The organism is Bacillus sp. EE-W1, from assembly GCF_009760835.1.
In the GTDB taxonomy this organism is placed as follows: Bacteria; Bacillota; Bacilli; order Bacillales; family Bacillaceae_G; genus Bacillus_A; species Bacillus_A wiedmannii.
Genome location: NZ_WIPE01000064.1, coordinates 120,807 through 220,801, shown reverse-complemented (window position 1 = coordinate 220,801; position 99,995 = coordinate 120,807). Strand labels below are relative to the sequence as shown.

The following is a 99,995-nucleotide window of genomic DNA, read 5'->3' as shown; positions in this document are numbered from 1 at the left end:
GATTCATCCTCCACTGATTATTAGTTGAACCAATCGGGCATTTACGGGCAGTTGATCTCCCACCTAACTTCTTTGTTACAGCTGAATTTTGAGCTGGGAGTTTTATTGCCCGTTAATGCGGGGGAACTAGGTTCGTGTTGATAATAATGGTAGATTTTTCTTTTGTCAAACGATAGAGCTTTATGTAAAGTTATTTTTCACAAACTAAAATAGCTTCTCGCAAACGAGAAATACCTTCCTCAATTTGATCAATATTCACTTTTCCATAAGATAAACGAATATAACCATCTTTCGCGCCAAAAATACTACCTGGCATAAAGGCGATTTCTTGTTTTAAACTTTGCATAATAAGTTGCTTTTCATTTATTGGTTCTTTTAATTTTCCCCATATGTATATACCACCGGTCGGGTTCGAAAAAGAGATTTTATCGTGAAGTTGCTCGTTTAGGGCACGAACGATAACGTCTCTTTTTTCTGCTAGTTGTTTTCGTAACGGCACGATATGAGACTGAAATGGTACGGTTTCGAAAAATTGCTGCATAAGCCACTGCGGGAAAATACTCATGCCTAATTCCATTTGGTGTCTTGCGTCGGATAATCTTTCTACTACAGACTGCGGGGCGACAAGCCAGCCGACTCGTAAACCTGGTGCAATCATTTTTGATAAAGAATGTACATAAATGACAGTTCCGTTCTCATCAATCGATTTTAAAGTAGGGCAAGGCTGTTTCTTTTCTAGCGTAAGTAAACTGGACGGATCATCTTCCACAATCGCAATTCGTAAGTCTGCACAAAGTGATAACAGTTTTTTTCTACGGTTTGGATGAAGCATAGTTCCCGTAGGATTTTGGAAGTTTGGATTTAAAAAAATCATTTTAATACGATGCTTTCTATATAATTCTTGCACATCATCCGGATTAATACCATGTTCATCGACAGGTAACGGGAAAATACGAATACCTGCTGATTGGAATAACGGTAAGGAATAACAGTGTGAAGGACTTTCAAAAGCAACTGCATCACCGGGATTTAATAAACATTGAACGATAAGGTGAAGTGCTTGCTGTGCGCCAGATGTAATCATAATGGATTGTTCAGTCGCTTCAACTTTTAAATATTCCTTCATATATTTTACGACCGCTTGTCTTAGCGGCAGATAGCCTTGCGGATGATCGTAACTTAATGAATGCGTTAACGGTTGTTCTCGTAAAATCGTTTGTAGTTGATCGTGAGGATAGAGGTTACAACCGAGCTCTCCATTTGCAAAATCTATAATGTTTTTATTTTGTTGTACTTCCGCTCGAATATGGCGAAGTAAAGGTAAGTTTGGTAAGAAAGTACCACCTTCTACGAAATTTCTCCAGTTCGGCGTTAATGTTGGAGAAACGCCCCACATATGTGTACTTACACGTGTCCCTTTACCAGTCGTACTTTCTACAATTCCCATAGCGCGTAGCTCATTATAAGCAGTCGTTACTGTACTTCGGTTTACATTTAACTGTGTAGCTAATTTCCGTTCGGAAGGGAGGAAGCTACCTGGAGGAAGTTCTCCGTATGTAATACGTTTTTCAATAAAGTCAACAACTTGCTGATAAATAGGAATTTTACTGTCGTTATCTAGCTTCCATTCCATACAAACACCTCCGCATCTCTTATATACATTCAGTATAACAAATTGGCTGGGTAAAAAAACAGCCAATTGGACGGTGTTATATCCAGCCAATTTTACTATGCTAAATATGGAAGGGGAGATTCGGATGAAACGATGGCAAATGGAATGGCTCCTAGTATCAGTAGCATTAGTATGGGGAGCAAATTATACAATTGGAAAGTATGGCGTGGCATATATGTCATCCATTCAATTTAATAGTTTACGATTTTTAGTAGCATCTCCGGTATTATTACTTATTACATTTATGATGGAACGCTCATTACGTATTGAAAGAAAAGATTGGTTTCGATTAGTAGCAGTCGGTATCGTTGGTACGGCAATGTATCAAACGATGTTTATGCTATCTGTGAAATATACTTCAGCAACGAACGCCTCATTATTAATTGCGATGTCACCTATATTTACAGGGATATTAGCAGTATTACACAAACAAGAACGTTTTTCGATGAAAGTACAAATTGGTTCAATAATAGCGTTTATTGGTGCAGCATTCGTTTTATTAACAGGACATACAGGAGGAGCTACTTATGAATATGCGTGGCTCGGAAATGTAATTGGATTAGTCGCAGCAATTGCGTGGGGATGGTATCCAATATTAGCGCAACCTCTTATTACAAAATACTCCGCAATGAGAGTCACATCATGGTCTACTTTAATTGGGATAGTACCACTTGTTATATACTGTTTATTCAACGTAAATTCTTTAACGTGGCCAGTAGATACGCCAAGCTGGGGATCACTAGCATATTCAATCATCTTTGCAACCATCTTCGGACTAGCAATGTGGTATGTCGGTATTAGTCAAATAGGTTCAACAAAAGTAATGGTTTATATGTATCTCGTACCATTATTCGCAGTTATCTTTGCAGCAGTAACAATTGGGGAGCAAATTAATATGATGCAACTCGTTGGCGGACTTATTATCTTTGTGGGTCTATATGTTGTAAAAAAAGGCGGAATGAAAAAGCCAGCTCTCAATTTAAAAAAAGTAAGTTAACAGTAAAAAGGATCTCTTTCATATAGAAGGAGATCCTTTTTGTTTTCGTAATAAAAGGGTTTGTTTAACGGCCCATTTTTGATGATCGTGAAGGAGAAGTTCGACAGCAAGTAAAGGAGACATCCACCTTAGAACATGATCATCCTCACAGTTTTCAGTTTGTTTCTGCACCATGTTCGCAATATAAAAGAACCCGTCATTTAAATAATATATATCTTCATTTTCTGCATAAAAATATCGAGCTGCATTACCGATATATTGATCAATTTCAATTGCCCATCCTAATTCCTCTAGTAGTTCACGGTGCAAACACTCTTCTTTTGTTTCATTACCTTCCATACCACCACCAGGTAAAAAGTAACGGTCTCCTTTTTGGATAACAGCAATCATTGAAGAAGATGAATGGAAAATAATCGCATAACAACTAGGTCTTAATACATAATGAGTGGTAGATTTTTTCAAGCCAAACGTAAGTTTTGAAATCATAAAATACGACCTTTCTCTATAAAATACATAAAAGGAATATTAAGGTAAATGCAGAATGGTATAAGTATAATCTTAATAGATTGGAGTGGTAACAACATGATAAATCGAAAATGTTCAAGGTGTAAAGAGATAACAGGTACGCTGCACGGTGGTAAAAAAATTAAGGAAGAATTTTTATGTGAGGACTGTTTGCAAAAAGGAATTGCGAACGGGGAAATCGAATTATCACAAGTGGAGCAAGAAAAAACTTCGTATCTTTCTATAAAAATATTAAAAATAATGAGTGTTATTTATTTAATAGTATCTATTATAACCCCTTTTTCTGCTGGAGCATTTATACAGGATCCAGGGCTTGGTGGAATATCCTTTTCAATAACAGGTGCAGTTGGTGTTATGATAATTGGATTGATATTCCAGTCTGTTCTTATATTTTGCGGGATATGGGTATTCATCCTATTAGTAGAAACAGTCATTAAAATATATGAAAAAATGAAGTGAGTGAGAGGGAGAAACATATGCGAGTTAGAAACATCCAAGGGGAAGATTATGTAAAGATTAATTCTGTTTTAAATGATTGGTGGGGCGGGAGAGATATGTCTGCTATGTTGCCAAAACTGTTTTTCGTTCACTTTCAAGAAACAAGTTTTATCATTGAAGAAGATGGAGAAACGTTAGGTTTCTTATGTGGATTTTTTTCACAAACATATAAAGATGAAGCATACGTTCACTTTATCGGTGTAAATCCGAAGTATAGAAGAAGAGGAATCGCATCGACATTGTATTCTTATTTCTTTGATGCCGCTCGTGCAAATAACCGTAAAGTTGTAAAAGCAATTACCTCACCAGTTAACAAAAAGTCGATACAGTTTCATCAAGAAATCGGTTTTCGGATTGAGGCTGGGGATGATGAGGTAGAGGGTGTATCGGTACATACAAATTATGATGGGAACGGCGGTAGTAGAGTTTTGTTTTTAAAAAATGTATAAAAGTAGGCTAGCTTAACGTTAGCCTTTTTGTTGTGAGGAGATAATAATATGGAGAGTAAACAAAGTAGAAATGAATACATACGACGCATTTACAAAGTACAAGATTATATAGAATCACACATAGATGATTCACTTTCAATTGAAGAGCTGGCGGATGTAGCAGGATTTTCAAAGTTTCATTTTCATCGTATTTTTAAGGGGATAGTAGAGGAGCCATTATCACGGTATGTAAACCGATTAAAATTAGAAAGAGCAACAAATTTACTTACATACCGTTTGGATATGACAATTACACATATTGCGTATCACTTCGGATTTACAGATTCAGCAGTTTTCTCCCGTACATTTAAAAGTCATTACGGAATAAGTCCATCTCAATATCGAAACGACAATAGCAAGAATTGCAAAGACGTAAGCGAAACTTCTCAATACAATGAGTGTAAGAAGGTTCGAGGAAATGTTGAAATTGTAACAGCGGATAATATAAACGTCGCATACAAAAGACATATCGGTACATATGAAGAGTTAACGATTGCTTTTCCAAAAATGATAGAGAAATTATTTCATTACGCAGCGGAGGAAAACTGTCATGTATTTGAGCATACGAAAGTATTAACCATTTATCACGATCATCATGAATTTACTGAGGGCAATCATTTACGAACTAGTTTATGTATAACAATTCCGAATGAATCCGCAGTAGAAACGAGCGACATTGGAATAATGGTAATACCTTCTGGAAAGTATGCGGTAGGTCATTTTGAAATATTCCAAGATGAATATAAAGGAGCATGGGATTTCTTATATGGTGAGTGGCTTCCAAATAGCGGATATAAACCGAGGGATTCATATCCTTTTGAAATGTATAAAAATGACCCAAGGCAGCACCCGGAAAAGAAACATATAGTTGATATATATGTACCTATCGAACCTTTTTAATCGTTGATTAAGGGGGAGGAACAATGCAAACTGCTGAAAAGCTAGACTGTATTATAAAAGAAGAATACAAAAATATTAATGGTATGTTAGTAGTGCAGAGAGGTAATGTTGTTTTTGAAAATTATTATAATGGCTACAGTCCAGATGATGCGTTTCATGTAGCGTCAGTTACAAAAACGATAATCTCTGCGTTAATTGGGATATGTATAGATAAGCGCTATATAAAAAGTGTTGATCAAAAAGTAATAGAATTTTTCTCGGAATATAACGTTCATTCACCTGAAATAACAGTAGGTCATCTTCTTACGATGACAGCTCCACATCCTTTCGTAGACTGGCAGGAACCGTTAGAAGAACTATGTACGCAACGAGATTGGGTACAGTATACATTGAATAGGATTGGACAAGGCGGAGAAATTGGGTCTTTTAAATACTCATCTGCAGGAGCTCATTTATTATCGGCAATCATAATGAGCGTAACAGGAAAAAATGCACGTGAATTTGCGAATGAATACTTATTTCAGCCACTCGGCATGAGAGAAATTCCAAACTATAATATGAAAGCATTTGGATTCGATGACTTATTTGGAAAAGATGTAAAGGGATGGGTTCATGATCCAAATGGTATTTCGACAGGCGGCTGGGGACTAACGTTAACAGTTAAAGATATGGCTAAGTTTGGACAGCTGTATTTGAGTGAAGGTATTCATAATGGAAAACAACTACTATCAAAATCATGGATAAAAGAATCGACAGAAATGAACCAAAATCAATATGGTTACTTATGGTGGTTACGAGAAGAGGATGGAATCTTTTCATACTGTGCCATGGGTGATGGTGGGAATATGATTTGTTGTATTCCGGAGAAGGATTTGGTGGTGGTGATTGCTTCTGAAGTTGTGCCAGAAGCAAAGGATAGATGGAGATTAATTAAAGAGTATATACTTTTGAAAGAGTAATGGTGAACTTGTAGAAAAATTTAAATGCTCTCCGTAACTTTCCTCAATAAAAAATCGTTAAACATTAGGAAGGGTTATTAATACGAATGGGGGAGAACCATGAAAATTTTAATTCTAGGTGGTACACGATTTTTAGGAAGAGCTTTTGTAGAAGAGGCATTAAAAAGAGGGCATGAAGTTACATTATTTAATCGCGGAACGAATAAAGAAATTTTTCCTGAAGTAGAGCAGTTAATTGGTGATAGAAATAATGATGTTTCAAGTTTAGAAAATCGAAAATGGGATGCGGTAGTCGACACGTGTGGATTTTCTCCGCATCATATTAGAAATGTTGGAGAAGTGTTACGGGATAATATAAAGCATTATATATTCATTTCAAGTCTTTCTGTATATAAAGATTGGATTCCGCATCAAATAAAAGAAGATTATATATTACAAGCTGAACCTACGGGTGATCAATTAAAGGCTGTGGAGAATGGTGAAGTTTCTCCTTATGAGTATTATGGTGCGCTGAAAGTATTGTGTGAAAAAGAAGCAGAGAAGTATTGGCCGGGGCGTGTTCTACACGTAAGAGCAGGACTTCTTTCAGGTATGTATGATTATACAGACCGGCTTCCATACTGGATTGGGCGTGTAGCAAAGGGAGGAGAAGTGTTAGTTCCAGGAAGAAAAGACCGCCCAGTGCAGGTAGTTGATATAAAAGACGTCGCAAACTGGGGAATAAACATGGCAGAAAACAATAAAGCAGGTACATTCAATGTAACAGGTCCAAGTTATGAATTGACGATGGAAGAGCTATTAAATACTTGTAAAAAGGTTACGAATAGTGATGCTGCATTCGTTTGGGTAGATGAATCGTTTTTGAATGAATATAAGGTGCAGCCTTGGACAGAGATGCCACTATGGCTTCCTGAAACATTTTCATTAGAAGGTGAGACGAAGCCGTGGAAAGGTGGTTTTTCTATTAGTATTGAAAGTGCTGTTAAAGAAGGACTTACTTTTAGAAGGTTAGAACATACAGTTACAGATGTGTATGAGTGGATAAAGAGTGTGGATGAATGGGAATTAAAAGCAGGTATTTCAGGAGAGAGGGAGAAAGAGTTGCTAGAAAAGTGGTATCAATCAATTTAGGGAATCCTTTTTGTATGTAATTGATTGAACATAAGCGATGGAAGGATAAAAAGCTATGTGGAAAAACACAATTCACAGTATCTCACAAAACTTAAGTTTCAATAATCCAGCTAAAAAGGATGAACTCGCTGAAGTTCACAAAAATTTGCAGGTGGAATTACCGAATGATTTATATCAATTATTACAGGAAACAAACGGTGTAGAAGGTGAATACGGGGATTTTATATGGTCTACTTCAAAAATTAAAACTGAAAATATGAATATGAGAAATATAGTTGATTTCAAGGGTTTATATATATGCCTTTTGACTGTTTATTATTTATTGCTGATGGCGGAAATGGTGATTTGTTTGGTTATTCCATTTTGAATGGAATCGTGCAAAGAGATGATATATATGTATGGAATCATGAAAATGATAGTAGAACTTGGGTTGCTCCTTCGTTAGAAACGTTTATGAAGTGGTGGGAAAGTGGGAAGATAAAAATTTAAATATAGTATCATGAAAAACGCCTTGTTACGAAAGAAACAAGGCGTTTTTGACAATCAACTAATCTACCAGTCTATCGGTTCTTCCCCGTACATGTCCCATAACTTAGGAAACATCTTTTTTAATCCTTCTTTGTCATCTTCATCCCAGTCTAACTTGATATCAACTTCCTCAGATTGTTCTTCTGTTTCAAACTCTTTTGCTTTCACACTACCAGCTGTGCCAATTTCTCCGTAAAACACAACGTAGTCTTTATACCGCATTAGATAGCAGTAAGACCTCCACCTCAAAATCGAGCAAATACGAGGAAGCCCCGTATAAATAAGTTGTATGAATTACATGTATTATTAGATTGTGTTTGTGACTATATTTTGGGAATTTTCTGTTGATTTACAATGTACGATAGTATATATTGTATATAAAGTATATATACAATATTTTTAAAAAGAGGTATTTGCATGCAAATCGTTATTACGAACACTTCAAAGGAACCTATTTATGAACAAATTGGTGTCCAAATAAAAAAACTTATTTTACTAGGTGATTTAAAGCAAGGAGATGCTCTTCCTTCAATGCGTCAGTTAGCAAAAGATTTAAGAGTAAGTATTATTACAACGAAAAGAGCATATGAAGAACTGGAAAAAGATGGTTTTATTTATTCGATTGTCGGAAGGGGGTCCTTTGTAGCAGAACAAAACATTGAAACTATGAAAGAAAAAAAATTAAAGACAGTTGAAGAAAAGTTGTGTGAAGCGATTCAAAATGCTAAACAAATGGATGTTTCTTTAAATGATCTAAAAGAAATGCTTACAATTTTATACGAGGAGGAAAACTCTTGGAAAACGTAATAGAACTTCAAAATGTCAGTAAATCTTTTAAAGGATTTCAAATTAAAAATTTTTCGATGGAAGTAAAAAAAGGATTTGTTACGGGTTTTATTGGGGGAAATGGATCAGGTAAATCTACAACGATTAAAATGATTATGAATCTAATGAACCCGGATAGTGGAAATGTCTCCTTATTTGGCATGAACTATTCGACTGATGCGAAGCGAATTAAAGAAAGAATTGGTTTCGTTTATGACGATAATGTGTTTTATGATGAACTCACATTAAAGGAAATTACTAAAATTATTGCGCCTGCTTATAAAAAATGGGATTTTAACCAATTTACATATTATAAAGATCTGTTCGAATTACCATTAAATAAAAAAATGAAAACATTCTCCAAAGGAATGAAAATGAAAGCCTCTCTTGCAATTGCCCTTTCACATCATGCTGAACTAATTATTATGGATGAGCCTACTTCCGGACTCGACCCGGTATTTAGAAGAGAATTATTGGATGTTTTACAAAATATTATGCAGGATGGTGAGAAAACTATCTTTTTCTCATCTCATATTACAACGGATTTAGACCGCATTGCTGATTATATTACATTTATTCAAAATGGGAAGCATATTTTTACAAAAGATATTTATGCCATTGCAGAAGATTATATTTTGGTCAAAGGACCACTAGATATGTTAGATTTTGATACTGAGCGTGAATTTATATCTGTATGTAAAGCAAATACAGGTTTCGAGGGATTGATTGAAAATGTAAATTCAATCGAAACTTTATTTAATAAAGAAGTGGTGATTGAAAAACCAAGTTTAGAGGATATTATGTATTTCATGAAAAAGGGGGAGTCAAGATGCTTAATTTAATTAAAAAGGATTTGATTTTACAAAAAACTTTTTTACCTGCTTATCTCTTATTTCTAGTTACCTATTTGTGGGCCGGCATGGATGTAGCATATGTCATAATCATTTGTAGTGCCGTTTTTGTAATTAACACTTATCAATCTGATGATAAAGATAATGCTAATATTTTAGTAAACTCATTACCGTATACTAGGAAGGAAATTATAAGTTCAAAATACGTTGGAACCTTATTTTTTACAATAGTAATCATCCCCTTTTGTTTGGTTGGAAAATATTTCATTTTAGACAGCATGGAATTTCAACTTTCCTTAGAAAGTTACATCCTAGGCTTCTTGGCAGTCATGCTGATTACTGCATTTTACATCCCATTTTTTGTTGCATTTAAAGTGAAAACACTTGTACCAGTTTTTATATTTTTATCTATTGGAGTTATATATTTAATGCGAAATACTCCATATTTATTAAATAAATATGCTAATGGCGTACTGACCTTTTTAAAAGAGATTTCAGATTTGAAATTATTTCTTATATTTGCTGTCATAGCAGTGGGGTGCTATGGGGTTTCATGGATATTATCTATTCGTATCTATCAGAACAAGGCTCTTTAATAGCAAGTTCTAAAAGAAGGATCATTTAAATGACATCAAAAAAAGGGCGTCCTATTCGAATACGAAATTGGCTGAAAACTCTTGGAGCATTTTTCGTTATGCAACTAATTTTTATCATCCTTGATATGAATTCGTGGATACCGAACTTCAAGGAAGGAGGAGTTGGGGAGCGTCTCGTTAATGCAGAGTTCTTTACGGAATGGTTCGCTCCTTATAAAACAAAGCAATTTAACGTATTAACGGTAGTTATGGCTATTTTATTATTCCTAAATGTATTAACAATTGCAATAAAAGACGCTTTTTCTAGAAAAAGAATTAATTAGCACATAAGTTGACCTTGCGTCTTTTTTAATAATGTCTTAACAATATTTAAAAACAACAGGGGAAAGATAAAAACTCCATTTATTGAAGTTTTACTTTATCTTTTATAATGATGCCTTAAAAATTATTTGATTTTTCAGTTTTGTATATTGACAATGTTTCCATTCGTCCCCCATAATGCTTCTTTAGTGTGTGCAGTGATTGTGACATATGTATTTATACTTGTGATGACAAATGATGCGTATTGTTTTTGAAAAGTTAAAAAATTATTGAATGGAATAGAAAAATTTAGTAATCTTATTTGTACTGCGCATAAATAATAGTTTTGTAATGATACATTGGAGGGGGTTATTGTGGATCTTACGTTTAAAGTAGAGGAAACATGTTTTAATTACCGAGTCGGAGCAATTTGCAAACAGGATAATAAAATACTCATTTTGCAAGGTGACGGTGAAGATTTTTGGTATGTACCGGGCGGACGAGTGAAAATGCTAGAAAATAGTGAAGATGCATTAAAACGAGAGCTTGCGGAAGAAGTGGGTGTTCCTATTAAAGTGAAGAGATTAATATGGTCAGTAGAAAATTTCTTCACCCTTTCTGAGCGAAAGTTTCATGAAATTAGTTTTTACTATGAAGTAGAGCTGAAACAATTACCTGCAAATGGGGCGGATCAATATATTCTGAATGAAGAGGGTAGAACATATATGTTTAAGTGGGTACCGATAGAAGAATTAGATACATATAACTTACAGCCAGCGTTTATAAAAGATAAAGTAAAGGATGTATCAGTTCATACAGAACATATCGTTTTACAAAAGTAAACGTGTTTGGAGGGGGAAACGGTGAAGGGAACTAAAAAGGAAATACATATAGACGACAAAGTCATTCGTTACACACATATCGAAAAAGGTTCTAATACAATCTGTTTTATGTTTTCAGGTTCCGGTTACAATTATGATAAACCATTATTCTATTATGCAACGATGCTTATGCTTGAAAATAAAATAGATGTAGTACATATTCATTATTCTTATGACGAACAAGTAATGAATAAACTGATGGAAGAAGTAACAAAAATAATGATGGACGATATTAATCCTGTAATGAAGGAAGTATTAAAAGGTGAGCAATACAATCATACGATATTTTTAGGGAAGTCACTCGGAACCATTCCGATTGCAAATGATTTAATGAAGAGAGAAGATTTTTTACAGTCAAAAATGATACTACTTACACCTTTACTAACTTTTGATTCCATTTTTGAGTCGATTTTACATAGTCGTCACGAAGGGCTATTAGTAATTGGAGATAAATATCACCAATATAATGCAGATCAAATCGATCGGTTACATAAAACGAATTTACAAATTGAAGTTGTCAAAAATGCAAATCATTCTGTAAATGTTGGAGAATATGAAACCGAGAATTCAATCGAAGCAACAGCAAAAATAATAGAAAAGCTTAAAGAAGTTGTTAGGACAAACTAACTTATCAATACATGCAAAAAGAGGTGCAATTTGCACCTCTTTTTTACTTAATAAGCCTTAAGCACATGAAGTAAATAATCCTTACGATTCAGCGGATTATAATCAACACGTTTTCGAGTAGGGAAGGGAGCCTTCAGTTCTTTGTAACCAGATGGCTTCGTTGTAAAAATGCCTTCTCCTTCAGTGAATGAATGAAGCATTCGCTTAAAATTCTCTGTTTTCGCAACAGGTAATGAACCTGTTAACTCGTAAGAATCATTATTGAATATAGGATCTGCAAAAGCTGCTGGAATGGCAGCTAATTTATACATTGCGGTACTAATTGCACGTTCTGGTACAGTTAATTCAAATGCGTTTACTGGTTCAAATACACATGTTTCAGCTTGCTTTAAAGCATCCATTAAAACGAGTGGTGTTAAATTTCTAAAGTCACTCGCTGTTGTAACAGGGCTTGCATAACCAGTATGTGTTAACGTGACGATAATGTCCGTAACTTCCCATCCGTACAAACCTTGTTTTAACGTTTGAAATACTGTATCTTCAATTGCTTTATGAAATGCTAAAGGCAGCGATCCAAGTTCAACGCCTAACTTATATATTATGCCAGAATTCAGCTCACCACGTTCGATTTTAAAGCCAATTGTTGCGTAAAATGGATTCGCTTTTTCGCCCATTACTTCAACACTTTTCCCTATGCCAATGGGTTTCTCAATACATACGACACGCGTATTTGAGAAAGTAACTTGCAAATTATATTTCTCATAAAGAGTTGTTTCAATTACTTCTTTTTGAACTTCACCGAAAAGGCGAATATATAGTTCATTATGAATATCATCTTTCCACACTTTAATGAGCGGATCTTCTTCACATAGCTCCATAAGTGCAGCGTATAGATCATGAATACGTTCTTTTGGTAATGCTTCAATAGCAGCTTCCATTTGTGGTTCGGCAAAGTGAATATCTTTTATATAATCAGTCCGTTCACCGATAATATCACCAATTTTAATATCACTAAGTCCCCACACTTTGCCAAATTCTCCGCTAGGAACGATTGAAGCTTGAACTGCATTTCCGTTATGAAACATACATATTTTCTTAATCTTTTCTTTATGTGCTAGAGCGTCATCACGCAGTATATGAACATATTTTCTAACGTGTAAACGACCAGAAAAAACTCTTACATATGCAATCTTTTCCCCGGAAGGTTCACGTTCAATTTTAAAAACAACACCGGATAATACTTCATTTTCTGCCGACTTATTAGCGGGAATTAAGTCTGAAATATTTTCGAGCAGTTCAGTTACACCTGTACCTGTCATGGCTGAACCGAAAAAGATAGAGAACACATTTGCTTGCGCTATCTGTGTAATGAGTTCCTCTCTTAATAGTGTGCCCGGTACGATTTCATTATTTACATATGACTCAAGTAATGATTCATTATATGGTGCTAACAGTTCTATACAATTGTCATATGATTTGTATTCAATGATTCGGGCTTCTTTCGTTCCTTCGTTTTCTACAGAGTAGAAAGGGAATGCTTCATTTGAAAGAACCTCTTTTATTTGTTTCATAACTTTTTCAGTATTTGCGCCACTACGATCAATTTTATTAACGAATAAAATAGTCGGTATGTTTAGTTTCTGTAATGTTCGCATTAAAATTTTTGTTTGCGCTTGCACACCTTCAACGGCAGAAATAACTAAAATTGCACCGTCTAGAACACGGAATGATCGCTCCACTTCAGCTATAAAATCAGCGTGTCCAGGTGTATCAATGACATTTACTTTTAAGTCATTGATACAGAAAGAGACGACAGATGCTTTAATCGTAATTCCACGTTGTCTTTCTAATTCCATTGAGTCAGTTTGCGTATTACCACTATCTACTCGGCCAATTTCTTTAATCACATTCGTTTCATAAAGAATACGCTCAGTCAAACTCGTCTTGCCAGCGTCTACGTGCGCGACAATCCCTATATTTATTGTTGTCATATGTGAATATCCTCATTTCATTTTCCAGTTTTAATTCCTCATTTCTATTTGTGTATTGCCGCATTACAATCACTCTCCAGTCATTTGAATTATTACTATTATAATGTAATTTACATTTTTTGTAATGCTACAAAGCGCCTAAATTTGGAAAAATATAAATGAAAACAAAATGCTTGCATTTTAAATCGATATAGATTATATTAATTGACATATCAACTATTGATGTATCAAATATTTTTAAATTGGATATAAAGGAGGGGTAATTTGACAAGTTCATGCTCAAAAGAAGCGATTATTTTATATAAATTACACTTTCTAAATAAAGAAGTAAGTTCGAAGTTTGAAGGGTGTACGGGTATGAGCCAGTCTCGATTAGAGCTTATACTTCAATTATATGAAGTAGGTGAAATTAGCCAAAAAGCACTTCAACAAGAAGTGAATATTGATAATGCTGCGATAACGAGGCATTTAAAGCAGCTTGAGGCAAATGAAATGATTACAAGACGTAAAAATCCAGATGATAATAGAATTACATTGGTTTCTCTAACTGAGGAGGGACGAAATAAAATTCAGGCGTTTCAAGAGGAAAAAGAACGTTTTGCAGCTTCAGCATTTAAAGGGTTAAGTGAAGAACAGCGCGATAATCTTTTAACTATGTTAAATCACATTCAAGAAAATATAAAAGAACTATAAAAAAGGGAGAATTCAACTATGACTAACTCAGTAAAAACAAATGATTTTAACGAAATTTTAACAGGACGCCGTTCAATTCGTAAGTACGATCCTTCAGTGAAAATTAGCAAAGAAGAAATGACAGAAATTCTTACAGAAGCAACACTTGCACCATCATCTGTAAACATGCAACCATGGAGATTTTTAGTGATTGAAAGTGACGAAGCGAAAGCAACACTTGCGCCACTTGCGAAATTTAATCAATCTCAAGTAGAAACATCTTCAGCGATGATTGCTGTATTTGGTGATTTAAACAACTTTGATAACGCAGAAGAAATTTACGGTACAGCAGTAGAGCGCGGTTTAATGCCAGCCGAAGTAAAAGAAGATCAAATGAAAAAACTTTCAGGTTACTTCTCAATGGTTACACCAGAAGTAATGAAAGACACAGTACTAATTGACGGTGGTCTTGTAGCAATGCAATTTATGCTAGCAGCTCGTGCTCACGGTTATGACACTTGCCCAATTGGCGGATTTGAAAAAGACCAAATCGCAGAAGCTTTCGGATTAGATAAAGAACGTCACGTACCAGTTATGTTAATCTCAATCGGAAAAGCTGCTGACAGTGGTTACCAATCAGTTCGTCTTCCAATTGAAAAAGTTGCTGAGTGGAAGTAATTTTATAACAAGACAGAAATAAGTGAGATATGAGGGGAGAAACACCATGATTATAATTCACGCAATATTTCAAGTAGATCCAGCAAAACAACAATCATTTTTAGAAGAAATTCGTCCGCTCATTCATAGTTCAAGAGAAGAAAGCGGAAATGTATCTTATGATCTTTATAAAGATACGGAAAAAGAAAATGTATATACAATGGTAGAAGTATGGAAAGATGCAGAGGCAGTTGCGAGTCATAATACGAGTGAACACTTTACATCTTTCGTTAGTAAAGTAAAACAGTTTTTAACTGCTCCTCTAGATATAAAAGCTTACAATGGAGATTTAATAAAATAATTTGGTGAAAAAGATACCCTAAGCGCTTGCTATGGGTATCTTTTCTTATTTTGATAGGAATATATTTACTTTTACTGTGATGTGTTATAATTTGGAAATAAATAATTCTTAATTTTCAGAATAAATAAAAGCAGGAGGTAAATACATGAGTACATTAAAGAAAATTACGAACAATATTTCGAAAGTGATTATAGGAAAAGATGAAGCGATTGAACTTGCAGCTATAGCTCTTATAGCAAGAGGACATATTTTGTTAGAAGATGTACCTGGGACGGGAAAAACAACATTAGCGAAAAGTTTGGCTAAAAGTGTGGACGCTAAGTTTCAAAGAATACAATTTACAGCTGATACTTTGCCTGGAGATGTTATTGGTCTCGAATATTTTGATGTGAAGGAATCAGAATTTAAAACGAGGTTAGGGCCTATTTTTGCAAATATAGTAGTAGTGGATGAAATAAATCGAGCTGTACCGAGAACGCAATCTTCGTTACTGGAAGTGATGGAAGAATGTACTGTGACAATTGCGAAACAGACTCATTCATTACCAGAACCTTTTTTAGTAATTGCAACGCAAAATCCTCTTGAATCCGCCGGTACATTTCCTTTACCTGATGCTCAACTAGACCGTTTTTTACTAACTATACGTCAAGGCTATCCTACGAGAGAAGCAGAAAAGGAGATGATGAATCGTTTTCAAACGAATGATCCGTTAGAAACGTTACATTCAATTATTTCAACTGAAGAAATTATTACAGTGCAAAAACGAGCAAGAGAAGTGTTAGTAGGGAATGATGTGCAAGATTATCTACTTGAAATTATTGAGGCAACACGAAAGCATGAGCTAATTGAAATTGGTGTAAGCCCGCGGGGGACATTGGCGTTTATGAGAGCAATTCAAGCACGGGCAATATTAAATGAAAGAGATTATTGTACGCCAGATGATATTAAGACGCTTGCTGCATCCGTTTGTGCTCATCGTCTAACGTTAACGATTGAAGGGGAGATGAAAACGACGAAAGAACAAATCATGAAAGAAATTCTTCATACGATTAATGTACCAGTGGAGAATATACGATGAATCAACAGCTTGTGTATACACCATTAGCGGAGCCTTTCGTAATGGGAGTTATGTCAGTTGTAGCCATTATTTTATGTGTATTTTCAAGTAATCTACTGTTTTTATCTCTCGTATTTTTGTATGTAATTTTAATAGGTGCTATGCATGTATACATACGTAAAGTATCTCGTGTTGAATGGGAATATAGCCAAGGAAATTCAAACGTTTTTATAGGTGAAACGAATATGTGCAAAATGAAAATTTCAAATAAGTCGATATTTCCTATTTTCAATATCGTATTTCGATTTAAATGTGAAAATAAGCTAACTTGGAATCATGATGAAATAAACAAAAATACGAATACAGGTTCAAATTATTATATGAATTTACATTTAAAAGGAAGAGAGTCAGTTTCATTTGATTTGCAAGCTGTAGCTGTAAAAAGAGGAATTGCGAAATGGGAAGAAGTTGAAATTGTCATTACGGATCCCTTTGGATTCATAACGAACCATATAACATATAAACAAGTTGAAACGCCGTCCTATTTAGTCTTACCAGCTGTTCCGAAAATGCAAGTTCCTGAATTACAAGAATGGTCACGAGGATTTCGAAAAGCGATGTCATCACCCTTATATGATGAAACGAAAGTAATGGGAGTAAAGTCGTATGAAAATGAAGATTTTCGTTCTATCCACTGGAGTGCAACAGCGAAAACAGGGACGATAACCGCGAAAAAGTACGAGCGAACACAATCAGATAAATATGCGATATATCTCAATTTGCAAAATAAAAGCGGTATTTCTTTGCGAAATGATACAGAGGAACTCATTGAATTAACGGCGGGCATATGTAAACAACTGCTTATGCAAAACTGTTCATTTGAAGTATGGATCAATAGCGTAAAAGATAACGGTTTGCTACATATAAAGAACGGTCATAACCGAAAACATTTGCAAAATGTATTAAAAGTACTCGCCTCAATATCGGATCAAGATACCCCTGTATCTTCTACTTATTTTTACACAGCAGGTTTTCGTCGTAAAGAATTGGATGCTGTTCCTTTAATTTTTGGTACTTCTCCAAGGAAATACAGCAGAACGAATAAATGGGTTGTAATAAAAGAATAAGAAGGGGTTTATGTCATGGCTAATAAAGGGCGACATATGAAAGTGAAGATTTGGAGTGTTAAATTATTCATACTACTTTTCTTTACGGTTAGTGCGATAACATTATCACAAGGTGTTGTGCATGTACAAGACATAGTAAAAGGACTTTTTTTAAGTAAGACGGAGACAATATCGGAAAGAAATTATGATTTTACTACTGTAGACGCACAGTTTGATGAACCTGAAAGAATTATAGATGAAGAAACAGGAGTTGTAGATACAAGAACAAAAATAGATAGGAAAATTCCACTTTTTGTACGGAAAAATTCATGGACTGATGTGTTTTCTGTTCTTTCAAATTCATGGATTAGTGTCGTTTTTTATGTAATTATTGCAGTGGTGATTCTATATGCTTTTTATAAATTAATGAGGAAAAAGGTAACGAATTCAGAAATAGAACAGGATAAACAATCGATAACAAAAGAAAATACGGATAGAACCGAAAAGAACAAGAAAGTGAAGCAGCAGTTTGAACAGCCGTTACCTAAAGATAAGATAAGAAAAACGTTAGTGGAATGGGAAAGAACTTTACCATTTCATGAACAGCGAAGGTCTTATGAAACGATGCAACAATGGTTAACGAGAATTTGTAGAACGAGGGATATTATTCCGATATATGAGCCTGTCCGTTATGGAGAAAAGACGTATACGGAGTTAGATGTAGAGAAGACTGTACGATGGATAGAGCGGGACGGGAAAGGGTGACGTTAATATAAGTAAATAAAATTAATTTACAGTTAATTTTATTTACTTATATTTAATTGTATGGTAATGTATACTTACTTTTTTATATCGATACCAATGGAGAAAGGTTACCTTAGTAGAGTATTGCTCGTTGAATTTTTTGTGAGGTTATCTTCGCTTCATCAATATAGAATGAAAAAGAGATGAAACAATTACGAGTAGTATGTAAATAAAAAATTATTATTTATGTTTAAATTTTTGTAAGGGTGTGAAAAGAGAATGAAACCGGTATTGAAAAACATAATCCTTTCCTTTAGTTTTTCTGCAGCAGGGATGTGTTGGTTTCTATTTATGTTAGTTAGAGGAGGCGGAGACTGGTTATTGTCTTGGGTAGGTGTATTAATGGCATTTTTATCTTTATACACGTTAATAGATTTATATTGTAAGTATACATACGATAAAAAATCGAGCAAATTGTTTATCAACGCAGCGGTTACTACCTTTAGTTTTGCAGTATTGGGAATCACCTTTGGTATTGTACACGAGCTTTTACAGCCATGGAGTCTCAGTTTAATGGTTTGGTATTGGTTGTTAGTGTTACTTTTGTTTGTAACGACCATAATATTATTAGTTTTTCTATTATTTGTTAATCGTAAAAATTATAATATTCCTGGGAGATATAGAATACTTATACTGCTTAATCTATTTCTTATGTTAGCACCAGTACTATGGCCATTACTTCTTACTATTATCAGAAATGGCATGAACGCTAGTGCAGGATGGTAAAAGTGAATGAACTAAAAAGTTGATATAGGGTTTTAAATATGTAAAAGAACGAGTTTTCATAAATAGAGAACACGTTCTTTTTTTATTCTCATACATTACTTTTTCCCATCTGGTCGTCTAATTTTGAAAGTAAGTATTTCGTAAGGAATGGATAAGAAAAAAGAGAGTTTTATCATTTAGGATGAAAGTATAGCTTGAATCAATACGATATGAATAGAGGAGAGAAAGCCTTATGAAAAAATGTTCTTCCATTAAGTTAGCGAGTTTGGCAGTTTTATTAGCAGGTACTACTTTATTGACACCAAGTTTTACTGTGAAAGCAGAGTCTACTCAAAATATTTCTAATTCGTCAGAAGCACATGATCAAAAGAATCGGAATGGTTGGAAACGAGTTATGCAGGAAACAATCCAAATTGGAGCGCCAGGGGTATTAGCTAAGACGTATAATAACGGGAAAATTAGTAGTTATAATGCTGGCGTCGCGGATTTAAGTACAAAGAAATCGATGAAATCGGACTATCGCTTTCGGATTGGTAGTGTGACGAAAACTTTTACTGCTACGACTGTTCTTCAATTAGTAGGAGAAAATCGTGTGCAGCTTGACGATTCGATTGAAAAGTGGCTGCCCGGCCTCATTCAAGGAAATGGTTATGATGGCAATCAAATTACGATACGTCAACTTTTGAATCATACGAGTGGTATAGCTAATTATTTAAAGTCAAAAGACGCTGATATTATGGATTCGAAAAAAACGTATACAGCAGAAGAAATAGTAAAGTTAGGACTTGCTCTACCCCCAGATTTTTCGCCAGGTAAAGGTTGGTCGTATTCAAACACAGGATACGTAATGCTAGGAATGCTTATTGAAAAAATAACTGGTAATAGTTATGCGGAAGAAATTGAAAAACGAATTATTGAACCTTTGGATTTGGCAAATACGTTTTTACCAGGTAATTCACCAGTCATCCCAGGAAAGAATCATGCTCGAGGGTATATGAAAATTGACGAAACAAGTGAATTGAAAGACATGACGTATTATAATCCGAGTTTAGCTAATGCAGCGGGAGATATGATTTCAGATGCAGACGATTTAAATAAGTTCTTTTCATCTTTACTCGGTGGTAAGTTACTAAAGGAAACTCAGCTAAAAGAAATGATGACAACAGTTCCTACAGAAAGAGAAGACATTGGTCATGGATATGGTCTTGGAATTTATGAAACTAAACTTCCAAACGGTGCTTCAGTTTGGGGGCATACAGGGGGAATTCCTGGGTTTACTACTTTTGCTGGTGGAGTAATGGGTGGCAAACATACATTAGCTGTCAGTACTAATTCTTTAGGTGTGATTGATATTGGTACGCAGTTTAATAAAATGATGCAAATTGAATTTAAGAAATAATAGATGAAAAGAGTTCTACTATAGAGGTATATAAGCACTTGTATGTGATTTAATTGTTATTAAAATATAGTCTTAAAAAACCCCCGAATCATGAGCAATTTACTTCCCATGATTCGGGGTTTTTATGTGCTGTTACAAGAAAAGTAATGATGTATTTGAATTTTATTATTTTACTATAAATCTATTATATTTATTTGATATTTCTTATTTATAGTGACTTTTACATTTTTAAAATATTGGAACATACAAAGGTAAGTAGTTCTAGATTTTAGAGTTAATAATAAGTAAATTCTGATTTTTGTTGAAAAATATTCGAATGTATTTCCTTAATTTACATAATAATGTACTTTTATCGTATGAATTAATATCTTAAAGCGTATTAATGTTGACGGATTTCCGAAGGATAAAACAAAACATTTTTGGAAGATGAAAAATAGAACACATATACAAGTCCTTTTTCAAAAGAAACAATATGTATGAATTAATAACAAATAGAATTAAGTATACAAAAATAGATAATTATGATTCGTGTCTAAATGATTGACTATTATGAAATTAATGATTAATATAGGTTTTATATATTTATTCCATTTTTATTACAAATATGTATTTTATTACAATTTAAATTATGTTTTAAACTATAATTGAATATATTGTGAAAAAGAATAGGGAGCGGGAACAGCAATAGAAAAGGCTATCTTTTCAAATTGTGTAATGAAATCAAAGGGAGGATAAATATGTATAAACAAGTAGTAGAACTGTTAGAAGAAGCGGCTATATCGTATAAACAATATACACATGAACCAATATTAGATTATGAAACAGATAGAAAAATTAGAGAAAGGTTTAAATTAGAAGGTGTACCCAGTAAAAGTTTATTTTTAAAAGATAAATCAAATAACTATTACATATTTGTAACTGTTGAAGGAGAAAAATTAGATTCAAAACTTATGAAAGAGTTGGTTGGAAAAAGGATTTCTATTTGTTCAGCCGAGGAGTTAATAGAAAAAACTTCTTGTGTTCCAGGATGCGTATCTCCATTTGGCTATTCAGATGAAATCACACTTATTATAGATCGAAAAATTTATAACTATAATAAATTTTTATTATCTCCCGGTATACCTGAGATAACAATTGAAATACCTACAAAAAGTATAAATGAAATTTTAAATATTGTTGAGAATAATATTTTACTATATGAGAAAAAATCATAAATATATTAGGGGGGCTTTTAGTAATGCCAACTACAAAAATGTATTTATACGATCAAAAGAGAATAATTGAAGAACAAAATAAAGGGATTTTAGATGAGTGGAAAACTGTATCTTTCAATAATTTTCACGATAGCATTTTAGATCAATCTAAACCATTTCCGTGTTATTTTGCAGTGGATTCTGAGAAACATGGTTGGTCTAGATATATATTTTCAGAATCGGCTTATGATGAAAATGAATTGTTCAAACTAAGAGATGGGATTTATGAATATATTAAAACATATCAACAAATTGCAAAGAGAACTACTTTAGTAATATTTTTTAAACCATCTAATAAACAATTACTGGCTGAAGAATACAAAAAACAATTTTGGAATGTATTACAATTTTTAATGAGAAATGATCCGGAGCCATGGAATGCAGAAATACCAATAGATCCTTATAACGCTAAATGGGAATTTTGTTTTGGTGGTGAACCTATATTTGTCGTTTGTAGGGCTCCAATATATTCTGAGAGAAAAAGTAGACATACAGGAACCGGCCTTGAAATTACGTTACAACCTCGAGGTACTTTGGATGATATTACAGGTGATACAAAACAAGGGAAACAAGTGCGGAAAGTGATTAGAAAACGTTTGTTAGCATATGATGATATTCCAATGCATCCAGATATAGGGGATTACGGAATAAAAGAAACCTTTGAATGGAAACAATATATGTTACCAGAAACAAATGAAGAAAGTGTAATGAGATGTCCTATTACGGGGTTGAAGAAAAATGATTAGCATGATATTCAGTTATATATTATTAGGGATTTCATTGTCTGCACCAGTCGGTCCGATTAATGTTGCTCAAATAAATAAAGGAATAAAAAATGGTTTTTTGAGTGCATGGTTAGTAGGAGTCGGGGCAATGTCAGCAGATGTTGTAATGATGTTTTTAATTTACTTTGGTATTTCGACTTATTTAACAACTCCAGTTGCTCAACTTTGCATTTGGATTTTTGGTTTTGTAACGATGATTTATTTGGGCTATGAAAGTATGAAAGAAGCTACTAAACAAGTTCAATATATTTCATCAGGTGAAAAAGAACATCCTTTAAAATCTTTTCTATCGGGGTTTGCTATCGCAATTTCTAATCCATTAAATATTATTTTTTGGATAGGGATATATGGATCAGTTCTAACTAGTGCTATGAATACTATTGGAAAAGAACAAGCTTTATGGTATAGTGCAGCCATTTTTGCTGGGATTATGCTTTGGGATATATTTATGGCTACATCTATTCATTTTGGTAGAAGATTTATTAATCATACAGTAATGAAATGGATTTCTATAGTAGCAGGCATTGTTTTAATTCTGTTTGGAATATATTTTGGCTACGAGGCAGTAAAAGGAACTGCTCAACTATTGTGAACTTTTCGATGATTAGAGAGAATGGTGATTTATTAGAAATTTATTCATCGCGAATCTTTTGGTGTTTGAATTTGTTAATCGATGGGTATAGGTCAATTCCTTATAGTAAAAGACTTATAGAATCATTCTATAAGTCTTTTTATTGCGGTATAGAAAAATATATAGGTACATTCTCTTCCCACCAGGAGAAATAAAATTCTTAACAAGAGCGATAACATAAATATATAAGCAGTAAAGCAAATTTCAATCAAGTAGCTTGTTTGCATTTCAAAAATCTAGAATATTTTTAATTGCTATGAATGACTTTCACACCTTTTGCCGGCACCCCTGCAACGACGGTGTTTGCAGGTACATCTTTTGTAACAACTGAACCTGCAGCAACAATTGAATTGTTCCCAATTGTAACACCAGGAAGTATTGTTGCGCTAGAACCAATCCATACATTTTCACCAATTATAACAGGGGAAGCGTATGTCGTATTTCTTGTTTCTAAAGTTAGCCCGTGATTAAGTGTGGCAATTGTAACATTCATACCAATCATACAATTGTCTCCTATATGAATTCCGCCTCTATCTTGAAAAGAACATCCAGTGTTAAAAAATACGTTTTTTCCAATTGTAATATTTTTACCGAAGTCTGTATGAAACGGTGGAAAACACATAAAAGATGGATCAATGTTGTTACCTGTTAATTCACTAAATATTGCTACAATCTCTTCTTTAGAATGATAAGATGTATTTAATTTCATTGTTATCTTCCGGGCTTCATAGCTACATTGAACTAGTAGATCATGTAATTCTTTATCCTCGCCTGAAATAGGCTTGTCGGTTTTACAAAAATTTATAAAATCTTTCATATTCATTGTTATACTCCCCTCTAAAACGCTAATCTTTTCAATACAATCATAAAATGATACGATTCCAATATCAAATACCTATATTAAATACATTCATATGCTTATTAGCTATATGTAAAAGGAGACTATCGTGGAAATTCGAGTGTTACGCTATTTTATTGCTGTAGCAAATGAAGAAAGTATTTCAGCAGCTGCAAAACAATTACATTTGTCACAGCCAACATTATCAAGGCAACTGAAAGATTTAGAAATGGAATTAGGAACGGATTTATTTATAAGAGGAAATAGGAAAATCTCATTAACAGAAGAGGGGAAATACTTATTAAAAAAGGCAAAGGAGATTGTTGATTTAGCAGATAAAACGGAAGCAAACTTAAAAGATTCAAAAGAAATGGTAAGCGGGGAAGTTTACATTGGTGCTGGTGAAACTGAAGCGATGCATCTTATTGCGAAAACATTAAAAGTATTAATAAAAGACTATCCAAATATTCGATTTCATTTGTACAGCGGAAATGCTGATGACATTAAGAGTAAATTAGATAGTGGATTATTAGATTTTGGTGTCGTTATAGAGCCAACTGATAAACAAAAATATGAATATGCACAATTGCCAGCTAAAGACACTTGGGGTGTATTAATGTGTAAAGATAGTCCTTTATCGGATAAACAAGTTATTAGCCCAGTGGATTTAATAAATAAACCATTATTCATTTCACGACAAGCTACTGTTAGTAATGAATTAACAGGATGGTTTGGACAAAGTATAGATAACTTAAACATCGTCGCAACCTATAATTTGCTTTATAATGCAGCGCTTATGGTTGAAGAAGGTATTGGGTATGCATTATGTATAGATAAAATAATTAACACGTCAGGAAATAGTAAGCTTTGCTTTAAACCATTACAGCCTAAATTAGAAGCAAACTTAAATATTATTTGGAAAAAGAATCAAGTGTTTTCAAATGCAGCTCATACCTTTATAAATCAGCTCCGAAATAGTATGAACTAATCACAATTTAAAATGCAAAGTAAAAAACGTGCCATCGTATTAAGGCGACACGTTTTTTACTTTACGAAATAGTCGTTATTCTTTCGAAGATTTCAGTAAAACAACTGCACAGAGATGTTTATGTTCAAAAGGAGAAGTAGTGAACAATAAAAAAGATTAGAGTTCTGAAAATTGTTATTTTTATAATTATTAAATATAATAGGGGTACGTATTGCGGGGCATGAATAGAAAATAGTTTAGTTAATTAATTATTTTTAAACTTAACTAATATAGCATTGGAGTTGAATACAGTGGAACAAAAGTATTTCAGGTGGAGTAACAAGCAATTAAGAGAACATGTTGAAGTAATAGATGGCAAAAGAAGTCCGCACATTTTATTTAAGAATGCAACTTATTTAAATTCCTATATGCGCGAGTGGGTACAAGCAAATATTTGGATCTATGATGATCGCATTATTTATGTAGGAGAAAAACTACCAGCGCAACTACAAGAATGCGAAGTCATTGATTGTGATGGAAAGTATATAGTTCCAAGTTACATAGAACCGCATGCACATCCATATCAATTATATAATCCAGAAACGTTAGCAAATTATGCGATGCAGTTTGGGACGACGACTTTTATTAATGATAATTTAACTTTATTTTTCACATTACAACGTGAAGAAGCATTTCGTTTATTAGATGAATTTGAAAAGATTCCTGCAAGTATGTATTGGTGGTGTCGTTTTGATGGACAAACTGAATTACAAAACGGGGAATCTTTATTTAATCGTGAAGAAATAATAGAGTGGCTTAAGCATAAAGCAGTTCTTCAAGGCGGCGAACTAACAGCGTGGCCAAAGTTATTACATGGCGATGATGAAATGTTACGTTGGGTGCAGGAAACGAAACGATTACATAAAAAAGTAGAAGGACATTTTCCAGGAGCATCTGAAACGACTTTAGCAAAGTTAAAACTGTTAGGTACAGATTGTGATCATGAAGCGATGACAGGGCAGGAAGCTTTCACTCGTCTTATGCAAGGTTACACGGTTTCCCTAAGAAATTCTTCAATACGCCCAGATTTAGAAGTGTTACTGAAAGAATTGCTGGAACTAGGAGTAAAGCAGTTTGATAGATTTATTCTTACTACAGACGGCTCACATCCTTCGTTTTATGAAAATGGAATGACAAACGTAATGATAGCTACCGCGATAAAACAAGGAGTGCCAATAATAGATGCTTATCATATGGCAAGTTATAATATCGCTCGTTATTACAATATGGAACATGTACATGGATCGATTGCGACAGGTAGAATAGCTAATATTAATATTTTGGAAAGTAAAGAAAATCCGGTTCCAATAAGTGTAATTGCAAAAGGGAAATGGGTGAAGCGTGACGGAATAAACAAAAATGAATCATTACAAATAGACTGGAGTAAATTCAAAGTAACTCCATTATTATTAAACTGGTCCATAGAAAAAGAGGATATGATTTTTTCTCATAAAATGGGTATACATTTATTGAATAACGTTATAACTAAACCATACACGAGTGAAATTGATTTAAACTGTGATGAACTTTCTCTAGATCATGATGAGTGTTTTCTTATGATGATTGCTCGTGACGGTACGTGGCGAGTGAATACAGTTGTGAAAGGTTTTGCGAAAGAACTAGGTGGTCTTGCTAGCTCTTATTCTGGTACCGGTGACATCATTCTTATTGGGAAGAATAAAGAAGATATGCTTACAGCTTTTCATAGAGTGAAAGAGATTGGCGGAGGAATGGTAATAGCTGAAAAGAATGAAGTATTACACGAAATCGCATTACCATTGCTCGGGATTATGTCTAATTTAAAAATGAGTGAATTAATACAGGAAGAGAAACAGTTGGTGAAATTATTGCAAGAGCGTGGCTACAGGTATGACGATCCGGCATTTACCATTTTATTCTTTTCTGCGACGCACTTGCCTTTTATACGGGTAACGCCTATAGGACTATATGATGTGAAAAATAGTAAGGTAATGGCTTCACCGGTAAATTTAATAAAGTAATGTTAATATGAAAGGCTCTATAAAAGTCCAATTTATAGGGCCTTTCACATTGTTAGCATAAGAATATTGTAAGACTCAAATGATATAGTATATAAATCATTTGAGGTGATATGTAAATATGAAAAAAATATTTTACATTTTAAGCGTATTTATTTTGTGTGTATCGATACAACACGTTGTACATTCCCAATCAGATGCACCAAGGTTATCTTCTGATTGTCTTGAAAAAAGGAAAATTCGAGATGAGAAGTATGTGAAAAACATTATGAGGGACATTAAATCTACGTTTGATTTAAATATTGATGCACACAGTTTTTGGAAAGTAAGTAAAAGAGATCTGGAGGCTGCCCATTTGATGTATGGTGGAAAGGAAAATGATTCTTATTATAATTCGCTAACTAAAATTTATGATAGTGGTGGATTTAGCGAGCAGCCCAGCTTATTTGTGAGGGCGCAAGAAGCATTTTTACTTTATAAAGAAAAAGATAATATTAATGTAATGAAACGCCTTAAACTAGACGTTGAAAAAGGGGAATGGCTCGTTATAAAAACGAAAAAGAAGAAAGGGAAAAAAGTGAAATTCAAACCGTTACAATGTGAAAAAGATTATCTAAAAAAGAGAAATGAATAACAAAATACTTATTAATACTATTTTTATTCAACGATAATTTGCTGTTGATTTGAAATAGAAAAAGGTAAACGAACATATTAGCTTTATGGAATATGTTTGTTTACCTTTTTTGAGGGATTTAAAAATTGGGAATGTTGTTAGTTGAAAATTATTTACTGGTTAATGAACTTATAACATTCAATGAATTTGTTCTTCATAAACATTAGATTTTGTGTCAAATGATTTATACATTGCCGAACCACCTATGTATATTTTATTCTACAGTATTTATAAAAGAATGTTGGCTATTCATAAGAAATATGATTAATATGATTGGCACAGTTTTTGCTTGTACTAAATGTAAGGAAGGGAGATTGTATGTAAGGAATCTGTACTCGTAATAGTATAAAACAAGCTACTATTGCATTATTGATCATAGTTGTATTTATAGCCGAACTGTAAATACATACAAATAAGTGTTTTTTGATTTTAAAATTCAGAATTTTCTTTTAAAACGATAGGGGGCAATGGTATGGTTAAATATTCGAAAATTTCTAAGTGGATTCTTGGTGTTGGACTAGTGACAATAACATGTAATGGTTTGCAAATTCAAGCAGAGACAAAAGAGAAAAATGTGAAGAATGTATTACAAATGGAGCCGGTAGGAATACAGAAATCTGTTGATGAATTGGCGCACCCTTCAAAAGTACAAGAAAATACATCTTTTACAAAACGGTTAAAATTAGCGGATTTATCGCAGCGTCCACTAGCACCAACCGATAATATTAAACCGTTAGCTGAAGAAAAAAAGTATTCGATGGCTGAGTTAAATCAATTAAATAACAAACAATTAACTGATCTTCTTGTGACAATTAAATGGTATCAAATTCCGGAATTATTTCAGTTTAATAGTGATAGTCTTAAATTCTATCAAGATGATAACCGAATGCAAGCGATTATTAATAAATTAGCAGAACAAGGACAAGCTTATACGAAAGATGATTCAAAAGGGATTGAAACATTAGTAGAAGCTCTACGTGCAGCATTTTATTTAGGCTTTTACCATGATGAATTAAGCAAACTAAATGAGCGTAGCTACCATGATAAATGTTTACCAGCTTTAAAAACAATTGCAAAAAATCCAAATTTCAAACTTGGTACATCAGAACAAAATAAAGTAATTGCATCATATGGAAAATTAATTGGAAATGCATCAGCAGATGTTGAAACGGTTTTATATGCAGGTGAAATTTTTAAACAATATAACGATAATCTTGCAACTTTCATTGAAGACCGAACAAAAGGAGACGCTATATATGAGTTGATGAAGGGAATTGACTTTGATATTCAGACGGATATGTACACGACTGGAAAAGAGCTGAAAGATACGATGTGGTATCGAAATATCGATAACTTTATTAATGAAGTAAGTCGTTTCGCACTTATTGGTACTGTATCAGATAAAAATGGATGGTTAATAAATAACGGAATTTACTATGCTGGCCGATTGGGCAAGCTTCATAGCACGCCGACAAAAGGACAACAAGTTGTTACAGATGCAATGCGAATTTATCCATATTTAGGAGAGCAATACTTTGTTGCGGCAGAACAAATTACTACAAATTATGGAGGAATAGATGCGAACGGAAAAACTGTAAATTTAGATCAAATTCGAGAAGAGGGTAAAGAGAAATATTTACCGAAAACGTATACGTTTGATGATGGAGCAATTGTCTTTAAAGCTGGGGATAAAGTTAGCGAAGAGAAAATTAAACGTCTATACTGGGCGGCAAAAGAAGTGCGTTCTCAATTTTATCGTACAGTTGGTAGCGATAAACCACTTGAAAGTGGACATGCTGATGATGTGTTAACGATGGTTATTTATAATAGCCCAGATGAGTATCAATTTAATCGTCAACTGTACGGATATGAAACGAATAATGGTGGGATTTATATTGAAGGGACAGGGACTTTCTTTACATATGAACGTACACCAGAGCAAAGTATTTATAGTTTGGAAGAATTGTTCCGCCATGAATTTACGCACTACTTGCAAGGAAGGTACGAAGTTCAGGGATTATGGGGACAAGGAGAAATGTATCAAAATGAACGTTTAACATGGTTTGAAGAAGGGAATGCAGAGTTCTTTGCAGGTGCAACGCGATTAGATAGTGTAGTACCGCGAAAAAGTATAATTGGTGGGTTATCTAATGATCCTGCAAAACGTTATACAGCATCACAAACATTAAATGCGAAATATGGAACTTGGGATTTTTATAATTATTCGTTTGCACTGCAATCATATATGTATAATAAACGCCCAGAAATGTTCGATAAAGTACATGATTTAATTCGCGCAAATGATGTTTCAAGTTACGATGCATACCGTGCTACATTAAGCAAAGATAATAAGTTAAATGAAGAATATCAAACTTATATGCAAATGCTTATTGATAATCGCGATAAGTATACAATTCCACAAGTATCAGATGAGTATTTAACTCAGCATGATCCAAAATCGCTTTCGGACGTTACTTCAGATATTACGAATGAAGCGAAATTAAAAGATGTGAAAGTAACAAAGAATAAATCACAATTCTTTAATACATTTACACTACAGGGGACATATACAGGAAGTGCGGCTAAAGGAGAAGCTGAGGACTGGAAAGTGATGAATGCAGCAACAAATGATATGTTGAAACGCCTTTCAGGAAAAGAGTGGACTGGATATAAAACATTGACTGCTTATTTTGTAAATTACCGTGTAAATAATGCTGGACAATATGAATATGATGTTGTGTTTAGCGGAGTAAATACAGAAGAAGGTACGGCTGTAGAAAAAGAACCAAATAATTCATTTGAAACAGCAAATCCACTATCCTTGAATATTTTGTTAAAAGGAACCTTGAGCGATCAAGATCAGGGGGATAAATTTGTTATTGATGTAAAGGATCAAAAAGATTTACAGATTTCTGTTACGAACGAACAAAATCTTGGACTGAACTGGGTATTATATTCTGAATCAGATCTAAATAATTATGTAGCTTATGCAACAAAACGTGATGGAAACAAATTGCTTGGAAATTATAATGCAAATCCAGGGAAATATTACTTAAGTGTATATAAGTATGGTGGTGGAACAGGGAATTATACGGTACAAGTAAAATAGTTTGTTTTGAAAGGCTACTTATTGCATTTTTTAGCTAAATAAAGTATTTAATGTTAAACATTAAACTACTTCAATATATCCCTGTTCTAATTATAGAACAGGGATATATTGGCTTTATATTTTTAAATTAAATAACTTCATTGGATTTTGACAAGAAGATAATTAATATAGATTTGAATTCTCATTCGTAAAGCATGTTTTAATCTTCTTAATGCTCTTTCATTTTTGTCTCAATGCTTGTTTTCAAATCAGTTGATACTTGATTGAAATACCCCAAAACTATCTTCCTAATATCAGGGGATATAACTTTCAAATCACTAGCTAAGTTTTTAGCAAGATGTTCTTTTTCAATCGGTTTTAACTTCGTATAAAATTCAGTAGGCTGCGTAAAGTCATCCTGTTTCGTAATAGAAGTTCTTTCAAGTTTACCTTCAACGTATCTTCCGTCACCGCTCGTTATTTGATTAGCAGGCGTCCAATTTTGCTGTTTGTTAATCGCCAATTTGCGAAATTCGGAACCAATTCTTCTTCTTTGAGAATCACTGTAAATGTTAGCACGCCCTTGCAGCATTTTATCATCTGATAGTTCTGCACCGTCTAGTAAATTAGAAGGGGAGAAGGCGACTTTTTCTACTTGCTCCATATAATTTTCAGGATTTTTATTTAATACCATTTTGCCTACTGGTATAAGAGGATACTTCTTTTCATCCCATACTTTTGTATCATCTAAAGGGTCATAAGAAAGATGTGCTTCATCTTTCGGATCCATGAGCTGGACATATAAACCGTATTCTACTGGTTTACCATTTGCAATTGCATCATATAAATCTTTTCCGCTATAATCAGGGTTTTCAGCAGCCAGTTTATTCGCTTCCTCACTAGTAATGTATTGTACACCTTCAAAGGGGTACCAATGATACTTTACATACTTTCGATTACCTTCTGCATTTCTCCATACATATGTATTAACACTATGTCCTGGGATGTGGCGAAGACTTTTGGCCGTACCAGCATCAGAATATAAATGAACAACGAAATGAATGGATTCAGGCGCTCTAGCGACAAAGCTCCAAAATCTATTAGGGTCTATTAAGTTATTTATAGGTGAAGGTAACAACGCTTGAATCGTTTCAGGGAAACGCATCGGATCACGAACGGAAAAGACAGGGATGTGATTACATAAAAGATCGAAAATGCCTTCTTCTGTATAAAACTTTGTAGAAAAACCGCGTACATTTCTAGAAGTGTCAGGTGTTCCTTTCGTACTAACGGCTAATGAAAATCGCACCATAACAGGAACTCTCGCATTAGAATTTTGTAAAAAACGTAGTTTAGTATGTTCAGACATTGGATAGATCGTTTGAAAATAACCGAACGCACCAAATCCTTTTACATGAACAGGTCTTTCTAAAATTTTTTCGTGAATAAATTCTTGTAGCGTCTCGTGAAGTACACTATCTTGCTTTAGAATAGGTCCACGTGAACCAACTGTTTGTGAGTGAAGTATAGCTTGTTCATTACGTTCTCTATTTTCATTAAAGTCATTCCCTAGTAAAGATTGCCCCTGTTTATCATAGTTTTCATCCATCTATATAGCCTCCAAATCTTTTTTGTCCATTGTTACTAAATATGATTTCATAGCCTTGATTATGTATGACACGCAAAGTCCAAAATGGTAACAGACCGCTAGATGAAAAAAATGCACATGTAGTGGACCTGTTGAAATAGAAGAAATTATGGAAAAATGAATATCGTGAAGAAAATTACTATTAAAATTTTAATCTGAAAAATGAATTTATACATGACTTTATAGAGAATGAACATAAATAAACAGGGAAAATAACTAGGAGGAATTTAAAATGTCGGATTGGTTTCAATTAGATAAAGAATATATGATGTCTACGTATTGTCGTACGAAGGTTGCGATAGAAAGAGGAGAAGGTTGCAAACTATATGATGTGGATGGTAAAGAATATGTAGATTTATTTTCTGGTGTCGGAGTGAATGTATTAGGATACAATCACCCGAAAATCGTGCAAATGACAATGGAACAAGTTACGAAATCGTTGCATCTTCCATTTCATTTTTTAAATCCAGTTGCGATTGAGTATGCAAAGAAATTAGTTGACTGCTCTTTAAAAAACGGAAAGGTCTTTTTTACAAACTCTGGTACGGAAGCGACAGAAACGACATTAAAATTAATTGATAAATATAGAGCTAATACGGGAGAGGAACGTGAAGGAATCGTAGTGCTGAAGAATAGTTTCCATGGGCGTACGTTAGGAGCACTTCATTTTACGAGACAAGAAAGTGTATATCAAAATTTTCCTAAAACATCGATTCCGGTATATGAAGTAGAGCGTGAGAATATAGAGCAATTAGAAGAAACAATCGTTAAAGAAAATCCAATTGCGATTATGCTAGAGCCTGTATTAGGAAGCGGGGGGATATACCCTTTATCAAGTGAATATTTACATGGTGTTCAAAACTTATGTGATAAATATAATGTTATTCTTATCGTTGATGAAGTTCAAAGTGGTATGGGGAGAACTGGTAAACTATTTGCTTATCAAAATTTCAATATTACTCCGGATATTATTCAAATTGGTAAGGGAGCAGGAGGCGGGATACCGCTTGGCGGAATTATTGTAGGTGAAAAGTTATGTGATGTATTTGCACCAGGAGATCACGGCACAACGTTTGCTCATTCTTCAATGGGAACCGCTTTAGGGTTAACGGTATTAAACACATTGATTGACGATGGTTTAATGCAAGAAGCGTATGAAACGTCACACTATCTAAATGATAAATTGCAAGAAATTCAGAAAGAAAATTCTTATTATATTCAGGAAGTACGCCATGCTGGTATGATGTTTGGAATTAGTTTGAATGATACGAATGAAAATGTAAAGAAATTACAGGTAGAGCTAATGGAGAAAGGGATGTTAGTTGATGTTACACAAGGGAATATCATCCGTTTACTTCCTCCATATATAATTAAAAAAGAAGAAATTGATGCATTTATTACTCAATTTATTTCTTGTATGGATAAAGTTGCTGCTGTAGTAAGTGCTTAAAAGTTAAAAGCTAAATTTTATATAAAGTGCACTCTAATTGTTAAAAATAGTTTTACAATTGGGGTGCATTTTTTATAGTTGAATTTTGTAAAATACAGTTGTTGGTAAATGATAACGAAAAAAATAGAAGGGATTTCATTATATTTGATACATGATTGAATGATATTTTACTGTTGAAGAAAAGAGAAAGTAAATATAAAGATAGTAGATAAAACGAGTGGTACTAACAACGAGTGATAGAACGTTTTGAAAATAATAGCATACGAATATATAAATAATAAGAATGAGGTGGTATATTGGAAAATAATGATATTCAATTTACTTCTTTACAAATGAGAACGGATAAATATGGTTGGGCTGGTATTCAATATGCAAATAAAAAGCAAGCCATCTTATATACTCGAAACGGAGGAGTAGAATGGGATGTTGTTAATCCTCTAAATTCAATTGTATTATTTGCATATCCAATAAACGCTCGAAGCTCTTGGGCATATGGTTTAACAAAAACGAATGACGATCTATTGCCAGCTATATTTTATACAGTTAATAGAGGGGAAAGATGGAGTGAGTTTATTTTACCGGTTGAAGAAGATTGGGAGAAATCGACTGATGTTCAAGTGCAATTGCATGCTACGAATATGGATAGTATATGGATTGTATTATCTAGAAAGCTTGCATCAAATAAATTTGAACATAATTTATACTATTTGAAAACGAAAGGGAAAGCTTGGAAAGTAATAAAAAATATAAGTATTAGTGATAGTATTTCAGGGATAACATTTATAAACGATTTAGTCGGATTTATTTCATTACAAAAACATTATGAAACATCAACGGTATTTAAAACAATAAATGGTGGGGAAAGTTGGCAAGCTATAAAAGATATTCCAAGTCTTGAAGGGATTAATACTGGGACTGCTATGGCTTATAAAGCAATCTATAAAAATAACCTATTAGTAATACCAACTAAAATGAATGATGATAAATTTTTAATGAATTACTCATTTGATAAGGGGAATTCGTGGCATATTTCAAATAAAACAATAAATACTATTAAAGTGGCTGTTTCTTTTTTTAGTTCCTATTATGGCTGGGTTATAAATAGTGAAAATGGAAGTGTATATCAAATAATAAAAAAAGGATCAAAATGGATAAAAGTATCAAGTAATCCATTGTTAAAAAATGTATTTTGTTTACATTTTTTTAATCGGCGTAAAGGTTGGGCGTGTAATAAAAAAGAAATATTTACTACAACAGATCGCGGTATAACATGGAAAAAGGTAGTATATAAAATTAATAATATTGATAAATTTGTTTAATAGAGTCCTAAAGAAATTAGGACTTTTTTTGTTTTTAAATGGTGAGAGTTGTAACAAACAATGATAAGAGGAAGGAGGTAAGTGCAGAACTTATATTTTCAAAAATAGACGGTTGTTTTTACACAGTATAATTCACTTTTGAATATGTTAATAAAGTAGCAAATTCATAGGAAATGGTAATACTTAATATTTTATGTCACATGATGTGTAAAGGGGGCGTGTAATGAAATCGTTAACGGTTATTATTTTGTATAGTGAAAGAGCACAAATATTAGAAGAGTCAATTCAATCTATATGGAAGCTAAATCCTCTTGAAATTATAATTTTCGTTCCTAACGATAGAAGTAATTTGTATGAAATAGCAAAGAAACATAAATGCCATATTGTTTTGATGGATAAATATAGTACGTATTATGATGGGTATGAAGCTTCTGTAAAGGCAGCTAAAGGAGATGTATTGTTATTTGTAGATAGTAATTTTTTATTATCTTCAAATGAAATGAAGAATTTTATTGAGCCAGTCATTACAAATCAGGCTGATGTAGTATTAAACAAAATAGATAAATTTATAGAAGTTGGTAAATGTCCAAATATGGATATTGTTTGGAGAAAAATGTTAAATGAAATTTTATGTCGACCAGATTTAAAAAGCAATTCAATATTTTCATTACCATATGCACTTACGAAAGAAGTAGTGGTAAATATCGGATTTGATTATATGAAAGACATTGTTCTAGCTCATATGAACATAGTGAATCAAGGTTGGCGGATTAACGATCAATATGCAATAAAAACGTTATCTGAAGATGAAATGTTAGAAGAAGAAGGGTATTTATTAAAAAAAGAATTATCAGAAAATGAAAAAGAGAAAGTGGAAAAATATTTAATCGGTATTTCTAAATGGATAGAGAAAAAAGGAAGAAGAGTAGGGTTTACTGATGCAGGAAAAAGAAGAGATATTATTCAAAGATTAGGTGAAAGCAAGCAGTATCCTTCGTATCATCGAGGTTGGGGAATGCATTCTTCAATTTATGACGGGAAACAACTATCTGTCATTATACCAGTGCAAAATGAAGAAGAGACTATAGAACAAGTAATACTTGAGGCAAGAAAAATAGAACCGCTAGAAATAATTGTCGTTGTAAATGGTTCGACAGATCAAACGGCCAATATTGCTAAAAGACTTGGTGCTACTATTATTGAATATAACGAACGACTTGGTCATAATGTTGGACGTGCTATTGGAGCGCTTGAAGCTACAGGAGATATTCTTTTATTTATTGATGGTGATTTTAGTGTTTCAGGAAGTAATTTGCATCACTTTACAAAAGCAGTTTCAGCTGGTGTAGACATAGCATTAAATGATTTGAATCCAATGTTACATCCTCCGTTTTATGTTGTAGACGTCGTAAAATATATGCTTAATTTAGCATATAATCGTCCAGAATTAAGTAATGGCTCATTAGTAGCAATTCCACATGCTATGAGTAGATCATGTTTAGATGCAATAGGCTGGGAAAGTTTACTATGCCCTAGTCTTGCACAAGTAAAAGCTATATTACAAGGGTATAGAGTAGAATGTGTACATTACGTTGATGTTGTAAAACCGAATAGAATTCGTTTAATGGAGAATGTAAGTCATAATGGACATCCTCCAGCGGTATTAAGAATAATTGGTGATCACGTTGAAGCTCTCTCTTACTTAATAGAACACCTTGAAATAGATGGAAAGGGTGATTAAACTGTTAGACCAGTACAAAAAAATTAACATTTCATATGAAGAATTATGGCAAATGGATTTTCAAACTACAGAACCATTTATACTCAAGGTTGATTGGGGTAAAGTAACGTATGAATTTTTAATTCGTATTAAGCCGGGTGCTTCTAACACTATTGTTTTTGGATCCGGAGCAGGTGGATTTCAAGAACAGCCAATCGGTCCACCTATTTTTCATAGACATTCTTGGATGGAAGAGTTTGAAGATACTGTTATATATTATAATGATCCTACATTATATCTTGGAAAATTATCTTTAGGTTGGGGACAAGGGGAGTTAGATAGATTTTACTTACAAGATATAGCAAATATTTTAGAAATATTATTTACAAAGTTAAAAATTGATTCGAAAAATGTGTTGTTTTATGGCAGTTCCGGGGGAGGGTTTATGTCTTTAATTTTAGCTGGATTCGTTAAGGGCTCCACAGTTTTAATTAATAATCCTCAAACAAATTTATTAAAATGGATACCTGTACCAATAAATCTAGTTTTCGATTTGTCTTATCCAGGTTTATCAAGAGAAGAAGTTGAGGAGAAATTTGGCGAAAGAATTAATGTTGTGAAATTTTTTAATCACATTAAATATGTACCGAATATTTATTTTTTGCAAAATTTCGCGTGTGAATTTGATGTGCAAAATCATTTAATACCATTCATTTCTGAATTAGAACAACTGGATAAAGATACAGAAGTAAATCAAATTGTAATAGACTTATATTTCGATAAAAAAGCAGGGCATGCAGCGGTAGGTAAGAGTGAAACAATTGAATATATAAAAAAAGTAAAGCCTAATCAGACTGTAAAAAAAGAACAAAAAGAAGTGGCACTGTCAGTCGTTATAGTTTTAGGAGAAGAAAAATCGAAATTGAATCAAATTTTAAACAAAGTGCACCATATAAAACCATTAGAAATTATCATTGTAGCTGATGATAGAATGAGTGCGATACAATCCATACCTACATTTGTTGAGAGTAACGTTGTTGTTATTGAAGAGAAAAATAAATGGAAAGCACCAGTTTATGGGGCGAAAATCGCTAATGGAGATGTAATTTTATTTTTAAATGGAGAAGATGTTATTTTTTCGGTAGAATTAGAACGATTTATAGAACCACTACTAAAAAAGGAACAGGATGTAATCTTGAATAACATAGACTCTGTATGTTTTGAAAAGATGAGAGTAGAATGGCCAAGCATTGCTATGGTGTATAGAAAAATAGTAAACGATGTATTGGGGCGTATGGATTTAAAATATGATTCGATGTTATCTATGCCATATGCTATTACTAAAAAAGCAATTGAAGACATTGGATATGATATCTTGCAGAACCCTATTCTGTCCCAAGTAACTCTTATTGAGAAAGGGTGGCGACTACAATCCTCGTCAGCCATCACTAACACCTCCTTGAATAATATACCCGCAAACAAAACCTCTTTCTATAAAAATGAATTAACTAAATTAGAAGTATGTGAGATTAAAGAGAATGTAAAAGCTTTGGAAAGTTGGTTACAACGAAAAGATGATAGAGGTAACTATACAGATGGAGGAAGAAAAAGAGAAATTATAGAGCAGCTAAAAAAACAAAAGAATTATTCGCGTTTCCATAAAGGGTGGGGTATGAATTCATCAATTTATAATGGAAAACAGTTATCAATTATTATACCGGCACAAAATGAAGAAGCGACAATTAAAGAAGTTATTCTTGAGGCAAGAAAAGTTGAACCGAAAGAAATAATTGTTGTCATTAATGGATCAACAGATCAGACAGAAGTAATCGCAAAACAATTAGGAGCAACAGTAATTGTTTATCAAGAAGCATTAGGACATGATGTAGGACGGGCAATTGGTGCACAAAAAGCCACAGGGGATATACTTCTCTTTATTGATGCTGATTTTGCCATTCCAGCAAAAGACCTTCATCCGTTAACGCAGGCTGTTGCGGATGGTGTTGATATGGTTTTAAATGATTTAAATTTAAATCTTAGATTTCCTCTATATATTGTAAATTTATATAAATATATGTTGAATATTGCTTGTAATCGTAAAGATTTAGGTGTGGGATCCACAATTGCTGTTCCCCACGCTATTAGTCGAAAATGTTTAGAGGGAATTGGCTGGGATACTCTTCATACAGCGTGTGTTGCGCAAGTAAAGGCAATATTAGAAGGATATAAAGTTGAATGTGTCCATTTTGTAGATGTAATGAAACCAAATCGTATTCGTCCAAATGAGCACTTTGCAACAGTAGGACATCCACCGGCTGTATTGAGAATTACTGGAGATCATGTAGAAGGGCTTTCTTATTTAATAAAGAATAGGGATTTTAAAGATTTATTTTAATTTGGAAGCTACTTTACTAATAAGCGTAGAATAGCAACGGATAGAGTATAAGTTGAGTATTGGAATGAAAACAAAATTTAAAGAAGTTACCATTTTGGTTCAGGTGTAAGTGAAAAGTAAAAACTTCTTAAAATACATGAAGAGGTTTTTACTTTTTTATTTTAACTTATTTTAAGTATATCAAGTAAAAAATAAATAAAGAAGTAACGATAAGTTCTATATAACTTAATATCAGATGCAAGTAAGGAGGGAATACCTTTTCTTACATCAATAAAAGGTGTTTTAATATGTATTTAGAAATTAAGGTTTATCCAAATGTTGGGGCAGAAATATCTCTAAGGTGTAATTATGAATTTTCATCTGATTTTAATGTAATATCATTTACCGCATGTATTTCTATTTCAGTAAAAGATGATCTGAATTTATTAATTAATTTATCTAGTTTAATAATAAATTAAATATATATAAAACTGATAAGAAAATAGCAGCTAATTTATAAAAATTAGTAGGAGAGTCGTGTCTAAATTCGATAAACTGCATATATTGTTAAAAGAAAGGAGGGAGAGTTATGGCATGTACTACGAATAATGTTTGTTTAGATGTGTGTCTTAAAATTACAATTACCCCTGGTAGTGGAATTGATGCAGAAGTGGATTGTGGGGGCACATGTGGGACAAGTCCTACAATTGTAATTAGTCCTAGTGGATCAATTGTTATTACTTTACCATTAGTTGCATGTTTCTCAATTGCACTAAAAGATGATTTAAGTGTTGAATCTTCATTAACAAGCCTCTCTTTTCAAACTTCTTAAGAAAATAAGAAATGAAAAGCCTGCCTTCTACTTTTCTTTTGAGCTGATGTAAAAATAAAAAAGATGGTTACAAACCATCTTTTTTATTCTGTCATATATTAAAAATGAGATAATATATTATTTAGTAGGCAGGATGTATAATTAAAAGCACTCTTTACCTCATTTTTTGTTCGATCAGGTAAGAAATTGCTTCTATATGATCACCAATGATTTGTTGTGTTGCTAATGAAAGGCAACCTTGCTCAGAGAAGTGTTTTTCAGGTCGAACACGATTCATTTTATCGACGTCGACAGAATGGACATTTTGCACATGAAAGCCTGCTAAAATTGTTTTAACTTGACTTAAGGTTGGTGAAAGAAGTGAATCAAACCCAATTGTATGAATGCATTTTCGACTAAAAGCATGAGGGACAGCAATTGTGGATCCCATACCTAAATCTTTTCGATTACATGCTAAGTTAATAGCATATTTACATGCGGTGACGATAGAATAGGGGAGACGATACATATAGTAGTAATCTAGTTTATTTAAAGCTAAGTCCGTACCATTTTGAATAGATTGTACAAATGGTAATAAATCACAACTTGAAATTAAGAAATCTCCATCTATAAATAGTAATATGTCACCTTTGGCAAAATAGGCACCAACAGCACGTCCCGTATCATTTCCAAGTGCTTCTTCGTAACTAATAACTGTTGCATCGCAATCCTTCGCCAATTCCTCTGTTTTATCTGTTGATCCATTAACAATAACGATAATTTCAAAAGGTTTTAATTTCTGCACCTCAAAAATGACAGATTCTATCGTTTTTTCTTCATTTTGAACAGGGATGATAACTGATAATTGTTTATCTCCATAAGTATTCGAATAAAACTCTTTACCTGTAATTATTTTTGGAGTGGATTTTTGTTCCCCGTTGTGAAGCCCTAAAATAATATCCCGCTTTCGATTATTATCGGTATAGTTTCCTCTTTGATCTCGCACTAGATTGATCCAATTTGCAATGGCTGCAAGATGATAATGAATGAGTTGAGTTGAAGGAAAAAAGGGAACTTGAGGGATAGAAATGTTTAATTGATCGCAAATCCGAAATTTATGTTCAATAATTTTCATTTGTGCCAATATTGGATTTGATAAACTATCTGAAGTAATTACCTCAAGTACTTCTTTTGTCATTGCATAGGGAGGAAATAATAAGGAGTTAACATTTAAATCTGGGCGATGAAAAAAATGATTCGTAACTTGCTGCCAAATCATTGCTATATTTGGCTGTTGTTTTTGATAGAAAAAATTATCTAAATTATTTAATATGACGTCAGCCGATTTTTTTAGTAATGGTTGAAGAAATTGTATAAGTGAGGAGGAGTGAATAATGTAATTTTCATCTAAAAATAAGAGGTACTCTCCCTTTGCTTTTTTTGCACCAATTACATAACAATTAGTAGATTCTATCGGCTCTTTTAGTGTAATAATTTCACAATTGTAAGATCGCGCAATATTAATAGAATCATCGACACTACTGATAATAGTAAGGATAATTTCAAAAGGTTGTAGTTGTTCACATGCTTTCAAAATTTTAGGTAAATTTTTTATTTTATGTTGTATGGGGATAATAATAGAAATTGAATTTTTACACATAAGCAGTCTCCTTTTTAATCAGAGGTAGTTGTTAATAAGATTAGATAAAAGAGGAGATATATTTTCTTCTTGTTATAAGCATAACAATCATTTAGTTTTATCAGACTCACAATTTTCTTTACTTGTATTAGAACCTTTATTTATTCCAGAAGCGAGTAAATTATTGAGAACGCTAAGGTCTAATTGCAGAGGGATGGAGTTTTCGGATGGAGTTTTCTCATTTTCTTTTTTTGTAGTTAATATAGTCTTTATATTTTTAATTTCTTTATATTGTTTTAAGGTAATGAAAAATCCAGAAATAATTAAGAGGAAAGAAACAGTAGTAAGTGAAAGTATTATTTCCAACATAAAATAGCCTCCTTTAAAACTATAATAATATTATAGTTGAATGTAATAAAACAGAATTCGAGCTAATGAGTTCACTTTTTAAATATATGCAAATCTTTAGTAAAAGTTACTGGTTTCTAGGTTATAGGAAGCAATTATAGAAACGTTATAAATATAAATAAATGAAAGGTTCATTTGTAGTGTAAAGGTATATATTATATAGCCTAAACTTCATTTTATAAAAAGTTAAATAGGGTGTAAATTTATACAAAAAGAGCATTTAATTGGACAAATAATTAATTATGTGAAATAATAATAACAGACAAGGAGACGTTGATTTTCCTTAAGTGCTTCGAATTAATTTTATTCAATAAGAGAAGGTGTGCTTAAAGAAGTTAAATTAAAAAAGGAGCTGATTTATTATATGCAACAAAATAATGATTTAAATTTTGAACCTCAAGACGTTAATATTGTCAATTCTAAACAAGCCAGGAAAGCAGTAATTGCTACTGGTATAGGGAATGCAATGGAGTGGTTTGACTTCGGATTATACGCGTATTTAGCGGTTATCTTAAGTCAATTATTCTTCTCAGGTGTTGATAATAGTGGATTGCAACTTGTACTTACATTCGGTACATTTGCAGCAGCCTTTCTCGTTCGACCAATCGGAGGTGTATTCTTTGGTAGAATAGGAGATAAGTACGGCCGAAAAATCGTGTTAAGTACTACTATTATTTTAATGGCACTTTCTACATTATTCATCGCATTACTACCAACCTATGAACAAATTGGTGTATGGGCACCAATACTACTTTTAGTTGCGCGAATGATTCAAGGCTTCTCTACAGGCGGCGAATATTCAGGAGCAATGGTTTATATCGCAGAATCTTCTCCAGATAAAAAGCGTGGTATACTCGGTAGTGGTCTTGAAATTGGAACACTCTCAGGTTACATTGCTGCATCGGTAATTGTTACCATTTTGACGTTATTGTTAACAGATGAGCAAATGCTCAGCTGGGGCTGGCGTATTCCTTTCTTAATAGCTGCACCAATTGGTTTGGTCGGTTTATATTTACGCCGTCATTTAGATGAATCTCCCATCTTTGAAGAGATGGAAAAAGCACAAGAGGAATCTGAAGACAACGAACAATTTTCATTTATGGATATATTAAAATATCACAAAAAAGACTTCTTATTAAGCACAGTAATTGTCGCCTTCTTTAATATTACGAATTATATGATTCTTTCGTATATTCCTTCTTATCTAACTCAAGTACTTAAAGTCAAAGAAACAACTGGCTTATTAATTATTTCAATTACGATGGCACTTATGATTCCACTGGCATTATATTTCGGTAAATTAAGTGATAAAATTGGTAATAAACGCGTCGTGCAAATTGGTTTACTTGGTTTAACTGTATTTGCAATTCCAGCATTTATATTAATAGGTAACGGACATATTGCTGCTATATTTGCAGGTATTTTCATTTTAGGATTCTTCCTAAGTGTATATGAAGGAACGCTACCTTCATTATTACCATCACTATTTTTCACTGATGTACGTTATCGAGCACTTTCGATCTCATTTAATATTTCTGTATCAATATTCGGTGGAACAACACCGCTCGTATGTTCATACTTAGTTCATGCTACTGGTAACCCGCTTGCACCAGCATTTTATTTAGCAGGTGTAAGTATTATTGGATTAGTCGCATTTAGTGTATTATTCGTTACAACTTCAGGACGTGCGCTAAAAGGCTCATATCCTACAGTAGAAACGAAAAAAGAAGCACACCAAATCGCTAAAGAAGACCCTGAAGAAACACTTTGGTGGCATGAAGAGTCGTTAGAAATTGAAGCAGGGAAGAATGCTTCAATTTAACAAGTAACGTAGAAGTATAAAAAGACTCCTATGAAAAAATAGGAGTCTTTTTGTTGTGTTATTTCTTTCTTTTCTTCAAACGCTTCTGATATGCATAGAGTTTTTGAATCTCTTCCTTAAATTCATGTAACAGTACGGTGTTTTCCTCATTTGAATAACGCACTGTATTATAAGCATCTATAACAATATGACTCTCAATATTTACATCTTCTTCACTATTTATTCGTCCTAACCATGCTTCAACAGTTTCTCCTCGTTTTCTATTTAAAGGAGGAGTTAACTTACTTTCAAGTTTGAAAATTTCTTTTCGAATTTCGTTATGTGGCGGCTTGTTTTGTTTCAAACGTTTTTGGCTCATACCTTCTTTATCAGTAATGATAGTAGATTCGAAGGCAGGCATATTTGGTAAACTGAATTGTTTTCGTTTTTTTATTATTTTCCAAACGACGTAAATAGCAATGGTTGTACAGACTATTATTGTAATGCTATTTATAAGTGTTGGATCAAAAGCACGTTGTCCAAATTCATCTTTAATTTGAGGATCTTTTAAATTCCCTTTATTCGACCAAAAATCGTCAGTTTCTTTTGATTCAGCTGCCGAAAATAACGGATTAATGGCGTATCCAAATCCTAAAGCAACTACTTGTACGACATAAGAAAAAAGAAGCCGAATGTATGGGAAAATAGGAATAAGGAAAGCACTAATTATTCCAATCGTAAAAAGAGAAGCGAAACGTAATAACTGTTGATTACGGTTTATCCCGGTTAACCAAAATGTAATCATAATGTGTAAAACTAAAAGTAATAGTTTCCACAAAGGTGGAAAGGGCGCATAAAATATGGCTGAAATACTAAACCATACAATACCACCTAATGACTTTTGAACTGGATATCCGGGTCCAACTACATGTACGATAAAGAAGAAAAGCGGTAACATAATTGTGCCAAACAGAGAGAAAGGGAGAAAGATAGAACAACCAATTATTTGAGTCATTAACAGTATGACAAAACCTGTTGTTTTTTTCTTCATTAGTTTATGGATAAGAAATACTCCAATATAGCCTGTTGCTAAAAATATAACAATGCCGATGAGTTCATCTCTTTCCGTTAATAACGAAAGGAGGAGCAGCAGAATAAAGTCATTAACGTGATAAAGCCAAGTTTTCAAGCTTTTCCACCATCCCTTCGTTATTAATGAGAAACGTAGGCTGAGAGAGAAGAGGGAGTTCATTTCTCTGTAAACCAATGTATATCATTGTAGACGATCGTTCTCTTTTTCTCGTTACATAATGAAGAAATCCTTGTTTCGGAAGTAAAGTACTATCATCTGAAATACGCGCTAATTCCTCTAAAGATATTCCATAATGTGTTTGCCCTTCGTTTAATGGTAAGTGCAGAGGACCACCTTCAGCTAATACACTAATAAATAGTTCAAACGGTATTTGATGCTTCGTTGCATATTGACAAATGTATGTTGCAAATGAAATAAGGTCTTCTATATTATCTTTCCAACCAAACCCGCGATCAGCAGCTAATGAAAGACAAATCGTCCAACTATAATTTTTTACAGGTTCATATTGCTTCGCCTGTAATTCTTGCATTTTAGCAGATGCTTTCCAATGAATAGAACGGAAAGACTCACGTTCATATCGTTTAACACCGATAATAGATGTTTCATCATTGTAAAAAGAAAAATTCGTTCGATAAGATCCGGTTAAAAGTTGCTGTAGTTCTTGTAAGCCTGCTACTTCTTTAGGAGAAGGGTACACAATAATTTCAGTCCTCAATTTATCAAAAATGGGCAAATGTACAGTTAAAAGATGAAAAGGATCTTTCAAGACACATTCGAACTGTTCAATTTGAAACACACCACGTTTCGTTGCGGTTAATATTAAATTCCACTTTTGCGCCGAATGAGCAGGTTGTGAAAACGGGAAAGAGAATAGTGTTTTTGATATTTGTTCAATTCCTTGATCTTTTTGTGGTAGTAGTGACGGATTTAAATGAAAATAACAAACACCGTTAACGAGCGGTATATTTGCTCCATTTTTTAAATGAATAAAAAACTGCCCAGATTCATTAGGAAAAAGCCGAGTAGTTTGTTTCTCATTTATAACTTCAAATTTCTTCTCTATGTAAGCTACATATTTATAAATAAAAATCGCAAATAAATAGTAGAAGAAAAAGAAAAACATAATGATTCGTTGTGGCATAAAAAATGTGAATAGTATAGCACCTGGCACACTTAATTGAATAATATGAAGTTGGAAAAATAAAGGTACAGTTACAACACGCTGTCCATTCATGTTTGTTCAATCTCCACTGGTACGTCAACTTCTTTTAAAATCCTTTGTATAATTTCATTTTTTGTCGTGCGTAATGCCCCTTCCATTGATAAGACGATACGATGATTCCAAACAGAAGGAACTAAAAATTGTATATCTTCTGGCGTGCAATATTCTCTGTCGCGTAAAAAGGCTAGTGCTTGAACTGCGCGTACTAAAGCTAATGTGGCACGCGGGCTTACACCATTAGCGATGTAATCATGAGTTCTTGTAGCGTGAGCAAGTTTAATAATGTAATGTTCTAACGGTTCTGATACGAAAATTTCTTTTACTCGTTTCTGTGCTTCTAAAATATCATCTAAAGAAATAACAGATGTGATACTTTCTAGTGGTACATCGTTACGAAAACGTCGCATCATTTGTAGTTCATCTTCTGGAGATGGATAACCAATTGAAATTGTCATTAAAAAACGATCAAGCTGTGCATCTGGTAGAGGAAACGTTCCTTGTGATTCAATTGGATTTTGCGTCGCAATAACAAAGAACGGTTTCGGAAGAGGAGTAGATTGTTTTTCAAGCGTTACTTGTCGTTCTTCCATCGATTCTAATAAACTAGACTGTGTTCTAGGCATAGCGCGGTTAATTTCATCCGCAAGCAAAATATTGGTCATAACTGGTCCAAGTCTTAATTCGAATTCACTCGTTTTCGGATTGAAATATTCAATACCTGTTACATCACTCGGAAGTACATCAGGTGTAAATTGGACACGAGAAAAATTACCACCAATACTTTTAGAAAGTGTTTTCGCAAGTAACGTTTTCCCCGTACCAGGCACATCCTCAAGCAGTACATGTCCGTCAGCAAGCAAAGAAACAAGTAATAAATCAATAACATTTTCTTTACCGACAAAAACTGATCCTATATTTTCTTTCAATTTATTTATCATATGTATCATTCCTTTCAAAATATAAACGGATATTTCTATATTTTAACAAATTATTCAGAAAATTGATATGATTTTTTAATTTAAAGAAATAGATATTAAGTTATTAAATTACCTTGCATATTTTGGAATATGATTATACAATATCGATATACGATGTATCGTTAGTCGATATATCAGATAACGATGTATCGGAGGTAGTTATAATGAATGCGAAAGCGAAAAAATATATTCCGTTAACAGAGGCGACATATTACATATTGTTATCACTAGTGAAACCAATGCATGGATATGGAATTATGCAAATGGTAGAAGAGATGACAAATGGAGAAGTAAAACTCGGTCCTGGTACTTTATACGGGAATACGACGAAGTTACTAAAAGAGAAGTTAATAGTTGAAGTTGCCTCTACAGATAGAAAGAAGTGTTATGAGTTGACGTCCTTTGGGAGAGAAGTGTTGGAACTAGAGTACAACAGGTTGCAGAGATCTGTAAGGAATGGAAATAGTATATTAGGGGAGTGAATAGAAGATGAAGACAAAGAAGGTATTGAAATTTTTCGCGGCATGGAGTTTAGAAAAAGAAGAAGCTTTTTTACGGAAAATGCATCAAAAAGGATGGGCGCTACAAAATTATAATATGATGTATACGTTTAAGAAAACTGAGCCGAAAGATATAATCTATAAAGCCGATTTTAGAATGGATTATAGAGATTCAAAGGAAAAACAAAAAGAATATATTGAATTATATGAAATGTGTGGTTGGAAACATGTAACTAGTTTCACCAAATGGCACTACTTTTGCAAAGAAGTAGGTGATGATAACGAGTTGCCAGATATATATTCGGAAAAAGAGACGAAAATTGCAAAGTTTAAAGACTTATTTACATTTCTTGTATTTGTTTTTTCATTTGCAATGCTATGCATGACTCCTAGTTTCCTAAGTTCTTCGGAAGTTAGGATTCCACTTTTGATAAAAGGTGTAATTGGATTTTTAGGTTGTATGTATGTGTATATATTTGTAAGGTTATTTTGGAAGATAAAAAAATTGAAAAAAGAAATCCTTTAAAAATATAGAAAGGGGGATTAACATGATTATTTTGACTATGTTATTTATATATTTGACCTTAGGTGAAGGGGTTCTTGGCAAGTGGCTGTACAATAAGTTGAAAGAAGATATACAAACAAATAAAAATGCAAGAGTTTCCTTTTATATAAGAACAATGAGTTTACTGTGGGCGTTAGCCATCATTATGTTAATAACATCATACTCAATCAATATCCCATTTGAGGAGTATGGACTTAAACTACCATCTGCTAATCATATGGTAAGTAAGTATTTTAAAAATATGAATATATCATTGTGGATAGGTGTATGCATTGGGTTTATAGTGCCGTTGATTATGTTAAAGAAAAGTGAAATTTTTCAAAAGTATACAGAGAAACAAATGAGTGATGTTTCAGAAATGCTCCCTAATAATTACCGAGAAACAATACTATGGATTTTTATTTGCATTACAGCAGGTGTAACAGAAGAGCTATTATTTCGTTCTTTCATGATGAATTACTTATCACAGCTTTTCCCAGCGCTATCGATAATAGGGGTACTAGTTATCTCGTCAATCATTTTTGGTTTAGCGCATTTTTATCAAGGGTGGAAAGGTATAGTAGGGACGACGATTTTAGGTTTTATGTTAGGAAGAGTATATGTTGCAACTGGATCAATTTATCCATCTATAATTATACATATGTTAATAGATTTACTTGTACTAATCCGCTTATTTATATTGAAAGGAAAAGTAATATTACAGAGAGTCTAAAGTAAATGTAGAATGAGAATAAAAAAGTTGCTTGAAACACAAGCAACTTTTTTATTAGAAAGACTGATTTTGTGCAGGTTTAATAAATTGTTCTGGATTTTCAACAAGCCCGCATACAGCACATTGGACGCGGTAAGTAGGTCCTTGATAGGCCATATGAAAAGCATTCATATTTTCATTTGTGTATTCCTCTTCTACTTGACCAGTTTGTGGATTTAACTTGACTGGTTTTACTTGTTGCTCAAGAATATTAAAGCGAGTACGGTTCGTTTTACAGCTTGGACATAGCATTGGTTCCATATGTATACACCTCCATTTGTAGCATTTCTTACTTGATATGATTTTATGCAAGCAAAAAAACTTTCTCAATATAAATGGGTATTTAAAGTATTCAAAATTCAGAAAAAATAAAATATAATAAAGATACGAACTGGTTATGTCCAAACCAAATCTCCTGTTTTATGCCAATAAGCTGGGGGGCCGAGAAATCGGCCTCATTTTTTTGTGCTCGTTGCTATAAGGAACAAGGTTTTTATGAGACATTTGTCGAAATTTTAGGGATGGATATAAAGGAGGATGTAAAATGAATTTAAAAATGAAGTACATCATTTTATATGTAGAAAATTTTGAAGAATGTTTAAGATTTTATAAAGATATTTTACAGTTACCTATAAAAGCGGAGCATGGTACATATATTGAATTTAATACTGGTTCTACAATTTTAGCGATGAACACAAGGCAAGATGTGAAAGAATTAACAGGTCTACCACTTACAGAAGGCGAGTTACAATCTTCTCATTTTGAATTGGGATTCGTTGTTAATCATGTACAAGAAACAATCGAACAATTTAGAGAGCAAGGAATTAAAATCTTAGTTGAACCAATTGTGAAACCGTGGGGACAAACAATTGCATACATTGCCGATCCAGATGGGAATTATATTGAAATTTGCAGTTCATTAGAATAGAAGGAGAAAAAGAGATGGGGTTTCCGAAACTAGAAACAGAACGTTTACAATTAAGAGAACTAACACTGTTAGATGCAGAAACGATGTTCCGTTATTTTTCAAAAGAATCTGTTATACGTTATTTTGGAATGGATTCTTTCGAAAATATTGAGCAAGCGAAAACGACTATTCAAACGTTTAAAAATCGTTATGAAGAAGGAACTGTATTTCGCTGGGGAATTGAGAAAAAGGGTACAGGCCAATTAATCGGAACGTGCGGATTTCATTTAATAAACAAGCATCATAAGCGAGCTGAAATTGGTTATGAATTGGACGATACATATTGGGGACAAGGGTATGCAACGGAAGCGTTACAGGCGATTTTAACTTACGGGTTTGAAACGTTACAACTTATAAGAATTGCAGCTGTTGTATATGTAGAAAATAAAGCTTCTCAAAAATTATTAAGTAAAGCAGGGTTTCAAGAAGAAGGATTACTTCGAAAACATATAATTCAAAATGGAGTTGCTCATGATACAATTTTATACTCGTTATTAAAAGAAGAGTGGAAGAAGTAATGCGTACAAATGAGCTTATAAATGTTATGAAGAAGCATAAAGAAAATAGGTTCATTCTAGGTATTGATGGACTAAGTCGATCGGGTAAAACAACATTTGTAACAAACTTAAAAGAAAATATGAAACAAGAAAGTATTCCGTTCCATATTTTTCATATTGATGATCATATAGTAGAACGTAATAAACGGTATCATACTGGCTATGAAGAATGGTATGAGTATTATTATTTACAATGGGATATTGAATGGCTTCGGCAGAAGTTTTTTCAGAAGTTACAAAATGACACAAAACTGAAATTACCGTTCTATAATAATGAGACAGACTCAAGCGAGATGAAAAAAGTACAGATCCCGATAGTAGGCGTAATTGTAATAGAAGGTGTTTTTCTACAGAGAAAAGAATGGAGAGATTTCTTTCATTATATGGTGTATTTAGATTGTCCAAGAGAGACACGGTTTCTACGTGAGAGTGAAGAAACGCAGAAAAACCTTTCAAAGTTTGAAAATAGGTATTGGAAAGCAGAGGATTATTACTTAGAAACGGAATTGCCGAAGGATCGGGCGGATTTAGTTATAGAATGATTTGAAGAAAACCTCAACTTTGTGCTTGAATAGTTGAGGTTTCTCTATGTAATAGCAAATTAATTATTTTAATTCTTGGGAAGGAGATTGGTATAACGATTTGAATTATATAGTTATAGATAAATCTATAGATGGAAAGATTTCAATAAAGCGAGTGATTACATGAGTATTTTTATTTTAGAAGATGATGTCATACAAGCACAGCAAATGAAGCGGCTAGTTGAAGAGATTTGTGAGGAGTATATGTTGCCTTTTGATTTTATAGAGGTAACTAGTAAAAGTGAAAACATTATTACAAACATTCCTAAGGCGAAGTATATCCCAATCTATTTTTTAGATATAGAGATAAAAAGAGAAGAGCGTAAAGGGTTACAAGTGGCACAAGAGATACGAAAGTATGATACACAAGGAATTATTGTGTTTGTAACGACGCATTCTGAATTTGCACCTATTTCATATCAATATATGGTATCAGCTTTAACTTTTATTGATAAAGGGTTGCCATACGAGGAGAGGCGTAACGTTTTTGAACAATGTTTACTACAGTATGAAGCGCGTAATAAGCAAATTATTCCGTCCGATGACTTTATCGTTGAAAATAGTAATGCGACTGTACGGGTTCCGTTTCATGAAGTTGAATATGTTATGACTGATGAACCGCACCGTTTAGCATTAGTGACGTTAGATCGAATCGTTTATTTTTATGGGACTTTAAAAGAAATTGAATTAGTAGATGAACATTTATTTCGTTGTCATCAATCATATATCGTGAATACGAACCAAATGTCTTCTTACGATGCGAAGCAAAAAATGATAGTTTTAAAAAGCGGGAAACGTATTCCAGTATCACGTCGTTTATTCAGTAAAGTACGTAACATATTAAAGGGTGAGATGTAATGTATATTTATGATTTATTTGCAATACTGCTTACTAGTATAAGCCATACGTTTTTATACATTCAATTAATCCGGTACAACAGATTGTCAGTTAGAATGTTAATAGCTTTAAGTGCAGTATTCATTATTTTACTGGCTATTGTCGTAACAGTAACGAGATATCCAGAATTGAATAGTACGATTGTGTTATTTTTAATAAGTTTAGGATTAATGCAAAATGAATTGAAATTTAAGCATAATGTATATTTTGCACTAGTGAGTATGGTAATTATAACGTTAGTGAAAATGTTGCTACTTGATTTAGGGATGAAAATCTTTATGTTAACGCCATTTAATTTATATTTATGGACAGGTAGCATGATTCATCTTATCGTATCAACCCTTACTTTTATCGGTATTTTTGTAGCTCGGAAAAGAATCCGAAAAATTGCTCAATATATAGTAGGTAGTCGGCTATACTATGTAACTTATATATTATTAATTGCCGGATTTATTATTGAACTAATTTTAACTCAGCCATCTACTGCGTTTTTAGCACGATTAAATCAACAATACAGTGAATTAAGTTATATTTCAGCGATTATTGTATTTTTATTATTAGTCATTATAGTACTTATAAGTTCACATTTATCGAAAGCAAAGTTACAAGAAGAGCATGAAAAACGCTTAGATAAAGAGTTATTAGATTATGTGGAGAAATTGGAGGATATGCATGACGAGCTTGCTAGTTTCCGTCACGATTATATGAATGTATTACTATCGTTAGAAGAGGGAATACGTACGAAAAATGTGAAAGAAATTGAGCAAGTGTACTATGACGTTATAGCTCCTACGTTAAAAACAATAAATGATCATGAACTTGATATTGCGAAATTATCTCGTATACATATTCCTGAAGTGAGAAGTGTATTAAGGGCGAAAGTTGGCACTGCCCAGCAGCATCAAATAAAAGTAATGCTTGATATACCGGAGAGCATTGAAAGTGTTTCGATGAAGATCATTTCATTTATTCGCATCATTTCAGTTTTAGTAGACAATGCAATTGAAGAGGCAGTACATAGTGAGGAAAAGATATTGCAAATCGCATTTTTTGAATTGGATTCACGACAATATTTTATCGTACGTAATAGTTCAAAGAGTGAAGCGATTGATTTGCAAAAAATTTATGAGAAAAACCATTCAAGTAAAGAAGGAGCGAGAGGATACGGGCTATTCTCATTAAAACGGATTATGAATAAAACAAATAACGCGACGTTAGAAACAACTTATGTAAGTCCTTATTTCACACAAACATTCATATTAAAAGAGATGAAATGACCATCTATGATGAAAATGAAACCGAATAGGAAAGAACTACATACTTCCTTCACTCGTTTATATACACTTTAAGTAAGAGGTGAAGCGAGATGAATGGTCTTATTTTTACAACAATGATTAGCTTTGGTTTACCGCTTGTAGCACTTTTATATGCTGTTTGGAAGAAACGCTCTATTCCATATATGTTAGGTGTATTGGCTTTTGTTGTATCACAAATATTGATTCGCATACCAATACTGAATTATGTAAATGGAACTAGCACAGATTTTCAAATGTTTTCTGTTATGCAGCCTGTCCTATTTGTACTTTTGCTTAGTTTATCAGCTGGTATTTTTGAAGAGATAGCTCGTTTTATTGCAATGCGTTATGTTATGAAGCAACGAGATTGGCAGTCTGGTTTTTTATTTGGAGCAGGGCATGGTGGTATTGAGGCAGTGTTAATAGTTGGCATCCCGGTAATATCCCTATTATTGTCACAAACAGTCATTCAAAATGGTAACAGTTATTATTTCGGAGGTATTGAGCGCATGTTTGCGATGGTATTGCATATTGGGCTTTCCTTCATTGTATTGCAAGCTGTCGTTCAAAAGAAATTTCGTTATGTTGTATATGCAATTCTCATCCATGGGACTGCAAATGCATTAGCTGTCATTATATCGCTATATGTACAAGGGAAAAGCGGGATCATTATGTCAGAAGTTTCAATAGCAATTTGTGCTTTACTCGTTTTTAGTTATAGTTTCATTTTAAAAAGAAAGGGTGTATGAAAATGAGAAGAATGTTACTTATTATTATAAGTGCCATTGCGGCGTTCGCACTCGCAGCATGTACCGGTAATAAAGTAGATGAAAGTACGTCAAAAAAGTTTATTCCAAAGGCGGAAGAGATTGTATTATTATTAAATGAAGCGAAGTATAAAGAAGTGCATGAAAAATTTGATAGTAAAATGAAAGCTGGATTACCAGAAGAAAAAATGAAAGATCTTACACCTGTAATAGAGAAAGCCGGTACGTTCGAAAAAATTGAAAAAAAATCGATTGAAGAAAAAGATGGTTTATACACTGTGATTCTTGTAGCGAAATATAGTAAGGAACAACGGACATATATTATAACTTATAATGACAAAGAAGAAATAGCAGGTTTATTTATTAAATAAAACCAGATACAGTGGAAGTCTCCGCTGTATCTGGTTTTTTATTTTAACCAAATTATGGTTATTCATGCTAATATAAACACATAGCTATAGAGAGGGGTGGATTAGTATGAAAACTGAAATAGTTCCTAAAAGGAAGTACAGTATAATAAGTTATATATCTTTACTCATCGGCATTTTATGTTTTTTGTTCGTTTTTATTACCCCGACAAGGATAGCGAATGCCGGTAATATAGTGGGAGATTATATTACAGTTGCCCTTACAGTTGCAGGAATCATACTTTCTATCATTACGATGACGAAAAAAACAGAGAAGAAGGGTATTGCTATTCTTTCATTAATACTGTCCTTATCCTTCTTTATATTTTGGATTATCGCGATTATTTTAGTTTTGACTGGTCGAGTTAGTTTTGCGCCATAATAGCGAATAAAAAGAGTCCTTCATACGAGAAGGACTCTTTTTATTCGCTGTCTTCCGGTTGATATTCTAAAATATCCCCTGGTTGGCATTCTAACGCTTTACAAATAGCATCTAAAGTTGTAATTCTAATTGCTTTTGCTTTTCCATTTTTTAATATAGAAAGGTTAGCCATTGTAATTCCAACCTTCTCTGAAAGTTCAGTTACACTCATTTTTCTTTTTGCTAACATTACATCAATATTAATTATTATTGCCATGTTATTCACCTCAGACCGTTAAATCATTTTCTGATTTTATATCTATCGCATCTTTTAAAAGTCTTTGGAGAACGGCAGCAAAGACTGCGATAACCATTGAAGCAAAGATAAGGATCATGCCAATTATTATAATACCTGGTGCATCATCTCTCTCTGCTACAAGATAGAAAAGCGGCATACCTACTACATATAATACACTAATTGTAATAGCACATTGTTTTATCTTTTTTAAAGCTCTAACAGATAATTTCGAGAAGGCGTTCCCCTTATCAATGTAGCTTACAAGTTTAAAGGCTTGATATAGAGCAAAATAAAAAGGTATCACCGTTGCATATAGATTGATTAAAACAAGATATTTTATATATGCAATATCCGGGTATAAGTCCGCTGTGTAATTCCCGATATTAGGAATTAAAAATATACACAAAGCAAAAACAGGAATACCGATAAGGATAATTGCTGTCTTTAAAAAGAGTGTTGATCCTTGGTTCATATAAAGCACCTCATTTTTAAATTATCATTTTAATTTAACATAAATTTTATCGTTTAACAATAAATTCTTATTTATTTCAATCGGATTTTTATTGAGAAACAAATTTTAGTGAAGAGAATGATAAGACGTTTTTATAAAAAAGTGTGGTCTCTATTTATTTGAACATAAAAAGCTATGATATGTATCGTTCGTTGCTTTACTAATAAAAGAAAATGAAGGTAATGATTGTTAGCTTCATGAAAATTGGGGACTAATAAAACATATATAGGTTGTGGAAATCTTTTTGTATATAAATGAATGTGAAACATACGGAGGAACAACAATGTCGAATTTGGGTTTATTGATGAAAAGGTTACTGTTAGTAGGAACAATCACACTAAGTATGTTATGTACGGAAAGCATGATGAATTATCATACGGTGGAAGCTAAGGTGAAACAAGTAGAACGGCAACCGAAAAATGTAATCATAATGGTTATGGACGGAACGAGTTCTTCAGCAACGACATTAGCTCGCTTGTATAAAGGGAAACCACTTGCACTAGATGAAATTGTAACAGGAGGAGTTCGTACCTATTCGGCGGAATCAGCTATAACAGACTCAGCCCCAGCAGCTACAGCTTTAGCGACGGGGAATAAATCGAATTCAGGATATGTAGGTATATTACCTTCTATTGTAAGTTCACCTGGCTTAAAATCAATCAAAGAAGAGGACAAGTTACGTCCAGTTGCCAATGTTTTAGAAGGTGCCAAACGCACTGGTCGCGCAACTGGAATAGTTGCTACAGCTGAAATTCAGCATGCTACTCCCGCTGGATTTTCTGCTCACCATATTAACCGTAAGCGCTTTGACGTAATTGCGGAGCAGCAAGTGTATCAAAATATAGATGTCGTATTAGGTGGGGGAAAAGAGGCACTGCTACCTATAAAAAGAAAAGATGGTGAAGATTTAGTAAAGGTGATTCAAAACAAAGGATACGACTTTGTTGAAACGAAAGATGCATTATTGAACTCTAAATCTAAGAAAATTTGGGGCTCTTTCTCACATAATGCTCTTGCGTTTGATATGGATCGCGAAGCAACAAATCCGGAGCAACCAACACTTTCTCAAATGACGGAAAAAGCAATTCAAACACTATCAAAAGATAAAGATGGTTTCTTTTTATTTGTAGAGGGAAGTAAGCCAGACTGGGCAGCTCATGTGAACGATCCAATAGGGATGATTAGTGATGTATTAGCATTTGATAACGCAGTTGCAGAAGCATTGGAATTTGCAAAAAAAGATGGTAATACGATGTTAATAGCTGTAACTGATCATGGTAACAGCGGTATTTCTATTGGGAATGCGAATACGACAAAAGGCTATAATATTACGCCGGTCTCTGCATACATTGGTCCATTAAAAAAATCGAAAATGACACTTGAAGGTGCTACAAATAAACTAAAATCTGATTTATCAAATGTAGAAGATGTAGCTAAATTATACGGTTTGGACAATTTAACTTATGATGAAAAAGAAAGAGTAAAAGCAGCAAAAAAGAAATCGGATGTAGGTCCAATACTTACTACATTATTGGCCAATCATGCGAACATAGGCTTCACAACAGGAGGCCATACAGGTGAGGATGTGTTTTTATATTCTTACGGTCCTCAAAAGCCAACAGGTTTGATCCAAAACACAGACATTGCGAAGACGATGGCGAAAGCAATGGACTTTAACTTAGAAGAAGTAACAAACAAATTATTTGTAGAGAGTGAATTAGCCTTTAAACGAAAAGGTGCAACAGTAACAATAGATAATACTGATGCAGAAAACCCGGTGCTCATAGTAAAACGTAATAATGTAAAAGCTCAATTATTTGTAAATAAAAATATAATTCGTATTAAGAATAAAGAATATGAATTAGGTAGTGTCGTTGTAGAAAGCAATGGCAAGTTCTATATACAAGAAGAAGCAATCCATTTATTCATAAAATATTCTCATTAAAAAAAGCCAATTCCTTAGCTAGTACTTAGGAGTTGGCTTTTTTGTGTAGATGAAATTTCATTCGAAAACAAGAGTAAAGAGAATCACAAATTCTAAAATGGATTTCTTGTAAATTTATTTATCATATGTTTTTCACCCTAAAAAATATTTCTCAACATTTTAGTCTTTTAAAAAGATTGAATATTCGTATTATAACGAATATTATGTTCCTATCGGCAAAAAAAACGATAATTTGCAGACACTGGGGAGGAAATACATTGAAAAAGAAATTAAAACCATTAGCGGTATTAACAACAGCAGCAGTACTAAGTGGTACGTTTGCTTTTGGAGGTCATGCAGCGTATGCTGAGACACCAACATCATCTCTACCAATAGATGAGCACTTAATACCAGAGGAACGTTTGGCAGAAGCGCTGAAACAACGGGGAGTAATTGATCAATCTGCATCACAAGCCGAGACATCAAAGGCTGTCGAAAAATATGTTGAGAAAAAGAAAGGGGAAAACCCTGGAAAAGAAATCTTGACAGGAGATAACCTTACGCAAGAAGCTTCAGATTTTATGAAAAAAGTAAAAGATGCAAAAATGAAGGAGAATGAACAGGCGCAGCAACCAGAAGTAGGACCAGTTGCTGGACAAGATGCAGGATTGAATTCTAGAAAATTAAATGGAAAAGTACCTACTACACCAGCGAAGCAAGCTGAGTACAATGGAACTGTTCGAAAAGATAAAGTACTTGTTTTACTCGTAGAATTTAGCGATTTTAAGCATAATAATATTGATCAAGAACCGGGTTATATGTATTCTAAGGACTTTAATCGTGAACATTATCAAAAAATGTTATTTGGTGATGAGCCATTTACGTTATTTGATGGATCGAAGATTAATACATTTAAGCAATATTATGAAGAACAATCTGGCGGAAGCTACACAGTTGATGGAACTGTAACAGAATGGCTTACTGTTCCAGGAAAAGCGTCAGATTATGGTGCGGATGCGGGTACTGGTCATGATAACAAGGGGCCTTTAGGACCAAAAGATTTTGTGAAAGAAGCATTAAAAGCAGCTGTAGCAAAAGGCATTAATTTAGCTGATTATGATCAATTTGATCAATACGATCAAGATGGTAATGGAAATAAAAACGAGCCAGATGGAATTATTGACCACCTAATGGTTGTACATGCGGGCGTAGGTCAAGAAGCTGGCGGTGGTAAATTGAAAGATGATGCGATTTGGTCCCATCGTTCAAAACTAGGATCAAAGCCATATGCGATTGATGGTACAAAATCTACTGTATCAAACTGGGGCGGAAAGATGGCTGCATATGATTATACAATCGAGCCTGAAGACGGTGCAGTTGGTGTGTTTGCGCATGAGTACGGTCATGATTTAGGCTTACCAGATGAATATGATACAAAGTATTCTGGACAAGGTGAACCTGTTGAATCATGGTCCCTTATGAGCGGCGGTAGCTGGGCTGGAAAAATTGCGGGAACAGAGCCAACAAGTTTCTCACCGCAAAATAAAGAGTTTTTCCAAAAGAATATGAAGGGGAACTGGGCGAATATTGTCGAAGTAGATTATGATAAACTTCGCACGGGAATTGGTACTGCTACATATTTAGATCAAAGTGTTACAAAATCAAAACGACCAGGAATCGTTCGTGTTAACTTGCCAGACAAAGATATAAAAAATATCGAATCAGCATTTGGTAAGAAGTTTTATTACAGCACAAAAGGAAATGACATTCATACAACACTTGAGACACCAGTATTTGACTTAACGACTGCAACGGATGCTAAATTTGATTATAAGGCATTTTATGAATTGGAAGCGAAGTATGATTTCCTTGACGTAAATGCGATTGCAGAAGATGGAACGAAGACACGTATTGATAGAATGGGCGAAAAAGATGTAAAAGGCGGCGTAGATACAACAGATGGTAAGTGGGTTGATAAATCATACGATTTAAGCCAATTTAAAGGAAAGAAAGTAAAACTACAATTTGAGTATGTAACAGATATTGCAGTAGCTTATAAAGGATTTGCGTTAGACAATGCAGCATTAACTGTAGATGGAAAAGTTGTTTTCTCTGATGATGCAGAAGGCCAGCCAGCAATGACACTAAAAGGATTTACTGTGTCTAACGGATTTGAACAGAAAAAACATAACTACTATATCGAGTGGCGAAATTACGCTGGGTCTGACACGGCGCTACAACATGCACGTGGTCCAGTATTTAATACAGGAATGGTTGTATGGTATGCGGATCAAAGCTTTACAGATAACTGGGTAGGCGTTCATCCAGGCGAAGGATTCCTTGGGGTAGTAGATTCTCATCCAGAGGCAATCGTAGGAACATTAAATGGACAACCAACTGTGAAGAGCAGTACGCGTTATCAAATTGCCGATGCGGCATTCTCATTTGATCAAACACCAGCATGGAAAGTAAATTCGCCAACCCGCGGTATTTTTGATTATAAAGGATTACCAGGCGTTGCGAAATTTGATGATTCTAAGCAATACATCAACAGTGTTATTCCAGATGCCGGACGTAAGTTGCCGAAACTTGGATTGAAGTTTGAAGTAGTAGGTCAAGCTGAGGACAAGTCTGCAGGTGCAGTTTGGATCCATCGCTAAAATAAAATGAAAAAGAGCTGCCATAAGTCGGTGAAACCTGACTTATGGCAGCTCTTTTCTTCTTGTGAGAAAAAACTGTTACATAAATACAAATCGAAAAAAATTACCATTTAAAGAAATGAAAAGATGTGCAGAAGTGAAAAAGTCCTCTGCTTTTATATATATTTATTGGAAAAAATAGATGTTTCTTTTATAATTGAAATGCTCCATCAGTCCGATTATATAAGTTTTTTTGACCGTAAGTAATTTGTAAGTAATGAGTAAGAAAAAAGAGATTTTTATATTATATAATATTTATTACAGCTACTTTTAACACCTGATACTAATAGTATGCTATAATGTGAATTAGCAACATAAAGGAAAGGAATTAGACCAATGACATTAGAAAATACTAAAAATTTAAAAAAACAAGTTGCTCCGTATGAAAAATCAACGATTAAAAAAAGTGTGTGGCAACTTATTAACACAATTGTGCCGTTCATTATTTTATGGTACCTTGCTTATAAAAGTTTGTCCGTTTCTTATTGGTTATCGTTAGTTCCATCTCTGTTAGCCGCTGGTTTTATGACACGGATTTTCATTATTTTTCATGATTGTACCCATTATTCATTCTTTAAAAGTCGACCTGCAAATAGAATCGTAGGGACATGTATGGGTGTGTTAACTTTATTCCCGTTTGATCAATGGGGACATGAGCATTCTATTCATCACGCTACAAGTGGTAATTTGGATAAGAGAGGTACAGGAGATATTTGGACGCTTACAGTGGATGAATATTTAGCTGCGCCATTTAGACTGCGTTTAGCATATCGCTTATATCGCAATCCATTCGTTATGTTTGGATTAGGTCCGATTTATGTTTTCTTACTTAAAAATAGATTTAACCGAAAAGGTGCTAGACAGAAAGAACGTATGAATACGTATTTGACGAATATTATAATCGTTGCTTTAATAGCTATACTTTGCTGGGCAATTGGGTGGCAATCGTTTCTGTTAGTGCATGGCACTATATTCTTAATAGCAGGTTCAGTAGGAATTTGGCTGTTTTACGTACAGCACACATTCGAAGATTCTTATTTTGAAGAGGATAAAGATTGGGAATATGTGAAAGCGGCAGTGGAAGGAAGTTCATTTTATAAACTTCCAAAAATCTTGCAATTTCTAACTGGTAATATTGGATTCCATCATGTTCACCATTTAAGTCCAAGAGTACCTAACTATAAACTAGAAGAGGCACACAATAATACGCTTCCGTTAAAAAATGTACCAACGATTACACTTGCTACAAGCTTACGATCACTCCGTTTTCGTCTTTGGGATGAGAAAAGTAACAATTTTGTTACCTTTAAAGAATTCAAAAAAATAATTAAAAACAATGTTTCTGTTCGAGTGAAATCTGAACTATAATTTCATCGTATATAAAAAACTCTCCTTAATCATTTTCGATTTAAGGGGAGTTTTTGTTTAATTATTATATGATCGATATTGAGGAGGAGGAATGCTTATGTGTAGGTATAAATATAAAGAGACAGTAATTATATTATGTAAACAAAATAAATCATTATAATTTTTTATTATAGTGAAGGATATAGTACATATATAATGGAAAGCAGAAGGTGGATGATAGTAATTATAAGAACACATACAACGTAATAAAATAATTCTTTCAAAAGGAAGGGGACATGAAAGATGTTGAAATTACAAGGAAAATACAATGAAGCAAAAGTATTTACGAATAACGTTGATGAGACTGCAACTGGGCAGATTATTGATCTTTGTAACCAAGAATTTGTAAAGGATAGTCAAATTCGTATTATGCCAGATACACATGCAGGAGCAGGTTGCACGATTGGGACAACGATGACAATACAAGATAAAATTGTTCCTAATCTTGCAGGGGTAGACATTGGTTGTGGTATGGAAGTTGTTATGATTGATAAGAAAAAAGAAGAAATTAATTTCGATTACTTAGACGAAACGATTCGTAAATTTGTTCCAAGTGGTTTTCGTATCCGAGATAAAGAACATCGATTCTCAAAAATGATTGATTTTGATGGTGTGAAGGCCCCATATACATTACAACGAGCTCAAAAAAGTATAGGTACTCTTGGAGGAGGAAATCATTTCATTGAATTAAATGAAGATGATAAAGGAAATGTATATATTGTCATTCATAGTGGTTCTCGTAATTTAGGTAAACAAATAGCAGAGTATTACCAGAACTTCGCGTATGAACAACTAATTCATGTTACATCAATGAAGGATGAGATTATTAAGAGATTAACTAAAGAGGGGAGAGAAAAAGAAATACAAGAGACTTTACGTGGAATTAAGAAGCCACAGATTCGTAAAGAACTAGCTTATTTAGAAGGAAAAGAATTCAAAGATTATATGAATGACATGAATATTGCCCAAAAGTATGCTGAGTTCAATCGTAAAGCAATGATTGATGAAATTGTCACTAAAATGGATTGGAAAGTAACTGATCAATTTACTACAATACATAACTATATTGACATGGAAAATATGATTCTACGAAAAGGTGCTATTTCAGCTCAGAAAGATGAACGAGTAATTATTCCAATTAACATGAGAGATGGTTCAATTATTGCATTTGGTAAAGGTAATCCAGACTGGAACTTTTCTGGTCCGCATGGGGCAGGACGTATCATGAGTCGTAAGAAGGCTAAAGAATTATTGAGTCTAGAGGACTTCCAAAATACGATGAAAGAGGTTTGGACTACATCGGTAGTAGAGAGCACAATTGATGAGGCACCAATGGTATACAAGCCAATGGATGAAATTATAGAAAATACAAAAGAAACAATAGATATAAAGCACATTATTAAGCCATTATATAATTTTAAAGCGAATTAGAAGGGATAAATAAGCAGCCAGAAAAAACTATTTTTCGTATCTTTTGTTCGAAAACAATCTAATCAAGGGAAGTAGTTCCATTTTATTGCGATGGGATAGAAGAAGTCGATTTCCTGTGGAGTTAAGGAATCGACTTTTTTATTTATTTTGTTGAATGAAAGCAACCTTTAGCTTAATAGCAAAGGATTATAACCGTCTATTTCTCCCAAAGCTCAATTAGACGACCTTCAGGATCTTTAATCCAAATAAACTTTCCGAACTCACTAATTTCTTCTTTCTTTTCAAGAGGTACACCAATATGTTCAAGATGCTGAATAGTCTCATTTAAATTATGTACTTCAAAATTTAACATCACTTGCTGTTCTATTGGAAAATAATTATCATTTTCGGTAAAGAAAGAAAAAATAGTCTCATTTCCTAATTGGGGTTTAATCACAGTCCCATTCCAATCTTCTATTTCAATTTTCAACACCTCACTGTACCATTTTTTTATAACATCAAGATTTTTAGTTCTCCAAAATATTCCCCCGAAACCTTTTATCATTGTAGATAACTCCTGTCTTTTTTTAAATTTTTAAGCAATATATATTCAATATATCAAAACAGTAAAGAAAATCAATAACGTATTAAAAGTGAAAAAATCCAATTATTAGTATTGTATTATTTACCGCATTATGGAAATTGGTATCACTTTTCAAAGAACTTGCAATCCAAGTAAAGGTATATAGTAACACTGAATCGTATGAGGTAATGAATGAAAAGGGAATAGAACAAATGCCAATGATAAAAGACCGCATATGAAATGAAAGCCATGTGCGGTCTTTTATATATAAGTATAGTATTACATAGTCTCGCTAATTTTACTTTCACTATGAGTGTTAGTAGCAATTCTTTTCTTAACTTTAAAGTGATAGTAGGTATAGCAAAAAACGATAAACGGTACAGTGCAATAGATTCCAAGTCGTTGTTCTGGGATAAAAATAAGACTGATTAATATAATGCCATACAATCCAAAACCAAGAATTGGTACAAGTGGATAAAGTGGAGTTTTAAATTTTAAGTCTTCTAATTTTCCACCGTCTGCTAAATAATGTTTACGGAAAAAGAATTGAGAGACACAAATTGACATCCAAACAATGATTGTAATGACGCCAGAAATGGAAATTAACCATAAGTAAACTGTTTCAGCAGCTACAACGCTTGTTAAAAGAGAAAAAGCAGAAATAGAAATTGTCAAAATTAAAGCGTTTAAAGGTATTCCTCGTGAAGATAATTTTTTTAAAAAGGCCGGAGCCATTTCATTTTTTGATAATGACCAAAGCATGCGAGTTGCGGCGTACAGTCCAGAGTTTGCGACAGAAAGAACAGCAGTAAGAATAACAAAATTCATAATATCAGCTGCATATGGAATACCGATATTATCAAATACAGCAACGAATGGGCTCTTTGTTAATCCTGCTTCTTCCCAAGGAATTAAAGCAACAAGAACAAAGATTGCTAAGACGAAGAAAAACATCGTGCGCCATATAATATTTCTAATAGAACGAGGTAAAGTTTTTGCTGGATCTTCACTTTCACCTGCTGCGATTCCGACAAGTTCTGTACCTTGGAAGGAATAATTGACTGTAACCATTGTTAATAGAATAGCTGCAAGTCCATTTGGGAATAAACCGCCATGATTTACGAAATTTGATAATAACGGGGCTGGTTCGTCGCCTTTTAAGTCAATAAAACCGAACATAGCGGCACCGCCAAGGATAATAAAAGCTATAATGGCAGATACTTTTATACTTGAAAACCAAAATTCTGTTTCTGCATAACTACGAGCAGATAATGCGTTAATAGTGAAGATAGTAACGCCAAATATTAAACACCAAACCCAAACAGGAATATCAGGAAACCAGCGCTGCATTGTAATGCCGGCAGTTGTAAATTCAAGACCGGTCGTATTCGCCCAGCTTAACCAATACAACCATCCGATTGTAAAGCCAGTTGCAGGATTGATGAACTTAGTTGCATATTCCTGAAAAGAACCTGAAACAGGCATGGCTACAGCAAGTTCACCAAGACAAAGCATAACGAAATACATTAATAATCCACCAGCCATAAAGGCAAGTACGGATCCACCAGGTCCAGCTTGACTTATAATAAAACCAGATCCGTTAAATAATCCCGTTCCAATCACACCACCGAGTGCAATCATGAATAAGTGTCTACTTTTCATCGTACGTTTTAATTCATTGTTTGTATTACTTACTTGCGTCATTGTTTTCCTCACTTTCGTAGTTGATAGAATGAAGTTTGATGTTTTTCCGTATTGTGGAATGTATTCCGTGATGTGAAATCTTGTTATAATTTTCAGATAATTAAAAAGAAAAGTCAATATTTTTTTGTTCGCGCTTACAAATTGTTATCAGTGGTATATTTTTATTTTTAGAAAATTGAATAAATGGATTGATTTCATTTTAAATTTTTGTTAAATTGATAGGTAATTGAGCGAACTAGCATATTACAAGTCAAGCTGAGGTGAGTTATTATGGTGCAGTCCATTGATAGAGCGATAAGTATTATAAAGTTGTTAAATTCTACTAATGAAAAAGAGTATTGGGCAATTTCTAATATAGCGGACAGAACACATCTCCCAGTTAGTACAGTACATAGATTACTTAACTCTTTAATCGAGCATGGGTTAGTTACGCAAATTTCAGAAACGAAACAGTACAAAATTGGGCCAATGTGGATGGAAATAGGATTACGTCAATTGGAGAAGGTAGACTACAGATCAGTTGCAAGAGAAGTGATGAAGCGGTTAGCCTCTGAAGTGGAAGAGAGTGTTTATTTGAACATTCCAAATGGAACACATTCTATTATCATTGAAAGAATGGATAGCCCTTTAAAAATTCGAGTTATTGATAACTTAGGGGAACAAATTCCACTTTCAATTGGTGCTGCAAATAAAACGATGCTTGCCAATATGAAAACGAATGAAATGGAACATATTGTAGAACATTTACTTTCTTCATTACCAGAACAAAAGCACATTCTTTTAGATCAAATAAAGCAAATAAAAACTGAAGGATATGCGGTAAGTTATGGTGAAAAAACAGAAGGGACAGCTTCAGTAGCTGCACCTATTATCGGATTTAATCATAAAGTAGTAGGAGCATTAAGTGTTGGGTTAATTAGTCACCGCATTAATGATGATCGACTATCTTTTCTGATTAGTAAGGTAAAACAAGCAGCTCATGAAATATCAATAAAAATCGGCAGTACATCAGAGCTATAATTTTGATAACTGTCGTCATTTTTTATTCATATACTGGAATTCATTTTCATAATGCGGAAAAAATAGGGGGATTTATATGTCAAAGTGGCAATCAAAAGAACAATTGATTCAATTATTAAGCAGTCTTGTTGAAATTCCTAGTATTACAGGTACAGAAGCTGAAGTGATATTGCCAGACTTTGTTGTGGAACAATTATCTGATTTACAGTACTTCAAAGAAAACCCACATCATTTGCAAAAAAATCCGACGGGGGACGGACGATATTTTGTTACAGCCCTAGTAAAGAAAAGCGATAGTACAAAAAATACCGTAATTCTAGTTAGTCACTTTGATGTTGTAGATGTGCAAGATTACGGAGTTTGGAAAGAAGATGCATTTAATCCTAAAAAGTTAACATCTATGTTTTATTCTCATAAAGATGAATTACCAGACCATGTACGTGAAGATATAGAACAAGGAGATTGGCTGTTTGGCAGAGGAACAATGGATATGAAATGCGGCCTCACATTACAAATGGCAATGATTGAGCAAGCCTGTGAAGGAAGATTTGACGGGAATGTTCTTTTATTAGCTGTTCCAGATGAAGAAGTAAACTCTGTAGGGATGAGGGCTGCTGTTCCAAGACTACTAGAGTTAGCAAGAGAACATAACTTGGATTATAAAACGGTATTAAATTCAGAGCCTATGTTTTCACGACATCCTGGTGACCAAAATAAGTATATTTATACTGGTTCTATTGGTAAAGTGTTACCTGGATTTCTTTGCTATGGTAAAGAAACACATGTGGGTGAACCATTTGCAGGCTTAAATGGGAGTTATATGGCTGCTTTATTAACGGCTGAATTAGAATTGAATACGGACCTTTGTGATGTTGTAGAAGGAGAAGCGAGTCCTCCCCCAACTAACTTACTTCAACGTGATTTAAAGGAGGATTATTCTGTACAAATTCCGCATCGTGCAGTCACATTATTCAATTTGTTTTTACTGGAAAAAACGATGACAGACGTTGTTTCAATGTTACGTCAAAAAGTAACGAAAGTAGCAGAGAAAATAGAAGAATCATACGAGAAGCAAGCATATCGTTTTTCTAAATATAATCCGTTTATACCGCCTAATATGAAAGTAAATGTATTAACGTATGAAGAGCTTATCGCTTATGCAATTGAACAACATGGGCAAGAGAAAATAGATGATATTCAATCTAATATAATAAAAAATAGAGAAGATAAAGATGATCGTGCGGTAACAATTGATTTAGTAGATAAACTATCTATTTTATGTAAAGAAAAGGCGCCGATGATTGTACTTTTCTTTGCTCCACCATATTATCCAGCTGTAAGTTCACGCAACAATCCGTTAATTAAAGATGTAGTTGCAGAAATGGAAAAGTATGCTCACTACAATCATAACATTACATTTGAAAACCAAAACTATTTTGGGGGAATTTCAGATTTGAGCTATGTGGGCTTACAGAATCCACTAGATTCAATGAGTTCACTTGTAGACAATATGCCATTATGGGATAAAGGTTATTCGATTCCACTTAAGGATCTAGAAGAGTTTGACGTTCCGGTATTAAATATGGGGCCGGTAGGAAAAGATGCACATCAATGGACAGAACGTTTAGATGTAAATTACGCATTTGAAACGCTATTAGATATGTTACCGAAATGCATTGAAAAATTATTAGTTTCTAATAAAATTACACAATCATAGTAGAGAATAAGGAAGGGATAAAACTGAAATTTCAAAAGAAGATACAAATGAAATTATTGTAGTATAATCAAAAAAACGGACAAACTCAAGTATCTATGAGTTTGTCCGTTTATCATTTAGTGCAAGCGAGAGAGTATGTAATCCACCGTTTTCTAACTAAATTCAAAGCTAACGTGATCTCTTTTATAGTTTTACTTTTTCGTTTGCCCAGATAGTTCAACAGACTTTTGTGTACAGCGCTGCATTGCTGAAATAATTGCAGTTCGTAATCCTTTTTCCTCTAATGTTGCTACAGCTTCTATCGTTGTTCCGCCAGGAGAACAAACCATATCTTTCAATTCACCTGGATGTATGCCTGTTTCTAGTACCATTTTTGCAGAGCCTAACACAGCTTGAGCAGCGAATTTATATGCTTGATTGCGTGGCATACCATCAAGTACAGCGGCGTCTGCCATCGCTTCTATAATCATATATACGTATGCTGGTGAAGAACCGCTTACAGATGTTACAACGTTCATTAATTTTTCGCTTACGATCTCTGTTTGACCAAAGCTATTGAAAATGTTTAGCACATCTTCTAAATCTTTTTCTGTCACCATTTCATTAGGGCATAATGCAGACATTCCTTCTCCAACAAGAGCAGGGGTGTTAGGCATTACTCTTATAACCTTTAATTTTTTAGCAAAAGCTTCTTCAGTACTTTTAATGCTTTTCCCGGCAGCGATCGTTACGATGATAACATCGTTTTTGATTACTTCTTTTATTTCGTTAATGATTGATGTGTATAGGTCTGGTTTAATTGATAAAATTAAAATATCAGCATTTTTAGCTACTTCATTGTTGTCAGTAGTTGTAGTTAGCCCATATTTTTCACTAGCATTTTTTAAATTCGTAGTGTTTAAATCCGAACAAATAATATTATTTGCAGACACTATATTTTTGTGTAGCATCCCACCAATCATAGCCATTCCCATATTTCCGCAACCGATAAATCCAATTTGTTTATCCATAATAACTCAATCTTGCTCCTTTTATAATAAATTATATCATTTTGAAATTGCTATCTTAAAATAACAATAACAACTTTATGTAATATAAAGAAACATTCTAAGAGAATATATTCCTTTTTGCAACACCAAAAGATAAAAATCAATTATATTCGACATTATGTAAATATATACACTTTAATTTTAGGTTTTATGTTGATGAATATGAGTTAAACTTATATCGATTTGTATTTTCATTCAGTACGGTAATAATTTCATACAAGTAACTTGCCGCTCTATTTATTTTTAAAAATACTTCTTGACACCAAATCAAATTATATCGCATAATATAAAAAATTAAACCGAAAATCGTTGAAGGGAAATAGTACATATGTCTTCTTGCGAAAGAGAGTGGAATTCACCGGCTGAAAGATTCCTCGTATAGAATATATCGAACCTATCCCTGAGTCTTAAATGAAAGTTTAGGCGTTCGCCTGCGTTATAGGCGCCAAGTGGATATCTATGTATATCAATTAAGGTGGTACCGCGGAACAATGACCGTTTCGTCCTTTTTATTTTATTAAGGGCGAAGCGGTCATTTTTATTTTGCTCTTAAATAGGCTAGGTGCAGCATTGAAAAGAATAGAATCGCTGCAAGCCGAATGAATAAAAGTGTAATGTATAAAAAACTTTGATTTTAGACTTGGGGGATACAAAAGTGAAAAAACAACGAATTGTTGTAAAGATTGGGAGCAGCTCTTTGGCAGATAGTCACGGAGGCATTTCTAAAGAACAACTGTCAGATCACGTTGCCGCATTGGCTCGATTGAAAGAGGAAGGGCATGAAGTGTTGTTAATTACATCTGGGGCCGTCGCTGCAGGTTTTTCAGCACTAGGGTATCCTAGTAGACCTGTGACAATTAAAGGAAAACAGGCTGCTGCGGCTGTCGGACAAAGCTTGTTAATGCAGGCGTACACGGAGGAATTCCGTAAATATGGTATTGTAACTGCGCAATTATTGCTGACGAGAAGTGACTTTTCTAGAAAAGAACAATATAGTAACGCTTACGCTACTTTAGGAGAGTTATTAAACCGTTCTGCTCTTCCAATCATTAATGAAAATGATTCCATCTCTTTAGAGGAGCTCACGTTCGGTGATAATGATATGCTGTCAGCTTTAGTAAGCGGACTTGTTTCAGCTGATATGCTTATGATTTTTACAGATGTGAACGGTCTATATGACAAAAATCCTCAGAAAAATGCGGATGCGAAAAAATATTATTTCCTTCCTGAAGTTACGGAAGAAATCGCTTCTCTTGCAGGAGATGCTGGTTCAAAACTTGGAACTGGCGGTATGAAATCAAAAATTGATGCTGCGAAGACAGCACTTTCTCTTGGCGTGAGTGTATTTATCGGAACAGGACGTGGACAAGAGAAATTTGTAGATGTTTTGAAGGGCAAAGGTGATGGAACGTATGTCGGAAATGCTCCTCAAAAAGAAATGAAAGTGAATAAGCAATGGATTGCCTTGCATTCGCTTGTTAGTGGACAAATTGAAGTAGACGCTGGAGCAGCTACTGCTATCATTCAGCATGGTAAGAGTCTTCTTCCTGCTGGCGTTACAAATGTTTCAGGATTTTTCCAAGTTGGCGATGTCGTAGAAGTAATGACAAAGCAAGGGCGCGTAATTGGAAAAGGACAATGCACATATAGCGCAGAGGAATTAAGAGAGATAAAAGGTATGCAAAGTCAACATATTCAAGCAAGAGGCGAAAGGCATAATTATGAAGTCATTCATAGAGATTATTGGGTGTCACTTTAAGAATAGTGATGTTAAAAAGGAGGAAATGAAGATGAATGAAGTGTTGGCAAAGGGAAAAAAAGCGAAAGAAATTGCTAGAGAACTTGTACTAAAATCTACAAGTCAAAAAAACGAAGCACTTGCTGCTATTGCTGAAAGGCTAATAGTAGAAACAGCTTATATTGTAGAGGAAAACAAACGTGATATCGAAGAAGGTAAGGCAAAAGGATTTTCTGATTCACTCCTTGATCGACTTATGCTAACTGAACAACGAATTGTTGATATGGCAGAGGGAATTAAGCAGTTAATCGAATTACGTGATCCAGTTGGAGAACGTGTAAGTGAATGGAAGCGACCAAATGGACTATCTATTCAGGAGATGCGTGTACCACTTGGTGTTGTTGGGATGATTTATGAGGCAAGACCAAATGTAACAGTAGATGCTGCTACAATTTGTTTGAAGACAGGAAATGCAGTTATATTACGTGGTAGCTCTTCTGCTATCAATTCTAACAAAGCCATCGTTACCGTTATTCATCGAGCACTCAAAGAAACAAGCTTGCCTCCAGAAAGTGTACAGCTTATAGAAGATACAACGCGAGATAGCGCAAAACAGTTGTTTACAATGAATGATTACTTAGACGTTCTTATTCCAAGAGGAGGCAAACAATTAATTGATACTGTAGTGAGAGAAGCGTCTGTTCCGGTACTTGAAACAGGTGCAGGAAATTGTCATATTTTCATTGATGAAACAGCGAATAAGCAAATGGCAATTGATATTATTATTAATGCAAAAACGCAGCGTCCATCTGTATGTAATGCAATTGAAACGATTATACTTCATGAGAAGTGGGTGCAGCAATATGGTAAAGAGCTGTTTTCTGCTTTAAAGGAAAGAGGCGTGGAACTACGTGGTGATCAAAAAGCATTGGCAATTGATTCTTCAATTGTACTTGCTTCAGAAGAAGACTGGGAGACAGAATTTTTATCTCTCACACTGGCAGTTAAAGTAGTTTCTTCTATAGAAGAAGCGATTTATCACATAAATACGTATGGATCTATGCATTCTGAAGCAATTATTACAGAGGACGAGGAAAACGTCAATAAGTTCTTCACATCTGTTGATGCGGCGGCACTTTATCATAATGCATCCACCCGTTTTACTGATGGATCTGAATTCGGATTTGGAGCAGAAATTGGCATCAGTACACAAAAGCTACATGTAAGGGGACCGATGGGACTTCCTGCATTGACTTCTACAAAATATGTGATTCGTGGAAATGGTCAGATTCGAAAATAATAATAAAAGACACTCAATTCGATTGGGTGTCTTTTATTTTAAAGATTATTTACCATACAAATAGTCCAACGAGCATAGCGCTTAATAAGGAAACTGCCATCCCGCTAACGAGAAGCTTCCAAACATTTTTACCGATTATGGCTGATTTTTCTCCGCCAAATAATGAATTGTAAGTTCCGTAAATCATACCTACTGTACTAAAGTTAGCAAAAGAAGCTAGAAATGTAGTTGCAACTGCAACTGTATGTGGTTGTAAAGACTTTAGGTTTGATTTTAAATCCATCATTGCAACAAATTCATTCGTCGTTATTTTGATCCCCATTAATTCAGCTACATACATCGCATCACTGCCCGATAAACCGAGTAAAAAAGCAAAAGGGCTAAAGATAATGGAGAAGATTTTTTGAATTGTTAAACCTGTGACGAAAAAGCCTAAAATTCCATTTAAACATGCAGTTAATGCCACATAACCAATTACCATAGCTAAAATAACGATAACCATATTCATCCCGACTAACATACTGTTTGAAATAGTAGAAAAGAAATCCTTTTTTTCATCTTTTGCAGGTGTATATACGACATCTTCTTCTTTTGAAACTTCCACAGGATTTAATACATTGGCTAAAATTAATGCGTTAATACAGTTTAAAGGGATTGCACTGAAAATATATGTTGCCGGAACCATTGATAAATAAGCGCCAAGAATGGATCCGCTAACGCTACTCATGCTCATAATTCCAAAAGTTAATAAACGATTTTCTTTTAAAACGGATAATTGATCACGGACAACCGCAAGTGCTTCAGTGTTTCCTAAAAACATCATTTGAATCGAAAAGAAACTTTCTAACTTTGGTAAACGAGAAATTTTTGAAATAACTGCACCTACTTTATCAATAATCCAAGTTAAGATTCCGAAGTACGAAAGAATATCAAAGAACGTGATAACGAAAATGATAGGAAGTAATGCACTAAAGAAGAAATCAACGGTTTGATTTTCCATAGCGGAAGGAAAGGCAAACCGAATACCTTCATTCGCGCATGATAGTAACCAACTGAAAAATGAAGCAATTTTATTAATGATAATACTGCCAAGCTTCGTGCCTAACATAAACCATGTAATAAAGAGCTCCAATATGATTAGAATAACGATTGGTCTCCATTTTATTTGTTTTTTATTAGGCGAAAATAGGAAAACGAATAAGATAACAATGAAAATCCCTAACATATTCAATATGAAATGCATGTCAACAACTCCTTGAAAGTTATTATTTGTATATAAAAAAGCTCCTATTCTTCTTAATTTAGAATGAATGTATTTCAACTCATATTTTATAAATTCTAAAAATATAGAAGGATAAATTCGACGAAAATAGAATTAGATATATAGCAAACAGGGAGGGGATAAAATGGAGGTCTATCACATAACGAGTAGAAAGAGGGAAACTTACCATGTTCAAGTGAAGTATTCGATACTTTTCGAATGCGCACTTGGCATTGCGGCAATCACTCATAAAAGGTTAATCGATACCCTTGAAAAGAGTCAAAATGAATGGGAAGAAATTAAGGAATCATTAACAGAAGAAATGAGAGAGCACTTACAGTTTGTAGAAGAACATAATACGTGGAAAGCGTTACTTCAGTTGTTGTATAAAGAGGATTTTCAGGACTTAGCACAGTTTCATGCTAAAATCGATTCGCTTTCAGAAGTAGATTTGAAATATATATGCTTACCGTTTTTAGGCGAGAAGTATGAAAAGAAAAGACATTTAGCAGCAAGTGGGGACGTAACTGCAATATATGAACTAGAGGAGCTGACACAAGATCATCAGTTTTTCTCTACGTATCTTCGTTTTATATGTAATATCGATGTGCAAAAACTAAAGGACCATTTAGTAGCCGTTATGACAGGGTGGTATGAGAGTGTTATTCAGAAAGAGGAGGAGCAAATACTTTCTATATTACAAAGAGATTATGAAGCGAAAAATGAAATGAATAAAAAGATGAAACCAGAAGAGTTTGTCGAGTGGGCGACTGGCGGTGTGAACTATATGCCAGAACCAAGTGTTCATTATGTACTTCTTATCCCGCAAATGACGTACAGACCGTGGAACATTGAGGCGGATATTGAAGATACGAAAGTATTTCATTACCCAGTCGCAAACGAAAGCATCCATCCTGAAGATCTATATGAACCGAATTATTTTTTAGTTCAAAAACATAAGGCACTTGGGGATGAAGCGAGGTTACGCATTGTAAAAATGTTGTTCGAACAAGAACGGACTTTGCAGGAAATTACAGAAAGACTGCAACTCGGTAAATCGACTGTACACCATCATTTGAAATTGTTACGTGCAGCGAAGTTAGTAGATATACATGACGGAAAATATGTATTGAGAAAGAAAGCAGTACAGTCGTTAGCGAAAGAATTAGATGCGTTTTTAAATAAATAATATGCAACTAGAATGCACATAGAGGGAGGAATCTAGTAGAAAAGTTGGTGTGTGAAATTGAAAAATGTATTGAAAAACCGTTCGTTCTTTTATATGTGGATTGGCAGTGCAATTTCAGAGTTAGGCGGGGCTTTCGGAACGTTATGTAATTCGATTCTTGTTTACGAATTAACAGGATCAAAAACAGCATTAAGTAGTATGTGGCTACTATACTTTATCCCATCTCTTATACTACAACTAATAAGTGGCCCATTTATTGATAAATGGAGCCGGAAGTGGATTATGATTTTTTCGCAATGGATGCGGGCTTCGGTTTTCTTACTGCCGTTAGTCATGTTACTTACTAACAGTATAGAAGTATGGCATGTGTATGTCGTACAAATAATAATCGGGCTTATTACGCCGCTGTATACACCTGCAAGTCAAGCAATTACACCGAGTATTGTAAGTAAAGAACAGCTTCAAGACGCAAATGCGTATATTGATGGAATGGCTCGTCTTATGATGTTTCTTGCGCCCGTATTAGCCGGAGTAATCATTCATTTGATTGGAACAGAACTTACATTATCTTTCGTATGTATTTGTCTATTTGTTAGTGGCGCATTACTACTTAATATAAAAGAAAAGAGAACAAAACAATCTATTCGGAAAACGTGGTTAGAACAGTTTCTTCACGGTTTTACATATTTTTTCACAAAACCAGTTATCGTTTGGCTCGGTATTTTTCTTACTTTCGTGCAATTTGGAGTTGGGGTTACGCTAGTTACAAATCTTCCTTATATAAAAGACGAGCTGTCAGCCGGGTATGCGGAATTTGGTTATTTTATGGCCGGATTCCCATTTGGCTATGTAGTTGGATCTATACTAGTCGGAAAAGTAACATATAAAAGCCGGCGTATACTTATGCTTGGTGGATTGTTTATAGGAGGACTCACATATATTTCTCTAGCATTCAATCATAGTATAGTAATTGCAGTGTTCATTGAAGTTGTTGCAGGCATTTGCATTGCCTTTTTCAATGTTCATAACACGACAATAAGCCAACAAACAGTACCAAACAATATGATAGGGCAAGTATTTTCAGTGCGGTTATTTTTCATACGATCCGCTATGCCGTTAGGTGTGTTATTAGGAGGCATACTGAGTGAAATGTGGGGAGTGAGAGCACTATACTTTATCATCGGTGCGATTATATGTACCACTTCTTTAATAGGAATATTACTTCCGTATTTCAAATTTTTAGATGAGGCGATAGAAGAGAAATCAGCATAATTCAAATAATTATAACTTTTTAATTGAAAATAATTATCATAATCAACTATAATAGAAGAATACTAGTATTCGTATTACAAAGAGGGAGTGGGATTATATGTTTATCGAAACGAAAACATTTACAGTAAAAGAAGGTACATCAAATATAGTTGTAGAACGTTTCACTGGAGAAGGTATTATTGAAAAATTTGAAGGCTTCATCGACTTAAGCGTTCTTGTGAAAAAAGTAAGACGCGGCGACGAAGAAGTTGTCGTTATGATTCGCTGGGAATCTGAAGAAGCATGGAAAAACTGGGAAACAAGTGAAGAACATCTAGCAGGACATAGAGCGAGTCGTGGTAAACCAAAACCAGATCATATCATTAAAGTGGATCACGCAGTTTATTATGTAAAATCATCGAAAGCGGCTTATCAGCAGTCGTAAAATATAATTAAAGGTAGAGGATATTTGTTTATTAATAAACAAATATCCTCTTTTTTTGACTTATAGTAAAATATGGATGTGATATATGTTTTATTGTTTCGTTATAAATGGAGGTAAATGAAGTGAAAAAAATGTTTGGAGGTTACAAATGTTAGAAGCACAAATATCTGTTAAACATGAACAACATAAAAAATTAGTGCAAACCATAGTAGCTGAAATCTTATCTATAAATAAGATAACTGGATGTATGCTTATCGGATCTGTCGCAAGAGGTGATGCATATCTTGATTCGGATTTAGACTTCTATGTTCTTTTAGAAGACGGACAAAATAAGAAATTTCATTCTGAAACGAGAGAAGAAATTTTAGTTGAATATAAGTATGCAGACGTTAATCAAATACTAGAAAACTTCAAAAACAATCCGATGGAATTATACTCATTTTTAGAAGGGGAAATTTTATTTGATAAAAGCGGCGAGTTGAAAAAGTTAAAGGAAATAGCTACATATGAATTTGAAAACTATCGTGTTTCTAGTGACAAAGTGAAAGGCATTTCTTATTGGTTGCATAGTTCGCTCATTAAAATTCAGTCTGCTTTAAAAGCAAATGATGAGTTAAAAGCTTCATACATTGTTCATACGTCAACTTGGACATTGTTAGAAGGGATATGGGCTATTAATAACAAGCCTACACCGCCAGCGGGATCTGTTTTAAGGTATATACAAGTGTTGCCTAATAAACCAATTCATTTGGAGGCATTACTTCATAAACTATTTGTAGGGGATACAATAGAACGTACCTCTTCAGCAATTTTCTTGATTGAGTGGATTTTACACAATTTGAAAAGTAAATAATTTGACCATTTTATATAGGTAAATTAAAATTTCATGTCGAATGATTCATGTAATTGCATGCATTAAAAAAGCGTTCTAAGCTATAGAGAAAAGTATTAGACTATAAAGCATAGTCTTAGACGGAACGCTTGAATATCTTGCTTTACATATTTAGGTGTTATGGATATGAGTCTATATAACTTCTGTTTAATAGGAGATGAGTAAATGAAGTTAAATCATTTGAATCTATGTGTTGATGATTTATCAGAAGCGAGACATTTCTTTGAAACATTTTTTGATTTTCAATTTTTGGAGCAAAAGGGGAAGGCACTAGTAGTGATGAGTGATGAGAGTGGATTTATACTTGTGCTAAGCGATCCAAAAGCATTTAAGGGAAATAAGGAAGTTATGTACCCTGAAGCTTTTCATATTGGTTTTTTAGTGGATACTTCAAGTGAAGTTGATCAAACATATAATCGTTTAGTAGCTGGTGGCATTGAAATAGACAAGGAACCGTATGCAATGAGAGGTAGTAGTTACGGTTTTTATTTTTCAATGTTTAATGGATTGTTAATTGAAGTGTCCTGCCTTGACTATAAAGATGGTAAGAAAATTTAATAACAAATTTACAATAGTAATTGCATGAAGATGTAACTATACCCCTTATCCAGTTTGGAAAGGGGCTTAATTATTTTAAGGGACATAAAAGTAAAAATAAACGAATTTTAGTCAGGAAAAGGGTTTGTGAGACAGCCTTTTTATTAATCTATCTGAATCTCAAATTCAATCACAGCTTGATCTTTCCTAAACGGTATATTAAGTTCTTTAAATCGTAATCTAATTCCAGACGAATTATCAGGAAGGGCAGGAGATACAACAAAATGATGACTCAAATGTCCATCAGTACCGCCACCACCTTCAGGCCAGCAGTCATATGTATCATCTATTGATAATTGGAAGAAACTATGAGGCTTATTTTCATTAAAAACTTTATCAGTGGAATCCCAATCGCTATATAAATAAACTACACTAGCATTTGCATATTGCCGAATAAAAGTTACGGTATACATGATACCATCATGTTCATAAGATTTAAAAACAGGTAAATGTTTTTTGAATGTAGTTGGTTCGACGCGAGGTTTAAATTCACCTTCGTCCATCATGGAAGAGAATAGTGAATTTAAATAGTCTGGATAGAATCCGTATTGCTTTGCCCATTTATAAATGGCTTCATCATGTGGAAAACCTGGATCACCATCTGAAAGTTCTTTTCGTTCTTTTAATAGGGCACAAATTTTTTCATCGATAGTATATAACCTTTCATCGTAATAATCAGTAGGCCGTTCAAAACCCATTCGTTTCATAATCATTCCTCCTTTTCTTTATTTTAACAAAAAAGAAAGTGCGATACATTTTTAAATGTAAATTTAAACTCATTCATAAATCAAATATTGTAGACTTAAAATGAAGTTTGATAACAAGGTCTATTTAGCAGAGGAATTACTTATGCATAAAATAATAATAATGTATGAATCAAGCAGGTTTCCCATATGGTAAAGTACGAAACTATTATAAGTAGTACAGTGAAATCAATAGGAGGTTACCGCTATGACAGCTGTTTTTAAAGATATGGCGTTCCAGTTAAAAACGGAACGACTCGATCTGAATATGTGGGAGGAATCTGATGCAGTCTGGCTGAGACAATTAATTGGTGAACGTGGTGTGGACATGCCAACCATTGAATCTGTTCGTAGCTCTCTTATCGAAATGCGCAAGAAAGCAACTGAAAATGGTATTTCTCTTCTTACTATACGTAGGCGAGAAGAAGGGGATTTCATCGGATACTGTGGTTTAATCATCGGTCGTTCCACGCTTGAAGAGCCAGAGATTGCATATGAGTTGTTCCAAAGTGCTCATCGAAAAGGTTATGCGACAGAGGCAGCATCAGCAGTGCTTGAGGCCGCGATCGCTACGGGGCGCCAAAGACTTTGGTCAACTGTAGGTGCTTGGAATACAGCGTCTTTCCGGGTATTAGAAAAGATAGGGTTTCATCGGCATCACAGTACGTGGGGGGAGCGCGGTGAGATTGTTTGGAACGTACGCGATCTGTAGAAATCTGACTAAATCCGGAACAAAAAAATGTAAAAGAAAACCTCTATGCTAGGTTACTTAGTAATCTAACATAGAGGTTTTTCTTTATAGTAAATATTAATTTTGTATATATTTAAGAGTAATAGTCTGTCGTTTATTTTAATTTTTTACATCGTCGAATAATTGGAGTGCCTCTTTCACATTCAATCTATTCTTCACAATGCCATGAATCGCTTGAATCATCGCAGCAGGATGTTCAGATTGCCATATGTTTCGCCCCATATCTACGCCGATTGCGCCTTCTTGCAGTGCATTGTACGTAATGTTTAATGCGTCTTCAATTGAATCGAGTTTTGGACCACCAGCGATTACAACTGGGGCAGGGCAAGTGCTGGTGATTTTTTCGAATCCTTCGCAGTAATACGTTTTAATAATGTCAGCACCCATTTCAACACATACGCGGGAAGCGAGTGCTAGAAAGCGTGCTTCACGTTTTTGTAATTCTTTCGCAACAGCGGTAATACCGAGTACTGGTAGACCGTAATCGTGAGCTTCTGAAACTACATTTGCGAGATTTGAAACAGTTTGTGTTTCATAGTCTGATCCGACGAAAACAGAAACACCGATGCCAATTGCGTTTTGTTTTACTGCTTCTTTTACTGGTGTAACAATTGTTTCATTCGCTAAATCTTTACCGACGACAGTAGCTCCACCTGAAACACGCATAACCATCGGTGTGCTGCAGTTTTCAGGAATACAGGAGCTAAGTACACCTCGAGTTAAAAAGAGGGAATCTGTGTAAGGAAGTAAGTTTTTAACTGTTTCAAGTGGCTGTTCTAGCCCGTGAATGGGTCCTAAAAAGTAGCCGTGATCTATCGCTAACATAACCGCTCTTCCATCAGGCAAAATTGTATTTAATCGATTTTTAAATCCCCAAGTCATTAGAAATCACTCCTTCGTTAATGTTGGATTTCCCGTTTGTACCGTATCTTTATTTGGTAAATGTGGTGACTTAATAAAAACTGCTTTAAAAGGTTTGTCAGAATGGTTAATAAGATAGTGAGATTCATGAGGGCGAACTTGCAATACATCGCCTTGTTTAATCGGAACTTTTTCGTTATTCACATAGAAATCAATTTCACCTTCTAATGCATAAAAGACTTCCTCGCACGTCGTATGGTAGTGATTTTGAAACTCTTGCCCAGGCTGAATGACAACAAGGCCAAGATCAATATTCGGACCTTGTATTAAATATTTCGGCCCATTATCACCGAAGCGATAGGAGAAGTCATTTTCATTCGCTTTTAACATACTTTTTCACTCCTTTATGTAATGTGTTACAGAGCACCAGGCGCAATCCACATATGTGAGGTGAGCCCTTTATCAGCTAAAGCGAGTTGACTGTTATACACAGTTTTCCATGTTTCATAGAATTCTTTATATAGTTCATGATTTTCAGTAACTGGTTCAAATGTGTGCTCCCACTGTACAAACTGTTCAGCAGTTTCTTCCATAGCTGAATATATGCCAGCGCCAACTCCAGCAGCAATCGCAGTTCCTAAAGCAGCTGCTTCTTTCACAACAGGTACTTTTACAGGAATACCAAGGACGTCCGATAAAATTTGTGGCCATAGTTTTCCTTTAGCAGCACCGCCAGCAAAAATGACTTCAGAAGGGAATGTCCCTGTTAGATTTTCTATTAATTTTAAGTTGCCAAGTGTAACGAAGGCAGCATTTTCTTCAATAGCACGGAACAGTTCTTTTTTTCCGCATTTGTCTGCATCTAAACTTAAATTTAAAAAAGAAGGTGCGGCATGACGCCAAGAAATGTAGTTCATAACATTTGAAAAGGTAGGGATAATGCCATGTGAACCAACAGGTACGTCTTTCGCTTGTTCTTCTAATAATGTATAAGCATCTACACCGAGTTTGTCAGCAAGTTTCTTTTCCTCATGGCAAAAAGCGTCTCGAAACCAGCGCATAACAAGGCCTGGGAAAAAGGCAATCGTTTCATATTGCCAAAGGTTAGGTACGACGTGACAATTTACCCGAATGGAAGCATGTGGATCTGTTTTTGGTTCTGTAACATTGACTTCTTGTTGCCAAAAACTACCTCCGCATATTAACGTTTGATTAGGTTTCACGACTCCTGTTCCAAGTGAGGCCATTTGTGCATCTCCGCCCCCGGCGACGACAGGAATTCCTTCACATAATCCAGTTAATGCTGCACACTCTTTTGTGACGTTGCCAATTACTGTACCCGCTTCATTTACTGTTGTTGAAAATGGTAACGTTAAACCGCACTCGATAGCGACATCGTTATCCCATACTCTATTTTGCAGGTCAAAAATACCGGACGTACATCCATTTGATGGATCGATTTGCAGCACGCCGCTTAATTTATATAAAATCCAATCGTTTAACATCGTAAAAGAGTGAATAGCATTATAGACGTCTGGTTCATGTTTTTTAATCCAAAGTAGGCGGGGTAAAGCACCTAATGAAAAAGTTTGACCAGATCTTGTATATAATTCTTCTTCAAGATGTGACCGAATTTCTTTTAGTTCACTAACTTCGGCGGATGCGCGCCCATCAACATTTGTACAAGCCCAAATTTCTTGCCCATCTTTATCATATAAAACAAAACCTTCTCGCATACTAGTAGCGCTAATAGCTTGAATAGAAGAGGGCGAGACATTACTTCTTTGTAAAACTTCTTTCGTGCATTGTTGTACAAGTTGCCAGTTTTCTTTTACATCAAAATTCATAGAGCCTGGATAACAAGGATCCGTTTTATGAACCCATTCTTTTTGACTGACCGCAATTTGATTACCTAGTAAATCAAAAAGAACAGCTCGAATGCTTCCTGTACCAGCATCAAAAGCTAATAAATGAGACATTAACAATCACCATCCTTTCGTAATAAGGAGAGGGCCGTTTCCTCATCGGTAATTAATGTATGAATGAACTTTCCTTTTAAGGCACCATAAATTGCATCTATCTTTTCTATACCTCCAGCAACACCAACGACATGTTTCATTTTGCGCAGAATCGAGAGCGGCGTACCAATTAGTCGATTATGATGTGGGAGCTTTAATAAATCACCATTCGTATTATAAAACTGCCCTAAAATATCGCCAGCACCGTTTTGACTACGAATATATGTCATCTCACGTAGTGTTAATTTTTCTTCTTTTACAATAGTTGCGTCTTGGGATAGCCCGCCAATGCCAACAACTGCTGTATGAGCAAGTGAAGCGACATGAAGCATATCTTTTACACTCGGTTCTGATAGAATACTTTGTGCCATTTCGGTTGTAGATGCTAGAAACGGCGTAGGGATAATGTGAAAATCGCCTTGCATGTAGTGAAAATAGTTTTGTTTTCTCGGGAGATAGTGATTTACTCCGCCTGTTAGCGTTACAATTGAAAGATTAATAGAAGTTTCAAAATGAATGTTTTCTAGCATTTTGCTAATCGTTTCACCCCAGCCAATGCCGAGTAAATCGCCTTGTTGGAGCTGAGTTTCTAAATACTGTGCAGCAGCTTTTCCGAGAGAAGCGTGATAATTGTTTATTGGAGTAGGGATAATGAAAGCATCTTTTAAATGGAATTTTTTCATTAGGTCACGCTCAATACTTAAACAGTGTAAACCAGTCCCTTTTACGTGAAATGTAACGATACCTTCACTGCGCGCCTTATCTAATAATCGGACAACTTTATTTCTTGAAATGTGAAGAAGTGAAGCAATTTCCTGTTGTGTTAATTGGTCTTTATAATAGTACCAAGCTACTTTAGTTAATAAATTCTCTTCAAAGTTCAGCTGTGTCATACGCGTCATCCCTTTCAACAATTGACCACTGCTTAAACATATGTGCCATGTATTTTGTTTATTCCAGTTGAAACGATTAATTGTCTGATGAAAAAAGTGTTCTAGATATGAAAAAAGAAATATACAATGCTACAAAACAAGTAGAACAAATAATCATTTTCTCAAAAAATGTTCTGGATGAAGGCAGGTGACATCATGTGGAGAACGTACCTTTATTACATGTAAAGAAAATGAGTAAGGCGTTTTCAAATCAACATGTGTTAAAAGAGGTGAACTTACAAGTAGAGCGTGGCGATATATACGCTTTAGTTGGAGGAAATGGTGCTGGAAAATCAACATTAATGAAAATATTAACGGGGTTATATTCGTATGATAGTGGAGAAATGTATGTAAAAGGAATGAGGAAACAGTTTGTAAATCCGGAAAAAGCACACCGAGAAGGGATTTACTTAATACCACAAGAACCACTCATTTTTCCGCATATGACCATTGAAGAAAATATATGTATCGGACTAAAAGGGAAGAAAAAGGAATTAAAAGTAAAGATTCAGCAATTGATTGACAGTTTAAGATGGGATATTGACCTTAAAGAATTAGGAGGATCACTATCCATTGCGCAGCAACAGTTAGTAGAAATCGTTAGAGGATTAATACGGCAAGCCGAGATTCTTATTTTAGATGAGCCAACATCGACATTAACAACTCACGAAATAAAGAGTCTTTTTGTGCTGATGAAAAGTTTACAAGAAAAAGGAATTGGAATGATATATATTACGCATCGCTTTCCAGAAATCTTTGAAATTGCCAACAAAGTAGCGATATTACGTGATGGAATGATTGTAAGCCAAGGTGATGTATGTGACTATACATATGACATGCTAATGGAGGGGTTATTGCCGAAAGGGTATAAACAAGAAGAGAAAAGAGAAATAGTGCAAGAGACAAAAGAAACGAAAAAAATATTAGAAGTAATTGATATAACGAGTCACGCATTCGAAAATATATCATTTACTGTACATGCTGGAGAGATTGTAGGAATTGCTGGCATTGTTGGATCAGGCAGAACGGAATTAGCAGAAACCATATTTGGATTGAAGTCTATAAAATCAGGTTCTATTTTATTAGAAGGAAAATCAATTGATTCATGCTCTTTGCATAAAAGACTTAGCGAGGGATTAGTTTATGTGCCAGAGGATAGAGCAAGAAATGGTATTTTCTCAATTGCATCGGTTAAAGAAAATATGACTGCAGCAAGTTTACATCAGAATAGTCGATTTTTCATTAACCAAGAAAAAGAAAGCGCTTTATTGAAGGCGTATATAGAACAGTTTCGAATTGTTGTACGAAGCATGGATGAAGTTCTAGCATCTTTATCGGGAGGTAATCAGCAAAAAGTCGTGCTTGCAAAATATCTTGCGTGTAATCCAAAAATTATTATTCTTGATGAACCGACTCGCGGAATTGATGCGAAAGCAAGGATTGAAGTATATGAGACGATAGAAAAAATGAAAAGGGAAGGACTCGCAATATTATTAATCTCTTCCGATGTTGAAGAAATCGTTCAATTAGTAAATCGTGTATATGTAATGCGAAATGGACAATTTGTTTCTCATTTAGAGAAACAAAATATGACTGTAGATGAAGTTACACGTCTTGCATACGGAGGTGTAACGGAATGAAACGTATGTATAAAATGCACGAAACATCTATCATACTATTATTACTCATTTACATTGCCATTGTCGGAATGATAAATCCAAGTTTCGTTCAGCTTAACTCGTTATCTTTAATGATGAAATCAAGCGTTATTTTAGTTGTGCTAGCAATTGGCCAATCGTTCGTCTTATTTACGAAAAATATAGACGTATCAGTCGGTTCAATTATGGGATTAAGCGCAGCTGTTTGCGGGATGTTGTTAACGGATGGATATCATGCATTTTTGTCCATACTTGCTGCTATTTTACTTGGCGCTATTCTCGGTTTTATAAATGGGATTGGCGTTGCGAAGTTTCGGGTACCAGCTATTATTATGACATTAGGTATGTTAGGGATCATTAGAGGTGCGATGTTAATTTTCACAGGCGGAAAGTGGATTGAAGACATACCAAACAATTTTAAGCAACTGTCATCGATCGTCATATTTGGTTTGCCGATAATTGTATGGGTTGTTCTTATTATTTTACTACTACTATACTTCTTTTTAAGGAAAGTGCCATTCGGAAGATACTTCTATGCGGTAGGTGATAATGAAGATGGCGCGAGACTCATTGGTATACCAGTTAATAAAGTGAAGATATATGCGTTTATTATATCTGGCATAAGCGCTGCTCTCGCTGGTTGCATATTTGTCATGAATATCGGGTTCGTACCAAATCAAACAGGTACCGGGATAGAACTACAGGTTATCGCAGCTGCTGTACTAGGGGGAATTCATTTAAAAGGAGGAACGGGTTCTATAGTTGGAGCTGCATTAGGAGCAGTATTTTTAGAGGCGATTAGTAGTTCACTTGTCTTTTTAAAAATACCTGCGTTTTGGAATAATGCTATTTCAGGGTTTTTATTATTAGTAATCGTTATATTAGATAGTGTTATGAAAAAGTGGAAGGCGGAAAGGAGGATGAATCTATGAAGTATTTGTACAGATGGGAAGGTGTTCTAATTGTATTACTTTTTATAGAATTCATTCTCTTTAGTTTTATAAGTAGTGATTTCTTAAATATTAGTAATCTCCTTTTTAGTACAAATGATTTTCTATTTATAGCAATCGCAGCGATACCAATGACTTTCGTTATTGTAACAGGAGGAATTGACGTTTCTGTAGGATCTATTATGGGGTTAACTTCGATTATAATTGGTGTACTTTGGATGAATGGAATACCTATTTTGCTAGCGGTCATATTAGCTCTTTTAATCAGCTGTTTAGCAGGAGCTTTAAACGGATTCATTATAAAAATGACAGACGTAGAGCCACTTGTCGTTACACTCGGAACAATGTTTTTATACGGCGGAATTGCACTCGTCATTTCAGGAGGGGCAGGTGCTTCTGGATATGAAGGGATAGGTGGTTTGCCTGACGCATTTGTACAACTGGCAAACGGTAGTTTTATAGGGATACCGAATTTATTATGGTTATTGATTATATTAACGATTTTATGCACTGTATTGTTTCACCGTACTATTTATGGGCGCCACGTCAAATTAACTGGTGCAAACGAAAATGCAGCAAAATACACTGGGATCAAAACGAAAAAAGTAGTCATCATCGCTTACATACTTTCCGGGTTAGGAGGTGGATTAGGAGGCGCTTTCTTAACTGCATATTTCAGCTCCGCACGTGCTGATATGGGAAGTGAAACGATTTTACCAATCATTACAGCAGTCGTATTAGGCGGGACACTTATTACAGGGGGAAAAGGAAGTATTATCGGTACTGTACTGGCGAGTATTTTTATTGGGTTAATGCAGTATGGCTTGCAAATGACGGGTTTAACAAATGAACAATCTAACGTAGTTATTGGTATTATTCTTATTCTTTCAGTTATTATGAGACATTTCAAATTACATCAATTCACACCATGGAAAAGAAAGAACTTGCATAAGGGGGAAATGTCATGAAGAGAAAACTGGGGATTGTATTCATTGTATGCATTTGTTTAATCGGTTTAATCGCTTGCTCTAGTCAAACGGCAGATAAGAAAAGGGCAGATGATGTGAAATTTGCATTCATTCCGAAATTAACTGGAGTTGGCTTCTTTACATCGGGCGGTGAAGGAGCAAAAGAGATGGGAGATAAGTTAGGCGTACATGTGAAATATGATGGACCGTCTGAAGCAAGCGTATCAGGGCAAGTGAAATATATAAACAACTTTATTAATCAAAACTATGATGCACTTATGGTCTCATCTACTTCAGTAGATGGTCTATCGCAATCATTGCAACGAGCTAAGAAAAAAGGAATGACTGTTTTAACGTGGGATTCTGATGTGAATCCGAAAGACCGATCATTTTATATAAGCCAAGGAACACCAGATCAACTTGCTAATTTATTAATTGAAATGACTTCCAAACAAATTGGAGATAAAGGAAAAGTAGCTTTCTTTTATTCTAGCCCAACAGTAACGGATCAAAACCAATGGGTAACGAAAGCGAAAGAAATTATTAAAAAGAAATATCCAAGCTGGGAAATTGTAACGACGCAGTATGGTGAAAATAATGCGCAAAAATCTTTATCTGTAGGAGAGAACATTTTAAAAACATATCCAGATATTAATGCAGTCATTTGCCCGGATGCAACGGCACTACCAGCGATGGCACAAGCAGCTGAAAACTTAAAAATGGATAAAAAAGTAGTCGTAACTGGTTTTTCCACACCAAACGTTATGCGTGATTACGTAAAACGTGGAACAGTACAACAATTTGGATTATGGGATGTAAAACAACAAGGTGCACTCGCAACGTATGTAGCAAATGAAATAGTAGTAAAAGGGAAGAAGTTAAAAGTAGGGGATAGTTTCGAAGTAAAAGGAATCGGAAAAGTGAAAGTAGAGCCAAACTCCATCCAAGGTTATGATTATGAAGCAGAAGGAAATGGAATTATAGTATTACCAGAGCGGGTTGTATTTACGAAAGAGAATATTGATAAATATAATTTTTAGTAACAAAAAAACGTCCGAATAAATCGGACGTTTTTTAATAACTTCTTTAATTATGAACCGTTTCTTTTTCATTTAATCCAAGCGTACGACCTGTAGAAGTGTGAAGGTCTTGGAACAATCTTGGATTTTCAGTTAGTGAAATGCCATAAGAAGGAATCATTTCTTTTATTTTTTCTTCCCATTCTACCATGCGGCTCGGGAAACATTTTTCTAATACTTCAAGCATGACGTGAACGGCAGTAGAGGCACCTGGTGAAGCACCTAGTAATGCAGCGATTGAGCCGTCAGCTGCACTAACAACTTCAGTACCGAATTGAAGTGTACCTTTACCGCCAGCATCAGTATCTTTAATTACTTGTACACGTTGCCCAGCAACTACAATATCCCAATCTTCACTTTTCGCGTTCGGAATGAATTCGCGTAATTCTTCCATACGTTTTTCGTGAGATAACATAACTTGCTGAATTAAGTATTTTGTTAATCCCATTTCTTTTACACCAGCAGCTAACATCGTTAAGACGTTATTTGGTTTTACAGAACCAATTAAGTCAAGGTTTGAGCCAGTTTTTAAGAACTTAGGAGAGAACCCTGCGAACGGTCCAAATAGTAAAGCTTTTTTATTGTCTATATATCTCGTATCAAGGTGAGGTACAGACATTGGCGGAGCGCCAACTTTAGCTTTACCATATACTTTCGCATGATGTTGCTCGACAACTTTTTGGTTTTTACATACCATAAATAGTCCACTTACAGGGAATCCACCAATATGTTTTGATTCAGGGATACCAGTCTTTTGTAGTAGAGGTAGACTACCGCCACCGCCGCCGATAAAGACGAATTTTGCAGTGTGATGCTCAATTTTACCACTATTCATATCGTGTACTTTTACTTCCCACAAACCATTCTTTGTGCGTTTAATATTTTCGACACTATGTTTGTAGTTTAGCTCGACATTTTTCGTTTGTAAGTAATCAAACAACATACGTGTTAATGCACCGAAGTTAACATCTGTTCCAGAATCAATCTTCGTTGCAGCCATTGGTTCGTTAGGTGTACGTCCTTCCATAATGAGTGGAAGCCATTTTTTTAATGTTTCAGGAGCATCGGAAAATTCCATACCTTGAAACAGTGGATTTTTTGAAAGCGCTTCAAAACGGTTTTTTAGAAACTCAACATTTTTTTCACCTTGTACTAAACTCATATGAGGTAGAGGCATAATGAAATCTTGTGGATTACGAATTAATTTACTTTTTACAAGATATGCCCAAAATTGTCTTGAAAGCTGGAATTGCTCATTCACTTTTACAGCCTTACTAATATCTATAGATCCGTCAGATTTTTCGGAAGTATAGTTCAGTTCGCATAGCGCAGAATGCCCTGTACCTGCATTATTCCATTCATTAGAGCTTTCTTCCCCGGCACTTGCGAGTTTTTCAAAAACTTTAATTTCCCATTCAGGTGCTAATTCTTTTAGTAATGAGCCTAACGTTGCACTCATAATTCCTGCACCAATTAAGATAACGTCTGTTTTTTGCTGCATGTTGCTCATGATAATCTCTCCATCCCCTATATTGGCAAAAAAGAGTAGGTGTTTTCTATGTCTAAGCCGTAAAAGAGAAACACCGCCTAGGCCCCACCTAGGTATTTACCTTTTTTGTCTCAATTGTATAACCATCTCATACTCTATTATAATAATTAATAGACTAAAATATCTAGTGTTATCTGATAATTTTAAACTATTTAACGTTTTATTCGCCAAAAATCTTATTTAACAAGCTCTTTTAAGGTGATAAATAGAAAAAAATTACAGTTTGAAATTATCCCGAAAAAGCTTACGTATCGTAGAATGGGTAGAAAGGATACCTTTTTATGGAATTTTACCTCTGATAATAGTATGGTTATTCTGTAAAATGAAAAGGAGGGATATCAATGCGTACACAAGAACAAATCGCAAACTTATTTCGAAATTTTTCAATAAAGGAATGTAAAGGGTCAAGTGATTTATATGAATACTTATCAATAAAAATTGCTGAAGATGAGGAAGTACTTACACTATCTTCCTACGCTCAAGTAGGCCAACCAATTCCAAACTTATTATTAGGTGCTGTACATTATTTATTGCTATCAGGGAAAGAACATCATTTAAAAATGTATTACAGTAGCTTAGTTGAAAATGCTAATACGGATTTAAATCAAGCTTTTGATTATTTTAAAGATTTCTGTAAAACGTATCGAGAAGAAATCATTACCTTATTACAAACGAAACTCGTTCAAACGAATGAAGTAAGGCGATGTGCGTACTTATACCCAAGTTTTTGTTACATATTTAATAAAGTGAAAAAACAATTAGCGTTAATTGAAATTGGGACAAGTTCTGGATTACAACTGTTCTGGGATCAATATAGCTATTCGTATGGAACAGATGTAACATACGGAAATATAAACTCGAATGTGCATGTAACTTCTGAAATAAGAGGAGAGAATGTGCCTCATTTTCTAAAAGAAAGTCCATCTGTCGCAGAAAGAATAGGACTAGATTTACATGTAAATGATTTACATAGTAATGAAGATTATTTGTGGCTACGTGCACTCATTTGGCCAGAGCATAAAGAAAGACTTGAAATGTTTGACCAAGCAGCATCTTTAGTGAAGACTGAATCTGTTCAATTAATAGAAGGAGACGGTGTGGAGCTATTGCCATCTATCATCGAACAAATAAGTAAAGATGCTATAATCTGTATTTTCCATACACACGTCGCAAATCAAATACCTGAACAAGTAAAACGTAAGTTAGAAAAACAAATCCAAGAAATCGGTGCAAAACGTGATGTATTCCACCTATATAACAACATGTGGGACCGGGACCTTCATATTGATTATTATATTAACGGAAACGAATATCGTGAAACGGTTGGAGAAACCGAAGGGCATGGGAGATGGTTTAGCTGGAAAATTGGAGACCGAACTTTATGCTAAAGGAAACCTAACAATTATGGGTTTCGTCACCAATATTCGTAATAAAAACAGTTGACAGAAGGTAATCCGTCAACTGTTTTTTATTTTTATTAAACTTGCTTTATGTATCCAATTAAGTGTTAAACATGTCCCTGCTGCATGTTGCAAATAGCCCATGAAATAATCTTCTCTCAAAAGAAGCTAAAGAAAGTAGATTATAAAACTCTTGCTAGTGCCAAAAAAAGAAGCCACTGGTTAATGGGCTATATTACTAGTTTAATAATTTATAACTTCAAATGGAAAAACCAAGGGAAAGTAAATATTTAAAATGAATATATAATACATGCGAGAACGAGCGCAATTGGATAGGGGGCTTTCAAATGCATATGGACGAACGAATGAATTTGCAGGTAACTAGTCAGGCTCTTCAGGTAATGAATAACGGAATTGCTGTTATAAGTCATGATGGAATCATCACATATAGCAACAAACTATTCTGTAGCATGCTACAGAAAAAAGAAAATGAAATAATAGGTGAGCATATATCAACGATTATTCCTGATCGTAAAAAGTTAGTAGTGAATCAAAAGGATAGTTTGTACAGGTATGAATGTAGGAGTGGCAACCAAGTTTTAATTGTGAATGAATCCCATGTATATCGGAATGAGACAGAATACGGATCAATTGCCATTCTGGAAAGTAAGGGGAAAAGTATACAGTCTTTGGAAAGCATCATAAGTCGATATGAAAGTGCCCTAAATTTACTGTCTGAATGCATTCTAGGGGTAAATGAACAAGGAATTGTCAATTTTTTAAGTGGTTCTTATGCACAATTTTTAGGGATTGATGATCCGAAGGAAGCGATTGGTAAGCATTGTACGGAGGTTGTTGAGAATACGAGGATGCATATTATCGTAAAGACGGGACAGATGGAAATTGGGCATATCCAGCGTATAAGTAATCGGAATATAATCGCAACGCGCATACCTATCATCAAGGAAGGCAAGATTATTGGAGCAATTGGTAAAATTATGTTTCATGATATACAGCAGTTTAAAGCTTTGGGAGATCAAATTAGTGAAATGGAATCAAAGTTATCTTACTATCAAACTGAATTACAGCGGCTGCAAGAAAGGCGACTTTCCTTTCAAAGCATTATAGGAGAGAGTGCAAAAATGAAAGAAGTCAAAATGATGGCTTTAAAGGTTTCTAAAAGTCGGTCTACCGTTTTGATAAGAGGAGAAAGTGGTACAGGAAAAGAGCTCTTTGCACATGCGGTACATCGTGCAAGTCCGCGTGCTAGTGGCACATTTATTCGCTTGAATTGTGCTGCGATTCCGAGGGATCTTTTGGAGGCTGAATTGTTTGGATACGAAGAAGGGGCTTTTACAGGAGCAAAAAAAGGCGGTAAGCCTGGGAAGATTGAGTTAGCTCATAAGGGAACATTGTTTTTAGATGAAATTGGTGATATGTCATTGGACATGCAGGTGAAGTTGCTTCGTGTATTGCAAGAGAAAGAGATTGAAAGAATTGGAGGTACAAAAATTCAAAAGATTGATGTCCGTTTCATTGCGGCTACACATCGAAATCTCCGTGAAATGGTGCAAAGTGGGGAGTTCAGGGAGGATTTATATTATAGGCTGAATGTGTTTGAAATTGATATCCCTCCGTTGCGAGAGAGAAAAGAAGATATGATACATATAACGGAATTTTTAATTAAGAAATTGAATGGTGAGCTAGGTAGTAACGTTATTTCATTGGATGAGAGAGTAAGAGATTTATTTATGGAGCATGATTGGCCAGGGAATATTAGGGAGCTAGAGAATGTATTAGAACGAGCGATGAATGTTATAGAAGGAATGATTATTCAAGTGCATCATCTTCCTGCCTATTTACGAAAAAAAGATTTGGAAGAAGAGTTAATCCATGAAATATTTACGATGGGCCATGAGAACCATGAGATGAGTTATTTACTGAAGGCGGAAGTGGAATCCGCTGAAAAACGTGCGATTACGAGAGCTTTGGAAAAAACAGTTGGAAATGTAAAAGAGGCAGCCGAGCTTTTAGGAATTCATCGGGCCAGCTTATATCGAAAAATAGAGAAATACGAAATATCGTGAAGGAAAGTAAAGGGCAAATAGGCCCTTTTTTTGTTTGTAGTAATAAACACTGTCTCTTTTTTGCGACATTTTCTTATAGATGCGACATGGTTGCTAATGTTTGTAGCGCAAATGCGACATGTGAGGTTAGAAAAGTAAGGGAGATTACGAAGGAATAAGGGAATAGGTAATGAGTCGATTTTTGGCATGTTTCTTGCTATATAAATAAAAAAAGATTTTAGTAGGAAGGGGATGGAATTAAATGCTAGAAAATCATAGCTTACCGCATTTTATTATGCAAAGTATCGAAAAAACACCAAGTAAAGTATATTTACAATTTGAAGAACAAAGGGTTACATATGAGGAACTTTATCATCGAATTACAAGAGCTATAGCGGGGTTTTGTGAGCTCGGTATTCAAAAAGGAGACAAAGTTTGTATTATGCTTCATAACACTCCTGAATATCTGGATGTATGGTTTGCTTTATCTTTTATGGGAGCAATTGCGGTGCCTCTGAATGTGCATTTAAAAGGAGAAGGCTTGCAGTATATTATATCTCACTCTGATTGTAAGTTAATTATCGTTGATAAGGAATTTGTTCCTCAAATTGCCTCTTGTTTGTCATTTATACATAGGGACATTCAAATTGTTGCTTACGGAAAAAATGAAAGCGTAGTCATTGCAGGTGATGGCAAAGAGTGGTTAGTAATCGAATTGAAAGATGTACTAAATACAAATAATCATCACCTTCCAACTGCATTTGTTTCCTCCACTTCTATTAACAGTATCCTCTATACCTCTGGGACGACTGGTTTACCTAAAGGGGTTATGTTAAGTCATTCTGCTTATGTAAATTCTGCGCAGTCATTTGCCAACTATATGGTTGGCGCAAGTTCAAAAGATGTCTTATTTACAGCGCTTCCGTTATTTCATATAAACGCCCAGGCCCATACAGTACTTGGATCCATTTCTTCCAATGCTACGATTGCTCTAGGTAAGCGGTTTAGTGCTTCTAGATTTTGGTATGAAATTCGCAGTCATGGCGCAACCATTTTTAATTCTTTAGGATCTATGATTCCTATTCTCTGTAAGCAGCCGGAAAAGGAAGATGATAATGAAAATTTAGTAAGGGTGACAGCTTGTGCTGCTACGCCTAAGGAATTTTGGAAGCCGTTTGAGGAGAGGTTTGGCGTTCGGATTGTAGAAGGTTACGGATTAACGGAAACAACGGGTTTTTGTGTAACGAATCCATTGTATGCCAATAAGCCACCTTCTATAGGAAAACCATATTCTTACGTAGAGACGAAGATTGTTAATGAGGATGGAAATGAAGCACGGACTGGTGAAATTGGAGAGATTTTTATTCGTTCCTTACAGAGACAAGCATTCATGGAAGGTTATTATAAAATGTTTGATAAAACAGAGGAGGCAATGAAGGAGGGATGGTTCCATACAGGAGATCGAGGTTATCTAGATGAGGAGGGTTACTTATATTTTTGTGATCGAATTAAACAGTGTATCCGAAGACGTGGTGAAAATATCTCCTCTTGGGAAATCGAAAAAGTTGTGAATAATCACCCGAAAGTACTTGAATCGGCGGCCATCGGTGTCCCATCAGAAGTGGGAGAGGAGGATGTTAAATTATATGTGATTGTAAAGAAAGATGAAACGATGTCCCATGAAGAGATTATAGATTGGTGTCAAGAACGTATGGCTTATTTTATGGTACCTCGATATGTTCAGTTCAGTGAAACCTTCCCAAAAACAGCGACGGAACGGATCCAAAAGTTCAAGCTGAAGGAGGAAGGGATTGGTAGCGCTTGGGATCGCGAACAGGCCGGTTATGTAATTAAAAGAACGAGTTGATGTGCTGATTTTACTTTATTACATATTAGAAAGAAGGGATTGAATTGGAAAATAAGCGGGTTGTTACATGGTCCAAAGAAAATGGAGTCGCAACGATTATCATTGATAATCCTCCTGTGAATGTACTGAGCAGTGTTGTGATAGATCAACTGACGGTAGTAGTCGGTGAAATAGAACAGGATGATGAAGTAATTGTTGTACTTCTAACTGGAGCTGGAGAAAAGGCTTTCGTTGCAGGAGGAGACATTAAGTCGTTTCCGGAATGGATTGGAAAAGGGAGTGAATATGCAGAGGGAAAATCAATGTGGCTTCAGAATCCGTTAAATAAAATAGAAAGATTGCCCAAGCCTGTAATTGCTGCTATTAACGGATTAGCGCTTGGGGGCGGGTGTGAATTAGCTTTATCATGTGATTTACGGATTATAGAAGAACACGCCCAAATCGGGCTTCCAGAAGTGAAGTTAGGTTTGTTTCCAGGTGCAGGAGGAACGCAACGTTTACCGCGATTAATTGGAACTGCAAGTGCGAAAGAAATGATGTTTACTGGTGAACCACTCACTGCCGAAGTAGCTTGGCGAGTTGGTTTGGTGAATCATGTTGTTCCGCGTGGCGAATCGCTGAATAAGGCGAAGGAACTAGCTGTGAAGATGGCTCGGTTTTCTCTTCCTGCTTTATCCTTGATGAAGCAATCTATCAATAAGGGATTATCTGCTTCTCTTGAGGAAGGATTAAAAATAGAAGCTGAGAATTTCGGACATGTGTTTCAAACAAGTGATGTAAGAGAGGGAGTGGAGGCCTTTATAGAAAAGAGGGCACCAATCTTTCATCATAAATAAAAAGCTATAACTATAATATGCAAAAAAGTAATGCCTGCCTCCGGCAGGCATTACCAAAATATATACAAACAGAAAAGGATACAAAGTTAAAAAATCCATATTATTGAGGGGGATTGGGGTTATGGATTTATTGATTGTATTGTTAGCGCTTGGCTTGCTTATTTTTGTTGCTTACCGAGGATTCTCAGTCATTTTATTCGCTCCGTTATGTGCGTTGCTCGCTGTGTTTTTAACAGAACCGGCAAATGTTTTACCATTCTTTTCTAATGTTTTTATGGCGAAGATGGTCGGATTTATAAAATTATATTTTCCTGTCTTTTTGCTTGGAGCGATATTTGGTAAAGTGGTAGAAATCACTGGAATAGCAGAAAAAATCGCGAAAATTATTATCCGCTTTATAGGCGTGAAAAGAGCAATTCTTTCCATCGTATTAATGGGAGCGATTCTTACATACAGTGGTGTCAGTTTATTTGTCGCAGTATTTGCGATTTATCCATTTGCAGCGCAATTATTTCGTGAGGCGGATATTCCGAAACGTCTCATTCCTGCAACAATCGCATTCAGCGCATTTACGTTTTCGATGGATTCACTTCCTGGATCGCCTCAAATTCAAAATGTTATTCCAACTACGTTCTTTAAAACAGATATTTATGCCGCTCCTACATTAGGAATTATAGGAGCACTGTTTATCTTCATATGTGGTATGTTGTATTTGGAAAGATGTAGGAAGAAGGCTGCTGCTAAGGGGGAGGGGTACTTCGGAAAAGGCGATGCTACTTCTGAGATGGCTGCTACAACTAGCGCGCAATTGGTGCAAAATCCGATTGCTTCGGGCGATGTAATTCCAATTAGTTACTGGATAGCATTTCTTCCGCTTGTACTGGTTGGAGTGATGAATAAAGTCTTTACAGCATTCATTCCTGTTTGGTATACAAAGGGATTTGATTTTGCATCCATAGGTTTGAAGGAGTACGGAACAATTGATATGGGACAAGTTGTGGGGATTTGGTCAGTGGAAATGGCACTTCTTATCGGAATATTATCTGCTATATTATTAAACTTCCAAGCGGTAAAAGATCATTTTCAATCAATTACAAGCGTTGGTGTGAGTGGTTCAATCTTAGCAGCTATGAACACTGCAGCCGAGTATGGATTTGGTGCCGTTATAGCAGCTTTACCTGGATTTGTCATGATTCAAAACTATTTAACGGGGACTTTCTCAAATCCATTAATTAGCGGAGCGGTCATGACGAATATATTATGCGGGCTGACGGGATCAGGCTCGGGTGGAATGAGTATTACATTAGGTTTAATGGCTGAAAAATATATTGAAGCGGCAGCGAACTTTGATATTCCGTTAGATGTGCTGCATCGTGTAATTGCAATGGCGGCAGGAGGGATGGATACTTTACCTCATAACGGAGCAGTTATAACTTTACTTGCGGTTACAGGATTAACGCACCGGGAAGCTTATAAAGAGATATTTGGTATTACGATAATTAAGACCCTTGCCGTATTCTTCGTTGTTGGAGTGTATATGATGTTTTCTATTGTATAATAGGTAACTTGATCGTCAGTTAAAAAGAATGTATCTATCAATTAATTATGAATAATAGTAATCAGAAAAAGCCGTCATTCCATGAAATGATGGCTAAGAGAAAAAGGCAATACTACTAGTAGTATTGCCTTTTATTTAGTTAAATATATATACTCAAAACCTCCCTAGGCAATCCATCAATCTCACAAACTTTTTCAGAGGTAAAACCGACGTTTATTAAAATTTTGCGAGAGGGGATATTATTTGGATCAATAATTGCTTTTAGTACCTTTATATCTGTCTGCTTCGCTATATTCATTAGTTCCTTTGCAATCCTACTACTATACCTTTTTCCCCAGTGCTCTGGCAAAAGCATATAACCAATTTCAGCCTCTTTAACATTATCCTCGTTTACCGTAACATGTCCAAGATTGATATACTCATTTGTAATAGAATCATATACTTTATAAGAGCCGAATAGTTGATGATTTTCATTGCGCTTTACCAGCCTTGTAAAGTCATTTTTCGCTTCATCTAACGGAATAGCGCGTTCGGTAATTTGCGCCATTACTTCTTTATTGAATACGAGTTGGAAATATAAATTAAAATCTGTTTCTTCAAATTTAGCTTTTGTATAATATTCCTCCAAACTAATTTTCATTTGTTCTTCAGAAAAAAGATAAATTAAATCGTAATTTCAATTTGATTACCTTCAGGATCGCTTATCACACTTTCGTAATAGCCATCTCCAGTGAAACGTGGTCCATTTAATAAAGGATAACCATCATTTTTTAATGTTGTAGTTAATTCATTTACACGTTCTTCACTACCGACAGAGAAAGCCATATGAGCATAGCCAGTTATGTTGGGGTTCGGCTCTTTTTCTATACCTTTTTTACGCATAATTTCAAGTCTTGCACCAGATTCGAACGTAATAAAATAAGATTCAAATTGTTTTGCTTTATTATGATATAAAGAGTTCGCTTTACCATTAAAGTACTTTGTATAAAAAGAACGCATTAATTCTAAATCATTTACCCATATTGCAATATGTTCTATTTTCATAGTTTTCACCAATCCTTACTTAACTAATTTGGCTTTCACTTTATAAAAATTGTTTTTGCATTGCAAGAATTTTGATTGGGTGTTAAAGGTGTTATTAATTTTTGGTTATTTGTGAGCATACAATATGTAATTAAGTAAAGGAGAAGCATAGTAATTAAAGAAAAAGGTGAATGAAGCATATGAATCCATTTGAGCAAATGATGTACGTTGGTGTCATTATGTCTATTGTACTATCTGCAATGATTTTAGGATCTTTATATTATAATCCTCGTCTTTCGTTAACTGAATATCCGAAAGATATTCAAAAGGTAGTTTTTCCACAATCGATTCATGAAAAAAAGCAAACAATCTACTTTAATATTGCATATAATGCTATTCTTTTCGGTACGCCTGTCGTTTCTACATATATACTACATAAACATGAAAAACTATTATATGTTGATGCCTATTTACATACTTTTGGTATTTTAATGATTTTTAATGTAGTAGATTTGTTTATACTGGATTGGCTAATCTTTTGCTGGATTACCCCAAGATTTGTTGTTATTCCTAGTACCGAAGGCATGAAGGGATATAAAAATTATAAGTTTCATTTAAGAGGGGCCATAGTCGGCACAAAATTTTTAGCAATCGTAAGTTTGTTTTTGGCAGGAATGGTGACAACTATTTAGTATGAAGAGTTTATAGAAGATAGTGAGATTTATCCCGCGTTAACGGACAGTAAAACTCCCACCTCAAAATACAGTTGGAGCAAAGAAGTTAGGTGGGAGTCGGGCTGTCCGTAAACGTCCGATTGGTGAGGGCTAATAATCAGTGGGGGAGGAACAAAACCCCCACTGATTAAAGTTTCACTTTATGATATATAGAATTAAAAATGAGAATTTGATAGTATTGGAGTAAGGAGTTTTAATAGCAGTATATTAAGTCGTATTAATATACTGTTACAAATGCTTTCCTAATTTTATGGAAGTATTTGATAGAATTCAAAAAAAATAATGGAGGCTAATATGAAAAAAATAATTGGCGCAGCAACAGCAACTGTTTTTGGATTGGGAGCATTTACTACAACTGCTACCGCAGAAACAATCGTAACAGCAGATGTACTCAACGTACGTGAAAAACCGACTACTGAATCAAAAGTTGTCAAAAAAGTAAAAGAAGGAGAAAAGTTAAAGGTTATACATACGGAAGAAGGATGGTCCAAAATTGATTTAAATGGTAAAGAAGTGTTTGTAAGTGCGGAGTTTACAAAAGATGTGTATTATGTAACAGCGAATTTGTTAAATGTCCGTTCTGATGCAAGTACAGAATCAGAAATACTTGGCAGACTAAAAACAAATGATGTAATTGAATCAACGCATCCAGTAAAAGACGGTTGGTTACAATTTGAGTATAAAGGAAAAACAGCTTATGTTAATGTTTCTTTCCTATCAAGTACAGCACCAGTTGAAAAAACAGCTAAAGAGAAAACGAAGCAAGTAGCGAAAGTACACAAAACAGCTAAAGCTAAGGATGAAGTTAAAGCACAAAAGATAGCAAAGCCTAAGGAAGAAGCGAAAGTACAAAAAGTAACAAAGCCTAAAGAAGAAGTGAAAGTACAAGAAGTAGTAAAGACTAAAGAAGAAACGAAAGTACAAGAAGTAGTAAAGCCTAAGGAAGAAACGAAAGTACAAGAAATAGTAAAGGCTAAAGAAGACGTGAAAGCCCAAGAAGAAGCAAAAGCTAAGGAAGAGGCCGAAGCAAGAGAAATAGCAAAGGCTAAAGAAG

Annotated in this window: 95 protein-coding genes, 1 pseudogene and 1 other annotated feature; of the genes and pseudogenes, 70 read left to right on the top strand and 26 right to left on the bottom strand. The window is 34.4% G+C overall.

The features are described 5' to 3' along the window. Positions 1-190: 190 nt before the first annotated feature. Positions 191-1,633, bottom strand: coding sequence for a MocR-like pyridoxine biosynthesis transcription factor PdxR (gene pdxR / locus GFJ36_RS15885; RefSeq protein ID WP_097890260.1), 1,443 nt, complete (start codon positions 1,631-1,633; stop codon positions 191-193). 124 nt (positions 1,634-1,757) lie between these two features. Between pdxR and GFJ36_RS15880 the strand changes: the two genes are divergently transcribed. Further along, complete coding sequence (locus GFJ36_RS15880; RefSeq protein WP_157349677.1) at positions 1,758-2,669, top strand: DMT family transporter; 912 nt, start codon at positions 1,758-1,760, stop codon at positions 2,667-2,669. A gap of 18 nt (positions 2,670-2,687) precedes the next feature. Here GFJ36_RS15880 and GFJ36_RS15875 read toward each other — a convergent pair whose 3' ends face one another. Further along, on the bottom strand, positions 2,688-3,155 hold the full coding sequence (locus tag GFJ36_RS15875) for an NUDIX hydrolase (RefSeq protein WP_097890259.1): 468 nt from the start codon (positions 3,153-3,155) through the stop codon (positions 2,688-2,690). Positions 3,156-3,251: 96 nt separating this feature from the next. Here GFJ36_RS15875 and GFJ36_RS15870 point away from each other — a divergent pair, with 96 nt between their 5' ends. The 6 genes and pseudogenes from GFJ36_RS15870 to GFJ36_RS15845 all read left to right on the top strand — a co-directional run bounded on the left by GFJ36_RS15870 (position 3,252) and on the right by GFJ36_RS15845 (position 7,659). Continuing rightward, positions 3,252-3,653: a DUF3980 domain-containing protein gene (locus GFJ36_RS15870; protein WP_097858987.1), complete on the top strand. Its 402-nt coding sequence runs from the start codon at positions 3,252-3,254 to the stop codon at positions 3,651-3,653. A gap of 17 nt (positions 3,654-3,670) precedes the next feature. Further along, positions 3,671-4,141: a GNAT family N-acetyltransferase gene (locus GFJ36_RS15865; protein WP_098082545.1), complete on the top strand. Its 471-nt coding sequence runs from the start codon at positions 3,671-3,673 to the stop codon at positions 4,139-4,141. 48 nt (positions 4,142-4,189) lie between these two features. After that, on the top strand, positions 4,190-5,080 hold the full coding sequence (locus tag GFJ36_RS15860; RefSeq protein ID WP_098230651.1) for an AraC family transcriptional regulator: 891 nt from the start codon (positions 4,190-4,192) through the stop codon (positions 5,078-5,080). Positions 5,081-5,103: 23 nt separating this feature from the next. Continuing rightward, positions 5,104-6,039 (top strand): serine hydrolase domain-containing protein, encoded by a 936-nt coding sequence (locus tag GFJ36_RS15855; RefSeq protein ID WP_098082543.1) that lies wholly within the window; start codon positions 5,104-5,106, stop codon positions 6,037-6,039. 99 nt (positions 6,040-6,138) lie between these two features. Then, a complete protein-coding gene (locus GFJ36_RS15850) occupies positions 6,139-7,170 on the top strand; it encodes an SDR family oxidoreductase (protein ID WP_098230650.1) in 1,032 nt (343 codons plus the stop codon). A gap of 55 nt (positions 7,171-7,225) precedes the next feature. Further along, positions 7,226-7,659, top strand: a pseudogene (locus tag GFJ36_RS15845) (SMI1/KNR4 family protein). A gap of 63 nt (positions 7,660-7,722) precedes the next feature. Here the strand turns inward: GFJ36_RS15845 and GFJ36_RS15840 are convergent. Next, positions 7,723-7,920 carry a hypothetical protein gene (locus tag GFJ36_RS15840; RefSeq protein ID WP_142291768.1) on the bottom strand — a complete coding sequence of 66 codons (198 nt, stop codon included), beginning with the start codon at positions 7,918-7,920 and terminating at the stop codon, positions 7,723-7,725. A gap of 195 nt (positions 7,921-8,115) precedes the next feature. Between GFJ36_RS15840 and GFJ36_RS15835 the strand changes: the two genes are divergently transcribed. From GFJ36_RS15835 to GFJ36_RS15810, 6 genes are all read left to right on the top strand, one after another. Further along, entirely contained in the window at positions 8,116-8,505 is a 390-nt protein-coding gene (locus tag GFJ36_RS15835; RefSeq protein WP_001167593.1) for a GntR family transcriptional regulator, read from the top strand. After that, complete coding sequence (locus tag GFJ36_RS15830; RefSeq protein WP_000432454.1) at positions 8,493-9,365, top strand: ABC transporter ATP-binding protein; 873 nt, start codon at positions 8,493-8,495, stop codon at positions 9,363-9,365. The genes GFJ36_RS15835 and GFJ36_RS15830 overlap by 13 nt, the downstream gene beginning before the upstream one ends. Beyond that, on the top strand, positions 9,353-9,970 hold the full coding sequence (locus GFJ36_RS15825) for an ABC-2 transporter permease (RefSeq protein ID WP_000933342.1): 618 nt from the start codon (positions 9,353-9,355) through the stop codon (positions 9,968-9,970). Before GFJ36_RS15830 ends, GFJ36_RS15825 begins: the two co-directional genes overlap by 13 nt. 29 nt (positions 9,971-9,999) lie before the next feature. Continuing rightward, positions 10,000-10,293, top strand: coding sequence for a YfzA family protein (locus tag GFJ36_RS15820; protein WP_097890253.1), 294 nt, complete (start codon positions 10,000-10,002; stop codon positions 10,291-10,293). A 351-nt stretch (positions 10,294-10,644) separates the two neighbouring features. Next, positions 10,645-11,112 carry an NUDIX hydrolase gene (locus GFJ36_RS15815; RefSeq protein WP_088063843.1) on the top strand — a complete coding sequence of 156 codons (468 nt, stop codon included), beginning with the start codon at positions 10,645-10,647 and terminating at the stop codon, positions 11,110-11,112. Between the two features lie 21 nt (positions 11,113-11,133). Further along, positions 11,134-11,778, top strand: coding sequence for an alpha/beta hydrolase (locus tag GFJ36_RS15810; RefSeq protein WP_098230649.1), 645 nt, complete (start codon positions 11,134-11,136; stop codon positions 11,776-11,778). 47 nt (positions 11,779-11,825) lie between these two features. Here the strand turns inward: GFJ36_RS15810 and GFJ36_RS15805 are convergent, their stop codons facing one another. After that, positions 11,826-13,769 (bottom strand): elongation factor G, encoded by a 1,944-nt coding sequence (locus GFJ36_RS15805; RefSeq protein ID WP_098230648.1) that lies wholly within the window; start codon positions 13,767-13,769, stop codon positions 11,826-11,828. 264 nt (positions 13,770-14,033) lie between these two features. On the opposite strand from GFJ36_RS15805, the gene GFJ36_RS15800 reads away from it, so the two are divergent. The 11 genes from GFJ36_RS15800 to GFJ36_RS15750 all read left to right on the top strand — a co-directional run bounded on the left by GFJ36_RS15800 (position 14,034) and on the right by GFJ36_RS15750 (position 23,181). Next, positions 14,034-14,462, top strand: a complete 429-nt coding sequence (locus GFJ36_RS15800) for a MarR family winged helix-turn-helix transcriptional regulator (protein WP_000204169.1) — start codon at positions 14,034-14,036, stop codon at positions 14,460-14,462. An 18-nt stretch (positions 14,463-14,480) separates the two neighbouring features. Beyond that, on the top strand, positions 14,481-15,119 hold the full coding sequence (locus GFJ36_RS15795) for a nitroreductase family protein (RefSeq protein ID WP_073515489.1): 639 nt from the start codon (positions 14,481-14,483) through the stop codon (positions 15,117-15,119). 46 nt (positions 15,120-15,165) lie between these two features. Then, positions 15,166-15,459, top strand: coding sequence for a putative quinol monooxygenase (locus GFJ36_RS15790; RefSeq protein ID WP_097890250.1), 294 nt, complete (start codon positions 15,166-15,168; stop codon positions 15,457-15,459). A gap of 145 nt (positions 15,460-15,604) precedes the next feature. Next, positions 15,605-16,537 carry an AAA family ATPase gene (locus GFJ36_RS15785; protein ID WP_097890249.1) on the top strand — a complete coding sequence of 311 codons (933 nt, stop codon included), beginning with the start codon at positions 15,605-15,607 and terminating at the stop codon, positions 16,535-16,537. Beyond that, positions 16,534-17,643, top strand: a complete 1,110-nt coding sequence (locus GFJ36_RS15780; RefSeq protein WP_097890248.1) for a DUF58 domain-containing protein — start codon at positions 16,534-16,536, stop codon at positions 17,641-17,643. Before GFJ36_RS15785 ends, GFJ36_RS15780 begins: the two co-directional genes overlap by 4 nt. A 15-nt stretch (positions 17,644-17,658) precedes the next feature. Next, on the top strand, positions 17,659-18,387 hold the full coding sequence (locus tag GFJ36_RS15775; RefSeq protein ID WP_098230647.1) for a hypothetical protein: 729 nt from the start codon (positions 17,659-17,661) through the stop codon (positions 18,385-18,387). A gap of 258 nt (positions 18,388-18,645) precedes the next feature. Beyond that, positions 18,646-19,152, top strand: a complete 507-nt coding sequence (locus GFJ36_RS15770) for a DUF3902 family protein (protein WP_097890246.1) — start codon at positions 18,646-18,648, stop codon at positions 19,150-19,152. Between the two features lie 232 nt (positions 19,153-19,384). Next, on the top strand, positions 19,385-20,551 hold the full coding sequence (locus GFJ36_RS15765) for a serine hydrolase domain-containing protein (protein ID WP_098230646.1): 1,167 nt from the start codon (positions 19,385-19,387) through the stop codon (positions 20,549-20,551). A 737-nt stretch (positions 20,552-21,288) separates the two neighbouring features. Further along, a complete protein-coding gene (locus tag GFJ36_RS15760; protein ID WP_087984608.1) occupies positions 21,289-21,765 on the top strand; it encodes a YbaK/EbsC family protein in 477 nt (158 codons plus the stop codon). Positions 21,766-21,788: 23 nt separating this feature from the next. Then, positions 21,789-22,550, top strand: coding sequence for a YqcI/YcgG family protein (locus tag GFJ36_RS15755; RefSeq protein WP_087984609.1), 762 nt, complete (start codon positions 21,789-21,791; stop codon positions 22,548-22,550). Beyond that, complete coding sequence (locus GFJ36_RS15750) at positions 22,543-23,181, top strand: LysE family translocator (RefSeq protein ID WP_000624898.1); 639 nt, start codon at positions 22,543-22,545, stop codon at positions 23,179-23,181. The genes GFJ36_RS15755 and GFJ36_RS15750 overlap by 8 nt, the downstream gene beginning before the upstream one ends. Before the next feature lie 286 nt (positions 23,182-23,467). On the opposite strand, the gene GFJ36_RS15745 is transcribed toward GFJ36_RS15750, so the two are convergent. After that, on the bottom strand, positions 23,468-24,043 hold the full coding sequence (locus GFJ36_RS15745) for a sugar O-acetyltransferase (RefSeq protein WP_087984610.1): 576 nt from the start codon (positions 24,041-24,043) through the stop codon (positions 23,468-23,470). A 124-nt stretch (positions 24,044-24,167) separates the two neighbouring features. Between GFJ36_RS15745 and GFJ36_RS15740 the strand changes: the two genes are divergently transcribed. The 4 genes from GFJ36_RS15740 to colA all read left to right on the top strand — a co-directional run bounded on the left by GFJ36_RS15740 (position 24,168) and on the right by colA (position 30,864). After that, entirely contained in the window at positions 24,168-25,046 is an 879-nt protein-coding gene (locus tag GFJ36_RS15740; protein WP_087984611.1) for a LysR family transcriptional regulator, read from the top strand. Positions 25,047-25,336: 290 nt separating this feature from the next. Beyond that, positions 25,337-27,085 (top strand): adenine deaminase C-terminal domain-containing protein, encoded by a 1,749-nt coding sequence (locus GFJ36_RS15735; RefSeq protein WP_087984612.1) that lies wholly within the window; start codon positions 25,337-25,339, stop codon positions 27,083-27,085. A 118-nt stretch (positions 27,086-27,203) separates the two neighbouring features. Next, the gene (locus GFJ36_RS15730; RefSeq protein WP_087984613.1) at positions 27,204-27,716 is read left to right on the top strand and encodes a hypothetical protein; all 513 of its coding nucleotides are present in this window, start codon (positions 27,204-27,206) and stop codon (positions 27,714-27,716) included. A 511-nt stretch (positions 27,717-28,227) separates the two neighbouring features. Continuing rightward, positions 28,228-30,864 carry a collagenase ColA gene (gene colA / locus GFJ36_RS15725; RefSeq protein WP_157349676.1) on the top strand — a complete coding sequence of 879 codons (2,637 nt, stop codon included), beginning with the start codon at positions 28,228-28,230 and terminating at the stop codon, positions 30,862-30,864. Positions 30,865-31,072: 208 nt separating this feature from the next. On the opposite strand, the gene GFJ36_RS15720 is transcribed toward colA, so the two are convergent. Next, positions 31,073-32,452: a catalase gene (locus GFJ36_RS15720; RefSeq protein WP_098082656.1), complete on the bottom strand. Its 1,380-nt coding sequence runs from the start codon at positions 32,450-32,452 to the stop codon at positions 31,073-31,075. Positions 32,453-32,723: 271 nt separating this feature from the next. Between GFJ36_RS15720 and GFJ36_RS15715 the strand changes: the two genes are divergently transcribed. From GFJ36_RS15715 to GFJ36_RS15695, 5 genes are all read left to right on the top strand, one after another. Next, the gene (locus GFJ36_RS15715) at positions 32,724-33,941 is read left to right on the top strand and encodes an aspartate aminotransferase family protein (protein ID WP_088063827.1); all 1,218 of its coding nucleotides are present in this window, start codon (positions 32,724-32,726) and stop codon (positions 33,939-33,941) included. A 296-nt stretch (positions 33,942-34,237) separates the two neighbouring features. After that, on the top strand, positions 34,238-35,260 hold the full coding sequence (locus GFJ36_RS15710; RefSeq protein ID WP_097890241.1) for a hypothetical protein: 1,023 nt from the start codon (positions 34,238-34,240) through the stop codon (positions 35,258-35,260). A gap of 223 nt (positions 35,261-35,483) precedes the next feature. After that, complete coding sequence (locus GFJ36_RS15705) at positions 35,484-37,001, top strand: glycosyltransferase family 2 protein (RefSeq protein ID WP_097890240.1); 1,518 nt, start codon at positions 35,484-35,486, stop codon at positions 36,999-37,001. A gap of 52 nt (positions 37,002-37,053) precedes the next feature. Then, positions 37,054-39,375 (top strand): bifunctional glycosyltransferase/dipeptidyl aminopeptidase/acylaminoacyl peptidase, encoded by a 2,322-nt coding sequence (locus GFJ36_RS15700; RefSeq protein ID WP_141542745.1) that lies wholly within the window; start codon positions 37,054-37,056, stop codon positions 39,373-39,375. Positions 39,376-39,943: 568 nt separating this feature from the next. After that, entirely contained in the window at positions 39,944-40,186 is a 243-nt protein-coding gene (locus tag GFJ36_RS15695; RefSeq protein WP_000752473.1) for a hypothetical protein, read from the top strand. A 154-nt stretch (positions 40,187-40,340) separates the two neighbouring features. On the opposite strand, the gene GFJ36_RS15690 is transcribed toward GFJ36_RS15695, so the two are convergent. Both GFJ36_RS15690 and GFJ36_RS15685 read right to left on the bottom strand, forming a co-directional pair. After that, positions 40,341-41,825 (bottom strand): glycosyltransferase, encoded by a 1,485-nt coding sequence (locus tag GFJ36_RS15690; RefSeq protein WP_097890238.1) that lies wholly within the window; start codon positions 41,823-41,825, stop codon positions 40,341-40,343. Positions 41,826-41,912: 87 nt separating this feature from the next. After that, positions 41,913-42,173 (bottom strand): hypothetical protein, encoded by a 261-nt coding sequence (locus GFJ36_RS15685; protein WP_000889750.1) that lies wholly within the window; start codon positions 42,171-42,173, stop codon positions 41,913-41,915. Between the two features lie 403 nt (positions 42,174-42,576). Here GFJ36_RS15685 and GFJ36_RS15680 point away from each other — a divergent pair, with 403 nt between their 5' ends. Continuing rightward, the gene (locus GFJ36_RS15680; RefSeq protein ID WP_097890348.1) at positions 42,577-44,034 is read left to right on the top strand and encodes an MFS transporter; all 1,458 of its coding nucleotides are present in this window, start codon (positions 42,577-42,579) and stop codon (positions 44,032-44,034) included. A gap of 58 nt (positions 44,035-44,092) precedes the next feature. Here GFJ36_RS15680 and GFJ36_RS15675 read toward each other — a convergent pair whose 3' ends face one another. The 3 genes from GFJ36_RS15675 to GFJ36_RS15665 are packed head-to-tail and all read right to left on the bottom strand — an operon-like array spanning position 44,093 to position 47,266. Continuing rightward, positions 44,093-45,202, bottom strand: coding sequence for a DUF4018 domain-containing protein (locus tag GFJ36_RS15675; RefSeq protein WP_097890237.1), 1,110 nt, complete (start codon positions 45,200-45,202; stop codon positions 44,093-44,095). Beyond that, positions 45,177-46,340, bottom strand: a complete 1,164-nt coding sequence (locus GFJ36_RS15670; protein ID WP_097890236.1) for a DUF58 domain-containing protein — start codon at positions 46,338-46,340, stop codon at positions 45,177-45,179. Before GFJ36_RS15670 ends, GFJ36_RS15675 begins: the two co-directional genes overlap by 26 nt. Continuing rightward, positions 46,337-47,266: an AAA family ATPase gene (locus GFJ36_RS15665; RefSeq protein WP_097890235.1), complete on the bottom strand. Its 930-nt coding sequence runs from the start codon at positions 47,264-47,266 to the stop codon at positions 46,337-46,339. Before GFJ36_RS15665 ends, GFJ36_RS15670 begins: the two co-directional genes overlap by 4 nt. Before the next feature lie 203 nt (positions 47,267-47,469). Here GFJ36_RS15665 and GFJ36_RS15660 point away from each other — a divergent pair, with 203 nt between their 5' ends. The 3 genes from GFJ36_RS15660 to GFJ36_RS15650 are packed head-to-tail and all read left to right on the top strand — an operon-like array spanning position 47,470 to position 49,082. After that, on the top strand, positions 47,470-47,787 hold the full coding sequence (locus tag GFJ36_RS15660) for a PadR family transcriptional regulator (protein ID WP_097890234.1): 318 nt from the start codon (positions 47,470-47,472) through the stop codon (positions 47,785-47,787). Between the two features lie 7 nt (positions 47,788-47,794). Next, positions 47,795-48,331: a DUF2812 domain-containing protein gene (locus GFJ36_RS15655; protein WP_088122446.1), complete on the top strand. Its 537-nt coding sequence runs from the start codon at positions 47,795-47,797 to the stop codon at positions 48,329-48,331. A 22-nt stretch (positions 48,332-48,353) separates the two neighbouring features. Then, positions 48,354-49,082: a CPBP family intramembrane glutamic endopeptidase gene (locus tag GFJ36_RS15650; RefSeq protein ID WP_088122445.1), complete on the top strand. Its 729-nt coding sequence runs from the start codon at positions 48,354-48,356 to the stop codon at positions 49,080-49,082. A 54-nt stretch (positions 49,083-49,136) separates the two neighbouring features. On the opposite strand, the gene GFJ36_RS15645 is transcribed toward GFJ36_RS15650, so the two are convergent. Next, positions 49,137-49,382 carry a hypothetical protein gene (locus GFJ36_RS15645; RefSeq protein WP_000433606.1) on the bottom strand — a complete coding sequence of 82 codons (246 nt, stop codon included), beginning with the start codon at positions 49,380-49,382 and terminating at the stop codon, positions 49,137-49,139. A 283-nt stretch (positions 49,383-49,665) separates the two neighbouring features. Here GFJ36_RS15645 and GFJ36_RS15640 point away from each other — a divergent pair, with 283 nt between their 5' ends. The 8 genes from GFJ36_RS15640 to GFJ36_RS15605 all read left to right on the top strand — a co-directional run bounded on the left by GFJ36_RS15640 (position 49,666) and on the right by GFJ36_RS15605 (position 54,974). After that, complete coding sequence (locus GFJ36_RS15640; protein ID WP_048547664.1) at positions 49,666-50,049, top strand: VOC family protein; 384 nt, start codon at positions 49,666-49,668, stop codon at positions 50,047-50,049. Positions 50,050-50,063: 14 nt separating this feature from the next. Continuing rightward, positions 50,064-50,606 carry a GNAT family N-acetyltransferase gene (locus GFJ36_RS15635; RefSeq protein WP_097890233.1) on the top strand — a complete coding sequence of 181 codons (543 nt, stop codon included), beginning with the start codon at positions 50,064-50,066 and terminating at the stop codon, positions 50,604-50,606. After that, on the top strand, positions 50,606-51,187 hold the full coding sequence (locus GFJ36_RS15630; protein WP_087984631.1) for a kinase: 582 nt from the start codon (positions 50,606-50,608) through the stop codon (positions 51,185-51,187). Before GFJ36_RS15635 ends, GFJ36_RS15630 begins: the two co-directional genes overlap by 1 nt. 162 nt (positions 51,188-51,349) lie before the next feature. Beyond that, positions 51,350-52,084: a LytR/AlgR family response regulator transcription factor gene (locus GFJ36_RS15625; RefSeq protein WP_157349675.1), complete on the top strand. Its 735-nt coding sequence runs from the start codon at positions 51,350-51,352 to the stop codon at positions 52,082-52,084. Further along, complete coding sequence (locus tag GFJ36_RS15620; RefSeq protein WP_097890232.1) at positions 52,084-53,400, top strand: GHKL domain-containing protein; 1,317 nt, start codon at positions 52,084-52,086, stop codon at positions 53,398-53,400. Before GFJ36_RS15625 ends, GFJ36_RS15620 begins: the two co-directional genes overlap by 1 nt. An 89-nt stretch (positions 53,401-53,489) precedes the next feature. Next, on the top strand, positions 53,490-54,167 hold the full coding sequence (locus tag GFJ36_RS15615) for a YhfC family glutamic-type intramembrane protease (protein ID WP_087984634.1): 678 nt from the start codon (positions 53,490-53,492) through the stop codon (positions 54,165-54,167). Between the two features lie 2 nt (positions 54,168-54,169). Then, positions 54,170-54,556, top strand: a complete 387-nt coding sequence (locus GFJ36_RS15610) for a DUF3887 domain-containing protein (protein WP_087984635.1) — start codon at positions 54,170-54,172, stop codon at positions 54,554-54,556. A 106-nt stretch (positions 54,557-54,662) separates the two neighbouring features. Then, positions 54,663-54,974 carry a hypothetical protein gene (locus tag GFJ36_RS15605; RefSeq protein WP_087984636.1) on the top strand — a complete coding sequence of 104 codons (312 nt, stop codon included), beginning with the start codon at positions 54,663-54,665 and terminating at the stop codon, positions 54,972-54,974. A 40-nt stretch (positions 54,975-55,014) separates the two neighbouring features. Here the strand turns inward: GFJ36_RS15605 and GFJ36_RS15600 are convergent, their stop codons facing one another. Beyond that, a complete protein-coding gene (locus tag GFJ36_RS15600; RefSeq protein WP_002084833.1) occupies positions 55,015-55,230 on the bottom strand; it encodes a helix-turn-helix domain-containing protein in 216 nt (71 codons plus the stop codon). Positions 55,231-55,240: 10 nt separating this feature from the next. After that, positions 55,241-55,723, bottom strand: a complete 483-nt coding sequence (locus tag GFJ36_RS15595) for a DUF2975 domain-containing protein (protein ID WP_097890231.1) — start codon at positions 55,721-55,723, stop codon at positions 55,241-55,243. Between the two features lie 322 nt (positions 55,724-56,045). On the opposite strand from GFJ36_RS15595, the gene GFJ36_RS15590 reads away from it, so the two are divergent. From GFJ36_RS15590 to GFJ36_RS15575, 4 genes are all read left to right on the top strand, one after another. After that, a complete protein-coding gene (locus GFJ36_RS15590) occupies positions 56,046-57,707 on the top strand; it encodes an alkaline phosphatase (RefSeq protein ID WP_097890230.1) in 1,662 nt (553 codons plus the stop codon). Positions 57,708-57,964: 257 nt separating this feature from the next. After that, positions 57,965-60,346, top strand: a complete 2,382-nt coding sequence (locus GFJ36_RS15585) for an immune inhibitor A domain-containing protein (RefSeq protein ID WP_179192146.1) — start codon at positions 57,965-57,967, stop codon at positions 60,344-60,346. Positions 60,347-60,721: 375 nt separating this feature from the next. Next, positions 60,722-61,753, top strand: coding sequence for a Delta(5) desaturase DesA (gene desA / locus GFJ36_RS15580; protein WP_116891975.1), 1,032 nt, complete (start codon positions 60,722-60,724; stop codon positions 61,751-61,753). A gap of 282 nt (positions 61,754-62,035) precedes the next feature. Further along, positions 62,036-63,223: an RtcB family protein gene (locus GFJ36_RS15575; protein ID WP_097890229.1), complete on the top strand. Its 1,188-nt coding sequence runs from the start codon at positions 62,036-62,038 to the stop codon at positions 63,221-63,223. 196 nt (positions 63,224-63,419) lie between these two features. On the opposite strand, the gene GFJ36_RS15570 is transcribed toward GFJ36_RS15575, so the two are convergent. Together GFJ36_RS15570 and GFJ36_RS15565 are read right to left on the bottom strand one after the other, a co-directional pair. Beyond that, positions 63,420-63,767 carry a VOC family protein gene (locus GFJ36_RS15570; RefSeq protein ID WP_048560674.1) on the bottom strand — a complete coding sequence of 116 codons (348 nt, stop codon included), beginning with the start codon at positions 63,765-63,767 and terminating at the stop codon, positions 63,420-63,422. Positions 63,768-64,064: 297 nt separating this feature from the next. Next, complete coding sequence (locus GFJ36_RS15565; RefSeq protein WP_088063805.1) at positions 64,065-65,489, bottom strand: amino acid permease; 1,425 nt, start codon at positions 65,487-65,489, stop codon at positions 64,065-64,067. Between the two features lie 270 nt (positions 65,490-65,759). Here GFJ36_RS15565 and GFJ36_RS15560 point away from each other — a divergent pair, with 270 nt between their 5' ends. Then, positions 65,760-66,509, top strand: coding sequence for an IclR family transcriptional regulator (locus tag GFJ36_RS15560; protein WP_097890228.1), 750 nt, complete (start codon positions 65,760-65,762; stop codon positions 66,507-66,509). Positions 66,510-66,585: 76 nt separating this feature from the next. Next, positions 66,586-68,226 (top strand): M20/M25/M40 family metallo-hydrolase, encoded by a 1,641-nt coding sequence (locus tag GFJ36_RS15555; RefSeq protein ID WP_088609170.1) that lies wholly within the window; start codon positions 66,586-66,588, stop codon positions 68,224-68,226. Positions 68,227-68,417: 191 nt separating this feature from the next. Here the strand turns inward: GFJ36_RS15555 and proC are convergent, their stop codons facing one another. Then, positions 68,418-69,236 carry a pyrroline-5-carboxylate reductase gene (proC, locus tag GFJ36_RS15550; protein WP_088609169.1) on the bottom strand — a complete coding sequence of 273 codons (819 nt, stop codon included), beginning with the start codon at positions 69,234-69,236 and terminating at the stop codon, positions 68,418-68,420. A gap of 339 nt (positions 69,237-69,575) precedes the next feature. Further along, positions 69,576-69,786: a binding site (T-box leader), on the top strand. 144 nt (positions 69,787-69,930) lie between these two features. On the opposite strand from proC, the gene proB reads away from it, so the two are divergent. Together proB and GFJ36_RS15540 are read left to right on the top strand one after the other, a co-directional pair. Next, the gene (gene proB, locus GFJ36_RS15545; RefSeq protein ID WP_098230644.1) at positions 69,931-71,034 is read left to right on the top strand and encodes a glutamate 5-kinase; all 1,104 of its coding nucleotides are present in this window, start codon (positions 69,931-69,933) and stop codon (positions 71,032-71,034) included. Between the two features lie 31 nt (positions 71,035-71,065). Beyond that, positions 71,066-72,313, top strand: coding sequence for a glutamate-5-semialdehyde dehydrogenase (locus GFJ36_RS15540; protein ID WP_087984647.1), 1,248 nt, complete (start codon positions 71,066-71,068; stop codon positions 72,311-72,313). A gap of 49 nt (positions 72,314-72,362) precedes the next feature. Here the strand turns inward: GFJ36_RS15540 and GFJ36_RS15535 are convergent, their stop codons facing one another. Further along, the gene (locus tag GFJ36_RS15535; protein ID WP_087984648.1) at positions 72,363-73,556 is read right to left on the bottom strand and encodes a NupC/NupG family nucleoside CNT transporter; all 1,194 of its coding nucleotides are present in this window, start codon (positions 73,554-73,556) and stop codon (positions 72,363-72,365) included. A 163-nt stretch (positions 73,557-73,719) separates the two neighbouring features. Between GFJ36_RS15535 and GFJ36_RS15530 the strand changes: the two genes are divergently transcribed. From GFJ36_RS15530 to GFJ36_RS15510, 5 genes are all read left to right on the top strand, one after another. Further along, positions 73,720-74,763: an ArsR/SmtB family transcription factor gene (locus GFJ36_RS15530; RefSeq protein WP_098230643.1), complete on the top strand. Its 1,044-nt coding sequence runs from the start codon at positions 73,720-73,722 to the stop codon at positions 74,761-74,763. Between the two features lie 57 nt (positions 74,764-74,820). Then, positions 74,821-76,035, top strand: coding sequence for an MFS transporter (locus GFJ36_RS15525; RefSeq protein ID WP_097890346.1), 1,215 nt, complete (start codon positions 74,821-74,823; stop codon positions 76,033-76,035). Positions 76,036-76,132: 97 nt separating this feature from the next. After that, the gene (hmoA, locus tag GFJ36_RS15520) at positions 76,133-76,459 is read left to right on the top strand and encodes a heme-degrading monooxygenase HmoA (protein ID WP_088609164.1); all 327 of its coding nucleotides are present in this window, start codon (positions 76,133-76,135) and stop codon (positions 76,457-76,459) included. A 148-nt stretch (positions 76,460-76,607) separates the two neighbouring features. Further along, a complete protein-coding gene (locus GFJ36_RS15515; RefSeq protein ID WP_157349674.1) occupies positions 76,608-77,312 on the top strand; it encodes a nucleotidyltransferase domain-containing protein in 705 nt (234 codons plus the stop codon). A 204-nt stretch (positions 77,313-77,516) separates the two neighbouring features. After that, positions 77,517-77,909, top strand: a complete 393-nt coding sequence (locus GFJ36_RS15510; RefSeq protein ID WP_046959774.1) for a VOC family protein — start codon at positions 77,517-77,519, stop codon at positions 77,907-77,909. A 143-nt stretch (positions 77,910-78,052) separates the two neighbouring features. On the opposite strand, the gene GFJ36_RS15505 is transcribed toward GFJ36_RS15510, so the two are convergent. Next, positions 78,053-78,655, bottom strand: coding sequence for a chorismate mutase (locus tag GFJ36_RS15505; protein WP_141542741.1), 603 nt, complete (start codon positions 78,653-78,655; stop codon positions 78,053-78,055). Between the two features lie 244 nt (positions 78,656-78,899). Here GFJ36_RS15505 and GFJ36_RS15500 point away from each other — a divergent pair, with 244 nt between their 5' ends. Next, positions 78,900-79,403 carry a GNAT family N-acetyltransferase gene (locus GFJ36_RS15500; RefSeq protein WP_088063795.1) on the top strand — a complete coding sequence of 168 codons (504 nt, stop codon included), beginning with the start codon at positions 78,900-78,902 and terminating at the stop codon, positions 79,401-79,403. A 138-nt stretch (positions 79,404-79,541) separates the two neighbouring features. Here GFJ36_RS15500 and lsrF read toward each other — a convergent pair whose 3' ends face one another. The 4 genes from lsrF to GFJ36_RS15480 are packed head-to-tail and all read right to left on the bottom strand — an operon-like array spanning position 79,542 to position 83,214. After that, the gene (gene lsrF / locus GFJ36_RS15495; protein WP_097890223.1) at positions 79,542-80,324 is read right to left on the bottom strand and encodes a 3-hydroxy-5-phosphonooxypentane-2,4-dione thiolase; all 783 of its coding nucleotides are present in this window, start codon (positions 80,322-80,324) and stop codon (positions 79,542-79,544) included. A gap of 6 nt (positions 80,325-80,330) precedes the next feature. Beyond that, complete coding sequence (locus GFJ36_RS15490; protein WP_088609161.1) at positions 80,331-80,693, bottom strand: cupin domain-containing protein; 363 nt, start codon at positions 80,691-80,693, stop codon at positions 80,331-80,333. Positions 80,694-80,719: 26 nt separating this feature from the next. Further along, entirely contained in the window at positions 80,720-82,282 is a 1,563-nt protein-coding gene (lsrK, locus tag GFJ36_RS15485; protein ID WP_141542742.1) for an autoinducer-2 kinase, read from the bottom strand. Beyond that, positions 82,282-83,214: a sugar-binding transcriptional regulator gene (locus GFJ36_RS15480; RefSeq protein WP_087984656.1), complete on the bottom strand. Its 933-nt coding sequence runs from the start codon at positions 83,212-83,214 to the stop codon at positions 82,282-82,284. Before GFJ36_RS15480 ends, lsrK begins: the two co-directional genes overlap by 1 nt. A gap of 197 nt (positions 83,215-83,411) precedes the next feature. On the opposite strand from GFJ36_RS15480, the gene GFJ36_RS15475 reads away from it, so the two are divergent. From GFJ36_RS15475 to lsrB, 4 genes are read left to right on the top strand one after another with little or no spacing between them, the layout of a single operon-like run. After that, positions 83,412-84,893, top strand: a complete 1,482-nt coding sequence (locus GFJ36_RS15475; protein WP_097890221.1) for a sugar ABC transporter ATP-binding protein — start codon at positions 83,412-83,414, stop codon at positions 84,891-84,893. Beyond that, positions 84,890-85,843, top strand: coding sequence for an ABC transporter permease subunit (locus GFJ36_RS15470; RefSeq protein WP_060487174.1), 954 nt, complete (start codon positions 84,890-84,892; stop codon positions 85,841-85,843). Before GFJ36_RS15475 ends, GFJ36_RS15470 begins: the two co-directional genes overlap by 4 nt. Then, entirely contained in the window at positions 85,840-86,829 is a 990-nt protein-coding gene (locus GFJ36_RS15465; protein WP_141542743.1) for an ABC transporter permease subunit, read from the top strand. The genes GFJ36_RS15470 and GFJ36_RS15465 overlap by 4 nt, the downstream gene beginning before the upstream one ends. Continuing rightward, on the top strand, positions 86,826-87,869 hold the full coding sequence (gene lsrB / locus GFJ36_RS15460; protein ID WP_087984658.1) for an autoinducer 2 ABC transporter substrate-binding protein LsrB: 1,044 nt from the start codon (positions 86,826-86,828) through the stop codon (positions 87,867-87,869). The genes GFJ36_RS15465 and lsrB overlap by 4 nt, the downstream gene beginning before the upstream one ends. Before the next feature lie 46 nt (positions 87,870-87,915). On the opposite strand, the gene GFJ36_RS15455 is transcribed toward lsrB, so the two are convergent. Next, positions 87,916-89,418, bottom strand: coding sequence for a malate:quinone oxidoreductase (locus GFJ36_RS15455; RefSeq protein ID WP_000069156.1), 1,503 nt, complete (start codon positions 89,416-89,418; stop codon positions 87,916-87,918). Positions 89,419-89,798: 380 nt separating this feature from the next. Here GFJ36_RS15455 and GFJ36_RS15450 point away from each other — a divergent pair, with 380 nt between their 5' ends. The 5 genes from GFJ36_RS15450 to GFJ36_RS15430 all read left to right on the top strand — a co-directional run bounded on the left by GFJ36_RS15450 (position 89,799) and on the right by GFJ36_RS15430 (position 97,184). Next, the gene (locus GFJ36_RS15450) at positions 89,799-90,845 is read left to right on the top strand and encodes a DUF2332 domain-containing protein (RefSeq protein ID WP_088063790.1); all 1,047 of its coding nucleotides are present in this window, start codon (positions 89,799-89,801) and stop codon (positions 90,843-90,845) included. 359 nt (positions 90,846-91,204) lie between these two features. Then, positions 91,205-92,944, top strand: coding sequence for a sigma 54-interacting transcriptional regulator (locus GFJ36_RS15445; protein WP_088609156.1), 1,740 nt, complete (start codon positions 91,205-91,207; stop codon positions 92,942-92,944). A gap of 241 nt (positions 92,945-93,185) precedes the next feature. Then, complete coding sequence (locus GFJ36_RS15440) at positions 93,186-94,790, top strand: ATP-dependent acyl-CoA ligase (protein WP_088063788.1); 1,605 nt, start codon at positions 93,186-93,188, stop codon at positions 94,788-94,790. Positions 94,791-94,834: 44 nt separating this feature from the next. Then, the gene (locus GFJ36_RS15435; RefSeq protein WP_088063787.1) at positions 94,835-95,626 is read left to right on the top strand and encodes an enoyl-CoA hydratase; all 792 of its coding nucleotides are present in this window, start codon (positions 94,835-94,837) and stop codon (positions 95,624-95,626) included. Positions 95,627-95,747: 121 nt separating this feature from the next. Continuing rightward, a complete protein-coding gene (locus GFJ36_RS15430; RefSeq protein ID WP_088063786.1) occupies positions 95,748-97,184 on the top strand; it encodes a GntP family permease in 1,437 nt (478 codons plus the stop codon). A gap of 139 nt (positions 97,185-97,323) precedes the next feature. Here the strand turns inward: GFJ36_RS15430 and GFJ36_RS15425 are convergent, their stop codons facing one another. Further along, a complete protein-coding gene (locus tag GFJ36_RS15425) occupies positions 97,324-97,824 on the bottom strand; it encodes a GNAT family N-acetyltransferase (protein WP_370513117.1) in 501 nt (166 codons plus the stop codon). 23 nt (positions 97,825-97,847) lie between these two features. Continuing rightward, positions 97,848-98,228, bottom strand: coding sequence for a VOC family protein (locus tag GFJ36_RS15420; protein WP_060487169.1), 381 nt, complete (start codon positions 98,226-98,228; stop codon positions 97,848-97,850). Between the two features lie 179 nt (positions 98,229-98,407). On the opposite strand from GFJ36_RS15420, the gene GFJ36_RS15415 reads away from it, so the two are divergent. Together GFJ36_RS15415 and GFJ36_RS15410 are read left to right on the top strand one after the other, a co-directional pair. Continuing rightward, complete coding sequence (locus GFJ36_RS15415) at positions 98,408-98,899, top strand: nitroreductase (protein WP_141542744.1); 492 nt, start codon at positions 98,408-98,410, stop codon at positions 98,897-98,899. A gap of 336 nt (positions 98,900-99,235) precedes the next feature. Next, positions 99,236-99,995: SH3 domain-containing protein (locus tag GFJ36_RS15410; RefSeq protein WP_242015997.1), on the top strand; the 760-nt coding region annotated here is incomplete at its 3' end.

Coding starts and splice junctions, on each gene's coding strand:
- GFJ36_RS15620 (WP_097890232.1), top strand. CDS start 52,084: ATGTATATTTATGATTTATTTGCAATACTGCTTACTAGTATAAGCCAT.
- GFJ36_RS15745 (WP_087984610.1), bottom strand. CDS start 24,043: ATGAATATGAAAGATTTTATAAATTTTTGTAAAACCGACAAGCCTATT.
- GFJ36_RS15720 (WP_098082656.1), bottom strand. CDS start 32,452: ATGGATGAAAACTATGATAAACAGGGGCAATCTTTACTAGGGAATGAC.
- GFJ36_RS15555 (WP_088609170.1), top strand. CDS start 66,586: ATGTCAAAGTGGCAATCAAAAGAACAATTGATTCAATTATTAAGCAGT.
- GFJ36_RS15680 (WP_097890348.1), top strand. CDS start 42,577: ATGCAACAAAATAATGATTTAAATTTTGAACCTCAAGACGTTAATATT.
- GFJ36_RS15835 (WP_001167593.1), top strand. CDS start 8,116: ATGCAAATCGTTATTACGAACACTTCAAAGGAACCTATTTATGAACAA.
- GFJ36_RS15670 (WP_097890236.1), bottom strand. CDS start 46,340: ATGAATGGACAGCGTGTTGTAACTGTACCTTTATTTTTCCAACTTCAT.
- GFJ36_RS15765 (WP_098230646.1), top strand. CDS start 19,385: ATGAAAAAATGTTCTTCCATTAAGTTAGCGAGTTTGGCAGTTTTATTA.
- GFJ36_RS15570 (WP_048560674.1), bottom strand. CDS start 63,767: ATGATAAAAGGTTTCGGGGGAATATTTTGGAGAACTAAAAATCTTGAT.
- GFJ36_RS15630 (WP_087984631.1), top strand. CDS start 50,606: ATGCGTACAAATGAGCTTATAAATGTTATGAAGAAGCATAAAGAAAAT.
- GFJ36_RS15640 (WP_048547664.1), top strand. CDS start 49,666: ATGAATTTAAAAATGAAGTACATCATTTTATATGTAGAAAATTTTGAA.
- GFJ36_RS15665 (WP_097890235.1), bottom strand. CDS start 47,266: ATGATAAATAAATTGAAAGAAAATATAGGATCAGTTTTTGTCGGTAAA.
- lsrK (WP_141542742.1), bottom strand. CDS start 82,282: ATGTCTCATTTATTAGCTTTTGATGCTGGTACAGGAAGCATTCGAGCT.
- GFJ36_RS15625 (WP_157349675.1), top strand. CDS start 51,350: ATGAGTATTTTTATTTTAGAAGATGATGTCATACAAGCACAGCAAATG.
- GFJ36_RS15805 (WP_098230648.1), bottom strand. CDS start 13,769: ATGACAACAATAAATATAGGGATTGTCGCGCACGTAGACGCTGGCAAG.
- GFJ36_RS15510 (WP_046959774.1), top strand. CDS start 77,517: ATGAAGTTAAATCATTTGAATCTATGTGTTGATGATTTATCAGAAGCG.
- GFJ36_RS15560 (WP_097890228.1), top strand. CDS start 65,760: ATGGTGCAGTCCATTGATAGAGCGATAAGTATTATAAAGTTGTTAAAT.
- GFJ36_RS15795 (WP_073515489.1), top strand. CDS start 14,481: ATGACTAACTCAGTAAAAACAAATGATTTTAACGAAATTTTAACAGGA.
- GFJ36_RS15505 (WP_141542741.1), bottom strand. CDS start 78,655: ATGAAACGAATGGGTTTTGAACGGCCTACTGATTATTACGATGAAAGG.
- GFJ36_RS15645 (WP_000433606.1), bottom strand. CDS start 49,382: ATGGAACCAATGCTATGTCCAAGCTGTAAAACGAACCGTACTCGCTTT.
- GFJ36_RS15425 (WP_370513117.1), bottom strand. CDS start 97,824: ATGAAAATTAGTTTGGAGGAATATTATACAAAAGCTAAATTTGAAGAA.
- GFJ36_RS15445 (WP_088609156.1), top strand. CDS start 91,205: ATGCATATGGACGAACGAATGAATTTGCAGGTAACTAGTCAGGCTCTT.
- GFJ36_RS15515 (WP_157349674.1), top strand. CDS start 76,608: ATGTTAGAAGCACAAATATCTGTTAAACATGAACAACATAAAAAATTA.
- GFJ36_RS15755 (WP_087984609.1), top strand. CDS start 21,789: ATGCCAACTACAAAAATGTATTTATACGATCAAAAGAGAATAATTGAA.
- GFJ36_RS15635 (WP_097890233.1), top strand. CDS start 50,064: ATGGGGTTTCCGAAACTAGAAACAGAACGTTTACAATTAAGAGAACTA.
- GFJ36_RS15490 (WP_088609161.1), bottom strand. CDS start 80,693: ATGTTAAAAGCGAATGAAAATGACTTCTCCTATCGCTTCGGTGATAAT.
- GFJ36_RS15595 (WP_097890231.1), bottom strand. CDS start 55,723: ATGAACCAAGGATCAACACTCTTTTTAAAGACAGCAATTATCCTTATC.
- GFJ36_RS15850 (WP_098230650.1), top strand. CDS start 6,139: ATGAAAATTTTAATTCTAGGTGGTACACGATTTTTAGGAAGAGCTTTT.
- GFJ36_RS15660 (WP_097890234.1), top strand. CDS start 47,470: ATGAATGCGAAAGCGAAAAAATATATTCCGTTAACAGAGGCGACATAT.
- GFJ36_RS15415 (WP_141542744.1), top strand. CDS start 98,408: ATGAATCCATTTGAGCAAATGATGTACGTTGGTGTCATTATGTCTATT.
- GFJ36_RS15875 (WP_097890259.1), bottom strand. CDS start 3,155: ATGATTTCAAAACTTACGTTTGGCTTGAAAAAATCTACCACTCATTAT.
- GFJ36_RS15615 (WP_087984634.1), top strand. CDS start 53,490: ATGAATGGTCTTATTTTTACAACAATGATTAGCTTTGGTTTACCGCTT.
- colA (WP_157349676.1), top strand. CDS start 28,228: ATGGTTAAATATTCGAAAATTTCTAAGTGGATTCTTGGTGTTGGACTA.
- GFJ36_RS15540 (WP_087984647.1), top strand. CDS start 71,066: ATGAATGAAGTGTTGGCAAAGGGAAAAAAAGCGAAAGAAATTGCTAGA.
- GFJ36_RS15760 (WP_087984608.1), top strand. CDS start 21,289: ATGTATAAACAAGTAGTAGAACTGTTAGAAGAAGCGGCTATATCGTAT.
- GFJ36_RS15865 (WP_098082545.1), top strand. CDS start 3,671: ATGCGAGTTAGAAACATCCAAGGGGAAGATTATGTAAAGATTAATTCT.
- GFJ36_RS15880 (WP_157349677.1), top strand. CDS start 1,758: ATGAAACGATGGCAAATGGAATGGCTCCTAGTATCAGTAGCATTAGTA.
- GFJ36_RS15855 (WP_098082543.1), top strand. CDS start 5,104: ATGCAAACTGCTGAAAAGCTAGACTGTATTATAAAAGAAGAATACAAA.
- GFJ36_RS15715 (WP_088063827.1), top strand. CDS start 32,724: ATGTCGGATTGGTTTCAATTAGATAAAGAATATATGATGTCTACGTAT.
- GFJ36_RS15750 (WP_000624898.1), top strand. CDS start 22,543: ATGATTAGCATGATATTCAGTTATATATTATTAGGGATTTCATTGTCT.
- GFJ36_RS15785 (WP_097890249.1), top strand. CDS start 15,605: ATGAGTACATTAAAGAAAATTACGAACAATATTTCGAAAGTGATTATA.
- GFJ36_RS15840 (WP_142291768.1), bottom strand. CDS start 7,920: ATGCGGTATAAAGACTACGTTGTGTTTTACGGAGAAATTGGCACAGCT.
- GFJ36_RS15820 (WP_097890253.1), top strand. CDS start 10,000: ATGACATCAAAAAAAGGGCGTCCTATTCGAATACGAAATTGGCTGAAA.
- GFJ36_RS15770 (WP_097890246.1), top strand. CDS start 18,646: ATGAAACCGGTATTGAAAAACATAATCCTTTCCTTTAGTTTTTCTGCA.
- GFJ36_RS15420 (WP_060487169.1), bottom strand. CDS start 98,228: ATGAAAATAGAACATATTGCAATATGGGTAAATGATTTAGAATTAATG.
- GFJ36_RS15565 (WP_088063805.1), bottom strand. CDS start 65,489: ATGACGCAAGTAAGTAATACAAACAATGAATTAAAACGTACGATGAAA.
- GFJ36_RS15655 (WP_088122446.1), top strand. CDS start 47,795: ATGAAGACAAAGAAGGTATTGAAATTTTTCGCGGCATGGAGTTTAGAA.
- GFJ36_RS15480 (WP_087984656.1), bottom strand. CDS start 83,214: ATGACACAGCTGAACTTTGAAGAGAATTTATTAACTAAAGTAGCTTGG.
- GFJ36_RS15790 (WP_097890250.1), top strand. CDS start 15,166: ATGATTATAATTCACGCAATATTTCAAGTAGATCCAGCAAAACAACAA.
- GFJ36_RS15730 (WP_087984613.1), top strand. CDS start 27,204: ATGAAAAAAATATTTTACATTTTAAGCGTATTTATTTTGTGTGTATCG.
- GFJ36_RS15700 (WP_141542745.1), top strand. CDS start 37,054: ATGGATTTTCAAACTACAGAACCATTTATACTCAAGGTTGATTGGGGT.
- GFJ36_RS15860 (WP_098230651.1), top strand. CDS start 4,190: ATGGAGAGTAAACAAAGTAGAAATGAATACATACGACGCATTTACAAA.
- GFJ36_RS15605 (WP_087984636.1), top strand. CDS start 54,663: ATGAAAACTGAAATAGTTCCTAAAAGGAAGTACAGTATAATAAGTTAT.
- GFJ36_RS15775 (WP_098230647.1), top strand. CDS start 17,659: ATGGCTAATAAAGGGCGACATATGAAAGTGAAGATTTGGAGTGTTAAA.
- GFJ36_RS15685 (WP_000889750.1), bottom strand. CDS start 42,173: ATGTTGGAAATAATACTTTCACTTACTACTGTTTCTTTCCTCTTAATT.
- GFJ36_RS15455 (WP_000069156.1), bottom strand. CDS start 89,418: ATGAGCAACATGCAGCAAAAAACAGACGTTATCTTAATTGGTGCAGGA.
- GFJ36_RS15870 (WP_097858987.1), top strand. CDS start 3,252: ATGATAAATCGAAAATGTTCAAGGTGTAAAGAGATAACAGGTACGCTG.
- GFJ36_RS15450 (WP_088063790.1), top strand. CDS start 89,799: ATGCGTACACAAGAACAAATCGCAAACTTATTTCGAAATTTTTCAATA.
- GFJ36_RS15470 (WP_060487174.1), top strand. CDS start 84,890: ATGAAACGTATGTATAAAATGCACGAAACATCTATCATACTATTATTA.
- GFJ36_RS15590 (WP_097890230.1), top strand. CDS start 56,046: ATGTCGAATTTGGGTTTATTGATGAAAAGGTTACTGTTAGTAGGAACA.
- GFJ36_RS15575 (WP_097890229.1), top strand. CDS start 62,036: ATGTTGAAATTACAAGGAAAATACAATGAAGCAAAAGTATTTACGAAT.
- desA (WP_116891975.1), top strand. CDS start 60,722: ATGACATTAGAAAATACTAAAAATTTAAAAAAACAAGTTGCTCCGTAT.
- GFJ36_RS15600 (WP_002084833.1), bottom strand. CDS start 55,230: ATGGCAATAATAATTAATATTGATGTAATGTTAGCAAAAAGAAAAATG.
- GFJ36_RS15610 (WP_087984635.1), top strand. CDS start 54,170: ATGAGAAGAATGTTACTTATTATTATAAGTGCCATTGCGGCGTTCGCA.
- lsrF (WP_097890223.1), bottom strand. CDS start 80,324: ATGACTTGGGGATTTAAAAATCGATTAAATACAATTTTGCCTGATGGA.
- GFJ36_RS15650 (WP_088122445.1), top strand. CDS start 48,354: ATGATTATTTTGACTATGTTATTTATATATTTGACCTTAGGTGAAGGG.
- GFJ36_RS15695 (WP_000752473.1), top strand. CDS start 39,944: ATGGCATGTACTACGAATAATGTTTGTTTAGATGTGTGTCTTAAAATT.
- GFJ36_RS15705 (WP_097890240.1), top strand. CDS start 35,484: ATGAAATCGTTAACGGTTATTATTTTGTATAGTGAAAGAGCACAAATA.
- GFJ36_RS15535 (WP_087984648.1), bottom strand. CDS start 73,556: ATGCATTTCATATTGAATATGTTAGGGATTTTCATTGTTATCTTATTC.
- GFJ36_RS15825 (WP_000933342.1), top strand. CDS start 9,353: ATGCTTAATTTAATTAAAAAGGATTTGATTTTACAAAAAACTTTTTTA.
- GFJ36_RS15530 (WP_098230643.1), top strand. CDS start 73,720: ATGGAGGTCTATCACATAACGAGTAGAAAGAGGGAAACTTACCATGTT.
- proC (WP_088609169.1), bottom strand. CDS start 69,236: ATGGATAAACAAATTGGATTTATCGGTTGCGGAAATATGGGAATGGCT.
- hmoA (WP_088609164.1), top strand. CDS start 76,133: ATGTTTATCGAAACGAAAACATTTACAGTAAAAGAAGGTACATCAAAT.
- pdxR (WP_097890260.1), bottom strand. CDS start 1,633: ATGGAATGGAAGCTAGATAACGACAGTAAAATTCCTATTTATCAGCAA.
- GFJ36_RS15780 (WP_097890248.1), top strand. CDS start 16,534: ATGAATCAACAGCTTGTGTATACACCATTAGCGGAGCCTTTCGTAATG.
- GFJ36_RS15690 (WP_097890238.1), bottom strand. CDS start 41,825: ATGTGTAAAAATTCAATTTCTATTATTATCCCCATACAACATAAAATA.
- GFJ36_RS15430 (WP_088063786.1), top strand. CDS start 95,748: ATGGATTTATTGATTGTATTGTTAGCGCTTGGCTTGCTTATTTTTGTT.
- GFJ36_RS15465 (WP_141542743.1), top strand. CDS start 85,840: ATGAAGTATTTGTACAGATGGGAAGGTGTTCTAATTGTATTACTTTTT.
- GFJ36_RS15500 (WP_088063795.1), top strand. CDS start 78,900: ATGACAGCTGTTTTTAAAGATATGGCGTTCCAGTTAAAAACGGAACGA.
- lsrB (WP_087984658.1), top strand. CDS start 86,826: ATGAAGAGAAAACTGGGGATTGTATTCATTGTATGCATTTGTTTAATC.
- GFJ36_RS15440 (WP_088063788.1), top strand. CDS start 93,186: ATGCTAGAAAATCATAGCTTACCGCATTTTATTATGCAAAGTATCGAA.